118 protein-coding genes, 2 pseudogenes and 4 riboswitches (2 of these 124 only partly in view) are annotated in these 115,343 nt (G+C 42.0%); of the genes and pseudogenes, 85 read left to right on the plus strand and 35 right to left on the minus strand.

Annotated elements, in window-relative coordinates; genetic code table 11:
- The 6 genes from ACQKFG_RS11705 to ACQKFG_RS11730 form a co-directional block, all read right to left on the minus strand.
- On the minus strand, positions 1 to 237 hold the start of the coding sequence (locus tag ACQKFG_RS11705) for a gamma-glutamyltransferase family protein (RefSeq protein ID WP_427559067.1). 1,347 nt of this gene lie to the left of the window's left edge; 237 of the gene's 1,584 nt are visible here — the first part of the coding sequence; it begins with the start codon at positions 235 to 237; the stop codon falls past the left edge of the window.
- 69 nt (positions 238 to 306) lie between these two features.
- Positions 307 to 1,617 carry a CapA family protein gene (locus ACQKFG_RS11710; protein ID WP_427559071.1) on the minus strand — a complete coding sequence of 437 codons (1,311 nt, stop codon included), beginning with the start codon at positions 1,615 to 1,617 and terminating at the stop codon, positions 307 to 309.
- 10 nt (positions 1,618 to 1,627) lie between these two features.
- Complete coding sequence (pgsC, locus tag ACQKFG_RS11715) at positions 1,628 to 2,077, minus strand: poly-gamma-glutamate biosynthesis protein PgsC (RefSeq protein WP_192206182.1); 450 nt, start codon at positions 2,075 to 2,077, stop codon at positions 1,628 to 1,630.
- A gap of 15 nt (positions 2,078 to 2,092) precedes the next feature.
- On the minus strand, positions 2,093 to 3,274 hold the full coding sequence (gene pgsB / locus ACQKFG_RS11720; protein ID WP_349727760.1) for a poly-gamma-glutamate synthase PgsB: 1,182 nt from the start codon (positions 3,272 to 3,274) through the stop codon (positions 2,093 to 2,095).
- A gap of 793 nt (positions 3,275 to 4,067) precedes the next feature.
- Positions 4,068 to 4,283, minus strand: a complete 216-nt coding sequence (locus ACQKFG_RS11725) for a hypothetical protein (protein WP_427559076.1) — start codon at positions 4,281 to 4,283, stop codon at positions 4,068 to 4,070.
- 447 nt (positions 4,284 to 4,730) lie between these two features.
- Positions 4,731 to 6,410, minus strand: a complete 1,680-nt coding sequence (locus ACQKFG_RS11730) for a methyl-accepting chemotaxis protein (RefSeq protein ID WP_427559079.1) — start codon at positions 6,408 to 6,410, stop codon at positions 4,731 to 4,733.
- Positions 6,411 to 6,595: 185 nt separating this feature from the next.
- A riboswitch (PreQ1 riboswitch) is annotated at positions 6,596 to 6,638 on the plus strand.
- A gap of 55 nt (positions 6,639 to 6,693) precedes the next feature.
- On the opposite strand from ACQKFG_RS11730, the gene queC reads away from it, so the two are divergent.
- The 3 genes from queC to queE are packed head-to-tail and all read left to right on the plus strand — an operon-like array spanning position 6,694 to position 8,550.
- Complete coding sequence (queC, locus tag ACQKFG_RS11735) at positions 6,694 to 7,359, plus strand: 7-cyano-7-deazaguanine synthase QueC (RefSeq protein ID WP_192206178.1); 666 nt, start codon at positions 6,694 to 6,696, stop codon at positions 7,357 to 7,359.
- Positions 7,359 to 7,829: a 6-carboxytetrahydropterin synthase QueD gene (gene queD / locus ACQKFG_RS11740; RefSeq protein WP_427559084.1), complete on the plus strand. Its 471-nt coding sequence runs from the start codon at positions 7,359 to 7,361 to the stop codon at positions 7,827 to 7,829. The genes queC and queD overlap by 1 nt, the downstream gene beginning before the upstream one ends.
- Entirely contained in the window at positions 7,822 to 8,550 is a 729-nt protein-coding gene (gene queE, locus ACQKFG_RS11745; protein ID WP_349727763.1) for a 7-carboxy-7-deazaguanine synthase QueE, read from the plus strand. Before queD ends, queE begins: the two co-directional genes overlap by 8 nt.
- Positions 8,551 to 8,604: 54 nt before the next feature.
- Here the strand turns inward: queE and ACQKFG_RS11750 are convergent, their stop codons facing one another.
- Positions 8,605 to 8,952 (minus strand): DUF4260 domain-containing protein, encoded by a 348-nt coding sequence (locus ACQKFG_RS11750; RefSeq protein WP_192206175.1) that lies wholly within the window; start codon positions 8,950 to 8,952, stop codon positions 8,605 to 8,607.
- Between the two features lie 51 nt (positions 8,953 to 9,003).
- Positions 9,004 to 9,573 (minus strand): TetR/AcrR family transcriptional regulator, encoded by a 570-nt coding sequence (locus tag ACQKFG_RS11755; RefSeq protein ID WP_427559088.1) that lies wholly within the window; start codon positions 9,571 to 9,573, stop codon positions 9,004 to 9,006.
- Between the two features lie 336 nt (positions 9,574 to 9,909).
- Between ACQKFG_RS11755 and ACQKFG_RS11760 the strand changes: the two genes are divergently transcribed.
- Positions 9,910 to 10,215: a hypothetical protein gene (locus ACQKFG_RS11760; RefSeq protein ID WP_427559091.1), complete on the plus strand. Its 306-nt coding sequence runs from the start codon at positions 9,910 to 9,912 to the stop codon at positions 10,213 to 10,215.
- A complete protein-coding gene (locus ACQKFG_RS11765) occupies positions 10,212 to 11,183 on the plus strand; it encodes an HD domain-containing protein (RefSeq protein WP_192206172.1) in 972 nt (323 codons plus the stop codon). The genes ACQKFG_RS11760 and ACQKFG_RS11765 overlap by 4 nt, the downstream gene beginning before the upstream one ends.
- Before the next feature lie 209 nt (positions 11,184 to 11,392).
- Here ACQKFG_RS11765 and ACQKFG_RS11770 read toward each other — a convergent pair whose 3' ends face one another.
- Together ACQKFG_RS11770 and ACQKFG_RS11775 are read right to left on the minus strand one after the other, a co-directional pair.
- The gene (locus ACQKFG_RS11770) at positions 11,393 to 11,833 is read right to left on the minus strand and encodes an SRPBCC family protein (RefSeq protein ID WP_342614334.1); all 441 of its coding nucleotides are present in this window, start codon (positions 11,831 to 11,833) and stop codon (positions 11,393 to 11,395) included.
- A 47-nt stretch (positions 11,834 to 11,880) separates the two neighbouring features.
- Positions 11,881 to 12,354 carry an SRPBCC family protein gene (locus tag ACQKFG_RS11775; protein WP_427559095.1) on the minus strand — a complete coding sequence of 158 codons (474 nt, stop codon included), beginning with the start codon at positions 12,352 to 12,354 and terminating at the stop codon, positions 11,881 to 11,883.
- A gap of 219 nt (positions 12,355 to 12,573) precedes the next feature.
- A riboswitch (PreQ1 riboswitch) is annotated at positions 12,574 to 12,616 on the plus strand.
- A 50-nt stretch (positions 12,617 to 12,666) separates the two neighbouring features.
- On the opposite strand from ACQKFG_RS11775, the gene ACQKFG_RS11780 reads away from it, so the two are divergent.
- From ACQKFG_RS11780 to ACQKFG_RS11795, 4 genes are all read left to right on the plus strand, one after another.
- Positions 12,667 to 13,209, plus strand: a complete 543-nt coding sequence (locus ACQKFG_RS11780) for a VUT family protein (RefSeq protein ID WP_349727767.1) — start codon at positions 12,667 to 12,669, stop codon at positions 13,207 to 13,209.
- Positions 13,210 to 13,229: 20 nt separating this feature from the next.
- Positions 13,230 to 13,379 (plus strand): hypothetical protein, encoded by a 150-nt coding sequence (locus ACQKFG_RS11785; RefSeq protein ID WP_192206169.1) that lies wholly within the window; start codon positions 13,230 to 13,232, stop codon positions 13,377 to 13,379.
- Positions 13,380 to 13,462: 83 nt separating this feature from the next.
- Positions 13,463 to 13,696: a hypothetical protein gene (locus tag ACQKFG_RS11790; RefSeq protein ID WP_427559100.1), complete on the plus strand. Its 234-nt coding sequence runs from the start codon at positions 13,463 to 13,465 to the stop codon at positions 13,694 to 13,696.
- 29 nt (positions 13,697 to 13,725) lie between these two features.
- A complete protein-coding gene (locus ACQKFG_RS11795; RefSeq protein ID WP_427559103.1) occupies positions 13,726 to 13,923 on the plus strand; it encodes a hypothetical protein in 198 nt (65 codons plus the stop codon).
- A 145-nt stretch (positions 13,924 to 14,068) separates the two neighbouring features.
- Here ACQKFG_RS11795 and ACQKFG_RS11800 read toward each other — a convergent pair whose 3' ends face one another.
- On the minus strand, positions 14,069 to 14,389 hold the full coding sequence (locus ACQKFG_RS11800; protein WP_192206166.1) for a PadR family transcriptional regulator: 321 nt from the start codon (positions 14,387 to 14,389) through the stop codon (positions 14,069 to 14,071).
- Positions 14,390 to 14,699: 310 nt separating this feature from the next.
- On the opposite strand from ACQKFG_RS11800, the gene ACQKFG_RS11805 reads away from it, so the two are divergent.
- Entirely contained in the window at positions 14,700 to 15,446 is a 747-nt protein-coding gene (locus ACQKFG_RS11805; protein ID WP_192206165.1) for an alpha/beta hydrolase, read from the plus strand.
- Positions 15,447 to 15,529: 83 nt separating this feature from the next.
- On the opposite strand, the gene ACQKFG_RS11810 is transcribed toward ACQKFG_RS11805, so the two are convergent.
- Entirely contained in the window at positions 15,530 to 16,243 is a 714-nt protein-coding gene (locus ACQKFG_RS11810) for a DUF421 domain-containing protein (protein WP_427559107.1), read from the minus strand.
- Positions 16,244 to 16,446: 203 nt separating this feature from the next.
- Positions 16,447 to 16,547: riboswitch (purine riboswitch) on the plus strand.
- A 165-nt stretch (positions 16,548 to 16,712) separates the two neighbouring features.
- On the opposite strand from ACQKFG_RS11810, the gene ACQKFG_RS11815 reads away from it, so the two are divergent.
- A complete protein-coding gene (locus ACQKFG_RS11815; RefSeq protein ID WP_192206163.1) occupies positions 16,713 to 17,906 on the plus strand; it encodes a nucleoside transporter C-terminal domain-containing protein in 1,194 nt (397 codons plus the stop codon).
- Between the two features lie 89 nt (positions 17,907 to 17,995).
- On the opposite strand, the gene ACQKFG_RS11820 is transcribed toward ACQKFG_RS11815, so the two are convergent.
- The 3 genes from ACQKFG_RS11820 to ACQKFG_RS11830 all read right to left on the minus strand — a co-directional run bounded on the left by ACQKFG_RS11820 (position 17,996) and on the right by ACQKFG_RS11830 (position 20,048).
- Positions 17,996 to 19,138 (minus strand): CAP domain-containing protein, encoded by a 1,143-nt coding sequence (locus tag ACQKFG_RS11820; protein ID WP_427559111.1) that lies wholly within the window; start codon positions 19,136 to 19,138, stop codon positions 17,996 to 17,998.
- Positions 19,139 to 19,177: 39 nt separating this feature from the next.
- Positions 19,178 to 19,483, minus strand: a complete 306-nt coding sequence (locus tag ACQKFG_RS11825; protein WP_427559113.1) for a hypothetical protein — start codon at positions 19,481 to 19,483, stop codon at positions 19,178 to 19,180.
- 193 nt (positions 19,484 to 19,676) lie between these two features.
- Complete coding sequence (locus ACQKFG_RS11830; RefSeq protein ID WP_427559116.1) at positions 19,677 to 20,048, minus strand: winged helix-turn-helix transcriptional regulator; 372 nt, start codon at positions 20,046 to 20,048, stop codon at positions 19,677 to 19,679.
- A 188-nt stretch (positions 20,049 to 20,236) separates the two neighbouring features.
- On the opposite strand from ACQKFG_RS11830, the gene ACQKFG_RS11835 reads away from it, so the two are divergent.
- The 8 genes from ACQKFG_RS11835 (at position 20,237) to ACQKFG_RS11870 (ending at position 30,137) form a co-directional block, all read left to right on the plus strand.
- Positions 20,237 to 21,442: an MFS transporter gene (locus ACQKFG_RS11835; RefSeq protein WP_427559119.1), complete on the plus strand. Its 1,206-nt coding sequence runs from the start codon at positions 20,237 to 20,239 to the stop codon at positions 21,440 to 21,442.
- Between the two features lie 180 nt (positions 21,443 to 21,622).
- Entirely contained in the window at positions 21,623 to 22,465 is an 843-nt protein-coding gene (locus ACQKFG_RS11840) for an aldo/keto reductase (RefSeq protein ID WP_427559122.1), read from the plus strand.
- Between the two features lie 376 nt (positions 22,466 to 22,841).
- A complete protein-coding gene (locus tag ACQKFG_RS11845; protein WP_192206157.1) occupies positions 22,842 to 23,870 on the plus strand; it encodes an NADH:flavin oxidoreductase/NADH oxidase in 1,029 nt (342 codons plus the stop codon).
- Between the two features lie 351 nt (positions 23,871 to 24,221).
- Complete coding sequence (locus tag ACQKFG_RS11850; protein WP_427559125.1) at positions 24,222 to 26,735, plus strand: PEP/pyruvate-binding domain-containing protein; 2,514 nt, start codon at positions 24,222 to 24,224, stop codon at positions 26,733 to 26,735.
- Between the two features lie 42 nt (positions 26,736 to 26,777).
- Positions 26,778 to 28,112: an MFS transporter gene (locus ACQKFG_RS11855; protein WP_427559128.1), complete on the plus strand. Its 1,335-nt coding sequence runs from the start codon at positions 26,778 to 26,780 to the stop codon at positions 28,110 to 28,112.
- Between the two features lie 114 nt (positions 28,113 to 28,226).
- The gene (locus ACQKFG_RS11860) at positions 28,227 to 28,538 is read left to right on the plus strand and encodes a rhodanese-like domain-containing protein (protein WP_034309364.1); all 312 of its coding nucleotides are present in this window, start codon (positions 28,227 to 28,229) and stop codon (positions 28,536 to 28,538) included.
- A gap of 266 nt (positions 28,539 to 28,804) precedes the next feature.
- Positions 28,805 to 29,887, plus strand: coding sequence for a tartrate dehydrogenase (locus ACQKFG_RS11865; protein ID WP_427559131.1), 1,083 nt, complete (start codon positions 28,805 to 28,807; stop codon positions 29,885 to 29,887).
- A gap of 64 nt (positions 29,888 to 29,951) precedes the next feature.
- Positions 29,952 to 30,137 (plus strand): sporulation protein Cse60, encoded by a 186-nt coding sequence (locus ACQKFG_RS11870; RefSeq protein ID WP_048682016.1) that lies wholly within the window; start codon positions 29,952 to 29,954, stop codon positions 30,135 to 30,137.
- Positions 30,138 to 30,254: 117 nt separating this feature from the next.
- On the opposite strand, the pseudogene ACQKFG_RS11875 reads toward ACQKFG_RS11870, so the two are convergent.
- Positions 30,255 to 30,995, minus strand: a pseudogene (locus ACQKFG_RS11875) (SDR family NAD(P)-dependent oxidoreductase); the annotation flags it as partial.
- Positions 30,996 to 31,141: 146 nt separating this feature from the next.
- Here ACQKFG_RS11875 and ACQKFG_RS11880 point away from each other — a divergent pair.
- The 3 genes from ACQKFG_RS11880 (at position 31,142) to ACQKFG_RS11890 (ending at position 32,443) form a co-directional block, all read left to right on the plus strand.
- Positions 31,142 to 31,312, plus strand: coding sequence for a hypothetical protein (locus ACQKFG_RS11880; protein WP_169803975.1), 171 nt, complete (start codon positions 31,142 to 31,144; stop codon positions 31,310 to 31,312).
- 241 nt (positions 31,313 to 31,553) lie between these two features.
- On the plus strand, positions 31,554 to 32,114 hold the full coding sequence (locus ACQKFG_RS11885) for an MEDS domain-containing protein (RefSeq protein ID WP_192206152.1): 561 nt from the start codon (positions 31,554 to 31,556) through the stop codon (positions 32,112 to 32,114).
- 74 nt (positions 32,115 to 32,188) lie between these two features.
- A complete protein-coding gene (locus tag ACQKFG_RS11890) occupies positions 32,189 to 32,443 on the plus strand; it encodes an MGMT family protein (protein WP_063232865.1) in 255 nt (84 codons plus the stop codon).
- Between the two features lie 116 nt (positions 32,444 to 32,559).
- On the opposite strand, the gene ACQKFG_RS11895 is transcribed toward ACQKFG_RS11890, so the two are convergent.
- Positions 32,560 to 33,825 (minus strand): NAD(P)/FAD-dependent oxidoreductase, encoded by a 1,266-nt coding sequence (locus ACQKFG_RS11895; protein ID WP_192206150.1) that lies wholly within the window; start codon positions 33,823 to 33,825, stop codon positions 32,560 to 32,562.
- Between the two features lie 205 nt (positions 33,826 to 34,030).
- Here ACQKFG_RS11895 and ACQKFG_RS11900 point away from each other — a divergent pair, with 205 nt between their 5' ends.
- Positions 34,031 to 35,632 (plus strand): putative polysaccharide biosynthesis protein, encoded by a 1,602-nt coding sequence (locus ACQKFG_RS11900; RefSeq protein WP_192206149.1) that lies wholly within the window; start codon positions 34,031 to 34,033, stop codon positions 35,630 to 35,632.
- Between the two features lie 123 nt (positions 35,633 to 35,755).
- On the plus strand, positions 35,756 to 36,478 hold the full coding sequence (locus ACQKFG_RS11905) for a pseudouridine synthase (RefSeq protein WP_076364518.1): 723 nt from the start codon (positions 35,756 to 35,758) through the stop codon (positions 36,476 to 36,478).
- 86 nt (positions 36,479 to 36,564) lie between these two features.
- On the opposite strand, the gene ACQKFG_RS11910 is transcribed toward ACQKFG_RS11905, so the two are convergent.
- On the minus strand, positions 36,565 to 36,786 hold the full coding sequence (locus tag ACQKFG_RS11910; RefSeq protein WP_034309346.1) for a DeoR family transcriptional regulator: 222 nt from the start codon (positions 36,784 to 36,786) through the stop codon (positions 36,565 to 36,567).
- 539 nt (positions 36,787 to 37,325) lie between these two features.
- Between ACQKFG_RS11910 and ACQKFG_RS11915 the strand changes: the two genes are divergently transcribed.
- The 6 genes and pseudogenes from ACQKFG_RS11915 (at position 37,326) to ACQKFG_RS11940 (ending at position 42,233) form a co-directional block, all read left to right on the plus strand.
- Positions 37,326 to 37,676, plus strand: coding sequence for a hypothetical protein (locus tag ACQKFG_RS11915; RefSeq protein ID WP_192206148.1), 351 nt, complete (start codon positions 37,326 to 37,328; stop codon positions 37,674 to 37,676).
- Positions 37,677 to 37,848: 172 nt separating this feature from the next.
- Positions 37,849 to 38,618, plus strand: a pseudogene (locus ACQKFG_RS11920) (isocitrate lyase/PEP mutase family protein).
- A gap of 23 nt (positions 38,619 to 38,641) precedes the next feature.
- Positions 38,642 to 39,196, plus strand: coding sequence for a bifunctional transcriptional activator/DNA repair enzyme AdaA (locus ACQKFG_RS11925; protein ID WP_427559136.1), 555 nt, complete (start codon positions 38,642 to 38,644; stop codon positions 39,194 to 39,196).
- 120 nt (positions 39,197 to 39,316) lie between these two features.
- Complete coding sequence (locus ACQKFG_RS11930) at positions 39,317 to 39,742, plus strand: methylated-DNA--[protein]-cysteine S-methyltransferase (RefSeq protein ID WP_427559711.1); 426 nt, start codon at positions 39,317 to 39,319, stop codon at positions 39,740 to 39,742.
- 725 nt (positions 39,743 to 40,467) lie between these two features.
- Complete coding sequence (locus ACQKFG_RS11935; RefSeq protein WP_427559139.1) at positions 40,468 to 40,947, plus strand: hypothetical protein; 480 nt, start codon at positions 40,468 to 40,470, stop codon at positions 40,945 to 40,947.
- A 221-nt stretch (positions 40,948 to 41,168) separates the two neighbouring features.
- Positions 41,169 to 42,233, plus strand: a complete 1,065-nt coding sequence (locus tag ACQKFG_RS11940; protein WP_427559142.1) for an NAD(P)/FAD-dependent oxidoreductase — start codon at positions 41,169 to 41,171, stop codon at positions 42,231 to 42,233.
- Positions 42,234 to 42,282: 49 nt separating this feature from the next.
- On the opposite strand, the gene ACQKFG_RS11945 is transcribed toward ACQKFG_RS11940, so the two are convergent.
- The 4 genes from ACQKFG_RS11945 to ACQKFG_RS11960 all read right to left on the minus strand — a co-directional run bounded on the left by ACQKFG_RS11945 (position 42,283) and on the right by ACQKFG_RS11960 (position 46,771).
- On the minus strand, positions 42,283 to 44,229 hold the full coding sequence (locus ACQKFG_RS11945; protein WP_427559145.1) for an FtsX-like permease family protein: 1,947 nt from the start codon (positions 44,227 to 44,229) through the stop codon (positions 42,283 to 42,285).
- Entirely contained in the window at positions 44,219 to 44,980 is a 762-nt protein-coding gene (locus tag ACQKFG_RS11950; protein WP_342614322.1) for an ABC transporter ATP-binding protein, read from the minus strand. The genes ACQKFG_RS11945 and ACQKFG_RS11950 overlap by 11 nt, the downstream gene beginning before the upstream one ends.
- A 100-nt stretch (positions 44,981 to 45,080) precedes the next feature.
- Complete coding sequence (locus tag ACQKFG_RS11955) at positions 45,081 to 46,085, minus strand: sensor histidine kinase (RefSeq protein ID WP_427559148.1); 1,005 nt, start codon at positions 46,083 to 46,085, stop codon at positions 45,081 to 45,083.
- The gene (locus tag ACQKFG_RS11960; protein WP_098372051.1) at positions 46,082 to 46,771 is read right to left on the minus strand and encodes a response regulator transcription factor; all 690 of its coding nucleotides are present in this window, start codon (positions 46,769 to 46,771) and stop codon (positions 46,082 to 46,084) included. The genes ACQKFG_RS11955 and ACQKFG_RS11960 overlap by 4 nt, the downstream gene beginning before the upstream one ends.
- A gap of 156 nt (positions 46,772 to 46,927) precedes the next feature.
- Here ACQKFG_RS11960 and ACQKFG_RS11965 point away from each other — a divergent pair, with 156 nt between their 5' ends.
- Positions 46,928 to 47,269, plus strand: a complete 342-nt coding sequence (locus ACQKFG_RS11965; protein WP_192206138.1) for a zinc ribbon domain-containing protein YjdM — start codon at positions 46,928 to 46,930, stop codon at positions 47,267 to 47,269.
- Positions 47,270 to 47,333: 64 nt separating this feature from the next.
- On the opposite strand, the gene guaC is transcribed toward ACQKFG_RS11965, so the two are convergent.
- Positions 47,334 to 48,317 (minus strand): GMP reductase, encoded by a 984-nt coding sequence (gene guaC, locus ACQKFG_RS11970; RefSeq protein ID WP_192206137.1) that lies wholly within the window; start codon positions 48,315 to 48,317, stop codon positions 47,334 to 47,336.
- A gap of 670 nt (positions 48,318 to 48,987) precedes the next feature.
- On the opposite strand from guaC, the gene ACQKFG_RS11975 reads away from it, so the two are divergent.
- The 13 genes from ACQKFG_RS11975 (at position 48,988) to ACQKFG_RS12035 (ending at position 60,533) form a co-directional block, all read left to right on the plus strand.
- Positions 48,988 to 49,872 carry a PHP domain-containing protein gene (locus ACQKFG_RS11975; RefSeq protein WP_427559153.1) on the plus strand — a complete coding sequence of 295 codons (885 nt, stop codon included), beginning with the start codon at positions 48,988 to 48,990 and terminating at the stop codon, positions 49,870 to 49,872.
- A gap of 242 nt (positions 49,873 to 50,114) precedes the next feature.
- Entirely contained in the window at positions 50,115 to 50,816 is a 702-nt protein-coding gene (locus tag ACQKFG_RS11980) for a GntR family transcriptional regulator (RefSeq protein WP_427559156.1), read from the plus strand.
- Positions 50,817 to 51,095: 279 nt separating this feature from the next.
- Complete coding sequence (gene phnG / locus ACQKFG_RS11985) at positions 51,096 to 51,521, plus strand: phosphonate C-P lyase system protein PhnG (protein ID WP_141993965.1); 426 nt, start codon at positions 51,096 to 51,098, stop codon at positions 51,519 to 51,521.
- 12 nt (positions 51,522 to 51,533) lie between these two features.
- On the plus strand, positions 51,534 to 52,151 hold the full coding sequence (gene phnH, locus ACQKFG_RS11990) for a phosphonate C-P lyase system protein PhnH (protein WP_427559159.1): 618 nt from the start codon (positions 51,534 to 51,536) through the stop codon (positions 52,149 to 52,151).
- The gene (locus ACQKFG_RS11995) at positions 52,133 to 53,269 is read left to right on the plus strand and encodes a carbon-phosphorus lyase complex subunit PhnI (protein ID WP_427559162.1); all 1,137 of its coding nucleotides are present in this window, start codon (positions 52,133 to 52,135) and stop codon (positions 53,267 to 53,269) included. Before phnH ends, ACQKFG_RS11995 begins: the two co-directional genes overlap by 19 nt.
- Positions 53,262 to 54,116: an alpha-D-ribose 1-methylphosphonate 5-phosphate C-P-lyase PhnJ gene (locus ACQKFG_RS12000; RefSeq protein WP_349727792.1), complete on the plus strand. Its 855-nt coding sequence runs from the start codon at positions 53,262 to 53,264 to the stop codon at positions 54,114 to 54,116. Before ACQKFG_RS11995 ends, ACQKFG_RS12000 begins: the two co-directional genes overlap by 8 nt.
- Positions 54,117 to 54,962 (plus strand): ATP-binding cassette domain-containing protein, encoded by an 846-nt coding sequence (locus ACQKFG_RS12005; RefSeq protein WP_427559167.1) that lies wholly within the window; start codon positions 54,117 to 54,119, stop codon positions 54,960 to 54,962. It begins immediately after the preceding gene.
- Between the two features lie 31 nt (positions 54,963 to 54,993).
- On the plus strand, positions 54,994 to 56,172 hold the full coding sequence (gene phnM, locus ACQKFG_RS12010) for a phosphonate metabolism protein PhnM (protein WP_349727794.1): 1,179 nt from the start codon (positions 54,994 to 54,996) through the stop codon (positions 56,170 to 56,172).
- A 22-nt stretch (positions 56,173 to 56,194) separates the two neighbouring features.
- Positions 56,195 to 56,908: a phosphonate C-P lyase system protein PhnL gene (locus tag ACQKFG_RS12015; protein WP_427559170.1), complete on the plus strand. Its 714-nt coding sequence runs from the start codon at positions 56,195 to 56,197 to the stop codon at positions 56,906 to 56,908.
- A gap of 127 nt (positions 56,909 to 57,035) precedes the next feature.
- Positions 57,036 to 58,070, plus strand: a complete 1,035-nt coding sequence (gene phnD / locus ACQKFG_RS12020; RefSeq protein ID WP_427559173.1) for a phosphate/phosphite/phosphonate ABC transporter substrate-binding protein — start codon at positions 57,036 to 57,038, stop codon at positions 58,068 to 58,070.
- Between the two features lie 27 nt (positions 58,071 to 58,097).
- Positions 58,098 to 58,886 carry a phosphonate ABC transporter ATP-binding protein gene (phnC, locus tag ACQKFG_RS12025; RefSeq protein WP_427559176.1) on the plus strand — a complete coding sequence of 263 codons (789 nt, stop codon included), beginning with the start codon at positions 58,098 to 58,100 and terminating at the stop codon, positions 58,884 to 58,886.
- Complete coding sequence (locus ACQKFG_RS12030; RefSeq protein WP_192206125.1) at positions 58,876 to 59,661, plus strand: PhnE/PtxC family ABC transporter permease; 786 nt, start codon at positions 58,876 to 58,878, stop codon at positions 59,659 to 59,661. The genes phnC and ACQKFG_RS12030 overlap by 11 nt, the downstream gene beginning before the upstream one ends.
- Positions 59,662 to 59,720: 59 nt before the next feature.
- The gene (locus tag ACQKFG_RS12035; RefSeq protein ID WP_192208001.1) at positions 59,721 to 60,533 is read left to right on the plus strand and encodes a PhnE/PtxC family ABC transporter permease; all 813 of its coding nucleotides are present in this window, start codon (positions 59,721 to 59,723) and stop codon (positions 60,531 to 60,533) included.
- A 154-nt stretch (positions 60,534 to 60,687) separates the two neighbouring features.
- On the opposite strand, the gene ACQKFG_RS12040 is transcribed toward ACQKFG_RS12035, so the two are convergent.
- Both ACQKFG_RS12040 and ACQKFG_RS12045 read right to left on the minus strand, forming a co-directional pair.
- Positions 60,688 to 61,191: a DinB family protein gene (locus ACQKFG_RS12040; RefSeq protein ID WP_192206124.1), complete on the minus strand. Its 504-nt coding sequence runs from the start codon at positions 61,189 to 61,191 to the stop codon at positions 60,688 to 60,690.
- A 359-nt stretch (positions 61,192 to 61,550) separates the two neighbouring features.
- A complete protein-coding gene (locus tag ACQKFG_RS12045; RefSeq protein WP_427559181.1) occupies positions 61,551 to 62,147 on the minus strand; it encodes a TetR/AcrR family transcriptional regulator in 597 nt (198 codons plus the stop codon).
- Between the two features lie 381 nt (positions 62,148 to 62,528).
- Here ACQKFG_RS12045 and ACQKFG_RS12050 point away from each other — a divergent pair, with 381 nt between their 5' ends.
- The 7 genes from ACQKFG_RS12050 to ACQKFG_RS12080 all read left to right on the plus strand — a co-directional run bounded on the left by ACQKFG_RS12050 (position 62,529) and on the right by ACQKFG_RS12080 (position 67,937).
- Positions 62,529 to 63,284, plus strand: coding sequence for an SDR family NAD(P)-dependent oxidoreductase (locus ACQKFG_RS12050; protein WP_427559184.1), 756 nt, complete (start codon positions 62,529 to 62,531; stop codon positions 63,282 to 63,284).
- A gap of 292 nt (positions 63,285 to 63,576) precedes the next feature.
- Positions 63,577 to 64,245 (plus strand): YdeI/OmpD-associated family protein, encoded by a 669-nt coding sequence (locus tag ACQKFG_RS12055; protein ID WP_192206121.1) that lies wholly within the window; start codon positions 63,577 to 63,579, stop codon positions 64,243 to 64,245.
- A gap of 118 nt (positions 64,246 to 64,363) precedes the next feature.
- Positions 64,364 to 65,374, plus strand: a complete 1,011-nt coding sequence (locus ACQKFG_RS12060) for a permease (protein WP_427559187.1) — start codon at positions 64,364 to 64,366, stop codon at positions 65,372 to 65,374.
- Complete coding sequence (locus ACQKFG_RS12065) at positions 65,374 to 66,138, plus strand: TIGR03943 family putative permease subunit (protein ID WP_349727799.1); 765 nt, start codon at positions 65,374 to 65,376, stop codon at positions 66,136 to 66,138. The genes ACQKFG_RS12060 and ACQKFG_RS12065 overlap by 1 nt, the downstream gene beginning before the upstream one ends.
- Positions 66,139 to 66,283: 145 nt before the next feature.
- Positions 66,284 to 66,739 (plus strand): RrF2 family transcriptional regulator, encoded by a 456-nt coding sequence (locus tag ACQKFG_RS12070; protein ID WP_427559191.1) that lies wholly within the window; start codon positions 66,284 to 66,286, stop codon positions 66,737 to 66,739.
- 74 nt (positions 66,740 to 66,813) lie between these two features.
- The gene (locus ACQKFG_RS12075; protein ID WP_192206118.1) at positions 66,814 to 67,524 is read left to right on the plus strand and encodes a DsbA family oxidoreductase; all 711 of its coding nucleotides are present in this window, start codon (positions 66,814 to 66,816) and stop codon (positions 67,522 to 67,524) included.
- A gap of 131 nt (positions 67,525 to 67,655) precedes the next feature.
- Positions 67,656 to 67,937, plus strand: a complete 282-nt coding sequence (locus ACQKFG_RS12080) for a hypothetical protein (protein WP_192206117.1) — start codon at positions 67,656 to 67,658, stop codon at positions 67,935 to 67,937.
- Here ACQKFG_RS12080 and ACQKFG_RS12085 read toward each other — a convergent pair.
- A complete protein-coding gene (locus ACQKFG_RS12085) occupies positions 67,934 to 68,239 on the minus strand; it encodes a hypothetical protein (protein ID WP_427559195.1) in 306 nt (101 codons plus the stop codon). The two genes, ACQKFG_RS12080 and ACQKFG_RS12085, sit on opposite strands and share 4 nt — an antisense overlap.
- 64 nt (positions 68,240 to 68,303) lie before the next feature.
- On the opposite strand from ACQKFG_RS12085, the gene ACQKFG_RS12090 reads away from it, so the two are divergent.
- From ACQKFG_RS12090 to ACQKFG_RS12130, 9 genes are all read left to right on the plus strand, one after another.
- Positions 68,304 to 69,119, plus strand: a complete 816-nt coding sequence (locus ACQKFG_RS12090) for a uroporphyrinogen-III synthase (RefSeq protein WP_342614310.1) — start codon at positions 68,304 to 68,306, stop codon at positions 69,117 to 69,119.
- 13 nt (positions 69,120 to 69,132) lie between these two features.
- Positions 69,133 to 70,581 carry a uroporphyrinogen-III C-methyltransferase gene (cobA, locus tag ACQKFG_RS12095; protein ID WP_427559198.1) on the plus strand — a complete coding sequence of 483 codons (1,449 nt, stop codon included), beginning with the start codon at positions 69,133 to 69,135 and terminating at the stop codon, positions 70,579 to 70,581.
- A 369-nt stretch (positions 70,582 to 70,950) separates the two neighbouring features.
- Positions 70,951 to 71,361 (plus strand): DUF4064 domain-containing protein, encoded by a 411-nt coding sequence (locus tag ACQKFG_RS12100; protein ID WP_260285479.1) that lies wholly within the window; start codon positions 70,951 to 70,953, stop codon positions 71,359 to 71,361.
- Between the two features lie 177 nt (positions 71,362 to 71,538).
- A complete protein-coding gene (locus ACQKFG_RS12105) occupies positions 71,539 to 73,428 on the plus strand; it encodes an immunoglobulin-like domain-containing protein (protein ID WP_427559201.1) in 1,890 nt (629 codons plus the stop codon).
- A 437-nt stretch (positions 73,429 to 73,865) separates the two neighbouring features.
- Positions 73,866 to 74,348 carry a DUF2975 domain-containing protein gene (locus tag ACQKFG_RS12110; RefSeq protein WP_427559204.1) on the plus strand — a complete coding sequence of 161 codons (483 nt, stop codon included), beginning with the start codon at positions 73,866 to 73,868 and terminating at the stop codon, positions 74,346 to 74,348.
- 10 nt (positions 74,349 to 74,358) lie between these two features.
- Positions 74,359 to 74,577, plus strand: a complete 219-nt coding sequence (locus ACQKFG_RS12115; RefSeq protein ID WP_283915419.1) for a helix-turn-helix domain-containing protein — start codon at positions 74,359 to 74,361, stop codon at positions 74,575 to 74,577.
- A gap of 699 nt (positions 74,578 to 75,276) precedes the next feature.
- Positions 75,277 to 75,519, plus strand: a complete 243-nt coding sequence (locus ACQKFG_RS12120; protein ID WP_427559209.1) for a hypothetical protein — start codon at positions 75,277 to 75,279, stop codon at positions 75,517 to 75,519.
- Between the two features lie 94 nt (positions 75,520 to 75,613).
- Entirely contained in the window at positions 75,614 to 76,162 is a 549-nt protein-coding gene (gene lepB / locus ACQKFG_RS12125; protein WP_192206107.1) for a signal peptidase I, read from the plus strand.
- Between the two features lie 246 nt (positions 76,163 to 76,408).
- On the plus strand, positions 76,409 to 76,894 hold the full coding sequence (locus ACQKFG_RS12130; RefSeq protein ID WP_192206106.1) for a DedA family protein: 486 nt from the start codon (positions 76,409 to 76,411) through the stop codon (positions 76,892 to 76,894).
- An 88-nt stretch (positions 76,895 to 76,982) separates the two neighbouring features.
- Here ACQKFG_RS12130 and ACQKFG_RS12135 read toward each other — a convergent pair whose 3' ends face one another.
- Positions 76,983 to 77,717 (minus strand): SDR family NAD(P)-dependent oxidoreductase, encoded by a 735-nt coding sequence (locus ACQKFG_RS12135; protein ID WP_427559214.1) that lies wholly within the window; start codon positions 77,715 to 77,717, stop codon positions 76,983 to 76,985.
- Positions 77,718 to 78,183: 466 nt separating this feature from the next.
- On the opposite strand from ACQKFG_RS12135, the gene ACQKFG_RS12140 reads away from it, so the two are divergent.
- From ACQKFG_RS12140 to ACQKFG_RS12175, 8 genes are all read left to right on the plus strand, one after another.
- Positions 78,184 to 79,521, plus strand: a complete 1,338-nt coding sequence (locus tag ACQKFG_RS12140; RefSeq protein ID WP_427559217.1) for an MATE family efflux transporter — start codon at positions 78,184 to 78,186, stop codon at positions 79,519 to 79,521.
- Between the two features lie 376 nt (positions 79,522 to 79,897).
- Positions 79,898 to 81,310: a dipeptidase PepV gene (gene pepV / locus ACQKFG_RS12145; RefSeq protein ID WP_427559220.1), complete on the plus strand. Its 1,413-nt coding sequence runs from the start codon at positions 79,898 to 79,900 to the stop codon at positions 81,308 to 81,310.
- A 21-nt stretch (positions 81,311 to 81,331) separates the two neighbouring features.
- Positions 81,332 to 82,186 (plus strand): D-amino-acid transaminase, encoded by an 855-nt coding sequence (gene dat / locus ACQKFG_RS12150; RefSeq protein WP_349727810.1) that lies wholly within the window; start codon positions 81,332 to 81,334, stop codon positions 82,184 to 82,186.
- A 214-nt stretch (positions 82,187 to 82,400) separates the two neighbouring features.
- Positions 82,401 to 83,639, plus strand: a complete 1,239-nt coding sequence (locus ACQKFG_RS12155) for an Nramp family divalent metal transporter (protein WP_192206101.1) — start codon at positions 82,401 to 82,403, stop codon at positions 83,637 to 83,639.
- A 208-nt stretch (positions 83,640 to 83,847) separates the two neighbouring features.
- Complete coding sequence (gene thpR / locus ACQKFG_RS12160; RefSeq protein ID WP_427559715.1) at positions 83,848 to 84,405, plus strand: RNA 2',3'-cyclic phosphodiesterase; 558 nt, start codon at positions 83,848 to 83,850, stop codon at positions 84,403 to 84,405.
- A gap of 21 nt (positions 84,406 to 84,426) precedes the next feature.
- Positions 84,427 to 85,434 carry an NERD domain-containing protein gene (locus tag ACQKFG_RS12165; RefSeq protein ID WP_427559224.1) on the plus strand — a complete coding sequence of 336 codons (1,008 nt, stop codon included), beginning with the start codon at positions 84,427 to 84,429 and terminating at the stop codon, positions 85,432 to 85,434.
- Entirely contained in the window at positions 85,346 to 86,377 is a 1,032-nt protein-coding gene (locus tag ACQKFG_RS12170; protein ID WP_192206099.1) for a diacylglycerol/lipid kinase family protein, read from the plus strand. The genes ACQKFG_RS12165 and ACQKFG_RS12170 overlap by 89 nt, the downstream gene beginning before the upstream one ends.
- Positions 86,378 to 86,669: 292 nt before the next feature.
- Positions 86,670 to 87,452 (plus strand): phosphotransferase family protein, encoded by a 783-nt coding sequence (locus ACQKFG_RS12175; RefSeq protein ID WP_063232868.1) that lies wholly within the window; start codon positions 86,670 to 86,672, stop codon positions 87,450 to 87,452.
- On the opposite strand, the gene ACQKFG_RS12180 is transcribed toward ACQKFG_RS12175, so the two are convergent.
- On the minus strand, positions 87,453 to 87,728 hold the full coding sequence (locus ACQKFG_RS12180) for a YtzH-like family protein (protein WP_260285469.1): 276 nt from the start codon (positions 87,726 to 87,728) through the stop codon (positions 87,453 to 87,455). It abuts the gene before it with no gap.
- A 241-nt stretch (positions 87,729 to 87,969) separates the two neighbouring features.
- Between ACQKFG_RS12180 and trmB the strand changes: the two genes are divergently transcribed.
- Both trmB and ACQKFG_RS12190 read left to right on the plus strand, forming a co-directional pair.
- Positions 87,970 to 88,608 carry a tRNA (guanosine(46)-N7)-methyltransferase TrmB gene (gene trmB, locus ACQKFG_RS12185; protein ID WP_192206097.1) on the plus strand — a complete coding sequence of 213 codons (639 nt, stop codon included), beginning with the start codon at positions 87,970 to 87,972 and terminating at the stop codon, positions 88,606 to 88,608.
- Positions 88,609 to 88,751: 143 nt separating this feature from the next.
- Positions 88,752 to 89,597, plus strand: coding sequence for a YtnP family quorum-quenching lactonase (locus ACQKFG_RS12190; RefSeq protein WP_427559228.1), 846 nt, complete (start codon positions 88,752 to 88,754; stop codon positions 89,595 to 89,597).
- A gap of 50 nt (positions 89,598 to 89,647) precedes the next feature.
- Here ACQKFG_RS12190 and ACQKFG_RS12195 read toward each other — a convergent pair whose 3' ends face one another.
- Positions 89,648 to 89,965, minus strand: coding sequence for a PepSY domain-containing protein (locus ACQKFG_RS12195; protein ID WP_192206095.1), 318 nt, complete (start codon positions 89,963 to 89,965; stop codon positions 89,648 to 89,650).
- A gap of 177 nt (positions 89,966 to 90,142) precedes the next feature.
- Here ACQKFG_RS12195 and ACQKFG_RS12200 point away from each other — a divergent pair, with 177 nt between their 5' ends.
- From ACQKFG_RS12200 to ACQKFG_RS12210, 3 genes are all read left to right on the plus strand, one after another.
- Positions 90,143 to 91,216, plus strand: coding sequence for a M42 family metallopeptidase (locus ACQKFG_RS12200; RefSeq protein ID WP_349727814.1), 1,074 nt, complete (start codon positions 90,143 to 90,145; stop codon positions 91,214 to 91,216).
- A gap of 81 nt (positions 91,217 to 91,297) precedes the next feature.
- A complete protein-coding gene (locus tag ACQKFG_RS12205) occupies positions 91,298 to 91,819 on the plus strand; it encodes a DUF84 family protein (protein ID WP_349727815.1) in 522 nt (173 codons plus the stop codon).
- A gap of 119 nt (positions 91,820 to 91,938) precedes the next feature.
- Positions 91,939 to 92,808 (plus strand): AraC family transcriptional regulator, encoded by an 870-nt coding sequence (locus ACQKFG_RS12210; RefSeq protein ID WP_342614296.1) that lies wholly within the window; start codon positions 91,939 to 91,941, stop codon positions 92,806 to 92,808.
- A 108-nt stretch (positions 92,809 to 92,916) separates the two neighbouring features.
- Here the strand turns inward: ACQKFG_RS12210 and ACQKFG_RS12215 are convergent, their stop codons facing one another.
- On the minus strand, positions 92,917 to 93,366 hold the full coding sequence (locus ACQKFG_RS12215) for a YtoQ family protein (protein WP_192206091.1): 450 nt from the start codon (positions 93,364 to 93,366) through the stop codon (positions 92,917 to 92,919).
- A gap of 123 nt (positions 93,367 to 93,489) precedes the next feature.
- Here ACQKFG_RS12215 and ACQKFG_RS12220 point away from each other — a divergent pair, with 123 nt between their 5' ends.
- From ACQKFG_RS12220 to murC, 6 genes are all read left to right on the plus strand, one after another.
- Complete coding sequence (locus ACQKFG_RS12220; RefSeq protein ID WP_427559234.1) at positions 93,490 to 93,996, plus strand: hypothetical protein; 507 nt, start codon at positions 93,490 to 93,492, stop codon at positions 93,994 to 93,996.
- A 111-nt stretch (positions 93,997 to 94,107) separates the two neighbouring features.
- Entirely contained in the window at positions 94,108 to 94,419 is a 312-nt protein-coding gene (locus ACQKFG_RS12225; protein WP_427559237.1) for a thioredoxin family protein, read from the plus strand.
- A gap of 50 nt (positions 94,420 to 94,469) precedes the next feature.
- A complete protein-coding gene (locus ACQKFG_RS12230; RefSeq protein WP_192206088.1) occupies positions 94,470 to 95,276 on the plus strand; it encodes a DUF1444 domain-containing protein in 807 nt (268 codons plus the stop codon).
- A 156-nt stretch (positions 95,277 to 95,432) separates the two neighbouring features.
- Positions 95,433 to 95,536: riboswitch (glycine riboswitch) on the plus strand.
- Between the two features lie 224 nt (positions 95,537 to 95,760).
- Positions 95,761 to 96,948 (plus strand): amidohydrolase, encoded by a 1,188-nt coding sequence (locus ACQKFG_RS12235; protein WP_353872825.1) that lies wholly within the window; start codon positions 95,761 to 95,763, stop codon positions 96,946 to 96,948.
- Positions 96,949 to 97,347: 399 nt separating this feature from the next.
- Positions 97,348 to 100,188 carry a DNA translocase FtsK gene (locus ACQKFG_RS12240; protein ID WP_427559240.1) on the plus strand — a complete coding sequence of 947 codons (2,841 nt, stop codon included), beginning with the start codon at positions 97,348 to 97,350 and terminating at the stop codon, positions 100,186 to 100,188.
- Between the two features lie 285 nt (positions 100,189 to 100,473).
- A complete protein-coding gene (gene murC / locus ACQKFG_RS12245) occupies positions 100,474 to 101,778 on the plus strand; it encodes a UDP-N-acetylmuramate--L-alanine ligase (protein WP_349727816.1) in 1,305 nt (434 codons plus the stop codon).
- 55 nt (positions 101,779 to 101,833) lie between these two features.
- On the opposite strand, the gene ACQKFG_RS12250 is transcribed toward murC, so the two are convergent.
- A complete protein-coding gene (locus ACQKFG_RS12250; protein WP_427559243.1) occupies positions 101,834 to 102,946 on the minus strand; it encodes an aminopeptidase in 1,113 nt (370 codons plus the stop codon).
- A gap of 227 nt (positions 102,947 to 103,173) precedes the next feature.
- Here ACQKFG_RS12250 and ACQKFG_RS12255 point away from each other — a divergent pair, with 227 nt between their 5' ends.
- The 5 genes from ACQKFG_RS12255 (at position 103,174) to ccpA (ending at position 107,711) form a co-directional block, all read left to right on the plus strand.
- On the plus strand, positions 103,174 to 103,683 hold the full coding sequence (locus ACQKFG_RS12255) for a DUF948 domain-containing protein (protein WP_427559245.1): 510 nt from the start codon (positions 103,174 to 103,176) through the stop codon (positions 103,681 to 103,683).
- A 49-nt stretch (positions 103,684 to 103,732) separates the two neighbouring features.
- A complete protein-coding gene (locus tag ACQKFG_RS12260; protein WP_192206085.1) occupies positions 103,733 to 104,305 on the plus strand; it encodes a YtxH domain-containing protein in 573 nt (190 codons plus the stop codon).
- A 129-nt stretch (positions 104,306 to 104,434) separates the two neighbouring features.
- Positions 104,435 to 104,761, plus strand: coding sequence for a bacillithiol system redox-active protein YtxJ (gene ytxJ, locus ACQKFG_RS12265; protein ID WP_192206084.1), 327 nt, complete (start codon positions 104,435 to 104,437; stop codon positions 104,759 to 104,761).
- 487 nt (positions 104,762 to 105,248) lie between these two features.
- Entirely contained in the window at positions 105,249 to 106,325 is a 1,077-nt protein-coding gene (locus tag ACQKFG_RS12270) for a bifunctional 3-deoxy-7-phosphoheptulonate synthase/chorismate mutase (RefSeq protein ID WP_034309244.1), read from the plus strand.
- Positions 106,326 to 106,706: 381 nt separating this feature from the next.
- On the plus strand, positions 106,707 to 107,711 hold the full coding sequence (ccpA, locus tag ACQKFG_RS12275) for a catabolite control protein A (protein WP_192206083.1): 1,005 nt from the start codon (positions 106,707 to 106,709) through the stop codon (positions 107,709 to 107,711).
- An 80-nt stretch (positions 107,712 to 107,791) separates the two neighbouring features.
- Here the strand turns inward: ccpA and ACQKFG_RS12280 are convergent, their stop codons facing one another.
- From ACQKFG_RS12280 to ACQKFG_RS12290, 3 genes are read right to left on the minus strand one after another with little or no spacing between them, the layout of a single operon-like run.
- Positions 107,792 to 108,973, minus strand: a complete 1,182-nt coding sequence (locus tag ACQKFG_RS12280; protein WP_427559249.1) for an acetoin utilization protein AcuC — start codon at positions 108,971 to 108,973, stop codon at positions 107,792 to 107,794.
- Positions 108,966 to 109,616, minus strand: a complete 651-nt coding sequence (locus tag ACQKFG_RS12285; protein ID WP_349727818.1) for an acetoin utilization AcuB family protein — start codon at positions 109,614 to 109,616, stop codon at positions 108,966 to 108,968. The genes ACQKFG_RS12280 and ACQKFG_RS12285 overlap by 8 nt, the downstream gene beginning before the upstream one ends.
- 26 nt (positions 109,617 to 109,642) lie before the next feature.
- The gene (locus ACQKFG_RS12290; RefSeq protein WP_192206080.1) at positions 109,643 to 110,275 is read right to left on the minus strand and encodes a GNAT family N-acetyltransferase; all 633 of its coding nucleotides are present in this window, start codon (positions 110,273 to 110,275) and stop codon (positions 109,643 to 109,645) included.
- Between the two features lie 345 nt (positions 110,276 to 110,620).
- On the opposite strand from ACQKFG_RS12290, the gene acsA reads away from it, so the two are divergent.
- Positions 110,621 to 112,339, plus strand: coding sequence for an acetate--CoA ligase (gene acsA, locus ACQKFG_RS12295; RefSeq protein WP_192206079.1), 1,719 nt, complete (start codon positions 110,621 to 110,623; stop codon positions 112,337 to 112,339).
- Positions 112,340 to 112,471: 132 nt separating this feature from the next.
- Here the strand turns inward: acsA and ACQKFG_RS12300 are convergent, their stop codons facing one another.
- On the minus strand, positions 112,472 to 115,343 hold the 3' portion of the coding sequence (locus ACQKFG_RS12300) for a transglycosylase domain-containing protein (RefSeq protein ID WP_427559255.1). 116 nt of this gene lie beyond the right edge of the window; only the last 2,872 of its 2,988 coding nucleotides appear in the window; its start codon lies off the right edge, out of view; the stop codon is at positions 112,472 to 112,474.

The following is a 115,343-nucleotide window of genomic DNA, read 5'->3' on the forward strand; positions in this document are numbered from 1 at the left end:
TACACCTAATACATAGGATACCGCAATGGCGGCATCCGCCGCCGTTCCACCATTTTTCAATATATCCATCCCGACATCTATTGCGATTGGATTTGAAGAACTGACCCCATATGATTGTTCCGTTTTACTATCTATCGGATCATTCGTGTCAGAAATAGGGGGTGTCTTCGAACATCCAGCTAAATATATGAGCAGGCAAAGTGAAATGAATATTTTCCAAGTCGCACGGTTAATCATCGATTACTCCCCCTTCTCGTAGAGACTCCAAGTTGTTTCTCATTTCACATAGTAGTATTCAATCTATCTTTACTGAATGGGCTGTATGTCCTGTTGTATAGCTTGTGCTGCCTTTTTCTCTTGTGCAGCTTTCTTTTCTTTTGCTTCTTTTGCGGCCTTCGCGGCCTTCGCGGCCTTCGCGGCCTTCGCTGCTTTTTCTTCTTGCTCACGTTGAGCCTTATGGTCGATTACCTTCTTGTGATCCAATGTAATCTCGATGTGATCCTCTTTTTTCGACCATTGGGTTTTTTCACTCGTTTCCTTCGTCAACTGACGGTAAACACGTGATTTGTCGATTGAAGAGGTAGCTGGCCTTGGTGTTGCTTCTTCAATTTGCAGTGGAATGACATCGACTGTAGCTTTTCCGTCTTCCGCTAAATGGTATTGAACCATGGCTGAATCCTTTGTGCGTGTCCAGCCTTGATCGAAAACGAAGTTTCCTAAGCTATAGAAAATGATTCCATCTTTATAAACATCAAACGATTGAAGCACATGGGGGTGATGGCCGATGATGACATCAGCTCCCGCATCGATTATCGCTTTAGCCAAGTCTGTTTGACGAGCGGTTGTAGATGTTGAATACTCTATTCCCCAGTGAACATTCACCACAACCAAGTCTGCGTTGCCTTGCTTGGCATCCTTTGCTTTTTCAATCATTTCAAATAATAAATCAGGGTTGGTGTTCAATATCCCGGCTTTATTACTTTTTGGCACGGCGTCCTTACCGTAAACATCTGTGAAGCCAAGTGTTGCGACACGCACGCCATTAACATCCGCATAGTCGATGCTATTTTTAGCTTCGGTAGTGTTCGATCCAACACCCACATAGTGCATATCTTCAGTTTTGAATTCATCAATCGTGTCAAGCAGTCCTCGTTCTTCGAAGTCCATCATATGGTTATTGGCCAAATTCATCACAGTGAAGCCCGCATCTTTAACGGCTTTCACACCACTATTATTGGAGTTTAACCTGATGGCTGTGTCTGCTTCCTTGTAGTTGGATACCTCTTCTTTTAAAACGGGATGTTCATAATTCCCACTGACATAGTCTGAATCGGTAAAATAGGGCTTCATATAACGGAAGAGGTAATCATACCCGTGCTTTTCCGTTACTTCTTCAACATAACGTCCCATCATCACATCACCGACCATCGTCATCGTCAATGGTTGATCAGTTTTTGAAGCGGTTGTTTTCACTTCTTCAGCCCGTCCCATCCAAGTGGTAATGACTAAAGCGATTAGTAATATAGGTAGTATGATTCCAGTGTATTTAAGATTATTTTTCTTCGTGCGTTTAATAAAGATAAGTGTTTTTTCTTTTGCATTTAAATTCCGTTTCATTTTTTGCACCTCAGAATAGGTAGTACACGTTCATTAAACCGAAAGTCAAGCCGGATAATAAAAGCGTGCTGCCAAGTGTCAATGGCATTCCTTGTCTTTGTATGGTATTCGCTATCAATCCAGGTACGATTATACCGATTCCCCGAAACTCGAATATTTCAAATGGCATGACGGGGTAGACTAAGTCCAATAGGAGTTTCAAGCAAATCCCGGTTACCATCATGGCTGCGAATTTTCTTCTTCCATATAAAATCACCCATCTTGAAAGGCCGTGAGCGACGATCAAATAAGTTACTATACTAATGGACAAAATGACCAGCATGATTTCCCATTGGTCAAATACTAATGCCAAATAACCAGGCACGATAAGTCCTGCGGGTACGACACCCGTCTTTTCTGAAAATATGAGGCTAAGCGTTACTCCCAGTACTAGGGCTACATATAAATCCGATCCAAACATTAAGGTTCCTCCTACTTAACTTGCTTTTTGCTTTGTTTTAGATTTCATGAATGCTTCAATTAAAGGTTCCGCTGCACCGTGAATATTCCCGACACCGTAGACGATGCGATTTTTCATCAATGGGCGGAGGCGGGCAACGATTTCTTCAGTTGACCAGTTTTCTAAATCCCAATATTCTTTTGTATCCAATTGACCTTGCTCGAATGCCCGAGTGATCGGTGATGTGGTCTCACCAATGGAAATGACGATTTCAGATTTTATGTAAGGCAATACATCTCTAGCAAACTGCTCTGTACGGTCCACGCGGTCGGGACGGCAATTCATGATGACGATAGGAGGTTCTGTGCTGTATCCGAACGTATTGACACGTTCCCAGATGTTCAGTGTCGATGACGCGTCATTTGCAGCAAAGCCATTGACAAAGAAAGTTGGCTGGATGGAATCCCCGAATTTGGTGATCCGCATGGCACCTGGATCGGGATGCGCATTCAACATTCCGCGAAAAGCTGTTTTTTCATCGATGCCCAATGCTTCCGCAACGGCCAAGGCCAGTGATGCATTATCAGGAAATACCATATAGTCGAATTCGCGTAGAAAATCTTCCGAAATTCTCGAATTGTCTGCGACGATTACTTTTGTGTTGCGTTCTTTGGCAATTTGCTTGAAAAAGTCCAAATATTCACTTTCGATGGTTATTAAGTGACCATTATAGGGAATGGTAGCAGTGAAAGCTTCAGCAACCTCATCCAAAGTCGGTCCCATGACATCCATATGGTCTTCCAATACATTCACGATTACGCCAATGTTTGCTTGGATCATTTTGTTTTGGAAGATTAGTTGATAGTCAGGCTGTACGGCCATGCACTCACAAACCAGTGCTTCCGTGCCTAAATCGGCAACTTCTTTAACTACACGCCGCTGTTCTCCTATGTTGGGTCCTTCTGGGCGGCGTACAATCGGTTTTTCCTTATCGGTAAACCAATAGATCATTCTTGCTGATGTTCCGGTTGTTTTGCCTACTGTTTTGTACTTAGCTTCCTGGATCACACCTGTAATTAGACGCGTTACAGTCGATTTCCCTCGAATCCCATTCACATTCACACGCACTGGGATGGAGTCGAGACGCTTCTGATGGCGTTTTTGTTCGAAGATGCCATAGCCAAGCAAAAAGATCGCACAAATAAATATCGGTGCCATTTTTTAACCTCTCTTTTTTTCAAATATTTGAATTACTGAATACACACTACATGATTTTAAACTTAATAGGCAAGAGCTAATTATTTTATTGTAATATAGTTTTTTTCGAGTTTTTCAAATAAATGTATATTAGGGTGTAATAGTATCTAATGGGATAAATTGTTTTATGAGTACAAAGTTATGTCTGGAAATCGATGGAATACTCCGTTAATTTACACTAAATTATGGAAAGTTTAATAAAGATACCATTTTGGTCAGAATCAAAGTAGTTTTATGAGCATTTGAACCTGATTCCTAGTGGCTATATTTGAATAATAATTGGTATTTAAAAGTGACGTTTATTACAGTTTGGTAATTGTTTATACCCATTGTTCGACATAAACTTAACAATATTTATGCATTTGTTATTCAATGTAAAATATTGCATCTAACGACTCAATTAGTTGAACTCTTTTGAATTTGATCAAAGATGAGTAAAAGAACACATCTCTTTTTTTGTGTATGTTCCGGTTTTTTCCTTAGAGAATACCCCGCGGACTATAATGGAACTTTTACCTTAAACATGAAATAAACTAAAGTTAACCCATTTTTTTAAGAAAATACCTAGTTTCTTCTATAGTTATAGTGTTTATACAAGAATGAAATACAAAAAAAAGCTCAGAAGCATATCTGAGCTTTCGGCTTATATATTGTAAATGAATGGAATTGTCACGAATTTCCATTTTTCATGGAGATTTACCGTTTGTGGGTCTTGAGCTACAGCTTTTGGTAGCTGATTATGGAAGGAATCAGGTTAACTTGATTTCTTTCTGTCAGAAATCTCAAGGCTGGAGTCCTTTTTACCGCCATCAATCACATAAAGTCTAGGAGCTAATCTCCTTCTTTTTCCTTGATTGTCAGGATTCATCTTCATATAATTTTCGTGTTCTTTGCGAAAGAAGTCTTCGGTTTCCCGTTCCAGTGCTTTTCTTTCGTTAAAATCTGTTATGAATTTGAAAAAACGTTTCATATGAATTCCTCCTTATGGGGTTAAAAGGTCTTAGTTTAATAGTAACATATAAAGTGTGTAATTTAACCTTTTTATACAAATTTGGAGTGAAAATTGTGTTTTGTGTGAAAAAAGTCGTGTACGGTTTGACTCGAGAGAAAGCATGCAATGGATCCTTACTGAGTATAAGTGCCCGTGCATGGTGTTGAAAGGGAATGTCGGGATGTGCAGTAGCGGTTATTGGAAGTGATGTTTATTTAAGTTAAAATATTCCTTTAATCAATTATACACTAAATATTCTGAAAATAAAGGAAAATATTCACTTCCAGCCGCTTTTGATAGATTTGCTTTTTAATGATTTATTATTGGTTATAGTTATTTATTCCCCGAATTTACGAAAATGAAACAATCTATATAATGGGAGGGAAAAGCAATTTCCCGCATTCATGTGCCGGGAAATTGCTAGTGTCATAATTGGAACTTCCTAACCTGTTCAGTCAGCAGTTCTGCAGAAGATGCAAGTTCACTGGCATGATTCGTGACTTCATCCATTGAAGAGCTGGATTGCTGAGCAGAGGCGGAGACTTGTTCGATTCCAGCTGCGGACTCTTCAGAAACCGCGGCGATATCTTCGATAGCCTGATTGATATTTTTGCTATTTGTGGAGATATAGTTCAATTCGTCTGTTATATGCTGTATTTTCATTTCCATATTCCCTACAGAGTGATTGATTGTTTCAAAGGTTTGGCCTGTGAGCGTGATCTGTTTCGTGCCTTCATCCACTTGTGCATAACCATCTTCCAGGGAGTGGACGACTGTTTTTGAATCCGTTTGAATGGCGGAGACAATATTGGTGATATCCCCAACGGAGTGTGTGACCTCTTCAGCGAGTTTCCGCACTTCATCGGCGACGACGGCAAAGCCCTTGCCATGTTCACCGGCACGAGCAGCTTCTATGGCAGCATTCAGTGCCAATAGATTGGTTTGATTGGATATATTCTTGATGACCTGTACAAGCTGCGAAATTTGCTGCGATTGGGAATCGAGCCCTTTCACTTGCTCTACGGCATTTTTTACAATCCCATCAATCCATTGCATCTGTTGGATAGAACTGCGCATTAAAGTGGTGCCCTCCTTGGTCAAGGAAAGGATTTCGGTTGAACTTTTAGCAACATCCACTCCTTCTAGGCGGGCCAACTCGATTCGGCCGGTGAAATCATCCATCATGCGAACTACTTCAGCTGCCCGGTTGGCCTGTGATTCCGAACCTTCCGAAAGTTCATGCATGGTAGTTGCTATTTGTTTGCTGCCCTGCTGGACTTCATTTGCTGATTGAGTCAGATTCTCACTTTGGTTGGAAACGGATTCGGATACAACGAGCATTTTTTCGATCGTATCACGGAGGTTTTTCTGCATTTGGTTGGCGGATACCGTTAATTCGCCCATTTCATCATATGACTTTTGCTCCAGGGGCTCATGATTCAGCTCTCCGTCAGCCACCATTTTCATCCTGTCCCTGATTTTAAGGAGGGGGGTGGTAATGAGGTTGGCAGTCACAAGCGCCAGCAGAAGGCCGATAAGGACTGCCGCAATGGATATGATGATACTTGTCGCCTTTACCGATTTCCCGCTTGCGATGACGGTTTCACCTGAAGCGACAATCAATTCCTCGCGTTCCGAAGCAAGCTCCTTGAAACCCTCCATTACTTCATTGCTGATTGGCGCCACTTCATTTTTGAGTATCTCTTTCGCTCGTTCTTCATTTCCCTTTTCATATTGTGGAAATACCCGGTCGACAATCATCAACCTCCAATCCCCGCTTTTCTCGATCAATGCCTTCACTTTATCAGAGTCGCTCGAAGCCAGGAGATCTTCCTGGATGACCTTGCTGTCTTCAGTATATTGTAGGAACCTTTCTTTATAACTCTCGTCACCATATAGAATATAGGCTCGGGCGAATGCGGTTCTTTGTGCTAGATTATATAGCAGCTTTTCATCTTGGATAAGAAGCGGAAGTTCCTTTTCGATGATATCCTGGGAATATACCAGTGACTTGTTGCTGCTGTAAATGTTGAATGCTCCTAAGATGACACATAAAGATATGATGAGTGAAAATGCCACCAATACCTTTCCTTTAATGCTTTTCAAATTAATGGACCCCTTTATCGATATTTTAATCACACTATTTTATCGGACGGATAATGGGATATTTAAGCAATGAAAAGATAACCAAATTTTCCATCAGCTCTACTATTCACTAAATATATTCATCTTGATTTATGATCGTTTTCAAGTTACTATTGACTTGGAAAAATATAATATTCCGCGTTAAGGCGGAAGAGGTTCTAGCTACCCTCTCAAAAAAACTAAGGAGAAACAGTGCTCTATTCTTAGGGTGCTGTTTTTTTCCGTAAAAAGGAGTTTTATAGAAATGAAGAAGAAAGAAAAGGCAGTGGTTGTGTTTAGCGGAGGTCAGGACAGTACGACGTGCCTGTTCTGGGCATTGGAGAGATTTGAGGAAGTGGAAGCGGTGACGTTCGATTATAATCAGCGGCATAGCTTGGAAATCGAATGCGCTCAAAACATCGCCAAGGAATTGGGCGTGAACCATCATATCCTTGACATGTCGCTGTTGAACCAACTGGCACCGAATGCATTGACGAGAAGTGATATTGCAGTTGAGGACGGAGAAGAAGGGGAGTTGCCGTCGACTTTCGTACCAGGGAGGAATTTGCTGTTCCTTTCGTTTGCAGGAGTGCTGGCGAGTCAGATTGGCGCTAAACATATTGTCACCGGTGTCTGTGAAACGGATTTCAGCGGATATCCTGACTGCCGTGATGTATTCATTAAATCGTTGAATGTGACCTTGAACTTGTCAATGGACCAGTCATTCGTGATTGATACGCCGCTAATGTGGCTTAATAAAGAAGAAACATGGGAGCTTGCGGATCAGCTTGGCGCCTTCGACTTTGTCCGCGAAAAGACCCTGACTTGCTATAACGGAATCATCTCCGACGGCTGTGGAGATTGTCCGGCATGTAATCTGCGGAAAAAAGGACTGGATGACTATGTAAGCAGACGGAAGGTGCTTTCATGATGTACGGTTTTACTATAGTGGATAAACTCCAAAAAATAGATGAAGATATTCAGCGCAGTCAATTGAAGTATACAACCAAGAGGGTTCTCGTGAGTAAGGAATTCACCTTTGACGCGGCGCACCATCTGCATGACTATGAAGGAAAATGCAAGAACCTGCATGGCCACACATATAAGGTCATATTCGGATTGAGCGGATATACGGATTCACGCGGTTTGATGATAGATTTCGGGGACATCAAGGATATATGGAAAAATGAAATTGAAATCCACCTGGATCATCGTTATTTGAATGAAACCCTGCCGCTCATGAATACAACAGCTGAAAATATGGTTGTCTGGATTTATGAAAAAATGGCCGAAGCCCTTTCATTAAAAGAATATGAGTGTGCTAGAGTCGAATTTGTTCGACTATACGAAACGCCGACAAGCTATGCCGAAGCCAGACGGGAGTGGATGGAAAGTGAGTAAACTCCCGGTTATGGAAATCTTCGGACCGACCATCCAAGGTGAGGGAATGGTCATTGGTCAAAAAACCATGTTCGTTCGGACGGCCGGATGCGATTATTCATGTGCCTGGTGTGATTCCGCATTTACTTGGGATGGCACCGGTAAGGAAGATACCGTCCAAATGACTGCTAGAGAAATATGGGATGAGCTGAAGCGAATTGGGGGTTCCGGTTTTTCCTTCGTGACGATATCAGGCGGAAACCCGGCTCTGCTGAAAAACCTAGACGGCTTGATAGCGATCTTGCATGAAAATAAAATGAAGATAGGTGTCGAAACACAAGGGAGCCGATGGCAGGATTGGTTTCTCGATATTGATGAACTGACGATTTCACCTAAGCCGCCGAGCTCTAAAATGAACACGGACTTTACGGTGCTCGACCAAATCCTCTTGAACCTTGCCAATCGAAATCCTGAAAACCATGTCTCATTGAAGATTGTCGTCTTTAATGAGGAAGATTATCAATATGCCAAACATGTACATGGGCGTTATCCGGATATTCCTTTTTATTTGCAGGTCGGCAATGACGATAGCAGGACGGCGGATGATCGTCAATTGATCAGCGGTCTTTTGAGGAAGTACGAAGAGTTAATAGACAAAGTGATAGCAGATGATGAATTGAATGATGTGAAAGTGCTGCCCCAGCTGCATACCTATATATGGGGCAACAAGCGGGGCGTATAAAGAAAAGTGAGCAAAGGCAGTGTGATGGTGTAATCACACTGCCTTTTAAGTTTTTTACAGCCTTTGAATGTGTGTAGCTTTGAAGGAAGATGTGTATTTGAGGCCATATCCAAATAAGCGATCCATTCCAATATGTGCGGTCCAAATTAAACCAATCATCAACAATGCATCGAACTTTAGAAAAATGGCAAGCAAAATCATGAAGATGGACAGGGTATAAGTGTGAAATAGGTTATAAACCTTTGCTCCAATTCGATCATTGATCAGATAGGCCAGCATGGAAACATCAGGAGACAAAATCAATGACAGGAATATCCACCAGCTGAATTCATATAACGAATAGATGTAAATCACCGCTAAAAGAACCATGAGTCCTTCAATATGAAGGAATTTCTTTACCATTTTAAAACCCCCAATGTTTATTTGACCATTGGTCAATAATGTTCGAAAAAATTATATGATGTTTCCGATGATATTTTTTACATGAAAATCAGCTAAGCCTTTAACATCTTCATAAGATAGTTCAGAATTAATATAAAAAGTGATGAATCCGTGAAGAGAAAGAAAAATCGACCATATGGATGCAGGATTCAATTTGTTGTCCGTTAGGTCCGTCAGGGACTGGATTAGCTTTTCATATGTTTTATTGGAATCGAATTGAAGTAACTGCTGAATTTCTTTTTCCTTCGATAAAAACATGATGGAATAATGATTCTGTTGGGTTAAACCGAACTCCAAGAAGCACAATAAAATCTTTTCCATTTTTACAGAAGGGTCATTTTCCGACATGATGATATCATCGATTAAAGTATTTAAAACGGAAAAATCCGTTTTCACCAAATTATAAAATATTTCTGCCTTATTTTTAAAATGATAATATATGGCTCCATGGCTGCATTCCAATGATTTAGCCAATTGCCTCATTGAGACATTCGAATACCCTAACGTTGTAAAAAGGTTTCTGGCTTCATTCAGGACCATGTCCCGGGACAGTTCTTTACCTGCCGATTTCCTTGGCGACATCTTGAGACCCCCTTATTTATTGACCACTGGTTAATTGAAATATTACCTCACTGATTTTCAAATGTCAATTATTAGATCATATTATAAAGTACTGTTTTTTTAAGGGGGAATTTACCATTTGATGAACTGGAATTTCTCCTATGTTGCAAAGGGGAGGAGGCAGGACATTGCCTAGGGAATATTCCCTGTAACCCGTTAGATGAATCAGAGGAAATATTCATGTCATGTAACAGAAAAAAGGAACCAGCTATATATGCGCTTGGCTCATTTAAATACCATTAATTACCTCTCGTGGTATTATGGAGGTATTGATAGAGCGTTGGAGGGGATGAATAAATGAAAAAGAAATTCAGTATTTTCGGTTCAATTATCATAGTCTTGACCGGCATTTTTTTATTCACTAAACCGTATAAAGATAAAACGAAGCCTGTAGAAGACAGTTTTAAAGTGAATCAACCAGATCAGGTCATAATAAATGAAATGATCTCGATAGAAGGAATTGATGAGGTCAATCCAGGGGATATCGATTTGAATGATGATAAAGAAATAAGCAAATTGGCAAAAAGGCAATATGAGCAAAATGAAAAGGGGGAAATAATTTTTACAGAACCACCTACTAATGGGGGAGGCGGCAGTTATTGATAGTTTTGGATAGTATCTATGGGAAACACATTGTAGAGGGAGTTCTTGAAGAGCTGATTCTAAGCAAACCCGTCCAAAGATTAAAGGGGATACATCAAGGCGGGGCAAGTTATTTAGTTAATGAGAAGTGGGACGTTACACGATTTGACCATTCACTTGGTGTGATGCTTTTAATTAAAGCGCTTGGAGGTTCATTGGAGGAACAAATCGCGGGCTTGCTGCATGACGTATCCCATACTGCATTCTCACATGTTATTGATTTCGTTCTGGATTGTAAGGATGAAGATTATCATGAAAAGATATATGATCATGTCATTATGGAATCAGAAATCCCATTTATACTGAAGAAGTATGGATTTGATTGTGAAGTCATAGTTCAATCAAAATGGGAATTGCTTGAACAGCCAGCACCTGAGTTATGCGCCGATCGGGTTGATTATACACTCCGGGATATGTATCAATATGGACATATCACACTGGAATCCGTTCAAGACTTCTTAGATCATGTAATCATAATAAATGGAAGGATGTATCTGGATAATATTGAATCGGCGGAATGGTTTGTGAAAACGTATTACAGTGAAGTTATTGATTTTTTCATGAACCCACTTAATATATATGGCTATGATGTATTGGCAAAGACCTTAAAATTGGCTTTGGCTAAAAATCTGATCAGCCTAGATGACTTACTCGGTACAGATGAAGAAGTTATGTCCTTGTTAAGCTCCACTGAAGACCATGAGGTGAAAAATCTGTTAAAACGGATCCATGGTAACGTAAAGGTGATAGAAAATCAATTGGAATACGATTTACATCGGAAAAATAAAGTGCGCCTTATTGATCCTTCCGTTATTGAAGGAACCCAATTATTAAGAGCATCGAGTTTATCAGAGAGAGTCAAGAAAATGGGAATTGAAGCCTATAAAAAAGCTTCGAAGGGCATATATCTAAAAGTGATTTCCGATTGAATGTTATGTTAAACCATATGGAAAATATAAAACTCAAGGATATTCATCCTTGAGTTTTTTCTCGGAAGCATTTAAAGTCTCCTCTCGTATGCTTTCTTTGACCTTGATTAAGGAAAGAAGGTAAGACTTATCAAAAGGAACAACATGCTTAAAAATCTTAAGTACCATTGTGCCTGATCTATCTAATCTGAACCAGCACCCTTTAAAAATTAAAAAATTATGGATGCTCTCAAAGTATTAACACCATTTTCTAAGTAACCCTTTAAACACGTTAATGTATAAACCCAACCTTCCTTTTGTCCTATCATTTTATTTATCAATTCGGGGTCGTCCTCTTTCAAACCTGATTCGTTCACTTCAATAATTGTACTCATTTTATCCGACTCTTTTAGGGTAATTGTAACTATCGTTTCTTGATCATTTCCTCCCCATGCGAACACGATTTTCCTATTTTCCTCTACTTCCAATACATGAATAACCACTTCAGCATCGTATTCGTTATATCTCAATGTAAGCGTCCTGCCTTGTTCCCATCTTTCAGAACTCGATGAGAACCAGAAATTCCCGATTCTTTCTGGGTCCACTATAGCTTCAAACACTTCATTGGTTGGTTTGACTATTGTGAATTTCGTGATTATTTGCGTATCCATCACTATCAACTCTCTTTCTTTGTGTCTTTATAGTTTTCCACTACCACTTAATTATCCCGTTCTACTGTTATCGGCGGCAGGGTCCGTCCCGTTTCAAGCAAGCTCTTCAGGTTACTTAGAATCGCTGGCCATCCATTATTCAAGCCTTCAAAGGTATGATCATCATATACGAAATCCGTCTCCAAAAGCTCTTCATGCCTAAGCGTTAATTTCAAAGTCGAATCATCCATGGGCTGCAGTATAAAAGTGACCCGAGTAGGCTGCTCGCGAGGTGTTTCGTCTCCTGTCATGTTCCAAGTGAACGAGAGCAGGTGCAGCGGCTCAAACTTGAGTACTTTACCATGATCAGTAATACGCCCATCTTCCAGCATATATTTAACGCTTGAGCCTTCTTGCCAGTCAGACTGGACTTGGCATCCAAAATGGTACTTCTTCGTGACTTCACCGCTCGTCAGGGCTTCCCAAAGCTTCTCTGGTGTGGTCGCGATATAAATAGCATGAACAAACGATGGTTTTTTCATCATCTTTTTCCTCCTCGCGTTTATACTTCATATCAAGATCGTAACATTATTCTACCAATCATTTTCGGCTTTTCATATACAGCCGGTCAAGCAGTTTTCTGCGACAAAAGTCGGCAGAGTCATTGCATTGACCATTGTCCGATACAAGCGATATGGAAACTTCTTGATTTCCAATCGCTTTCAAGCTACGATAAATAAGGAAAATGATAATCCGCTCGGGCGGAAGAGGTTCTAGCTACCCTCTCAAAAAAACTAAGGGGAACAGTGCTCTTTCTTAGGGTGCTGTTTTTTCTGTATAAGGAGAATTAAGAAATGTTAAGAATTTTATTGTATTTAGTATCCATCATCACGGCGAATGTGGTTACAGCAGCTTTTGCGCCCTTACAATTTGGCATGTTCATCATTCCAATGGGTACATTGCTCATCGGGGGAACCTTCATCTTTCGAGATCTCGTCCAGAATAAGTTCGGCCGCGCAAAGACCTATATATGTATCGTCATTGCACTTATTTTATCTGCGTGTGTATCATTTTTATTAGGAGATACGTTATTGATTGTATTTGCTTCCGCATTATCGTTCGTGGTCGCAGAAACAGCGGATACGGAAATATATACCCGTTTAAAACTCCCTATGAGTTGGAGAGTGTTTTACAGCGGAATCGTTGGAGGGTTTTTCGATTCGGTGATATTTGTCGTGATTGGCCTAAGTCCATTGGGTGCCAATATATTGCCATGGGAAGCAGTACCCGCTGCGGTCATCGGCCAAATCATCGTTAAAACGATCATTCAGTCAATTGGTGCCGTACTGTTGGGACGAATCAACGTAGAGCTGGAGAAACGTGTAGTCTCCAGTTAAAGCTAGGAGGGATGCACTCGATGGATGGAACCAAAAAAGAAGAAGATAAATGCTATTGCCTCGAGGCCTTTCGTGAAAAATATGGCCCGCATGTTCAAGGGGATTGTATGAAGCTCTCTTGCGCCAATTATCGCAAGCATAAAGGAATAGACAAAAAAAGACCTAATTAGGTCTTTTTTTGTTGCGTGAACGGAGTAACTCACGAGTAAAAGGTGCGAAATCATGAGTGTAGTATGAATTCACGAGTAAAAGTGTGAAACTCACGAGTAAAACAGCAAAATTCACGAGTAAAAGTGCGAAACTCACGAGTAATAGTGCCAAACTCACGAGTAAAAGTGCGAAACTCATGAGAAAAAGTGCGAAACTCACAAGTAAAAGTGCGAAACTCACGAGTAAAAGTGCGAAACTCATGAGTAATAGTGCCAAACTCATGAGAAAAAGTGCGAAACTCATGAGTAAAGGGGGCGAAATCATGAGTGCAGTATGAATTCACGAGTAAAAGGTGCGAAATCATGAGTGCAGTATGAATTCACGAGTAAAAGTGCAAAACTCACGAGTAAAAGTGCCAAACTCACGAGTAAAACAGTAAAATTCACGAGTAAAAGTGCCAAATTCACGAGTAAAAGTGCCAAATTCACGAGTAAAAGTGCCAAATTCACGAGTGAAAGTGCGAAACTCACGAGTAAACGGTGCGAAATCATGAGTGCAGTATGAATTCACGAGTAAAAGTGCGAAATTCACGAGTAAACGGTACGAAAATCATGAATGCGGTATGAATTCACGAGTAAACAGCCCAAATTCGGCAAAAAAAAGCTTCCTGCGCCTCCAAGTAATGGGTGCAGGGAGCTTTTTATTTTGTTTAGAATTGCTCTGCGCTTTTCCGGACTAAATTTTCCAGGAAGTAAAAGCATTCTCGTTTCCGTTCAAGTTCGGTTTGTCCATTTTCGGTGACGTGATAATATTTCCTGCGGCCTGAATCTGACTCTTTCCAATGGCCTGTTATGAATTCTTTTTTTTCTAATCGTTTAAGGGCGGAGTAGAGGGTGCCTTCACTTATTTGATATTTTCCCATGCTCATTTCCTTCAAGATCTTCGTGATTTCATAGCCGTATAGCCTTTTTTGTGAGAGAAGTGAAAGCAAAAGGAGGTCAATGCTTCCCTTCATTAATTCTTTATCCAAATAAATTCTCCTCCTTTTCATTTTTAAAGTGTAATATGGTGTACATCGTAACACAAGGTGCATTTTACTTTTCTTAAAAAAAATGGTTAAATGACGATTGCTAAATAATTTTAATCATAGTAAAATGTGCTTCGGAACGGATGAGTTGTGAAGAGTGTGGTAAGGATACAATATACATGATTTAATTGTTTTAATGAAAATTCGGAATAGGATAGAAGAATCACTACTCAAGGGGTATTAATTGATTTTTTTTCGAAAATCATTTAGATTCTATTTATCAACATGAGCAAAGAAAGAAGGTCCTAGATAGATGAAAGTGAAAGCACCTGAGTCATTCACATACAGAGGTGGAAAAAGAGCTGTTCTTTTACTTCACGGGTTTACCGGAAGTACAGGAGATATGAAGAAATTAGGAAAGTACTTGAATGATCTCGACTATACTTGCCACGGACCTCTTTATAGTGGGCACGGAGTATCAGCCGAGGAACTTGTTAAAACAGGTCCAAAGGAATGGTGGAAAGACGTAGTGGATGGTTATAATTTCCTTAAAGATGAAGGCTATGAGGAAATTGCTGTTGTGGGAATTTCTTTAGGAGGAGTTTTCTCATTAAAAGTGGGAATTGAATTGCCTGTAACAGGGGTGGTTTCAATGTGCGCTCCGACGAAAGGAAAAAGTATCGATCGACAAAAGAACCGCTTGCTCAATTATGCACAGGCTTATAAGAAGTTTGAGGGCAAAGATGCAGACCAAATTGCTGCAGAAGTGAAGCTGCTGGAAGAAGAGCCTATGCCTCAACTAAAAGATGTGTTGAATATTATAAATGAGACAGGTGAAGATTTAGATTTGATCACATCACCAACTCTTGTTTTACAAGGGCGTTTGGATGATCCCGACTATACGGAGAGTGCTACAGCGATTTTCAATGAAGTCGATACGCAGCATAAACACTTGATATGGTATGAAAAATCAGGTCATATCATCACATTGGGTAAGGAACGTAATCAAGTGTATGAAGATGTTTATAAGTTCTTGAATACACTGAATTGGTCGGAGTAATAAGCGAGTTAATAAATCCCCTTTACGTTGACGTGTTATAAGCCTACATTCATAAGTAGGCTTTACACAATGTTTAGGGGTTTTTATTTTGGCTCTTTGTAGAAAAAGACCTTTAAGTTATCGTTATTATCAAGAGTTGCCAATAAAATATCGTTCACGTCGGCATTATAGGTTGTTTTAATTTCTTTTTTCAGCCATTCTTCGTCTTTACCGCCCCGATTTAATTCTTTAGAATCAATTGTCCCTTCTTTAATAATCGTTTTAGGAAAATTGAAGTCAGTTGTTGCTAGGTGCATATCTGCTGGTGTTACCGCTCCATATTGAGGGTATAAAAACAATGAAATGGTACCGCCCGGTTCCCATAGTGCAAGGGATACCTTTTGAATATCTTCGACCTTTTCTTTTCTTAATTCCGATAATAAATCATCGATGGAGATTCGGGCCCTTGATAGGCTTTTGTAAATGATTTGTCCATTTTCGATAAGCGGAAAGGGGGCGGAGTCAAAAAAACTACGGAGTTTCCCCCACTTAAGGCTCATAAACAAACTGATTATATATAAGATGACTAATGCAAAGGACGTGATCATTGAGCCCTTCAAGCCTGACTGTTCATCAGACAAAGGGCGGGCAAGAATGTTCCCAATAGTTAACGCCATTATGAAATCAAGTAATCTTAACTGGGAAATGGACCGTTGCCCCATCAATTTAACCAAAAAAATTAAGAAGAAAAAGGATATGATGGCTCTTAAAGTCCACTCAAATGCAGTAAGAGTTTCCTGGCTATGAAAAAAATCCACAAAAATTCACGTCCTTATTTCCTGTGCTAGTAAGGTGAATTGAAACAACTGGGAGGGTTTAAGCCAGCTTCTTCATTAGTATTACCCAAAATTGGCACTTGGAGACTTCCTTGACTGTTTTCGAAAAATTTATATTAATATAACAACTTTGAAACGTATTGTAATTAAAAATAAACTGATTTAAAATGATATCTTTCCTGAGAAATTCATTAAAAAAATATCCTTGTATAATATCAGTGATGATGGTCTGATAGTTTCTACCTGGCAGCCGTAATGCCGGACTACAAGGAAGTATGAAAATAGAAGAGATGAACAGGTTTTGGTTGGCTTGAAGAGGCTTGATCCACAAAACATTTCAAGAGGCTCTTACTTTTTCACACTTTCTTCCTGCGGCTGAAAGTGTAAAAAGGTGAGGGCTTTTTATATAAAAAAATGAATGGGAAATAATATATCCAAAGGGGATGAAATCATGTATTTCTTATTGAATATACTAGGTGTTTTGGTTGTAATGGGCATCGTTTACCTTTGTTCACCTAATAAAAGGAACGTTAAGTGGAAAGCCATTCTTACCTTGCTGGTTCTCGAATTACTTATCACATGGTTCATGTTATCCACTAAAATTGGGGCATGGGTCATCAATCTGATCGCTTCATTCTTCACCTGGTTGATTGAATGTGCGAATGAAGGAATTTCTTTTGTCTTTCCTTCACTTATGGCAAATGAACATGTGGATTTCTTTTTCAGCGCATTGATGCCAATTATCTTCATTATCACGTTTTTTGATGTTTTATCGTATTTCGGTATACTTACCTGGATCATTGATAAAGTGGGATGGCTCATCTCAAAAGTATCCGGTTTGCCAAAACTTGAGAGTTTCTTTTCGATTCAAATGATGTTCCTAGGGAATACCGAGGCACTTGCTGTTCTCCGCATGCAGCTCAGTGCGATTAAGGATCAGCGTCTTTTGACATTTGGAATCATGAGCATGAGCAGCATCAGTGGTTCAATCATTGGAGCCTACCTCTCCATGGTACCGGCAACCTATGTTTTTGTAGCGATACCTTTGAACTGCTTAAATGCCTTGCTGATAGCAAACATGCTGAATCCGGTCGACGTCAGTAAAGAGGAAGACGTCGTTTATGTACCTTCTAAAGAGGAACGTAAAGATTTCTTTTCCACCATTTCCAACAGTATGCTTGTCGGGGCTAAAATGGTCTTCGTCATCATGGCAATGGTTATCGGCTATGTGGCCTTAACGGCCAGTGTAAACGGCATTTTCGGTTTCTTTGTGGATGGCTTGACCATTCAAAAGATTTTCTCTGTCATTTTTAGTCCATTTGCATTCCTGCTTGGACTAACTGGAGATGATGCGATGTACGTCGCTCAATTGATGGGAATCAAGCTTGCCACGAATGAGTTCGTTGCCTTGCTCGATTTAAAAGATAAAGTCAGTACACTGTCTCCGCATACAGTTGCCGTGGCTGTCACTTATCTGACGTCATTTGCCAACTTCAGTACAGTGGGCATGATCTATGGAACGTTCAATTCCATCCTCAATGATGAGAAATCGAACATCATCGGAAGGAATGTTTGGAAATTGCTGGTTAGCGGGATGGCTGTTTCCTTGCTTAGTGCCATGGTCGTTGGGTTATTCGTTTGGTGATCTAAAACAAGGGCATCCATTTTTATAATTGGATGCCCTTTCTTGTGTGAAAAAAGCTGTGCTGGATTTTCCCATGCACAGCTTTTTGTTCATTTCGTCAAATAGTTCTCCGTATAATATGGTTTATTTTCCTGATCGAAGGCAACTCCGACACCGAGCGATTCAAAATCCTTCTGTAATTTATTTTCCCTGTGGCCAATGGAATTCATTAGGCCCTCATGGGCAAAAATACTGCTATTCTGACCGGCAGCCAGGTTTTCCCCTGCCATTCGAAAAGTGATTTTGTCATCTTCCATCCGGTCGAACGGGGATTCTCCTTCAAGGTTTGTATGGTTGAAGTATTGATTCACGGCCATATCTTTACTATGATCCTGTGCCGTGACCTTCACTCGTTTATCCCATGAAAGCACGGAGAGATCATGATTGACCCGTGATGCATTGGTCAAATCGAATAATTGATATTCAAAGCCCTTCTTTAATTCGGGGCCGGCTTCTGCAAAATAGCCACTCTTTTGCTTTTCGAGTTTTGCGTCGATGATTTGGATTGCCGTGACTGTATTTTTCTCATGTTTGTCATAAAAAATGGTCACATAGCTATTATCCATTTCAAACATATCGTATTCGCCGCTGTCACTTCGAATCTGGTAATAGACGTTTCCTTTAAGCAGTTTTGTTACAGGCTTCCCCATTTTCCCGGTCACGGTTTCTTTGGGAGTGCCGCGTTTAATGCCTTCCTTCGAGGAAATCAAATCTTGATTCGTATATAAACCGACAACTTTATTGTTGTTATCGTAGGCAACCATGAAGAAATTTTGATAATTTTCGTGATAGGCGAACCAGTTCACGCCATATTCATTCCGCGTATTCCGCTTAGCTTCACCAGCCAATTTTTCTACATCATCCTTCATGTCGCCAATTTCAATATTATGGACCGAGAAGGAAGCATCAGCAGGTGCTTCCAGTGCTGGTTTTTTCACTTTTTCTGTTTCCTGCGATTCTTTTTCAGAAGCGGAATCCAATGTTTCCGTCATCGAGCCGATGATACTGCTGACCCCAGTACTCAGTTTTTCCAAGGCAGTCGTAACCTCGGGCCCGGTTATAAAGGAACGGACATCCGTTGCAAAGGCACTGGCCCCAGCTTTGAAGCCAGACTCCTGAATATCTTTACCATATCCATACCATAATCCAGAGAGTAGGAGTATGAGGACCACAATATTAAACAATTTCCGCAAATCGTTCACTCCTGCTCTATCCAGGATATAGAATCCCGATTAATGAAAGATCATCTGCAGCACACTTAAAACAGGCGGGGTACATAGCAAAAATACTGAACACAGAATGAGGATTTGTGAGGCCATTTTGGGAAGCTTTTCCTTCCCTTTTCCCGAATACCAGCCACTGAACTGAAGCTTATTTCTGTACCAGATGAATAATAAAAGCAGAATGGCAATCGAGCCTAGCCAGCCATACTGATTCACTCCGATGTTTATATATATGCCGTTTACAATGGTCGAAATGATTGTTCCGGCTATCCCGAATATTAGTATGATGCGTATCAATTCTAATAAGACCCTCATATGTCACCCCTTGGTTTCATCATTATACTTCTTCGTTTACAAAATAAAAAATTTTAAGTTGTTCATTACATATTATACCAAAAATAAGAGGGGGTAAAACGGTGGTGAAATTTATTGTTCGGCAGTTAAATCAGGGACATTCAATATATACAAAAAAAGATTAGCCGCTTCGAGCTAATCTTTTTGTTTGGAATTATTTCAATGGATCATTCAATACACTTTCCTCGAGAACGGAAAACTTATCTCCATACACTCTGGTTATGTGATTTTCCCCCCACGTACATAGTAAGGATAGGATACTTTCCAGGCTTTGCCCATACTCACTAAGTTCATATTCCACTTTAGGGGGGACTTGGTTGTAAACGATACGATTGATGACTTCGTCCTTTTCCAACTCCCTCAATTGTTGGGTCAGCATTTTTTGGGTGATGTTCGGCATAAGGCGCTTCAATTCACTGGTCCGCTTTTTTCCGTGGGTCAGATGGCAGAGGATGACGCATTTCCACTTTCCGCCCATTACTTCCAGTGTCGCTTCAACTGATATATTGTATTTCTTTTTTTTCATGATTGGCATACTCTCCTTATTTTATAGGTACTAAAAGGTGCCTATATCACTTTAAAGTACGTACTGTTTTTTATTTGCATTATATCTCATAATAACATTTGCACGCCGAATTTCACTGTACCATTTATAAAAAAAGTTGCTAAGGCGATTTCAATGATAGTACAAAATGACAAGAAGGAGAAGAGGATATGATTTCAAATAAAAATAGAAGTACATGGGCATTGCTGGCTTTAGCGATCAGTGCCTTTGCAATTGGAACAACAGAGTTCATCAGCGTGGGATTATTGCCGCTCATTTCTAAAGATTTACACATTACAGTGACGACGGCGGGATTGACGGTATCCTTATACGCCTTGGGGGTCATGTTCGGGGCACCTATCCTGACATCCCTGACATCGAATATGTCGCGAAAGACTTTATTGCTTTGGATAATGGTCGTGTTCATTGCCGGAAATGCATTAGCGGCTTCTGCGACCACGGTCGGTGTGCTATTGATCGCTCGTGTCATTTCAGCGCTTGCACATGGTATCTTCATGTCGATCGGCGCTACGATTGCGGCTGATTTGGTCCCTGAAAACCGCAGGGCGAGTGCCATCGCCATCATGTTTACAGGTCTGACGGTGGCAACGGTGACCGGAGTTCCTTTTGGAACCTTCATCGGTCAGCAATTCGGCTGGAGATTCGCTTTCATCATCATTGTGGCAATCGGCTTGATTGCTTTCATCGGAAACGGCATCCTGGTTCCATCCGATTTAAGAAAGGCTGCACGGACCACATTCCGTGATCAAATCAAATTGGTGACGAATGGCCGATTGCTGCTAGTATTCATCATTACAGCATTAGGGTATGGAGGTACATTCGTTGTCTTCACGTACCTGTCGCCATTACTTCAGGAAGTGACAGGGTTTAAAGAAGGAACTGTGGCCTTGATTTTGCTAATATATGGAGTAGCAATAGCAATAGGAAATACCCTTGGCGGGAAATTCGCCAATCGCAATCCTATTAATGCCCTATTCTATATGTTTCTTATACAAGCCATTGTACTTGTGGCTTTGACTTTCACGGCACCGTTTAAGATTGCCGGTTTAATTACGATCATTTTAATGGGATTGTTTGCATTCATGAACGTTCCGGGGCTTCAAGTGTATGTCGTCATGTTAGCGGAGCGTTTCGTGCCGAGTGCAGTGGACGTGGCATCGGCCATCAATATTGCCGCCTTCAATGCGGGAATCGCCATTGGTGCCTACTTGGGAGGGGTGATTACGGATTCGATCGGACTGATCCATACAGCGTGGATAGGTGGAGTCATGGTGTTTGCAGCAGTGATTTTAACAGCTTGGAGCCGTGCCCTGGAAAGTAAAGACCGTTCCAAGGGAATTGACAAAATAGCATAGATTGAAAAAGTGTTGCATGTTAGAAAAAGCATGCCATGCGTTTAGAGTATCAATAACCAAGTATCATTGCATCCCTTCAGCGAAGGTTGGAAGGTTCCTTGAAGGGATGTAATGATACTGATACATAAGCGCATTATGATCCTAAAAAACAATGAAGAAAAAATTTGGAGGTAGAGTATAATGGTGAAAAATTTACAAGATACAACAACGTTGCATAATGGCGTTAAAATGCCTTGGTTCGGATTGGGCGTATTTAAGGTGGAAGAAGGGCCGGAGCTGGTAAATGCAGTTAAAGTGGCCATTAAACATGGTTATCGCAGTATCGATACGGCTGCCATTTATGAAAATGAAGAAGGGGTCGGACAAGGGATTCGTGAGAGCATAAAAGAAGCCGGAATCTCCAGGGAAGACTTATTCGTAACTTCAAAAGTCTGGAATGCCGATTTAGGATATGAATCAGCAATTGCGGCATACGAAAAAAGCTTAAAGAAACTTGGCTTGGATTACTTGGATTTATATCTTATCCATTGGCCAGTGGAAGGAAAATATAAAGAAGCCTGGAGAGCGTTGGAAACTCTTTATAAAGAAGGAAAAGTAAAAGCGATCGGTGTGAGCAATTTCCAGATTCACCATCTTAAAGATTTAATGGAGGATGCAGAAGTGAAGCCGATGGTCAATCAAGTGGAATGCCATCCGCGTTTAACTCAAAAAGAAGTTCAGGCATTCTGTAAGGAACAAGGGATACAGCTTGAAGCATGGTCACCATTGATGCAAGGTGAACTTCTGGATAATGATGATTTACAAGCAATTGCGGCCAAGCATGGCAAATCAGTTGCACAAGTCATTTTGCGCTGGGATATCCAAAATGGGATTGTAACGATTCCTAAATCCACTAAAGAACATCGTATTGTAGAAAACTCATCTATATTCGATTTCGAATTGACGGAAGAGGAAATGAACCAAATTGATGGATTGAATCAAAATCACCGTGTTGGTCCAGATCCTGATAATTTCGACTTTTAATCAAGTATGAAGGAGAGGGACGGGATATCCGTCTTTCTCTTTTTTATAGGCTTTTTTCGTAAAGATTGTTGTTTTTAAAACAAAACGATTTAAGGTTGATTGGAGCGCAAGTGCGAGACTCCTGCGGGAGCACTGCCCTCGGAAAGCAAGCATCTGGAGTGGAAATCAACCACACCGCTTTACTTGGTAAATAGCAACAAAGTATGCGAAAACCGCTTTTTTTTATTGGATCTCCGCATTGGTGGGGATGGAAATGCTGTACCAACAGATGATGTCGTTTACAATGAAAGATTCGGGAATCTGATTAGTTGACACAGAATTAATCAGATGATATAAATGCATGTGCATGCATTATATGAAAAAGGAGATAAAAAATATGAATGATTTATTTTCACCTTATCGCATAAAAGAACTTGAACTTAAAAATAGGATCGTCATGCCGCCGATGTGTCAATACTCCGTCGAAGCGGAAGATGGTATACCAACAAACTGGCACCAGCAACATTATGTAAGCAGGGCAGTTGGAGGCACGGGATTAATTATCGTGGAAATGACCGATGTTGAGCCTGATGGGCGCATTTCGAATCGTGATCTTGGATTATGGTCCGACGACCAAATTGGAGCTTTCTCCAGCATCGTTAAGGAAGTTCATCAATACGGCGCAAAAATCGGGATACAAATTGCCCATGCAGGCCGTAAAGCGGAGGATGCCGAAACTCCTGTGGCACCATCAGCCATTGCGTTTGATGAAACGTACAAAACACCAAGAGCTTTAGCAACGGAAGAAGTGAAGGAGATGGTCGATAAATTCCGGGCATCGGCCAGAAGGGCTGTTAAAGCAGGATTTGACGTAATCGAATTACATGGTGCACACGGATATTTAATCCACCAATTCACATCGCCGCTTACGAATAAACGTGATGACGAATATGGAAAAGACCTGACCAAATTCGGAGTGGAAGTCATTAAAGCAGTGAAAAGCGAAATGCCTGCCGACATGCCTTTAATCATGCGCATTTCTGCAAAAGAGTACGTTGAAGGCGGGTATGGCATTGAGGAAAGCATTGCCTTTTCACAAGTCTTTAAAGAAGCAGGAGTCGATATGTTCCATGTAAGTTCTGGAGGAGAAGGCCCGATTGGAGCAGACGGAAGACCGGGTACGCATGCTAGCTATCAAACTCCGTTGGCGAGGGAAATCAAAAAAGCTTTGGATATCCCCGTGATTGCTGTAGGTCGATTAGATAATCCGATTCTAGCAAATTCAATCATTGGCAATGAAGAAGCCGATTTGGTTGCCGTCGGCAGAGGAATGCTGCGAAACCCTTATTGGGCACTTGAAGCATCTAAATCTTTGAATATAAAAACGGAGATCCCTAAACAATATCAACTAGGATTCAAGCATTGATATCGATTTTTAAAACGCCGGCGAATATTATATTCGCCGGCTTTTTTTCATTCAGGCCCCATTGTGACTATTGTAGGGATTATTCGTTGTGATTGGATTTGATGTATTTACTTAATAAATGTAAATAAATATAAAATTGAATAGTTTGTTGCGTTTTTGCGATCAATCATTCGGGAAAATGGCAATAAAGCCCTAAGAATCATTGCGAAAGCAATGCCCGTCATGGAATTTAGTGTAAGCCTTTTCAAATGCAATGTAACAGGATTTCCTTTATGGTTGAGAGTGGGATTTATACCTATAAATGGGTATTTCTCAGTCTTGGATATTCAACGTGATGGAAGGGGAGCGAATATGTATACAGAGCGATTTGAAAATGCTGCTGAGTCCAAAGAAATCGTAGGGGGAAAAGCTTTACATTTAATTAAAATGACGAAGTTGGGCATGCCCGTGCCAAATGGGTTTGTCATTAGCAATGATTCATTCGTGCATTTCGTAGAAAGAAATGAACTGGATTTACAAAGTGAAGCCATCCAGGCCGAGATTATGGAGGCGAGCATCCCGGATGATTTGTCAAGCACCCTGTTGAGCTCTTTTCATGAGCTGCGGGAAGACTATGCATCGGTGGCAGTCCGTTCCTCTTCGGGTGCAGAAGACCTGGAAGGGGCATCCTTTGCCGGTCAGTATGAAACATACCTGAATGTTAAAACGGATGAAGAATTCCTATCAAGGGTAAAAGGCTGCTGGGCTTCCTGTTTCGAGAACCGGGTTCGGCAATATACCGAAACCATTCATGAAAATGCTGAAAAAATATCAATGGGCGTTGTGGTCCAAGGTCTGATACATTCAGATGTTTCAGGAGTGATTTTCAGCCAGGACCCCGTTACGTACAATCCAGATCATATAGTGATAAATGCCAGTTATGGGCTCGGGGAGGCGGTGGTATCCGGTATTGTGACACCTGATACCTATTTGGCTAAACGTGATGGTACGAAGATCGAGAAAATCAGGGGCCGCAAAGAGCTGAAAATAGTTTCCGGCTCCAAAGGCACGTTAGAAGTGGAAACCACAAAAGCGGAACAGGAGGCATATTGCCTCAATGATGCGCTGCTTACACAATTGACCGAATTGACACTGGAGGTGGAGAAGCATTATGGGCATCCTGTCGATTTGGAATTCGCCATTCAAAATCAAAAAGTATATCTCTTGCAAGCTCGCCCGATTACAACGTTGATCGAAGACGCTGAAGTCATTCCAGAAGCCAGGAAAGAATTTATTTTGGATCGGACTGATAAGGAGGACTTTTGGTTTTTGATAGATTCAAGATTTCCTGATCCAATTTCCCCGTTATTCGCATCCATAGTCACCCAGCCATTTTATCAAGGAATGGCTAAAGCGGCAGAGGAACTCAGGGAACCGTCGGGATACATCCAAATGAAAGTCCATAACGGGTATTATTACGGAAAGCAAATCCACCTAGAAACGGACCCACAGCAATTATTCATGGAAAACGAAAAGCTTATGGAGAACTTGTATCCAGATTTGACGAACAGGATGCATGATATTATCCATGATCATTTATTGCCGATTTATCGATATATGGATGAAGAAACTTCGATGGAATTCACGGCAGCAAAAGCGATAAGAGGGTTGGGTGAGTTAGAAGGTTTTTTCAAAGAGGTCTATTACTGGCATTTCATGATCGTCCTTCCGCTTGCGGGTATTACTATTAAACTTGAACGGCTATTCAAAAGCTTGCTGGGGACCGAACCTCCCCATGAACTCTACCAATCTATGGCTGGAGTGATGAATAAGTCACTGGAGTCCGATCGAATACTGTGGCAATTATCTTTGAAAGCGAAAAATGAACCTCAGTTGCTGAAGGTGATCATGGATGCTGATGAAGGAAATTTATCCCGGGGTCTGAGCGAGTTTGGAAAAGGGAAGGATTTTCTGGAACGTGTTGATAATTTCGTCAATGTTTATGGGTACAGATGCCTTAAGGCACATGATTTCGTTGGGGAAACCTGGATTGAAAATCCTGAGCATGTACTGCAAATCATTAAGAATTTCATCATCAATGGATATGATTTCGATAAAGAATTCGAAACGGCAGTAGCTGACGGGAAACGGATATACCAAAGGTTTTTAAATGGAATTGAAGATTCTGCTGAGCGGGACGAATTTAAAAAATATTACCAAATGGTCTTGGATGCTGCTGTAATCACGGATGATCATCATTTTTATATTGATGCCATGTTCGATGCAAAGGCACGTTTATACTTATTGAAAGTAAGTGAGCTTTTAGTTGAACAGAACGTGCTGGATGACGCGGAAGATATTTGGTTTTTATATAAAGATGAGGTCATATCCGCTTTGGATGCCCCCCACACTTTAAAGGAAACGGTATTGGAACGGAAAAGGCAATATGATTTACAGGGTAAAATGAAAACGCCATCATATTTTGGGGAACCTACGGATGAAGAGCGTGCTTTCGTGGAAATGGTGTTTGGCTCATTGGAAGAAAACAAGGAAAATACGTCGAGTACGATTAAAGGAATTTCAGCATCCAAAGGAGTATGCGAAGGAAAAGTCAAGGTGATATCCGGTATGCATGAAGCCTCTCATTTTAAAAAAGGAGATATTCTGGTCTGCAGGAACACGACACCAGTCTGGACGTCCTTTTTCCAGGATGCAATAGCAATCATTACCGATACAGGCGGCATGCTGTCCCATTCTGCGATCATTGCCAGGGAATATCGGATTCCGGCAGTGTTAGGGACAAAAATAGGAACGGATCGCTTAAAAGATGGAGATCGTGTCATAGTCGATGGGAATACGGGAACCGTTACGATTATCGATGGATGAGCAAGTAGAACAAAGTGTTGTTTGAAGGACTGAGGTGAAAGAATGGGCAGACAGAAAGAATTCCTGATGATCATTTTTACTTTAATGGCGGCGTTTCTCGTACCGATCAATTCAACGATGATTTCGATAGCACTGGGCTCGATTTCAGACTTTTACGGTTTGGATATCCACAGTGTCACTTTGGTCGTCACCATCTATCTCATTGTAATGGCCGTTACCCAGCCGATTGCGGGTAAACTTGGGGATTTATATGGCAATCGTAAAATCTATATAATTGGCATATTACTATTCCTTGCTGCCTCGATTGGATGCGGGCTTGCGCTAAATATAGGCATGCTTGTCGCTTTTCGGTCACTGCAGGCCATAGGGGGCGGATTGCTGATCCCGAATGTCGTTGCCCTTATCCGGCAGACCGTTTCACGTGAGCGGCTCCCGGGGGTGTTGGGATTTTTCGGGTTGGGAATGGGTCTGGGAGCAGCGGTAGGTCCATTGATAGGATCGCTTTTGATTGCTGTAGCCAGTTGGAAAGCGATATTCTTGGTTAATGTCCCTTTTTTATTGGGGGCACTTGCTGGAGGCCTTTTTCTTTTACCAAAACTGCAGAAAAAGCATTCCCGACAGCCATTGGACATTATCGGTTCCATTTATTTAGCCGTTACGATCACTTTATTGATTACTTTAACTCATGCAAAATCAACGGCGATGTACATCGTACTCGGTATGGGGAGCCTTCTTTTCCTGGGATTATTCGTACGGAAAGAACGGTCTGTCCCATCCCCGATTATAGACTTTAGCTTATTTAAGAGTCCTATATTCGTGAATGCCAATTTATCTGTATTGATCAATAATTTCACGATGTATGCGATTTTGTTGGTCATGCCGCTGATCATGACCACAAAAATGGATATTTCGGCTTCCATGAGCGGTGTCATGTTATCACTGTTCTCCATTTCAATGGCTATTAGCAATATGATAGGCGGACAGCTTAATCGGAAATACCCTTCGGAAAAGGTCATATTCCTTTCATTCGCCATCACGGTGTTAACGAATCTATTATTCTTATTCGTCATCCAATTCCAGTCGATTTTGTATCTAGCCGTCACACTTATCGTGAATGGGTTGGCTATCGGTTTAGGGCTTACAAGCATGCAGGTCGCTTCCCTGGAAGCCGTGGAGGAATCCGCATCGGGCTCGGCATCGGGAATCTTTTCGACCTTTCGATATTTCGGGAGCATCATCTCATCTACATTGATAGGGATCATCGCCAATTATTCGATCCTTTTCGGTATCCTGATAGTGGCGGCAGTGTTAGGAGCCATTTTAACCAGGATGGTTTTTAGAAGCAATAAAAATTTGAGTGTAGAAGATAATTTCTGAAAATAAATACATGGCATGAGGGAATTTTCATCAACGAATCCATTACGTGATGTTAAACTGGAAATTTTGCTATAATGAAAAAGATAAATCAAATGATAATTCGAGGTGCTAATTATGGAAGAAATCAAAATCATTACAACTGAAGAAGTGGAAGCTAAGCTTGAGGCAGGCGAAGCGATGGAACTTGTCGATGTTCGTGAAGACGAAGAAGTGCAAGAGGGAATGATCGAAGGCGCGAAACATATCCGCATGAATGACATCCCGGCGAACCTTGACTATTTTGATAAAGAAAAAGAATATATTTTTATCTGCCGTTCAGGACGCCGCAGTGAAAATGTATGCCATTATCTTCAGGAACAAGGATATAAAGTGGCAAACATGGTTGGCGGAATGCTTGAATGGGACGGCGAAGTCATCGTTAAATGAAGTTCTTCAAAAAGACCTGTCACTTTTGTACGCGTAAATCCAAGAATGTGACGGCTTATTTGAATGAAGAGAGAAAAAAGATCATGGTTTGTTCACAATGCCGTGAATATGCGGAAAGACGCGCATATTTGAAGACGTGAAAAAAAGAGCCCTTTCATCATGAAAGGGCTCTTTTTTTCTGTATAACCCCCTTGACGGGAATGCAGAAATGATATGTTAAAATTAGGTAGTGAAATCAGAAAATATAGAAAAAGGGGAGTGGAAGAATGAATGTTCATAAAATAGCGGTCATTGCGGGTGATGGGATTGGCCCTGAGGTGATAAATGAGGGGGTAAAGGTACTTAAGGAAGTGGCTGAAATTGCCGGGGATTTTTCTTTCGAGTTCACCTATTTTCCATGGGGCTGTGAATATTACCTGGAGCATGGCAAAATGCTGCCCGACGACGGACTGGATCAACTGATGAAGTTTGACGCCGTGTATCTTGGGGCTGTCGGTTATCCTGGTGTCCCGGACCATATTTCCTTACGTGAACTTCTGCTGAAAATCAGAAAGGGATTTGACCAATATGTGAATGTCCGACCCGTTAAATTGCTTCAAGGTGCACCCTGTCCATTAAAAGACGTGACTCGTGACCAAATCGATATGGTTGTCATCCGTGAAAACAGTGAAGGGGAATATTCCGGCGCCGGTGATTGGCTTTTTAAAGGTAAGCCGGAAGAAGTGGTACTGCAGACGGGAGTCTTTTCCCGAAAAGGAACGGAGAGGATCATCCGTTATGCGTATGAACTGGCGCGTAAGACGGGCAGGACGCTAACGAGCATAAGCAAGGCGAACGCATTGAATTATTCAATGGTTTTTTGGGATCAGGTTTTTGAAGAATTTGGACAGGAGTATCCGGAAGTAGAAACGAATTCCTATCTGGTCGACGCGGCAAGCATGTATTTTGTCAAACAGCCCGAACGCTTTCAAATCGTCGTCACCTCCAATTTATTCGGTGACATCATCACGGATTTAGGTGCTGCCATTGCAGGCGGGATGGGACTGGCGGCTGGTGCCAATTTAAACCCGGAACGGATTTATCCTTCGATGTTCGAACCGATTCATGGTTCAGCCCCGGATATAGCACATCAAGGCATCGCGAATCCACTTGCGGCCATATGGTCCGCCAGCCAGATTCTCGATTTCTTTGGGCATGAGATTTGGGGTGCAAAAATTTTGGACGTGATCGAACAGGTGATGGTCGATAAAAAGGCGCTGACTCCTGATATGGGCGGGGCAGCTTCTACAGAAGAAGTCGGGGATGAAGTTGTTGCAATATTATCCGCGTTACAAACAAATCAAGTATAAACATCATGAAAAATGGGCATCCTGCACAATAACTATCATTATAGTAAAAGGGCGGGGAGAGCCGATGATACAAGTCAAATTATTTGATTATGAGCATGAAAAGGATCTAGAGGACGAAATGAACTTTTTCCTTGAAGACATTCGCGATAATCAGATCGTCGATATCAAATATAATGTCGCCACTACAGGTGAAGAGGAAGAGGAACAGATTTACTGTTTCAGTGCGATGATCATTTATAAGAAAAAATAAAGGCTGGCCGGCAACTCCATCATTCATATCAGACTACCTATTGCTGCAAGGCGGGCAATCCAAGGTAGTCTTCTTTCGTGTGGGCGGAGGTATATTCGATGTGGGAGATTACGACGTTCCGGGCGCAACGGCGTTCACCCGGATGCCTTGATCGACAAGACTGTTTGCCAAGGCACGTGTGAAACCAATATTGGCCCCTTTAGTAGCCGTGTAATCAATTAATTGCTTATTCCCATTAAACGTCACGACAGAAGATGTATTAATGATGGAGGACCCAGCTTTTAAATGGGGAAGGGCAGCACGGGTCGTGTAGAAATGGGAATAGATATTGACTTTAAAGGTATCATCGAATTGCTCATCCGTAATATCAAGCAAGCTTATTTGCTGAAATTAAATACCCACGTGGTTACAGAGAATATCGAGCTTTCCGAATGTTTCGATGGTGTCTTCCACGATATGGATGCATTGCTGCTTATCCCTTAAGTCACCAGGCAGCAGTAAGCAACGTTGTCCAAGCTCTTCAATTCTCGTTTTAGTCCGATTGGCATCCTCATGTTCATCCAGATAAGCGATGGAAACATCTGCACCTTCTTTAGCAAAAGCGATGGCAGCCGCAGCTCCAATCCCACTATCCCCGCCAGTTATCAATGCGACCTTTCCGGTTAGTTTCCCACTGCCCCTGTAATTGGGATTTTCGATGATGGGCCTGGGCACCATTAATTTTTCTACACCTGGCTGGCGGAATTGGCGTTGCTCAGGAACCGTGATGGGAACGTCTTGATAACGGGTGATCCTTCCATAATTCGGATGCATGGGATAGCTTTTACCAGATGATTTCTTTTTCTTATCTTCTGCCATGGGGGGCCTCCTAAAAAAGAATTTAGTCCGGTTACTTTATGATGATCAGGTATATGCCGTGCATGAAGAACATGTATGGGGACGGGCTCGATGCCGTGCAGCGCGAATATGCTGAAGAGTAGAAAAAAGTTTTTGGAGGCCTCGATATGCCCTATTATTATAGCGAAGAAGTGAAGTTGTTATTGGTCGAACAATCGGATGAAAAAGTGGAATTGTTATATGATTCCAACCCAAATACCTTCGAATTGCCGCTTATCGGACCAAGACCGCCCTATTATTATAACCCGCGATATGTGCCGTATTATCCCGTGATTTAAAGGTTACCATCAAAAGGGAAAATGGATGAAGAACGGAGTCCGCAGAATTGGGCTGCCTTGGTCTTTCAATGAGTGGACTAAATGCAGCCTCCATTCGACTCAACGAAAATTCCCAATCATAGCAGATGACATTAGGAAAAACTGACTATATTCTTCTATGAATTTTACAAATACGGAGATAATGGTTAAAGTTATACATAATACACAGTGCGGACTGGTGTATTTGAAGGAGAGAGCCAATTTGGATAATAAAATGTTACAACTACTAGAAGATATACAGCAATCGGATGGTGGCCATATTTTATACTGTTTTAATGAATTGGAAGCCTACATTGAAAATGAGGCAACTTTCATCATTGCCGGTGTTGAACAGGGAGACCATATCCTGGTCGTCGAAAATGACCGTATCTTTCCTTTCGTGTATAAGAAATTGCAGCTTCATTTAAACGAGGAGCAATTGGAGCAAGTGCATCTTATCAATAATTTTGATTTTTATTGTTTTCATGGAGACTTCCATCCTTCGACTATGGTTAATTATTTCTTGGAAAATATCGATATATATACTAAACGCAATCAGCACGTGCGGACTTGGGGCCACGTTGAATGGGGCCACGACGATCAAGCAAGCTTAGCGATAGGCGAATATGAAAAAGGAATCGACAAACCGATCGAGGAACGTGGATTGATTTCCGTTTGTGCATACGATGACTGCAGAATACCTGCCGAGCTTAAAACAAACTTGATCAAGCATCATGGGGTCCTGATAACCGATGAAAAAATCACGATGTTAGTAAACGGATAAAAGGGGAGAACCATTTGGAAAGTTTTACTGAACGGGTAATTACTATCATTAAACATATCCCTTCCGGTAAAGTGATGACATACGGTCAAATCGGACAGCTCGCCGGTAGTCCGCGAGGTGCAAGGCAGGTCGTAAGGATCCTTCATTCAAGCAGCAAAAAACATGACCTTCCTTGGCACCGGGTAATCAATGCCAAGGGAGAAATCGGCATAAAAGCGGAGGGCGCCGCAGAACACCAGAAGGCGATGCTCGAGAGTGAAGGCATCACATTCACGGAACGGAATACCATTGACCTCGAAGCTTTTCGCTATCATCCAGAAATATTTTAAACGGGAAAGCCAGATAAAAGAGGCGGCGCGGGTGCCCGACGAGAAACCCAAGTAACGGACTTACGAAATCGAATTAAAAAGAGGCTGATCCAAGCGGATCAGCCTCTTTTTAGGAATTATGAACGGGCATGCATGGCAGCATTCATACCGGCTAGTCTTCCGGTTACTAATGCCGATGTGATATTATAGCCGCCTGTGTATCCGTGTATATCCAGAATTTCACCGCAAAAATACAGTCCGGCCATCAGTTTGGATGCCATTTCTTTTGGGTGTATTTCTTTGACGGATACGCCCCCGCCCGTGACGAAGGCCTTTTCTAGAGGCTGGGTGCCGTGTACTCCGAATTGGAAGTCCTTGCATAGTTCTGCAAGGTGGCGGATCTTTTCATTTGATATCGTCGCTCCTTGTTCTTGAAGGTCGATGCCGCTTCGCTCAAGCAGAAAGTGAAGGTATCGTTCAGGAACTAAACCTTTTAAAGTATTTTTAATGGCTTTTTTCGGTTCTGCCTTGATTTCCTTCATGATGTCTTGGAAGACCTCTTCCTTGTTTCGGTCCGGCAGGGCATCGAGTTTCATTGTCACTTCCGAAAGGTTCCATTTTTTCATCGCTTTCACGACGAATTGGCTGCATCTTAGAACAGCTGGACCGGAGACGCCAAAATGGGTGAAGAGCATATCCATTTGGTGTGTGATCAGGGCCTTGCCCTTTGGGTTAAGGACACTCAATGAAACATCGCGAAGTGCGAGACCTTGGAGTGTTCGATCTTTAATGAATGTTTCCTGGCTAAGTACGGGAACTTCAGTTGGGAACAGTTCGGTAATCGTATGCCCCGCCTTTTTAGCCCATGCGTAGCCGTCTCCGGTCGAACCGGTGTGGGGAACTGATTTCCCGCCGACTGCAATCACGACTGCACCTGTATCGATGGTCTGTCCATCTTTTAACCGGACGCCGCTTGTTTTTCCATGTTCATAGAGAACTTCCGCTACTGGAGAGTTCTTATAGATCGTTACTTTTAAATTAGAGAGGCGCGTCAGAAGGGCATCCACGACACTTTGCGCTTTATCGTTGACGGGGAACATCCGGCCATGGTCCTCTTCTTTTAGGGCCACGCCCAATTTTTCAAAGAATTGAATAATGTCTTCATTATTGAACTCTGAGAAAGCGCTGTATAGAAATCGCCCGTTTCCAGGGATATGCTGAATGATTTCATCGATTGAGAGCCTGTTCGTCACGTTGCAGCGTCCGCCGCCCGAGATGGCTAGCTTCCTGCCAAGCTTCTCGCCCTTATCCACTAACAAGACATGTGCCCCTTTTTCCCCGGCAGCTATTGCTGCCATCAATCCGGAAGGACCGCCGCCAATTACCACTACATCATATTTCAAATTGATCACCACTTTATCATTTTCAGTCTCTTCATTATATAGCAAGAGCCCGTCAGATTGCGAATGTAGAAAAAAAGGAATTATTTGTTTGTGTATTATCTTCGAAAACGATAAACTTGAGTGTAGTTTTCTATAGAAAAAATACTTTAATATGATAAGATAAAGAGCGTGTGAAACGTAACTGACAGAGGCAGGAAGGGATTAGATGTCATCTAAGTTTTTAAAAGGGGCTTTTATATTAACGCTGGGAGCGATCATTTCCAAGGTACTTGGTTTATTTTACGTCATCCCATTTGAACATATGGTTGGGAATAAAGGGGCAACCCTCTATCAATATGGGTACGTTCCATATACCATTTTCATTAGCTTTGCGACGGCAGGCATGCCGCTTGCTGTTTCTAAATTCATTTCGAAGTATAATGCGCTCGAGGAGTACGCCGTCGGTGAGAAGTTATTTAAATCGAGCCTGAAATTAATGCTTGTCACCGGTTTTCTCGCTTTTTTGATTCTCTATACGATGGCACCGATGTTCACTGGGGTCTTTGGGGTCAGGCAGGAAGATGTCAAAGATGTCACGGAGATCATACGGGCAGTCAGCTTCGCCTTGATTTTTGTACCGTTCATGAGCATCATCCGCGGCTTCTTTCAAGGTCATGAGGCGATGGAGCCAACGGCCATATCTCAGGTAATCGAACAAATTGTCCGCATCGTGTTCCTTTTGGCCGGTGTGTATGTTGTTTTGAATGTCCTTGATGGAGAGTTAGTGAGAGCCATCCAAATAGCTACCTTCGCGGCGACGGTCGGGGCTGTCGGCGGTTTAGTGGTGTTATTTTGGTATTGGAAAAAACAAAAACCATATTTGGACAGCTTGATGAAGAAAGACCGGGGGACGATGGAAATTTCCCTGAAGGAAATCTATAAAGAAATATTTCTATCATCGATTCCTTTCATATTCGTCGGAATCGCGATGCCAATGTTTCAGTTTGCGGACTTATTATCTTTCAATAAGGCGATGTCGTCCATCGGGTTGCAGCATGTCGCAGAAGATGCCCTTGGGGTGTTGAATGTATATGCCCAGAAGCTTGTCTTGATTCCGATGACGCTTGCAACCGGGTTTTCAATGGCGCTTCTTCCTTCGGTGACGAAGGCATATGTAAGCGAGGATTCGGAAGAGTTAAACCGCCAGCTGAACCAAGCTTTTCAAATTTTGTTGTTCATTACGATTCCGGCGGTCGTTGGCATGTCGGTGCTGGCCGATCCGATCTATAGTGCCTTTTACAGCCATGATCCACTTGGAATCAGTGTCCTGAAGGCATATGCGCCCGTTTCCATCTTGTTTGCGCTTTTCTCCGTTTCGGCGGCGATATTACAAGGGATCAATCAGCAAAAATATACGGTGCTCAGCCTGCTTTTGGGCTTTTTAATCAAATTGAGCTTGAATATCCCGTTAATCAAGATGTTTGAAACGGAAGGATCCGTTTATGCTACGGCATTCGGCTATTTGGCTGCTGTGCTGCTGAATTTGTATGTCATTACCTACTTTACTGGATATCGTTACAGCCTTACCATCAGACGATCCGTTTTGATTTCCGTTTTTTCAGTGATAATGGGACTGGCTGCATGGGGCATGAACAGTTTATTATCGTTGTGGCTTACAACGGAAGGGCGATTCCAGGCGATTTTGATCGTGGCCGTTTGTGCAATTCTTGGAGCGCTCATTTATGCGGCGCTTTCCCTGAAAAGCAAACTTGCCCATCGTTTGTTCGGTGCCCGGATCGATCGGTTAAAAGCTAAATTAGGATTATAAGCTGGAAGTTTGATGTGTAAAAAAAAGGGTATTGAATGGTGAATCCCCAAATTAAAATATCGTGGCCTTGCCTGTCATTAAAGTGGGCAAGGCTTTTTATGGAAAAGGCTTTAGGAGGAAATGATGAGAATTGATAAGATTTTATCCAATATTGGTTATGGCAGCAGGAAAGAAGTGAAAAAGCTCCTGAAATCCGGCGCCGTCAAGGTCAATGACAGGCTGCTCAAGGACCCGAAGGAACAAGTGGACCCTGATACGGAAATCGTGACGGTTCATGGTGAACGGGTTGAATACAGGGAATTCATTTATTTAATGATGAATAAACCGCCAGGCGTATTGTCGGCAACGGAGGACAACTACCAAGAAACGGTCATCGACATCTTGGAGCCGGAAGATTCAGTTTTCGAGCCATTTCCTGTAGGCCGTCTTGATAAGGACACAGAAGGTTTATTGCTGATCACGAATGACGGAAAGCTTGCCCACCAACTGCTGTCCCCGAAGAAACATGTCCCTAAAACATATTTTGCGGTCATTGATGGCGAAGTGACGGAACGGGATATCGAGGCATTCCGCAATGGCGTGACCTTGGATGATGGATACGAAACAAAACCAGGTGAATTGAACATTTTAAAATCAGGTCTGACATCCGATATCGAGCTGACGATCATGGAAGGGAAGTTCCATCAGGTGAAGCGGATGTTTGAGGCCGTTGGCAAACGTGTCGTCTATCTTAAACGTCTTTCCATGGGGAGTTTACAGCTTGATGAGGAACTGGAGCTTGGTGAATACCGTGAGTTGACGGCGGAGGAGCTTGAACAGTTAAAGGCGGGCCAACCGGCTGAATGATATGTGGAAACAAAAAATGAGGCGGACAAAAAATTGTCCGCCTCAAAGTATTTTACATATCGATCTTGTTCGGGTGGTCGTTCTTTTTACGATGACATCTTCACCTTTTTACTTGTTGTCGTCCAAAGGCCTCGGCTTGGGCTTTGAACAAGGTCATTGTATGCTAAGACATTTAAATCGCGCTGCACAGTTCGAGGAGTGATGCCAAATTCTTCTACAAGCTCTTGAGTAGAAACCGTACCGTTATTACTAATGAACATATAAACGGATTTAATACGGGTTAACATGCGATTTGTTGAAGGTTTCAAAAAATCACTCCTTATTCTTTTCATTGTTATTTTGAACAAATGAAAACAACCGATATGTCGGACAGCATTTCAGCTGTCACTATGTACTTGCTATACCCACCCTATAACTCCTCGGAAACATTTAGAAAAAATAAGATGTCATTAGCTTCATTCTACCCCTTTGCAAAAGCAAATTCTAGGGAAAAATACTAATTGACTAAATATTACATTTATTATATCAAATTTTAACAAAATTATTCTTTATACATATACAAAATTAATAAAGAGTTGTTCCATTTGTTCTTGATCTTATTTTGCCAATACAGGACGCTTAATATGCATTTCGAGATTCGAGATGTCACACAACACGTACGTTGACTTTTATGGCATGTACATATTACTTTACGTAAAATGATTATAAATCGTAATTATTACGCTTTGTGTATGAATAGGTGCTTGATGGCTTGCGGTTACGATGTCATAATGAGGTATCGGGCCGTATAGTTTTTTCATACATATCTAAAAGGATTTAAATATAAACCAATTCGAGGTAGAGCCATATGAACGAAAGATTAATGGAGTTTTTATTGCGCGACGAAGTAACCAGACTTTCTGGCGTCAAAAAACAAGTGTATGAATTCATCGTGAACGAAGAAGATTATCTTGCATCGAAGGCGGACACGGTCGATCAATTCATGAGATTGCTTGTCAAGCATTCACCGCCAAGGCTCGCTGCCCGTCATTTCAATATGCCCTACGGGGAAATCATTCGTTTCATGAATGAAATAGAAGATGAACTGAATGAGAGATTAGAGGAAAGATGCAAGAAAGTAAAATGGATGGACTTCACGGAAAAGGACCAACAGGCATTTGTGGAATATCATAGAAAGTTATATCTATTCGTAAATTAATAGGTTCATGAAAATGCCCCGGTATGAAAGGGCATTTTTTATTTGTTCGGAACCGTTAAACGGGAACCCGGCACAACCATTGTATAAATGGACCATAAGAGCAATAATGAGGACGATTTGGAGCCGGATTGATTGTTAAAATGAGAACAAATAAATTTTAGGAGCAAATATTATGACTAACATAAAGGAATTCAATGAATTACACTTTTCGAACGACCTGTTGATATTGGGGAATGCCTGGGATCTATTATCGGCCTTGATTCTCGTGAAAGCAGGATTCAAGGCAATTGAACGACAAGCTGTGGAATTGCCAACTCCCTTGGTCATTCTGATGGCGAATTGATTGATTTTGAAAGACATTTAGGTATCATTAAGCTTATTGCGGATAATGTGAAAATTCCCGTCACTGCGGATATTGAAGCAGGCTATGGTGAAACCGCAGAAAAGATTGTCGATAATGTGTTAAGGACGGCAGACGTCGGTGTTGCCAGGATCAATATTGAGGATTCGCTCAAAAAACAAAAAGGGCTAAGAGATATATCCGAACACTGCAGCCTACTAGTAAAAATAAGAGAATCATTGGATAACAATGGGTATGAGGGTTTTTACATCAATGCTAGAACAGATACTTATTTTCAAAAAGAAAATCCTCTTCAGGAAACAATAAAGCGGGCAAAAGCGTATGTGGAGAGTGGAGCAAGCGGAATATTCATCCCTGGATTAACGAACTATGATGAAATAAAGGAAATCACTTTGAATATAGGTGCCCCCCTTAATGTATTATCTTTGCCTGGATTAACGAATGGTAAGGAGCTTGAAGAATTAGGCGTGAAACGTCTCAGTTTCGGAAATGCCCTATCCGATAAAGTCATTGCATTGTTAGAAAGAGATACAGCACGAATAGTAGAGCTAAATGACACCTCACATTTATATGGGAACTAAAACCTGAAAGGATGCGGAGTATAATGGCTGATGCTATCAATCTTTCCTTTGAAGAAATGTGGGAGAAAATCATTGCCTGCGACCCTAAATATGACGGATTATTCTTTACGGCTGTAAAGACTACAAAAATATACTGCCGCCCTTCATGCAGGTCAAGGAAGCCGAAAAAAATAAATGTGAAATTCTATCATGATATCGATGAAGTCGAAAAGGCTGGCTTCCGTGCTTGCAAAAGATGCCAACCGGAAGTTGATGATTCCCCGCAGATGCGACTTGTCAGAGATGTCATCGTTTTTCTGGTAAATCAGTATAACCAAAAGGTGGAGTTAAAGGATATTGCCAACCATGTCGGTGTAAGTTCCTATTATCTGGAACGGCTATTCAAAAAGGAAACATTAGAAACTCCCCGTTCCTATTTGGAAAAAATAAGAGTCGATAAAGCGGCATTTCTTCTAACAAGCACAAGTCTAACGAATCTCGAGATTTCCCTTGAAGTAGGATTCCAAAGCCCTTCGAACTTTTATAAGGTATTTCGCCGTTTGAAACATTGTTCTCCCAGTGAATATCGAAACATGTAGGAAAAGGGGAATTGAAAAAAATGGGGTGGGAGGCAGGCATCTGCTTCCTTCTATCTAGGAGGTCTTTATATGGGTGAATTAGTTAAATTAGATTATGTATCGCCGATTGGAATAATCTAGATATCAGGAACAAATGAGGCCATCTGTTCCATAATGTTCGCTGAAAGGGATATAAAGATAAATATTATGCAAGATCAAACACCCAAGGTTTTGGTGGAGTGCTTTCATCAGCTTGATGAGTATTTCAAAGGTGAACGCAGGGAATTTACATTTCCTTATTTACTTGAAGGGACCATCTTCCAAAAAAACGTGTGGAATGCCTTAACAGGAATCCTGTACGCTAACACGGGTTCGTATAAAGACATCGCCGTTACAATCGGTAATGAAAAAGCCATAAGGGCAGTAGGGAGCGCTAATGGCCGGAATAAGTTAAGCATCGTGATTCCTTGTCATCGGATAATAGGTTCAAATGGGAAATTAACCGGTTATGCGGGTGGCTTATGGAGAAAGGAATGGCTCCTTCAGCATGAAAGGAATTTTAAGTAGGATACTTGGCTAAACTTTATGGGAATCGCCAGGACCCAGTCAGACAAAGCCATGAAAATAGCTTGAGTTTCACTCTCCATTGATGGAGGACACAGTTTTTTTATTTCAAGTTGCAGTTGATTTCAGAAATTCGCTCCCTTTCCGCCGACTGTCTGCCAAGCCTCCTCGACGCAAGCGTATGTGGGGTCTTGGCTAGCCAGTAATTCGGCAGGAGTGTCGCAAATTTCTTCAATCCAATAGGGATTACAGTAAAAAAACATAAAGGATAATTTAATCTTAAACATGGTTCGGGATGAGCCTGATTTCCTTTAAAATCATGGTCGGGGTGAGAGTATTCCGATTCTCCTTTATTATCTAGTTTGTAGACAAAAGGGGTTCTATCTTTTAAAACAAATTTGATTGAGTTGGTATGCGAGACTCCTGCGGGAAAAGCGAGTCCAGGGGAGACCCCACAGGCGCAAAAGCGCCGAGGAGGCTTCCGGACCGCCCGCGGAAAGCGAGTGCCTGGAGAGGAAATCAAATTTTTACACCGACTCAAAAAAAATGTAGACAAAAGGGGTTCTATCTTTTAAAACAAATTTGATTGGAGTTGGTGTGCGAGACTCCTGCGGGAAAAGCGAGTCCAGGGGAGACCCCACAGGCGCAAAGCGCCGAGGAGGCTTCCGGACCCCCCGCGGAAAGCGAGTGCCTGGAGTGGAAATCAACGTTGTGATGAAGGTGAAGCTTTGGGCCAATTGGTCCTTGAACATCATTTATTATGGATTTCCCCGTCATTTGTTAAAACGTTCTTCGTACCAAATGCTTTGAAGAAAGGGTATCGGCCGGATTTCCATGTCACCCCGGATGCAACCCACTCGATTGGAAGGCCTTATCCTTACATGATATATCGGAATATGGAAGAATTGAAGTTAACCGCATCATGGAAGGTAGTGAAGGTAGGAGATACCGTTTCCGATATGCAGGAGGGAGTCAATGCTGGGGTATGGTCGGTCGGAATCATTGTCGGAAGCTCCGAGATGGGATTGAGTTTGAATGAGTATACAAGTTTACCAGAACAAGATAAACAAAATCTCATCTCTAAAACGGCAGACACCTTTATGCAAAACGGGGCAGACTTCACCATCAAAACGATCGAGGAACTGCCTGAACTCATAGATCGGATCAACCTTCTTATAACAGAAGGGAAAAGACCTCATTCAAGCTAATATTCAGTGCCAGAAAAGTGCAGCATCTTTCATCCTTGAGTAGGAATGAAGGATGCTGCACTTTTTTTCGCTTGCCTGAACATCATTTGGCTTATTTCAATCTCATTCATTATGTTTTTTTGAAATTAACCTTCACTGCTTATTGTAAAAAGTGAAAAAAGAGTGTACCATTAAATGAGAATGATAATCAATAACAATTGATTACCGGGGAGTGGACGTAAATGGAACAGCAAGATTTATTTGATGTAACGGTTATTGGGGGAGGGCCAGCAGGCCTTTACTCCACTTTTTATAGCGGACTTAGAGAAATGAAAGTTAAACTGATTGAATACCAGCCAAGGCTAGGCGGGAAAATTCATGTCTATCCGGAGAAAATGATTTGGGATGTTGGAGGGCTGACACCCACAACTGGGGAGAAATTGATTGAGCAGCTGGTGGAGCAAGGTTTAACATTCAGTCCAACAGTCGTCTTGAATGAAAAAGTGGAATCCATCACACGCAATGAAAAAGGTATCTTCGTTTTACATACGGCTTCTGGTAAAATGCACTTTTCCAAGACGATCATTGTCGCGGTTGGCGGCGGAATCCTGAATCCGCAAAAGTTGGAAATAGACGGGGCAGAAAGGTTTGAAGTCTCCAATTTAAACTATACTGTTAAGTCTTTCAATCGATTCAAGGATAAGACGGTGATCATTTCAGGCGGCGGGAATTCTGCTATAGACTGGGCAAACGAATTGGAGCCCATCGCCAAAAAGGTGTATCTGACATATAGGAAAGATAGTTTAGCAGGTCATGAATCACAAGCAAGGCAATTGATGGAAAGCTCTGCTATTTGTTTCTTGAATACGACGATTACAAAACTGATCGCCTGCGCTGATCATGAATCAATTGAGCATGTTGAACTGACGAATCACGCAACGGGAGAGGTTTCTTACTTGCCGATCGACGAAGTCATCATCAATCATGGTTATGAGCGGGATACATCGCTGCTTCGAAATAGTAAAGTGAATATAGCCATAGCCGACAATTATTATATTGAGGGCACTTCTTCAAGTGAATCCTCGATGGATGGAATATACGCTGCCGGTGATATCCTTAAGCATGAAGGTAAATTGAACCTGATAGCAGGTACTTTTCAAGATGCAGCAAATGCCGTAAACAAAGCAAAGCAATATATCCAGCCTGACGCTCACGGAGTGGGGATGGTTTCTTCCCATAATGAAATCTTTAAAAAGCGCAACAGGGAATTGATCAAGGAAATGATGAAACCGGCTGGGGTACTTTAAAGGGGAAATAAAAGCTCCAGGGCCTCATGGGCCCTGGAGCTTTTAGCACCTATAGAGATTCTTTGATGACCTTTTTGTAATGGAATACGGATAGGATTCCGAAGATCGAATACAATGCCGTATATAATGCCATAACGATGATCATCGGTGTCCAAACTTCGGTCCCGAATAAGAACCATCCTGATTGGACTGCGAAATAACTGTGAAGCAGCCCGACGACTAAAGGAATGCCGAAATTGAAAACTTGTTTTGCTTGGATTCCTCTTAACAAGTCACCTCGTGTGAATCCCAGTTTCCTTAAGATGGTGTAATTGGATTTTTCACCTTCACTTTCATCCATTTGCTTGAAATAGAGGATGCAACCGGATGTGATGAGGAAGGTTAATCCCAAGAAGGCGACGATGAACATGATAAGGCCCATATTCTTCTTCTGGTTGTTGAACATTTCCAATTGGGAATCATTTACATGTTCTTCTTTGAAATTCATTTTATTGAATAGATCATTCGCTTTTTCAAGTTCAGCTTCATCCTTCACATCAATGCCGATATTTACAGATGAAACCTTTTGGATTTTCGGGTCGATATCCTTTTTCAAACGGTCGAATATCGTTTGGTCTACAATGGCAACGGGCATTCCGCCACTCGTGAAGTAATAGGACAGGATACTATCATCATTCAATCCCATGTATGTTTGCGGAATCACTTCGTGTTTGCCCTTCAGTTCAATCTTTCCGGAATCCTTCAAGGACATGACCTTCTCCATCATATTACTGTATCCGCTGAAAAGGGTCTCATCTTCGGCGAGGTTGATTCCTTTAACAGCTTCATCACTGATGACGGGAACGGTCATGATATCCGGATCGAAGTTCACTCCTTCCAGGCTGGTTTCCATTACTTCCTTTACATTGACATCCACTTGAATGACATCGATCACCTTTTCGTCATAATCAATTTTACTGTCTGATAATGTTTTCTTGAATGCATTTGCATCTTCCGTATCCGTCATTGAAAAATCGGTGGGGATATAGGTTTGTGCACTCTTCTCCGCTGAGTAGTAGGAGATATAGCTTAATGATAATAATCCAATCGCCAGAGCGGAAACGGTCGTGATGATCGTCAATAATACCGCATTCGATTTCATCCGGAACATGATGGATGAAAGGGACAATACTTCATTGATGTTCAAATAGCCATTTTTCTTTTTACGGACGATATTAAAGATGAAGCTTACGGATCCTTTATAGAATAGGTAGGTACCGATGATGACGGTTCCTAAAATGAAGACCATGGCCATGAAAAGCTCGGTCATCTCTGAAAAAGCTCCATCGAATAATTTGGATGAGACGACATAGCCGGCAATGATCAGGATGATTCCGAATATCCCGATGATCATTTCGAACATCGAAACCTTTTTCACTTTTCCTTCCGTCATTGAAGTCACTCTAAATAATGAAAGGATGGTCTGCCTTTTAATGAAGGCATAATTCATCAACATGATGAAAAGATAGATGGCGCTAAAAACAAGAATGGTCTGAACAAGCGGCTGAAAAGAAAATTTTAGGGTCGCGATCGCCTGGACACCCATTATTTTAAACAGTATCATGATGATCAATTTTGATGCAGCAAACCCTACAAAGATTCCCAGGAATACGGAACAGAAATACAGGATCAGGTTTTCCGCGCTCAGGATCCGGAATATCCTGTTCTTGGTCATGCCTATCAATTGGAATAAGCCAATTTCCTTACTGCGTCTTTTTATGAAAATGCTATTGGCATATAAAAGGAATATGGAAACAATCGCAACAAGCAGGATCGATGCAGCCTTGATGGAGGCGGCCCCTTTCACCGTACCCTCCACTTCATCCAGCGATGGGTCATATTGCAAGGTGACAAAGGCAAAATAAAGAGAAGCGCTGAAGACCAGGGCAAACACATACAGATAATAGTTTTTCAAATTCTTCTTCAGATTTCGAAAGATGAGTTGATTAATGCTCATTTTGAACCCCTCCCAATACACCTTGTGTTTTCATGATGTCCTTGAAGAAGGTTTGTCTGGATTGTTCCCCTTTATTCAATTGTGTATATATTTGTCCATCTTTAATGAAAATGACTCGGCTGCAATAACTGGCCGCCACTGGGTCGTGGGTTACCATGATGATGGTCGCTTTGCGCTTTTGATTCATTTCGCTCAGTTTGTTCAGTAAATCGGAAGCTGATTTGGAGTCAAGCGCCCCAGTCGGTTCATCCGCAAAAATGATGCTTGGGTCATGGATGAAAGCCCGTGCTGCAGACGTGCGCTGTTTTTGACCGCCGGAAATTTCATTTGGGTATTTATCTTTCACTTCATATATGCCCAGTTCCTTCGCCACGGCTTCAAACCTTTGTGCCGCTTCATTATGGGGTGTTTTTGTAATGGATAAGGGCAGAAGGATATTTTCTTTGACGGTCAGTGTGTCCAATAAGTTATATTCCTGGAAGATGAAGCCTAGATGGTTCTTCCGAAATTCGGCCAACTGCTTTTCTTTCATCCCTGAAATCACTTTTCCATCGATTGTAATGGTGCCGTTGCTGATTTTATCGATCGAGGAAAGGACATTAAGCAAAGTCGTTTTTCCCGAACCGGATGCACCCATGATACTTACGAATTCACCTTCTTGTATGCTGATATCAAGACCCTTTAATACTTCTTGTTTATTGAATTTATTACCATAGCTTTTATGGATTTTTTTCGCTTCTAATATATTCATTTGGATACACTCCTTTTTTTCTATATCCTCATTATAAAAGGCCGTGAATTTCTTTTCCTTCGTTTGGACGAACAAAGAATAAAAGCATGTGACACTTTTGTCACATGCTTGTGATATTCACGAAATCATTTCTTTTTGGGAAGGTCAAGATAAAGGTCGTTCCGGTTCCAAGCTCTGATTTCACGTCAATGGTGATGAATAGGGACTCGGCTGCATTCTTTGTTAAATATAAACCCATGCCAGTTGCCGCAGTGTCACGATGATTTGTCGTGGAAGTGAATCCTTTATCAAATATGCGGGATAAATCCTTTGGGTCGATGCCCCGTCCAGAATCCTTCACTTCAAGAACCGTTTGTCCAGCCTGTTCATGGCTATATATCGCGATATCCGAGTTTTCACTGTATTTAATGGAGTTGGTCAGGAGCTGCCTCATGATGAAGGCCAGCCATTTGGCATCGGTAAGCACTTCGGTTACATCCAATTGTATGTCGAAGCCGATCCCTTTTTGAATGCACCATGATTGCAGCGTTTTAATCTCATCAAAGATTATTGTTTCCAAATCGGTTTTCTCTATATACAAATCATTTTTGATGAAAGGCAAGCGCCCTTGGTGGAGCTGCTGATCAAGAAGCAGGTGAATGCGCAGCCACTCATAAGTCAAATGTGATTTCAGCAATTCATCATCCAAGCGGTCAATCATTAAATGCATCGCTGTCAATGGTGTCTTCACTTCATGAATCCAAGCTAATAAGTCATCCTTCTCCTGCTCTAAAGTCATTTGACCAATTGATGCGGAATGCTTCAATATTTCGGTTTGGTTCATGATGCTGTTTTCTATGATCCTTTCGAAAGGGCTTTCTGGTTCGGCTATATTCGTAATATCCAGGTTGTCTTCCCGCGCTTCTAAACTTTTATAAAAATAGGTTTCTTTCTTATAGCGGAATATCAAAAATATAATGAATATGAGCAATGATAAAAAAACAATATACAGGATGGGCTTTAACGGAATGGCCGAATCAAGATAAGCGACGAAGATAATGAATAGATGAAGAAGTATGTAGAATATGATCCAGCTGAGCCTTTCCACGAGATATTTCCTGATCATGCATTTGCCTCTTCTACGGCGATATAACCCTGTCCAACCTTCGTTTCGATGAAATGTCCTAAACCCAGTTCATCCAATCTCTTTCGTAAACGGTTCACATTCACTGTAAGGGTGTTATCGCTTATGAAACGTTTGTCATCCCATAAGCTGTTGATCAATTCTTCGCGGCTTACGATCTTGTTTTTCTGTTCAATGAGCTTTTTCAAGATGAAAATTTCATTTTTCGTCAATTCGATTGTGCCAGTCTCGGCCGATACCGTGTTCTTCTCGTAATCCACAGTTGCACCGCACCAGGTTTTCAATTCGACCTTTTCGGTATTGTAATTATAGACACGGCGCAGGGTGGCCTGTATCTTTGCGATGAGTACATCGAAATGAAAAGGCTTCTGGATAAAATCATCAGCTCCAAGCTGCATGGACATCACCATGTCGGTAGGATGATCACGTGAAGATAAAAAGATGATGGGAACATTGGAATGGGACCGGATCATTCTGCACCAATGAAACCCATCGAACTTCGGCAACTGTATATCAATGATGACCAAATCAGGTTTTATTTCAGTGAATTCCTGAACCACTTTACTAAAATCGCCGATTCCGTATATATCATAAGACCATTGTGCCAATCTATCTTTAATTTCATTGAATAACGTCGTATCATCTTCTATCAATAGTAGTTTAAACAATGGGGTCACCGCACTTTCCAGCTTTTTCTTAAAAGTATATAGTAAAAACTCTATAGGTTCTAGAGGAAGGGAGGAACAGGAGCTGTAATAGACTCCGGTTGTGTGTAAACCATTATTATATTAGAATTGACAATAACGAATGGAGGAAGTGAATTTATGTCTGATTTTCCTAATTGCCCTGCATGTGATTCAGAATATACATACGAAGATGGAAGTCTTTTTGTTTGCCCGGAATGCGCCCATGAGTGGGGGGTGGAACCGGAAACGGAAAATGATGATCAAAAGAAGACCATCAAGGATGCTAATGGAAATGCCTTGAACGATGGTGATACCGTTACGGTAATCAAGGACCTTAAAGTGAAAGGGAGCTCATCCGTCTTAAAAATGGGCACTAAAGTCAAAAGCATCCGTCTAGTTGATGGAGATCATGATATTGATTGCAAGATTGATGGTTTTGGTGCAATGAAATTAAAATCCCAATTTGTTAAAAAGATATAATTATTATAAAAAACGGCCTAATCCATTGATTAGGCCGTTCTTTTTTACGTTTAATGATTCCTTCTTAATAAACTTTGTCACCGTTAAAGATAGAGTTCTTAACGACCACATAATCCACATTCCGGATGGCTTCCAACTTGGTTCCGCCGGCATATGAAATGGAAGACTGAAGGTCTTGTTCCATTTCCTTCAACGTATCTTCCAAAGATCCTTTGTGCTCGACATACATCTTTTTACCTTCAACGTTTTTCTTCTCACCTTTTTGGAATTCAGAAGCTGAACCAAAGTATTCTTTAAAGGCCTTTCCATCTTTCTCGATCGTTTGCCCTGGAGATTCTTCATGTCCAGCAAATAGTGAACCGATCATGACCATGGAAGCTCCAAATCTAACTGATTTAGCAATATCACCGTTCGTGCGAATGCCGCCGTCAGCTATGATTGGTTTGCTTGCCGCTTTTGCACACCAGCGAAGTGCAGCTAGCTGCCAGCCGCCCGTTCCAAATCCAGTCTTGATTTTAGTGATGCAAACTTTCCCTGGCCCGATGCCAACCTTTGTAGCATCCGCACCGGCATGTTCCAATTCCCGAACGGCTTCAGGAGTTCCCACATTTCCTGCAATGACAAAACTTTCAGGTAAATGTTTTTTAATATGCTGTATCATCTTTATCACGGCATTGGAATGGCCGTGTGCAATATCTATAGTAATGTATTCAGGTACAATGTTGTCAGCCGATAATTGTTCAATGAATCCGTATTCTTCTTCTTTAACGCCTACACTGATGGAAGCGATCAATTCTCGTGAATGCATATCTTTAATGAAAGTCAGTCGTTTTTCTGGCTCAAAACGATGCATTACATAGAAGTAACCGTTTTCAGCTAAGTAAATGGCAATCTTTTCATCAATGATCGTTTGCATATTGGCAGGTACTACAGGTAACTTGAATGTATGTTTACCCAATGTAACGGATGTATCACACTCAGAACGACTATTTACTACACATTTTGCAGGAATTAATTGAATATCTTCATAATCAAACACGTTTTCCATGTTATGCACCTCTATATACGAATATTTTTATCTTTGTTTATTAAAATTGTTCGCCCAATAGGTAATGTACATCATTTTTGACAGTAAGTCAAAATTTTTAATGGTTTTATTTTGATTTTATTTCAGTTTGATGGAAAATCCGTTACAGGGCAGGAAGCTAAAAAAGACGAACGAACATGGTACTTTGGAATGTTGATTTCCTCTTCAGGCACTCGCTTTCCGCGGGCGGTCCGGTAGCCTCCTCGGCGCCCGCTCCAATCAACTGGAATGTTTTAAAAAAAATCTGCAGGTGCACTCGCTTTTCTTTATGTTGTCGACCTAATGGGAAGGGTCTCATCCCGAACCATGGTTAAGACAAGGTTATCCTTCATGTTTATTTACAGTAATCCTTAAAAGAATGAAGAAATTTGCGACACTCCTGCTGAATAACTGGCTAGCCGAGGCCCCGGAGACGCTTGCTTTGATGAGGCTTGACAGACAGTCGACGGGAAGGAATGAATTTCTGGAATCAACTCGGATGTTTTTATTTGTCTGCACCTTTAATACTTAAGTATTTTCACCAAACTGTATGGATTTTGCACTTTTACGTTTTTTTACATCTTCTTAACGGGACCGACATGGCACTAAGTTAAAATGATGATGGGTAACGAATAAGAATGGGGGGATTGGCATGAAGGTTGAATTACATTGTCATACGAACATTTCAGATGGTTCCAGTTCTTTTGAAGAACTATTGGAGGTTGCAAAAAGGGAGAGCATTGGCCATTTAGCGATTACGAATCACGATACAACGATGAGATTGCATGAGATGGTGGAACGGGGAAAGGAAATAGGAATTGAAATCATCCCTGGTATAGAAGTTTCTGGTTATGACTTTGCAAGAGGAAGGCGTGTACATATTTTGGGCTATTTTGTTGAGCCTGGTCATAAGGCACTTGAGGGGCTATGTAATCCACTGATTCATAAGAGGAATGCAGCTTCTGAAAAAATGGTGGAACGGCTGATTCATGCAGGATATCGAATAACTTGGGATCAGGTTTCTAAATTCAAGGGAGGAACCGGCGTTTATAAACAGCATATTATGCTGGCACTAAGGGAATCGGGGTATACGGATTCCATCTATGGAGATTTGTATAAGAAGATCTTCAGTCGCGGCCAAAATGGAGAAGAGCCAGGCATTGCTTTCATTCCTATGGAGTATGTGGATGCGATCCTTGCTGTGAAGGCGATTCGTGCTGCCGGGGGCGTTTCGGTCCTTGCTCATCCTGGACAATACGGGAGCTTCGAAATGATTCCTGATCTTGTAGAAGCAGGGCTTGAAGGGATTGAGGTTCTTCATCCGCATCATGGTCATGAAGAAGAGGAAAGAGCGATTTCATATGCAGATCAATATAATCTCATTAAGACAGGAGGGTCGGATTTTCATGGGGATTATGGGGAGAAGCCGATTCGGCTTGGCAGTATGAGCCCTGGAAAGGAATGTGTGGATGCTTTGAAATTAAGGAAAAAAAGCATGTCCATTAATGATGTGGTATTGAAAAATATCGATTTATGAAACCAGGGAATTTTGCTGTGAAAGCGACCTGATCATATGCCGGATGAGCAATTTGAAAGACTGAACGATGCAGGATGCTGTAATGAAAAGGTCCATAAAAAAATATTCCCTTTCGTTCTGGTATTTGACCAGGACTTTTTTTTTACAAGAAAATCATGGTAGCTTCATATTTTCACATTACACTGACAGTAACAAGGAAAAGTAGGTATCGGGCTGATCTAATATATAAAGGGGGATTTCTGTTGGCGGAAAAAAACTTTTTAGTGGATCATTTAATATCGGAAATTAAGAGTGGGACCTTTCAATTGGATAAAAAGTTACCATCGGAGCATATACTCGCTGATCAATTTAATGTTCCAAGAATGGTTGTCAGGAAGGCATACGAGCAGCTTCAAGATTTAGGCTTTATCTATTCAAAGCAAGGTAAGGGAAGTTATGTCCAGGAAAGCAAGAAGCAAATTCCGTTAATTCTATCCGGAGATGTCAGTTTCACCGAGAAAATGAAAGAATTCCAGTTTTCCTTTCAAACGGATACTATTTTTTGCGAAGAAATTTCTTATGATCAGAAGATTTTTCAAAGCCTCGAGGCGGAAAGGGATGACTTGGTCTTTAAAATTGGCAGGCTTAGGTTAATGGACGGTTTCCCGGTTGCTCTTCATACATCTTTTGTAGCAAAATCGACATTTCCTGAAATTGAAGAGGACGGTCCTGACATTACCTCTATGTTTCAATATTATCGGCAGCGTGGGTTCGTGGAATTCGGATCCAGCAGCAGTACACTGAACGTGATTTTTCCTACTCTTTTCGAACGGGATATTTTGCAGTGTTCAAGTTTAATTCCACTTTTGCAAGTGGAATCGTTATGCCGGGATAAGCGGAGTAATCAAGTCCTTGAGCACACGGTCATAATCTATCGAAGCGATTGTTTCACTTATGTTATATAAAAACTTCCATTCAAGATATCGCTCGAATTCACAAGTAAATGCTCTGAATTCACGAGTAAAAGTACGAAACTCACGAGTAAATGCTTCGAATTCACGAGTAAAAGTACAAAACTCACGAGTAAAGCTCGAATTCACCAGTAATGGCACGAAATTTTGAATAGTGTAGGTCAGGCTTTAACAAATTTCATACAAAGATTTACTCTTTCTTAACGTACGCTCACTTGGCAACAAGATACATTGAAGATGTAGCGGGAAACTAAAACATTGGAGGCCAATGGAATGAGAAGAAGGGAAAGAACCGAGATTTTGATTCAAGGCTCTGAGGATATTGCGAAGGAATTTGCCAAGGAAATAGCAATGAAATATAAAGTTACCGTCATTCAAAAGCCAGAGAGTGCCCTTGTGTTGCTAAAGACAAGGGAAACGGCAAAAAAGAGCTTGTTTTATCTTGGGGAAATGCTGGTGACTGAATGCACGGTCCAAATTCAGGATTCAATTGGGATTGGCATCGTTAAGGGACACCGGGAAGAGCTGGCACATCGTTTAGCTATCATTGATGCTGCTTATCAGGCTGATCTTGGCGAAACGAGATCATGGTCACATGTTTTGGAAAATGAGAAGGAGAATATACAGAAAAATCTTCAAGAGCTGAATCGATCAATCTTAAGAACCAAGGTAAACTTTGAAACAATGGATGTTCAATAAGGGGGGAAAGTAATGAATTTGGATGTAGTTCATGATATACAAACTGTTTATAGAAAGCTTGTAACGGCGACTTCAAGACCTGGAACTTTAGTGGTTCTGGAAAGGGAAGCCAGGACATTGGATGTTCAACTGGAATGCCTATCTTCGACCATCCTGCTTGCACTTACTGTACTTGACCCTGAAGTGACTTTTAAAGTCATTGCAAAGGAGGGGGAGGCGGTGTCAAAAATGATCAATCAGCTTACTTATTCAAAGCCTGTCGATTTGCCGGAAGCGGATTTTATCTTTATTTTGCATGATGCCTCCGAGGAGCAAATGAAGGAAGCGATAAATAAAGCAAAGGTAGGAAATCTGTTTAACCCCCATGAATCGGCCATGATCATTCTAGAAGTGCCGGATGTAACGGAAGGGGACTCAATGATTCTATCTGGACCGGGAATTCAAGAGGAATCATTCATAAGCCTCCCGAATGTCTCCGCCTGGCTTGGTGTAAGGAACGAAAAAAACATAGAATTCCCTTTAGGAATCGATATGTATTTTGTGGATCGACAAGATCGTTTAATAGCTTTACCGAGAACGACTCAAATCAAAGAAAATGGGGGTGAGATGATATGGGATATGTTGCAGTAAAGGGCGGAACAAAGGCGATTGAGGAATCCATCAAACGCTTAAAGTATGAACGGGTCAAAAAAGGGACGGCTATAGATTTGCATAAGATAGAAGCTGGGATGAGAGGGTTGATTGATCAGGTTATGTCAGAAAGCAGTTTGTATGATCAATCACTGGCTGCACTTGCCATTAAACAGGCTGAAGGCAATCCGGAAGAAGCTGTTTTTCTCTTGAGGGCCTATCGATCCACTTTGCCGCGAAAACATGTTTCACGTGTGATCAGTTCTGAAAATATGAAAGTGAAACGGCGGATTTCAGCTAGTTTTAAGGATGTACCTGGCGGACAGATTTTAGGTGCCACGACCGATTATACACATCGGTTACTAGATTCGGAGCTGGAAGATGAATCGGATCTAAGCATTCAAGATTGGTTACGGGCTTTTCAAGAAGAAAATCATTCAACAGAATATCAGAACCAGACGGCTGATTTAAACTCTCTGCCTAAAGTTTTGGACTACTTAAGAAATGAAGGCTTATTAGCAAACTGTGAAAACAATGATTTGCAGCCTGGGGATGTTACAAGGAAAAGTCTGGAGTTTCCTTCAATGCGGAGTGAACGCCTGCAAATTTTAACAAGAGGCCAAACCGGTGCAGTGACATCACTTGCTTATGCAGTCATTCGTGGATATGGTGCACTGCACCCGACAGTAGGGGAGCTGCGCGTAGGTCGGCTGCCCGTCCATCTCGATCACCCGCTGCTGGACGAAGGGCAAGGGGAAGATAGCTATTATATTGGGGACTTTACAGCAACGGAGGTAGAGATGCTCATTCCGCTTACGGTAGAGAAAGAACAAGGCAAAAAAGAAATAGAGTTTGAAATTGGCTATGGCATGTGCATGGGACAAAATGAAACAAAAGCTATCGCAATGGGCATCCTGGATAATTGCCTGGAAAAGCCAAACAAGGAGTTTCCAAGTCACAACGAGGAATTCGTCCTTTATCATATAGATTCAGTGGAATCAACGGGCTTCATCTCCCATTTGAAGATGCCTCATTATGTTACGTTCCAATCCAAGCTTGATAGCATTCGGAAGTCAAAAGATAAGACCACAGAGCAGGAGGTTGGATTGGATGAATAAAACCTATAATTTTGCATTCTTTGATGAAGGGTCGAAACGGGAAATTAGAAGGGCGACACTGAAGGCAATTGCCATTCCCGGTTATCAAGTCCCATTCGCTTCAAGGGAAATGCCGATTGGGCGTGGTTGGGGCACGGGCGGCCTGCAGTTGACATTGTCATTGATCGGAAAGGATGACGTCCTTAAGGTGATCGACCAAGGCTCGGATGAATCCGTTAATGCCGTTAACATAAAAAAACTCGTATCTGACACCACTGGGGTAAGGACAACGGAAAGCACAAAAGATGCTTCTTTAATCCAGTCCAGGCACAGGGTGCCGGAAGTGCCGTTGCAACGAGACCAGATTTTAATTCTTCAAGTTCCATTACCGGAACCTTTAAGGAATTTTGAGCCGAGCGAACATGAAACGAAAAAGCTTCATGCTGAGAGAGAGTATAGCGGTGCATGGCTTATGTTATTTGAACAAATCATGAAGTACGGAATAATGGCGACGGATGCAGACCATCCGGTGATGGTCCACGACAGGTATGTAATGGCACCAAGTCCAATACCAAGATTCGATAATGCCAAGCTGGACGAAAGCGAAGCACTCATTTTGTTAGGTGCAGGCAGGGAGAAAAAAGTATATGCAGTACCTCCTTATACAAATGTATCATCTTTGGCATTTGATGATTACGAATTTGAAATCGAGTCCTTTACAAATCATGCTTGCATTCTCTGCGGGTCCAATGATGTGTTTTTGGATGAACTTGTTGATGAGGAATCAGGGGAAACGTATTTCCTATGCAATGATACAAGCAATTGCCTTGAAATGGTCAATCAAAAACAATCATTGGGAGTGAATTAAATGTCTGTGCTAGAGGTACCCGTATTATCGGTTAAACAAATGAACAAACAGTACGGTAACGGATGTTCAATTTGTAAACATATGAAATTTGGAAAAGTGGCGAAAAACTATTGTCACGAATGCGGGACGGTATATGCCTGTAGAGATGTGACGTTTGATTTGTATCACGGTGAAGTTCTCGGAATTGTAGGGGAAAGCGGCAGCGGCAAATCCACTTTAATGAAAAGTTTATATTTTGATGAAGAAGTAACTGATGGAGAAATGTATGTGGCTGGCTTTGAGGATGGAAAAAAGAATTTATTCATGGAGTCTGCCCAGAAAAAAAGATTCGTTCGAAACCACCTGATGGGGAAGGTTTATCAAAACCCGATTCTAGGGTTGAAAATGGATTTCTCCTCGATAGGAAATATAGCCGAAAAGTTAATTTCAGCTGGGAACAGACATGTTGGCAGAATGGAAACAAGAGGCTCCGAGCTCCTTGAAGCAGTCAATATTCCCATTCATCGAATGAAAGAAGAACCAAGGAATTTCTCAGGCGGAATGCAGCAACGGGTCCAGATAGCCAAAGCATTGTCCAACAATCCCCCCATACTGCTTTTGGATGAGGTCACCACGGGTTTGGATTTATCCGTTCAAGCAAGTGTATTGGATCTAATTAAAGGTCTCCAAAGAGATTTGAATATCAGCATTGTATTGGTATCCCATGATTTGGGCGTAATCCGAATGCTTGCAGACCGTACGCTCGTCATGCTGGAGGGGAAAGTAATCGAGCAAGGTTTAACAGATCAAATACTCGAAGATCCACAGCATCCTTATACCCAGCAATTAGTACACTCACTGCTCTAAAAGAATCTATAGGAAAATGGGGGAAGAGACATTGTTGCTGATTAAAAATGGAAAAATAATTACGGAAGACACGATCCTGATGAACCATGATCTCTTAATTAAGGATGATAGAATTTGCCGGATTGCACCTGTGGGAGAAATAGAAACGAGTCCTGAGATGGAAGTGCTGGACGCTTTGGGTGGATATGTTTCACCCGGTTTCATTGATCTCCATTCGGATTATATTGAACATATGACTGCGCCGCGGCCGACTTCTTTAATGAATTTTCATTTGAGCTTAAGGGAAACGGAAAAGGAACTGATCACGCACGGGATCACGACCATGTTTCATTCCCTGTCGCTCTATAAATCCACTGAATACGCATATAAGCCAATTCGGGAGCCTGAGAATGTAAGGAAGCTCATCGACTTAATTGATCAAACACATACGATGAAGCACCTGGTCCGTCATCGGTTTCATGCCCGGTATGAAATCGATAATTTGGAGGATATTGATAGTTTAAAAGAATATGTTTCCGAAAAGAAAGTGCATCTGGTCTCATTCATGGATCACACTCCAGGACAAGGGCAGTATCGGCATCTTGAGATATATCGAAACACTTTAAGGGGATATAACAATTATAGTGATGAAGCCATTGATGTGATGATCCGGACTCATCAAGTGAAAGAAAAGCTGACGATTGAAAGAATGAAGGAAATTGCACTTCTAGCAAGGGAAAATAATATAGCCGTTGCCTCACATGATGATGATTCAATAGAGAAGCTTGAATTGGTTCACAGCTTTGGAACGAGTATAAGTGAATTTCCAATCACACTTGAAATTGCCCGTAAGGCCCATGATATGGGGATGTATACCATAGCCGGTGCACCGAATGTGCTTTTGGGAGGTTCTCACAGCGGGAACTTAAGTGCCTCTGAAGCCATTCAGGATGGAAGCATAGACATATTATGCAGTGATTATTACCCTGCGGCCCTGCTGCATTCAATGTTTGAATTGGTCGAAAACCATGGGATGGATCTTGTCGATATGTTTAAGCTAGTTACGATTAATCCCGCAAGGGCAGTCAAGATGGAGGACGAAATTGGATCGATTTACGAAGGGAAAAAGGCTGACATACTTATCATTGAAAAAATTTCGGGTGATTTCCCTGTAATAACAACTGTGATTGTAGACGGAAAAATGATTCAAAAAACGAATTACAGGATTTGAATTTTAGAAAGCGGGTGGCAAAGTGGAGAACATATTGGAGATCAGTGATTTATCCAAGTCTTTTATTTTACATAATCAAAGCAAGAATATCCATGCGGTCAGCAACATTACGATCACAGTGAAAAAAGGCGAATTCATTGGCATTACAGGCAAGAGTGGCAGCGGAAAATCTACGATCCTAAAATCGATTTATGGTACCTATCGAGTTCAAAAAGGAGTCATCCGGTATGAATCTTCCCACTATGGTGCGATTAATCTGGCAAAAGCTACTGAAAGGGAAATGATATACCTGCGTAAGCATGAGATAGGCTATGTATCCCAATTTTTAAATGTCATGCCAAGAACTACAGCAAGGCAGCTCGTTACCGGTGCCATCCTTGAAATGGGACAAACCAGGGAAATGGCCAATATCGAAACGGAAAAAATTCTCGACCACTTTGAAATAGGAAAAGAGCTATGGGACAATTACCCTGCTACTTTTTCAGGAGGGGAGAAGCTAAGGTTAAATATAGCAAGGGCAATGGTGAAAAGGCCGCGGCTCCTCCTGCTGGATGAACCGACTGCAAGTTTGGATCACGATTCTAAAGTGAAGGTGAAAACCCTGCTGGAACAGCTAATGAACGAAGGAACGACAATGCTGGGCATTTTTCATGACTTGGAGTTCATGAATCGGTTAGTGAATAAAGAATATAGCATACACAATGGATGTTTCACTCAAGCCATTCAAAAAATTTAACGACGAATTCACATAAATTTTACTGAATATTCAGCCCCCTTAACGGCAGGTTAGCATTGTACCGGTATTGTTATATGGGAAGTGTTGAAATAAGAAAAGATCTTTTAAATGGGAGGGAAGATTTAACGTGAAAAAATCGATGATGTCCATATTGATGTTAGTTATTTTGCTGGTGTTCACAGGCTGTTCTTCCACCAGTTCAACAGGTGCAAATGAAGATGATACATTAACCGTGGCATGGCTGCCAAATGAATCCGGGGAAGATTTAGGGGAAGCCCGCGATGAAATCGGGAAGATCTTGGAGGATGCCACAGGAATGAAAGTCGAGCATAAGACCACTACGGATTATAACATTGCAATCGAGGCAATTGCTAATGGAAACGCAGATTTAGCATTCCTGGGAGCGCAAGGATATATTGAAGCAAACAACAAAAACGATAGTGTTCAGCCTCTAGTTGTTCCAAGCGGTGAATCAGGTACGTTGGATGATGCAGTCTATAATAGCTGGCTGGCCGTTCAAAAGACAGATGACTATAAAATCAACGGCGAATACAAAATTGATGGTATCCAAGGGAAAAAGTTTTCTTTCGTATCAAATAGCTCTACATCCGGCTTCAAAGTTCCTTCCACAGGAATCGTTGATTATTTTTCTCAGCAAGATAAGTTTAAGGAATTAAAGGCCGAGGATTTATTGGAAGGCGGGAAAGATAAATTCTTCAGTGAAGTTCTTTATGGCGGTTCACACCAAGGATCGGCTGTTAATCTTTTGACCGGGAAAGCGGAAGTGGCGGCTTTTTGTGACACATGTGTCGATAATTATGTAGAGCTGGCTGATGGGGAAGAGAATAAAGCAGGTGCCGTGTATAAGGTTAAGAAGAATGCAGCTGAACCCTTTAACACAGTTGTAGATAAAACTTTCTCACTCATTTCAGTGACTCCGGTTCTGAATGCACCTTTTGTTGTCAACACCGAATTAGTCAGTGAGGAAACACGTAAAAAAATTCTTGAAACATTGATGTCCGATGAAATGGCAAATAACGAGAAAGTTTTTGTACCGGAAGATTCTAAGTCATCAGGTCTATTTAAACGGGTGAGCGGAAAAGAAAAAATGGTAGAAGTCGAGGATGACTGGTTCAATCCAATTCGGGAATTATCGAAATAAAGGCAGTAAAATGCAGGAGGTTCATACATGAAAACATTATTGGAAGTGAAAAATGTCTCAAAACATTTTGGAAATGGTACAAAGGCGTTATCCAATATTGACTTCACTGTGAAAGAAGGAGAGTTCGTTTCCATCATAGGGCCATCTGGAGCAGGGAAATCAACTCTCCTTCGGTGCATCAATAGGATGATCGATGCTTCTAGCGGAGAAATCATTTTTGATAATGATCATGTATACAAGGTGAATAAAAGGGAGTTAAAGAAAGTACGCAGGAAAATAGGGATGGTTTTTCAACATTACAATCTTGTAAATAGACTAAGTGTGATTGAAAATACCCTGCATGGACGATTAGGCTATAAATCCACACTGGCTGGGATCATTGGCCTTTATAGTGAAGAGGAGAAACTTCAGGCTGCTAAAGTTCTCCAAATTCTCGGTCTGGAAGATCTGATCTATAAAAGATCCGACCAGTTGAGCGGAGGCCAGAAACAACGGGTTGGCATTGCGCGGGCGCTTATCCAAAATCCTAAATTGCTATTATGCGATGAACCGATTGCCTCCCTTGACCCGAATTCTTCCAAAGTGATAATGGATCATTTAAGGAATATCTGCACTTCCATGGGAATCACAGTCGTAGTCAACCTGCATCAAGTCGATGTTGCCCTGAAATATTCGGATCGAATCATCGGTGTGAATGGCGGAAAGATTGTTTTCGATGGCACAACTCAAAATATTTCCTCAAATGATATCCATCAGATTTATGGATCAGATGAAGGAAAATTGATTTTTGATTTGGGAGGTTCCCATGTCGGCTGATGTTTTTGCAAAAAAGAGAAGAAATTCACTTGCATTGTTTTTGCTTATAGGGACTGCGACGGCTGTTTCCATTATCATTACAGAATTCAGCATCGCAAAAGGGGTTACTTCGGTTCCTAAGGCCATACAATGGTCGTTATCGAATTTTTATCCAACAAAGGATTCCCTTACCAAACTCCCGGACATTTTGATTAAGCTGAAAGAAACGCTGTTAATATCCGTTGCTGCAACCACACTGGCGGGAATATTGGCCTTTGTATTTGCGATATTGGGTTCCAATACGACAAGGGTGAATGCTTTTTTCGGAGGGTTTAGCCGCGGGGTAGCCGTTTTATTTAGAAATATTGATGTTTCAATATGGGCGTTAGTTCTGTTATTTTCATTCGGACAAAGTTCCTTGACCGGTTATTTTGCCTTGTTTTTTGGATCTTTCGGTTTTTTAACACGAGCTTTCATTGAAACGATCGATGAAGTGAGCTGCAGTTCCGTAGAAGCTTTGCAGACTACCGGCGCAAGTTATCTAACCGTCATTTCGCAGTCTGTTATCCCTTCAGCAATTCCGCAAATGATCAGCTGGGTACTTTTTATGATTGAAACGAATATCAGGAATGCAACATTGGTCGGACTGCTTACAGGATCGGGTATTGGTTTTACGTTTAATCTTTATTATAAAAACTTGAGTTATGACATTGCCAGTCTTGTCGTCATAACGATCATCATTTCAATATTATGTATTGAATTGATCTCAAATTATGTGAGGAGGGTGATTTTATAATGCAGGCAGAGGGTCCGATCAAACCAATTCCTTCTCTTACTGGCCAGGATATAGATAGAATGCTACTTGAACGACTATCCAAAAAGCCCTTCGCGAAATCCTCGATCGCCATTAGGTTGAGTGTGCTGGTACTAGCAGTTTTGACCATATACGCTTTTGCCAGTTTTGATTATAAGGATGTAAAACTGTGGGACGCGCTATTATTGACCGTCGATAATTTGAAGACCATGTTTTTTGAGCCGCATTTGAAGCACTTTACCTTCACCCAAGCTCTTTATCAGGTGTCGGTTACATTAGGTTTAGCTTTCTTAACGACAATATTTGGTGCAATCATTGCCCTGATGTTGGGACTATTAGCGGCTGGAAATATCTCGTCCAAGTCATTATCGATTGTCATAAAGGGATCGGTTGCCCTGATTAGAGCCGTGCCTACCGTGTTATGGGTCCTCATTTTCGCAGTCGCTGCAGGGTTGGGCAGTGTAGCGGCAGTTATAGGGATGACGTTTCACTCCATAAGTTACCTTGTAAAGGCCTACTCGGAATCCTTTGAGGAAATTGATAAAGGTGCTATAGAAGCCCTGCAAGCAAGCGGTGCGAATTGGTGGCAAATCGTGTTCCAAGTCATCATTCCATCATCGATCACTTATATCATTTCTTGGACTTTCATGCGCTTTGAAATCAATTTTGCAGTGGCGGTCGCAATGGGCGCAGCGGCAGGCGCAGGAGGAATAGGCTTCGATATGTTCATGGCAAGTGGATTTTACTTTGACTTGAGTGAAATTGGAGCAATCACTTATTTTATCCTGATGATTGCAATCTGTCTTGAAATCTTCGCAACACAAATCAAAAGGAAACTTAAAGTATCATCTTGATGCTAGAATTGGAAAATAGGGGTTCTGCCCATCTATCAATTTGGTGCATCCCCGACAGTCCGTTCGTTTCATAGAATGCATGAAAGAAGACCACAAAATGAAGTGGTCCCTTTGTTTGGAAGTCGATTTAAATGTTGTCATTGCCATGAAATGCTTATATAAGCGCGGACTTTATTTCTTGTATCTGTTTGATATGCCTTTGTTCATGTAAGGATAATAATTCAATCCATTGATCCAATGAGAGGTCCCCAAACAGGGGATGCTTGGCTTTCTTTCTATTTAACAAGATATCTGAATCCATATCATAAAGCACCTGTAATAATCGATCCCTTGATTCTCCCAGCAAATCCATAAGGCTCGATAATTGAAATGGGGTTGAAGAGGGTGAAACGATGTCAGGGGATACGAATTTCTTTTTTCTATTAGTAACAAGGTAAATGTTTTTTTGAATGATATTATTAAAATCCCTTTCCCGAATGCCATTTGCTATAGCTTCTGTAAAAACCTGTTCCGTAAGATATAAATGATGGCAAATTTGGGCGATGCCCCATACTTCAGGTGCTGGCTTATGGTGGAGCATTTTTTCATCCAGCTCCGTAATTTCCTCTATTAACTGTTTTCTTGATTCGAATAGCAAATCATACTCGATATAATTCATGAGAACTCCCCTTTTGTGACACCCCATATGAAAGCATCACTGAATTTTTGATATAGGAAAACCAAAGGGATATCTGACTGCATAAAGAATGCATAAAAACTACGGAAAAAACACCTGATTTAAAGTTGGATTCATGGATGTTAGTGCTTCATGTTTGCAGGAGTGTGACACTATTCTTTTTAAGCAAGGTTTCTATTTGAGAAAGAGGCTAAAAATATCTCGCATGTACATCGAAAAGAAATGTTTTCAATGATAATGTTTGGAGGAAGAAATACAGATCTGAAGTCAGGTCTGCATTTCCAGTAGATTCTTTTTTTCGGGAGTGTTGATACCCTAATGCCTATGCACATTACTTAAGTTTATACCTGTAATTGACGCATTACTTGGTTAACGGAAACCTTAATGGGGTGGATATCTTTTGAATTCCATAATAAAAGTCCTTGATTAAGTGAAATAAAGTAAATGGCAAGTTCCAATGGGTCACCATCGACAAAAATTCCTTCCTGCTGTCCTTTACAGATAATACGGGCAATCCCTTTCATGGCTGTAGCATATTTTTGATTCAATTCTTGTTTAATCTCATTAGAGAGCGTGTCAGAATGTTGAGCTTCATTAACAAGAACACGGCGGTCCGAGGCTTCCTCTGGTGAACCGGAAAAAGTAAGTTCAGTGAACCAAACCAGTTGATCCCAAGGTGTGCCCTTTCTATTTTCCGCTTCATTCACTGTTTCAATGAACATATCCAGTACGTTCATGATAATGGAAACATAAATATTCTCTTTTGATTTAAAGTAATGGTAAAAGAGTCCATGACTTAAATTCACGGATGAAGTAATATCGCTGATTTTTGTTGCTGCAAAGCCCTTGCGTGCGAAAATCTTCAGTGCAGCACTACTGATTTCCTCATAGCGTCGATCTCGGATTATCTTAAATTGTTCATCATTTTTTGGAGCCATCGTTGATTCCTCACTTGCTGAATAATATTTCATCATTGTTGCATATGGCTTATTTTAAAAAAAGACCGGTAGGAAATTTTTCTGTTCATAAACACTCTACCATATAAGTTTATGATAAAAAATAGTGAGTGATGGGGCTTTTTAACATTCACTAACTTATTTCGATGGAAAAGGGTGATTCTCCTCGTTTTTTAGCGAATACATTTTTGATTGACTCATCAGTCAACTTTTTGATTGACTTATCAGTCAACGTTATATATTATGGGTTCATGCTCAAGTGCATATTCACAATACTGATGTAAAAAGCATGATTGAATGCTATATGCATACAGGCAGTTCATTGCATTTTAAAAATACATGTATTAAAAAGGGGATAGAAAAATGAGTAGACTTCAAGGGAAAACCGCTATCATCACTGGGGCAGCTGGCGGAATTGGTAAAGGTATGGCCATGGCTTTTGTTAAAGAAGGAGCAAAAGTGGCAATCATCGATTTAAATGAAGAGCTTGGGAACCAAACCATAAAAGAATTACAAGAATATCAACCAGAATCCATATTCATCCAAGCTAATCTAGCAGAGCATGACAAATTGGCTTCAATTGTTAAAGAAGTGGCTGATAAATTCGGGAAAATCGATATCTTGGTAAATAATGCACACGCTTCACGAATGGCCTCCATTGCTGACACAACACAAAAAGAATTGGATTTATCCTTTAATACTGGATTCTATCCAACCTTCTACCTCATGCAAGCCGCATTGCCTTACTTAAAGGAAACACAGGGCAAAATCATTAACTTTGCATCAGGTGCCGGGATTAATGGTGATGTCAATCAAGGTACGTATGCAGCAGCAAAAGAAGCAATCCGAGGAATTACCCGTGTTGCAGCAAATGAATTCGGTCCATACGGCATCAATGTAAATATCATTTCCCCGATTGCCAAATCACCTGGCATGCTTCAATGGGCAGAAGAACAACCAGAATATTATCAAAGTATGCTAGCCAAAATTCCTCTAAGAAGACTTGGTGAGCTTGAAAGTGACATCGGGCGTACAGCTGTATTCCTGGCAAGTGAGGATTCTGATTATATTACTGGGCAAACAATTATGGTGGATGGCGGTTCCATTAAATTACGTTAAGTTTATTGGCTAAAAATCCGTTACTTAAACGAAGCTTTAGGTTGCATGTTGCCCCATTAGCTATGGGGGCTTGTATGATGTTACATTTGCGGGTAATGCAATGGGAGGCTGATCGATTGGTGTGTTACTAGGTGCTTTAGCCTTCGGTGTTCAAGCCAATATTTTAAAAAGGGCGGGAGAATTATTTCCCGTCCTTTTTTTCTTGAATAAGGAAACCATAAGAAAAGTTGCTAACGCAATGGGGAGCTTATAAACTGAGGATGGACAAAATGAACGAGGATGGTGAATGCCAATGGCTAAAACAATAGTAGAAAAACTGAATTTACATAAATATGAAAGGGTGGCAGTCTTGAATCTGCCTGCCGGGGCGGATTATTTAGCAGAGCTGCCGGATTACGATACAGAGCTTACTGAAATTGCCTATGATCTTATATTTGCTTTTGTATTGGATATGGATTCTTTAAAAGGAATCGTGGATAAGGTGATCGAGAAAAATCATTTGAGTATAAACGGCTATATTTATTTGGCTTACCCCAAGAAAGGTAATAAAGAATATGCTACATATATTCATCGTGATGATCTGATGCAAGGCCTTGGTGCGGATGATGATGGTTATGTTGGCTCGAGTGACCTGAAGTTTGCACGTATGGTCGGGTTGGATGATGTCTTTACGGTAGTCGGACTGAAAGAAGATTCGAAAAATAGGAACCGTCCATCTATTAAAGCAAGCCAATCAGTAGATGATTATATCGAAATGGTTTCAGAAATTGAGAAAGATTTGCAGGATTCTCCTGATTTGCTTGCGTTCTATCAATCACTTACCCCGGGGTATCGCAAGGATTGGGCCCGTTACGTGTATAGTGCAAAACAAGAGGCTACCCAAGTGAAACGGCGCAAGGAAATGAAAACGATTTTAGGAGAAGGTTACAAGAGCAGGGATTTATATCGAAGAAATAAATGAGGGTGGGGAATGTTCTTCCATTCTCTTTTTTTCATGTTCTGTTCATCCTATCAAAAGCATATACTAGACCGAATCCGGACTTAAATCGTAATAATTTTGATTTGCGAGGTGGTAGAATATGCTTTTGAAACGATACACGGGAAATTTGCTGTTAGTGATGCTGCTGTTTTCGATGCTGGCATTCTTTTTCCTAGGCGATGTATTCATTCCCAAAGCGCTTGATTTCTCGGGCTACCCGATGCTTCACTCTGTGTTCGTCGTGTTTTTGGGATTGTTTTTAGAATCGATTCCTTTCCTGTTCCTGGGGGCCATTGCCTCATCGTTCATCCAGTTGTTCATCAGTGAAGAAATCATTCAGCGGATGATACCAAAAAGACCCCTGACGGCCATTTTTGCTGCGATAGGGGCGGCGCTTGTCATTCCGGTTTGTGAATGTGCAATCATCCCGGTCGTCCGGAGATTGATCCAAAAGGGTGTCCCGATCCATGCAGGTGTGGTCTTGCTCGTTACTGCCCCAATATTGAATGTCATCGTGTTCGGCTCAACTTATTATGCTTTCCAAAATAATCCGGCCATTCTATATGGAAGAATCATTCTTTGTATCCTGACGGCCATAATTGCAGGTTTATTCATTCATATATTCAGCACGAAAGATGTGGTGAAAGAGGAAAAGCAGGAACTGGTACACGGGCATGTACATGATCTTCAGTCCAGTAAATGGACAAGCTTCATGGAACATACTTCACAGGAGTTTTTTACGGTCGGCAGATACTTTATCATCGGGGCCTTGCTTGCCAGTGTATTTCAAGTGTTTATGGATCGGTCCGTAATGGCCGGTATTGGTCAGGCGCCAATAAAAGGCACGGCATTGATGATGGGCATTGCATTTTTGCTTTCACTCTGTTCATCAGCCGATGCATTCGTTGCTGCCTCCTTTTCCCATAGCTTCCTGCCAGGCTCCATACTCGGTTTTCTTGTATTTGGTCCCATGCTGGATTTGAAAAATGTCCTGATCATGATGTCCTGTTTTAAACGGAGCTTCGTCGTCACGTATGTTCTGCTTGTTTTCGCAATCGTCTTCAGCCTATGCCTGATTGCAAGTGGGTTGATCAGTAAGGGGGGCTTCTGATGAAACGTTTATTTATCCAGAGGCTTGAAGGATTGCTGCTGCTTGGACTGGGTCTCATGATCTTTAAATTGTATGTTTCAGGATATTTAACGAAATTGATTGCACCCAAAATGATTCCATATGCATTGGCGGCGCTTTTTGCCTTTTTAGTGATCAGCCTCATCCGAATGAAAAAACAAAAACAAGGTGGACATCCTTGTGATTGCGGATCGAATGGAGAGTCTTCCGCGTCCGCACTGGTCCTGAATTATAGTTTGTTCTTCATTCCGATTCTTCTGGGCTTCATCTTGACCGATTTTACATTAAGCGGGGAAGTACTGGCGAAAAGGGGGCTGGCGAAGCAGCAGACACAGCTGGTAAGCTCGTATGATTCAGGGAAACATGCGAATGGGGAGAAAATCTCGGTAACTGATGATAATTATTTTGAAGTACTGGATGATTTACTGAACAACCTCGATACGATCGAGGGGAAGGAAATAGAGATTTCGGGGTTCATATACCGTGAGGATACATTTACGAAAAAACAAATGGCCATCTCCCGCCTCTCCATGTCCTGCTGTGTGGTCGATGCGACGTTATACGGATATATGGTCAACGGGAATGTGGAAGGAATGAAGACGAATGATTGGTATACGATTACAGGGACATTAAAAAAAGGAAGGTATAAAGGGGAGCCCGTACCTGTGATCGATTTAAAAGAGTCGAAGAAAATAAAGGCACCCGAAGAAGCTTATTTATATGAAAATGTACAAATCATTCAGTAGAATTGGAAAACCCGGCAAAAGATGCTTTTGCCAGTCCGGAAAATCGTGCACTGCGGTCGAAAAAACGGAAACGGCGCCATTTGTTCAGGAGCACGTAACATAGTATAATGACCTTACCATGGATAGGGCGTAAGGAGGGATAATCATGTCTTCAGGTAATCGAAACAATCAAATCGGACCGCCGCGTTTCGCTATTGCCATTCACTCTCTGGTTTGGCTCGCACAAAGCGAAAAGCTCCTGACAAGTTCGGCAATCGCCTTAAAGGTGAAGTCACACGCCACTTTTTTAAGAAGGGTGATGGCCCAGCTTGCAGCTGCGGGGATCGTTGAAACAAAGGAAGGACGGGAAGGCGGTTATAGCTTGAAGGTGCCTGCGTCTCAGCTTACTTTGGCGGATGTGTATCAAGCGGTAAGGCCGGAATGCCTTGTTTGTATGGAAACGAGCGAATGCGGGGAAGTCGGGAAGCATCTGGATACGGCATTGGAGGAGATCATGAACGAAGCCGAAAAGGAAACATTGCGCCTGCTAAAGGGCTATACATTGGAGGAATTCATGAAAAAAGTCGACTTCACCAATTTTGAAAATGAGTGTCTGGGGTAATATCCTTGCAAGAGGATACCCAGGATTATATAATGTGCTTAATGCGATTGCACTTAAAATGAGGAGGTAGTTACATGAAGGTGGAAATTTGGTCGGATTATCAATGTCCGTTCTGTTATATAGGAAAGCGTCGATTCGAAGAGGCGTTAAAGCAGTTTGAAAATAAAGATCAGGTAGAGGTCTCATTTCGCAGTTTTGAGTTGAATCCAGAGGCTGAGCGGGATATCAATATGACTCAAAATGAAATGTTGGCCAAGAAATACGGCATGTCCCAAGCGCAGGTGGAAGCGAGCAGCCAAAACCTGACGCAACAGGCTAAAGAATTGGGACTCGATTATCATTTGAACAAAGTGGTCTTAACCAATTCGTTCGATGCTCATCGCTTGATGCACTTTGCTGAATCAAAAGGTAAAGAGAAAGAAATGAATGAACGCCTATTTAAAGCTTACTTTACCGAAGGCAAACATATTGGCGATCACGCTACATTGGCTAGTTTGGCTGAAGAGGCCGGCCTTGAAAAGTCCGAGACGGAGACCATGCTGGCAGGAACGGCTTTCACGGCAGAGGTTAGGGGAAATGAGCAAGAAGGAAGCCTGCTTGGTATTACAGGTGTGCCCTTCTTCGTCATTAACCGCAAGTATGGAATCTCCGGCGCCCAGCCAACGGAAGCATTCCTGGATACGCTAAAAAAAGTATGGGCTGAGGAAAATCCGCTTACAATCGTGAATGATCCAGCAACAGGCGACACCTGTACGGACGGTTCTTGTAACGTTCCTGAAAAATAATGCAAATATGAAGAAGGGGACCCAAAACTGGGTCCCCTTTATTTACTTAAAAAGGAAATGTTATGTACGGCAAAGAATATAGTATATAGGATGGATTTTCGAAAAAGCCCGAAATGAAAGGGAGCTAAGATGTGTATATAATGATTGGGATACTAGTCTTCGTGATTGCCTGTACAGTAACTGCCAAACTAATTTTCTATAAATATTGGACATGTATCTATACGGCATTCGGGAATGAAAATTATTTTAAAGTAGTTGCGAAATTGGAAAGGGAAGGGATACGATTCAAAACGAAAACGCCTATGAATTTAGGCTCTGATAACTTTCAACATCGCCATGAAAACACTCAATATGATGTTTTTGTAAAAAAGGAACAGGAGCATATTGCCCAAATGGCCGTTCACAAAAGTTAATAAAGTGAAAATCTGGCTGTCCTGGTGGCAGCTTTTTTAAACTGTGTTCCAAACTCACGAGTAAAAGCCTGGAACTCACGAGTATTTGCCCCAAACTCACGAGTAAAAGCCTGGAACTCACGAGTATTTGCTCGAAACTCACGAGTAAAAGACCGGAACTCGCGAGTATTTGCTCGAAACTCACGAGTATTGGACTTATAAGAAGAAAAATGCTGCCAATCCACTTTTCCATTGAATTTATATAGGATTAAAGAAAGAAAAAGCGTTGATTTTGATATCGAATTCGTTTTTTGTAGTTTCAAAGACTGAAAATTTGTATAATGGGTGAGATGGATTTAATTGAATGTACATATAGGAGGGGCATGGATGAGTAAGCTTAATGGCAGGACCGTTGCTTTATTGGGAGCGAGGAAGACGGAGGAACTTAGTAAAATCGTTCAAAATCTTGGGGGAGTCCCGCTCGTTCGCCCGGCACAGGGGACGGTATTCCTGGATGATTCCCATTTGGAAGAGGATGTCACCCGGTTGATGGCAGGGGAGTTCGATTGGATCATCCTGACGACGGGAGTGGGGACGGAATTATTATATAAAACGGCAGTGAAGATGGAAGCGGGAGATCGTTTCATTGAAGCTTTACAGTCCATGAAAATTGCAGCCAGGGGCTATAAAACGGTGAATATGCTGAAAAAGCTTGGCCTGCAGCCGTTAATCCGGGATGATGATGGCAGTACGGCAGGGCTTGTTCGCAATCTGGAAGGCCATCTGCCTGAAGGTGTAAAGGTCGCTTTGCAGCTTCACGGCGATCCGGCGCCTCTTTTGATGAACTGGTTGGATGAACAAAAAGTGGAACATAAAGAAATCCTGCCATATGAACATATACCGCCTGAAAAAGAAACGATGCAACAGCTGATCCAAGAAATCCTTGAAGGCAAAATCGATTCGGTTGTGTTCACAAGTGCACCGCAGCCGCGAAATTTAATGAGTTTTGTCCGTGAACAAGGTGCGGAGGATAAGATAACCGACCTGTTTGCATCAGATGTAATTGCTCTTGCGGTCGGAAAGGTAACGGCGCAGGTGATAATCGATGAAGGGATCGAGCGGGTCATATATCCTGAAGATCAGCGGATGGGCAGTGCAATGGTGGAGCTGGTGAAATATTATCAGGGAATAGCAAGCAGATAGGAGTGAATTCGGCATGACCAAGGGCAAGGTCTATTTTGTGGGTGCTGGTCCGGGTGACGTGGGCCTTATTAGCGTAAAAGGTCAAAAAGCGATTGAAAAAGCGGACATCATTTTATATGACAGATTGCTTAATCCAAAGCTGTTGGAGGCTGCCACCCTCGATTGTGAATTGATATATTGTGGCAAGACACCTTATACGAATGGCATCAGTCAAGGGGAAATCAATGAGCTTCTTGTTTCCAAAGCAATGGCAGGGCATCGGGTCGTCCGCTTGAAAGGCGGGGATCCTTCCGTTTTTGGAAGAGTAGGGGAGGAAGCCGAATCGTTGAAAGATGTGGGAATCCCATTCGAAGTCATTCCGGGGGTTACGTCCAGCATTGCTGCATCCATGTACGCGGGAGTCCCTGTCACGCATCGGGATTATGGACGTTCCTTTGCGATGGTGACGGGCCATGACCAAACGAAGAAGGATATGGATTGGAACGGGCTTGTGAAAAGCATCGATACGGTTGCCTTTTATATGGGTGTAGCCAACCTTCCGCATATCCGTGAAAATTTGATCAATCATGGAAAGCCGGGGAATACGCCGGCACTCGTCATACAATGGGGCACTTATGGAAGACAGGAAAGTGTCGAGGGGACTTTGGATGATATCGTCGAAAGGGTAAGTGAAAGGTCGCTTGGCAATCCTGCGATCACCTTGGTCGGGGATATCATTTCACTAAGGGGAAAACTGCAATGGTTCGAAAAGAAGCCACTCTTTGGGCAACGGTTTTTAGTGGCCAGGACCGGGACGGCAAAAAGTTCCTTGGCAGAAACCCTGCATGAACTTGGCGGCGAAGTCATCGAGTTTCCTAAATGGAAAGCGGCCAAAGTGAAAATAGATGAAAGACAGCTGCTCTCTTTACTTTTGTATGATCGGATTCTCTTCACTTCTCCCGAAAGTGTCCATGGATTCTTGGATTCACTCACTGAACATGCTATTGACTTCCGCCGGATTTCTTCTAAACTTTATGTGTTATCAAGGAAATCGAAAAAGGCTTTACAGCAACGGGGACTGATGGCCGAGCTCAAATCCGAGATGTCGGAAGCCGGAACCTTGTTGGTTGTTGGTGATCGAAACAGAGATCAAAGAGACCCTGCTCATGGGGACGGAGACTATTTTCAATCAGTCGATAAATCTGTCGATGAAAGATTTCTTGAAATCCTTCCGAGAATGCTGGAAGGGATAGCTGTCGGAACGGTACTATTTTCGAATCGGCATTCAGTTGATATGCTGATGCAATATGGGAAAAAGGCAGACGTGGATGTTGAAGGGCTGCTAAATCAAGCCCTCATCGGGGTAATCGGGGAAAGTACCGGCAATAGACTTAAAGACTATGGATTTACATTGGACATGATGCCGAAGGAACCGTCTGTCGAACAATTGGTGGAGTTGATCTTGAATAGGAATGTTTTTTAGGCTCTGATGAAAACAGAGTCTATTTCCTATGGAGGGGATTCGTGATGCATACCCGTAGAAATGTTGTAGGGTGATTTCATGTTTAATATGGGCGATATTTTATGGCAATTATTCTACATTGCCCTGCTGGTTCTGTTATTTCGTAATGATTGTGAAGGCGGTCCGTTTCTTTATAAAACATATGACAAAGATGATTAACCTGGAAAGTAAAAGAGATGAATTATATGATCGATTGAAAAAAGGGAATGGAGTTGGTCAGCTTTACCAATTGGACGTTCATAAGATTTTGGGGAGTAAGGAATAAAAGTCTTTTATTTCTGCACAGATTGGGTATTATATATACGTGACTTTTCCAGGGAGGCGAAGTAAATGAAACGGACATGGGAATTCGTATTAAGTATCTTAGGCGTGGGTATCGCTGTGATTTTTTTAATCATGACGATCATAGCGGCCGTTTATCTCAACAGTATCGATATGAAAGAAATGATGGACTACTCTTTAATGACAGATTCAGAGTTTTCCTCGTCTGAGGTAGATATGTCGATCAAGTTGTTCATGGGCATACTATGGGCTGGAATCATATCGCTGTTCATTGCATTGGCGGGCGGTTTGATCTCTATCTTTCTATTAAAAGGCGGCAAAGCGAAGGGAGCCGGTATCTTATTGATCATTACGGGCATTCTGACGATCTTTCATGTTTGGCCGCTTTTTTTCTTCATCATACCGGGTATCATGTGCCTTGTAAGGAAGCCGAGGGAAACGGTGGAAGTGATCGTATGATCCGACACTATACATAGTGTAATTTGAAAACAAAGGAGCTGACCCGAAAATGCGGGTCAGCTCCTTTGTGCCGTGCGGATATTTTAGGGGGATATTCCTATTTATACCTGCAATCACCAGTCTATCATGTTACTATTATTATAGATTTAAATATAAATAGACTGGAGTTTTCAATCAATGAGGATACCTTTAATGAAGGTTGGGGCACTGACCTGTTTAACGCTCGGTTTGTTCAATGGACAGGCTTTTGCGGAGTCTGGAATAACCAATGCGTGTTCATCATTCGGTAAGATTCAATCCAATGAAAATCCTTCCCATAAGCAAATTAACTGCTTACTGACGAATGCGGCAATAGAGGCCGAAATCCCTCCTGAAGTGGTAAAAGCGGTGGCTACGCAGGAAAACGGGGATTGGAGGCAGTTTAATGAGGACGGTACACCGAATAAATCCGGCGATGGCGGTATCGGTCTAATGCAGCTTACCGATAAAAGTGGGTATGACCAGAAAAAGCTGGAAAATGATATAGTCTACAATATCGAGGCAGGCGTCGAGGTGTTGAATGGCATGTATTCAAGAAGGGATTTGCCCAAGATCAAAGGTGCAGGACGAAGGGTCATCGAAAATTGGTATTTCCCTGTCATGGCATACAACGGGACAAAACCGGTTAACAGTCCTCTTTACCAGGAAAACGGGAAAATAAATCCGAATGCCTATCAAGAGGAGGTTTTTGCCGAGATAGAAAAACAAAGTTATTTGGATGGCACAAAACTGGCCAAATATCCAGTCAAAACAACGGACTTTCAATATAATCGGGAAAGCACCGAAAATATCATCTTTAAAAATCTTGAATACACACTGACAGACCAAACGCATGACTCTGTTTATTGGTTCAAGGCCGGAGACAAAGTTTTGACGACATCCAGAGCGAATATCAGGAAAGAAATAAGCACTACGGCAGGTGCGGTACTTGTGCCACCCAATACAAGCTTGATCATCACAGGGAATTTTGACTATCACGAATCTAAAGGAAATAAATTTGTCTTTTACCCCGTACAAACGGAAGACAAGAGTATCAAGGGATATATCTCATCGGCTTACATATCCAATAGGCCATCGGGTGTTGTGCCCATCAAGGATACGAATAAACCTGTAATTTCAGGAGCAACTGGTAAATCGATACCATTCAACTCAACTTTCAATCCTAAAACCAGCGTAAAGGCGAAGGATGATAAAGATGGTGACTTAACGAGTGCCATACGTGTGGAAGGTAAGGTGGATACCAAGAAAGTGGGCACCTATACTTTGACTTATACGGTAGCAGACAAAGCTGGGAATGTTGCCAAGGTCATAAGGAAAATAACCGTTTATGACAAAGTCAAGCCGGTGATTTCCGGTGCCGGGAATAAAACCATCAAACTTAATTCTTCATTCAATCCAAAAACAAACGTGAGTGCCAAGGATAATGCCGATGGCAGCTTGACTAGTAAAATCAAAGTGACGGGTACAGTGAATACGAAGAAAAAGGGGACCTATACATTGAAGTATACGGTCACCGATTCATCGAAAAATGCAGCGACAGTCACAAGAAAGATCACGATAGACGGCACCAAGCCAGTCATCTCGGGAGCCAATAGTAAAACCGTCGGCTATTATTCGACATTCAACCCTAAATCAGGCGTATCCGCGAAAGATAACCTGGATGGCAACATGACTAGTAAAATAAAGGTGACAGGTACGGTGAATACAAAGAAAAAAGGAACGTATACATTAAAGTATACAGTCACTGATTCATCGAAAAATACTGCGACAGTCACAAGAAAGATTACGGTAGACAGCACCAAGCCGGTCATTTCCGGTGCAAAAAGCAAAACCATTGCCTATAACTCGTCATTCAATCCTAAATCAGGTGTATCCGCGAAAGATAATCTTGATGGAAGTTTAACAAGTAAGATCAAAATAACAGGGACTGTGAATACGAAGAAAAAAGGCACCTATACATTGACTTACACCGTTACGGATAAATCGAAGAACAAGGCAGAAGTAAAACGGAAAATCACTGTTAAATAGAAGGAAAAAAGTCAATTTCACAATACATTTTTACCATGAATTCACGTTTTTTATTTCCTTGATATTACTACACTCTTTGATGTTTTTATTAAAATTCAATCTTGATTGCACATACCAATTCTCGAATATGGAAATAAAAATAATTATTGTACAGTGGGAAATTAACGGAGAATTACAAGGTTTATTATTTATTTTAAGTAGGTTCTGTTATTTTTCGTTGTTGATTTCCTTTATTGAACTATTTGGAATTAGTTGTAAATTTAACATTTAAAAGTAAGGGCATTTCTTTGTAATGAGAAATGCTTTTTATTTTTGTCAAAATTAAAAGGGTACTTTAATAACAATAATAATATAATAAAAAACAATACTAATTTATTGTAAAACAATAAATTATGTAGTAAAGTCAAAACTGACATTAAATAAGTGAGGTGCACTTTATGAAACGAGGAACAACACTCTTTTTGAAGATGGCTGTTATTCTTATCGGAATCCCAATTCTCGCTTTGTGCATATTTTTAGTGCCTAAGATTGGGGATTTTGCTGGAGAATTGTATCCAAAAATGGCTTATATGAAATCTCTCGTTTTAATTGATATGTACGCAGCCGCGATTCCTTTTTACTTTGCTCTGTATCAGGCTTTTAAACTTTTAAGCTATATTGATAAGAACCAAGCATTCTCGGAATTATCGGTAAAAGCTTTAAATAATATAAAATACTGTGCCATCACCATCAGTACCTTGTATCTGCTAGGTATGCCGCTTTACTATCTCATGGGGAAGAGAGTTGACCCTCCAAGTTTCATACCAATCGGATTGGTCATTATTTTCGCCTCTATGGTTATCGCCGTTTTTGCTGCTGTCCTCCAACGGCTTCTAAAAGAAGCGATTAACATAAAATCAGAAAATGATTTGACGGTTTGAGGTGGAGGATATGGCAATTATTATTAATATTGATGTGATGTTAGCAAAACGAAAAATGAGCGTAACGGAGCTTTCGGAGAGGGTTGGAATTACTATGGCGAATCTTTCCATTCTGAAAAATGGAAAAGCAAAAGCGGTTCGTTTTTCAACATTAGAAGCGATATGCAAGACTTTAGATTGTCAGCCAGGTGAGATTTTGGAGTATAAAAGCGACGAAGACACTCAGTAAAAATGGCTGTTTTCGCATACTTTATTGCTATTCACCAAGTAATGCGGCGTGGTTGATTTCCCCTCCATTGCTCGCTTTCCGCGGGGCGGGCGGTGAGCCTCCTCGGCGTGAACGCCTGTGGGGTCTCACTTGTCCCGCTGCTCCCGCAGGAGTCTCGCACTTCCGCTCCAATCAACCGTTTTAAAAACAATAATCTTTACGAAAAGAGCTATAAAAATAGACAGCAAATTTATTAAATTAAAGGTAGTCGATAGAATTTAAGGGATAGCCATTAAGCTATCCCTTCTTTGCGTTTAATGACGTTATTTAATCAGAGAATTCCATTGATATTAGTGACAAAAAATATGATGCGATTTGCAATGTTTTCACCTCAAAAGGGAACCTGTTACGCAATAGGGGGATCCTTTTTTTTGCTGTCTGAATGTGTTTGGCTGAAAGATGTGCCTATATAATAGTAGAAAGTGTTCAGCGATTGATTCTCCGGGGTGGAGCCTGTGTTGATAAAAATGTTATAATTGTAAATACATGTAACTAGAAGTGATCTGAAGGGGGAATGTTTATGGGCAAAGAACACGGGCATGTGAACTGGATGGATCAGATTTTTAAGGAATATGAAAGGGACGCGGGCTGAAGAATAATCCCGGCTTTGGAAAACCGCTTCCGGAGTCGGCGCTATCGGGAAATATATATGACAACTTCTTGACGAAGGCCAAAGAAGCCGGCTACCTTCCGCTTTGGATAAAATGGCAAAAAGATATTCGGGAAGAGCTGTCCGGATTGGTTCAATTGAAAAAAATGAATGGAACTGAGTCTGAATTAATGAAACGAATTGATGAAATAAATGAGAAAGTCGGTACATATAATGCGATTTGTCCAGGCAAGATGCAGCGCAGGGAAATAGAGTGGGGAAGCATCGAAAGCCAGCATGAAAAATGGAAGTGACTTACAATGTGTAAAATGTGGGTATTTACATGACGTGATCATTAAAGGTTTATGATATAATGACATGAATAAAAAATAGAGAGAGGGACTTCGATTGGAAAAAAGAAAAGAAGTTTTTTCATGGATAAAAGCGATATTGATTGCAGTCATTCTAGCTTTTTTAATTCGAACGTATATTTTTGCACCGATTGTCGTGGACGGTGAGTCAATGATGCCGACTCTGCAAGACCACGAAAGAATTGTTCTTACTAAGTTTGGAACGAATATCGATAATATAGACCGGTTTGACATTGTCGTTTTTCATGCAACGGTAGATAAAGATTATATAAAAAGGGTAATTGGTTTGCCAGGTGACCATATTGAATATAAAGATGATACGCTTTATATTAATGGGAAAGCTTATGAAGAACCTTACTTGGACAAATATAAGAATCAGATGGCAGGGGTGCCGCTGACTGAATCCTTCAAGCTAGAAGATATTACAGGCAGCATGACAGTGCCGGAAGGCCAGTTGTTCCTTATGGGGGATAATCGCCAAAATAGTTTGGATAGCCGTGAAATAGGCACGATTTCCGTCGATGAAATTGTCGGCAAGGCGAATCTAGTGTATTGGCCAATCAATGAAATAAAGCTTGTGAATTAAGAAGAAGCGGACTCAGGTATAGAGTCCGCTTTATTGTTGCCGTTTTTCATTTCGATTGAATAGCATTTTATACAGGTATTTCAACAAAAAACGTGTCCATTCTTTTTTTTTTCTCTTTTTTTTTAGGAAAACCAACTCATTTGGGTTAAATTAGGTTATCCTATTAAAAAAGAGTAATCACGTTACCCAGGCCCGTGTAAGAAAATGGATTACTTTAAAAAAGGGTGCTGAGATGGAGTACTTTAGATGGATATAATAAAAGACTTAATATCAAACTATGGTTATTTTGCAATATATGGACTGTTGGCCATTGGGATTATTGGCTTGCCGGTACCTGATGAGTTCATGATGACTTTTGTCGGTTATTTGTCATCCATTTCCGTTTTGAATGTCCAGGGAGCATTCCTTGTCAGTTTCCTTGGATCGATAACCGGGATGCTTGTCAGTTATTTCATCGGAAAAAAGGTGGGGAAACCTTTTTTGAGGAAGCATGGTAAGTGGATCAAAATGACCCCAGCGAGGTTGGAGAGGTTGGAGGAATGGTTCAATAAATACGGTCCTTGGACCATCATCATAGCCTATTTCATCCCAGGAGTCCGTCACTTCGCCAGTTACATTTCCGGTATGAATGGGATGGGGAAACGAAAGTACTTTATCTTCGCAGGAGCAGGTGCTTTCAGCTGGTGTTTGGTATTTACGACTTTTGGTTATTTTATTGGTGTGTTAACGTAACTCATTTCAACTTACCAAATTCCTTCAGTGAATCAGTAAATCCCGTTTCTGGATCTTTAGAAACGGGATTTTCCATTTCTGCCTTTAATTATTGAGCTGAGTATCCGCCGTCGATGACAAGCTCGGCACCAGTTACGTATGAAGCTTCATCGGATGCTAGATAAAGCACGGCATTTGCAATATCCGCCGGCTGACCCAAACGTTGTAATGGAGTCGCTTTGATCATTTGGTTCACTAACTCTTTTGACTCTTCCAATTTTTGAGTCATCGGTGTTTCGATGATACCAGGGAATACGGCATTGACACGGACGCCCATGCGGCCATATTGCGTTGCGGCAGCCTTGGAAATAGCACGAACGGCCCCTTTTGAAGCTGAGTAAGAGTTCAAGCCCATTCCGATTTGAGCAGTGAAGGAAGAAATGTTTACAACTGCGCCTTTACCTTCTTTAGCCATATGAGGAATAACGTGTTTCATTCCAAGGAATGGTCCAAAGCCATTGATGCTTAACATTAGCTGCCAATCGGCCAAAGTCGTATCGTTGATGCCTTTTTCTGTTGAGATACCGGCATTGTTTACCAAAATGTCGATTTTGCCAAATTTAGCGATAACTTCATCCGTCACCTTTTTCCAGCTTTCGTCTGAAGATACATCAAGTACAGTTCCATGGACATTATTCAGTTCATTCACAACAGCTACAGCTTTTTCATTGATATCAGCAGCAATGACTTGTGCTCCTTCTTTTGTGAATAGGTCTACCATTTCCCGGCCCATACCAGATGCTCCCCCGGTGATAATGGCTACTTTATTAGTCAATCTTCCCATCATGATCACTCCTAATTAGTTGTTATAACGATGAATTTATGTTCAAACATAGTGCAAAAGTTATATTATCAACGAGCAATACTATAACTCCTTCAAGAATCTGTCAAGAATTTTATTTTCCGGCTTGCGAATATCCTTTTTCTTGCTGGAAAAGAAAGTACATGTATGCCTGTGAAAAAAGGGACTTCCCATAACTGCTGCGGGTTGAAAGCGGTATCAATCTTTCAAGCTTCTACTATTGAAACCGTAAATTATCAATATCTAATTAGCTTTACCCGTTCTATTTGAAATGATTCACAAGTAATCTTGTAGAGGCATCCCATGCATGCCGGGGAGCACCATATATTCAATTCTAGTAATTAAAATTGAATACTGCAATCTTTTTGTACTTTAAATACAATTTTTTATAATGCCATTCCATTTCTGATTTTTCAGAACTTTCATGTACATAGGAGGTCATCATTTTATGAATAACAGAGCGTATCTTTCCTTGGCCATCCCGCTTACGATTTCGACGATGAGTACGCCCTTGCTCGGTGCGGTCGATACGGCTGTGGTTGGAAAGTTGAGTGATCCCGCTTATATTGGCGGGGTGGCTGTCGGAACCATAATTTTTAATACGATGTATTGGCTTTTTGGTTTTCTACGGGTCAGTACATCTGCCTTCGCTGCACAAGCGGAGGGGGCACGGGATGAAAAGCAAAGCCTGATGGCCTTGATTCGGCCTTTCTTCATTGCAGCGATCATCGGCCTGCTGTTTATCGTGATTCAAAAACCCATTTTGAATATCTCGTTAGGCGCAATCGGTCCGGAATCGGACGTTTCCGCCTTTGCCGCAGATTATTTCGGCATCCGGATATGGGGTGCGCCTTTTGCATTATTGAACTATGTCATCTTAGGCTGGTTAATCGGGAAATCCAGGATAAAAACATCTTTGTTCATTCAAGTTTTCATGAACGTGATCAATATTGTCTTATGCCTCGTTTTTGTAAATGGCTTTTCATGGTCTGTATCAGGGGTTGCTGCGGCTTCATTGATATCAGAAATTTCCGCTTTTTTTCTGGGCTTGTGGGTGATCAGGAAAGCGGTTAACGTACCGGATTCGTTTTCATTCCGGGAGGGGTTCGATCGGGCTTCCCTGAAAAAAATGATGGTGGTCAACAGGGATTTATTCATCAGGACCATTTGCCTGATCACGGTTTTCAATCTTTTTACGGCCAAGGGAGCCACTTTCGGGACAGAGACACTGGCGGCAAATGCCGTACTCATTCAAATCCATTACCTGATGGCCTATTGTTTTGATGGCTTCGCGAACGCGTCGAGTCTTCTGGTCGGGAAGGCGATTGGTTCGAGAGATATAAACCTTTATAAAAAAACACTCTCACTATCGGCGCGGTGGGGCTTGTATGCTTCGGTCATACTTGCCGCATCTTACTATCTGTTCAGCGATAAGGTCATTCTCCTTTTCACGGACATTTCCGGCGTCATCGAACTGGCCCATGAATATGGACTTTGGATAGTCCTATTCCCATTCAGTGCCTTTATCGGCCTCATTTTTTATGGAGTGTTTACCGGTGCGACAGAAGCCGTCCCAGTAAGGAACTCAATGCTCCTTGCATTATCGGCTTTTCTACTTGTCCAATTCACAGCGGTCAGCAATCATGGCAATCATGGATTATGGCTTGCATTCCTGGCTTTCAGTTTAGGACGGTCCGTTTTTTTAGCTCTATACATCCCAAGGCTGAACCGAAAAGTAACAAAGCTTATGGATGGCGATAGTCTAATGAAATCATCTTCTTTTTAATAAAAGCTCTTTTCGTAAAGATTGTTGTTTTCGAAACGATTTAAGGTTGATTGGAGCGGAAATGCGAGACTCCTGCGGGAGCAGCGGGACAGGTAAGACCCCACAGGCATTCACGCCGATGAGGCTCACCGTCCGCCCCGCGGAAAGCGGGCAATGGAGGGGAAATCAACCACACCGCATTACTTGGTGAATAGCAACAAAGTATGCGAAAACAGCCTTAATAAAAGAGGGTGTTTTTTTAAAATGCAGGGAATTTTATCGGTAGTTTGATGTTGGCGATAATACGGGAATACGAAGAATAGGTAGCAACGCTTGGCGAATCAGGTAGTAAAAGTGATAAAATGAAAAATATATATAAAAGAGGAGTTGTCGTATTTTGAGTGAATTGAATTGGCGAGAAGAAGTTGAAAAACGTAAAATGGACTTATTACTGGATACACAAAACTTATTGAAAATAAAAAGTGTACTGGATGAAGAACATCCGACAGAGGAGGCCCCATTCGGTAAAGGGGTGAAGGAAGCTCTTGATTTCATGCTTCAATTGGGCGAAAAAGACGGTTTTACTGTTAAAAATGTCGATAATGTCGCTGGCCATATCGAAATGGGTGAAGGCGAGGAGTTAGTTGGGATATTATGCCATGTCGACGTGGTACCTGAGGGAGATGGCTGGAGTTCGGATCCGTTCGGCGCTGAAATCCGTAATGGCCGCATATATGCTCGCGGGGCAATCGATGATAAAGGGCCAACGATGGCTGCTTATCATGCGATGAAGCTGGTCCGGGAGATGGGAGAACCTTTGAACAAACGTGTGAGGATGATCATTGGAACCGATGAAGAATCGAACTGGCGCTGCGTTGACCGTTACTTTGAAGTGGAGGAAATGCCATCGATCGGCTTCGCACCAGATGCTGACTTCCCAATCATCAGTGCGGAAAAAGGAATCTGGGATTTCTCGGTTATACACCCTGCCGATGCAGGAAATGGCACGAATTCTGAAGTGAATGTTATGGAATTTTCTTCAGGTCGAAGGACGAATATGGTACCGGATTTTGCTACGGCCATTGTGGAAGCGGCCAACCCTGCTGAAGTGGCGGCAAACTATCAGGATTATTTGCAAAAATACTCATTGAGGGGCCAGGCCGTTCCGCAGAAAAATCAAGTGCTGCTTGAGATGAATGGTGTCTCGGCACACGCGATGGAACCGAAAAATGGAAAGAATGCAGGTCTGCATTTAGCTGTATTTTTAGCTGATCTTACTCTTGATCCGCATGCGAAAGCCTACTTCACTTTCATAAAGGATCGTTTGTTTGAAGATTCCCGCGGAAATAATTTAGGTGTGGCTTATTCGGATGAGCAAACAGGAGAATTGACGGTCAATGCTGGCGTTTTCAATTATTCCAAACAAGGCGACAGCTCGATTGGTTTCAGCATGCGTTATCCTGTGACGTTTGAGTGGGAACAGCAAAAGGCGGCATTGGAAGAAAGACTTGCGGCATATAATTTGAAAGTGAAAACCAATTCGCATTCAACTCCACATTATGTGGACAGTGATAGCTTCTTGATTAAGACGTTGCAGGCAGTTTATGAAGCGGAGACAGGTGATGAAGCTGAACTTCTTTCGATTGGCGGCGGCACATACGCGCGTTCATTGAAAGAAGGCGTTGCATTTGGCCCGCTTTTCCCTGGCAGCGAAGACATTGCGCATCAGAAAGATGAATATATTGATATTGAAGATATGCTTAAGGCTACGTCCATTTATGCACGTGCCATTCAAGAATTGGCTAAATAAGAGGCAAAGAGGGAGTAAGACATGGGGAAAATCATTTTTAACGGCGACCTTAAAAGCAGGTCCGAAGTAAAGCTAGATATTGAAGACAGGGGATATCAATTCGGAGATGGCGTCTATGAAGTCATCCGGGTTTATAATGGCGAATTATTTGCGGGGGATATGCATCTGAACCGGCTGATGGACAGTGCGAAGTTGATACAGATGAAAGTTCCCTTTACTGCAGCGGAAATCAAAGCCCGCATGGAAGAGCTGATCGCTGAAGATCAACTGAGGGACGGTATCGTCTATATGCAGCTGACAAGGGGCGTATCTCCGCGTACACACTCATTTCCAACTGCTGAGGTGGAACCGGTCTTTGTTGCCTATACCAAGGAAATGCCTTATACAGGGAAAATCAAGCCAGGGGTCAAGGCTGTTACCACCGACGATATACGCTGGATGCGCTGTAATATCAAGAGTTTAAATCTACTGGGTAATATAATGGCTAAACAGCAAGCGGTAGAAGCCGGCTGTGATGAAGCCATCCAGCATCGTGATGGTACGGTGACGGAGGGAAGTTCGTCAAATGTCTCAATCGTGGTGGATGGGCTACTTAAAACGCATCCGGCCACAAACTTGATCCTGAATGGAATTACCCGTCAGGTGATGCTGAAACTTTGCGCTGAACATGGGATTCCATATGTCGAGGAAGCCTTCACCGTCGAGGACATGATGGCAGCCGACGAAGTCCTTTATACAAGCACAAGCGTTGAAGTGACACCAATTATTAATATCGATGGCCAATCGATTGCAGCCGGGGAACCCGGTCCGATAACCAAAAGACTGCAGAAACTGTTTTCCGGGGAAATCGAGAAGCAATGCGGTTCCGTTAAATAAATTAAAACCCCTTTGCCACTAGTGGCAAAGGGGTTTTTACTCTGTGTAGCCGGAAGCAGCTGGCCATCACCGAATCCCCATTTACGTTAATTAAATCTATATGCAATCCTCACTTTTTGACATTTTCAAAAACCAGGAATATACTTGCTAATAACCTAAAAAGTTTACCTGTCGCAACAATTTGAGTTGCGTATAAAAAGGAGTTGACGTAGATATGTCCGATGTGTTGCATCAATCTTCTTCGAGAGGAATAAAAAATCTGCTTCCTTATCTAGGGCCTGCCTTTATAGCGGCTGTTGCCTATATTGATCCAGGGAATTATGCGACCAATATTACAGCCGGATCAAAATATGGCTATACGTTATTATGGGTGATCTTCGCATCCAATTTAATGGCTGTGCTAATCCAATCATTATCAGCTAAATTGGGAATAGCAACTGGAAAGAACCTTCCAGAGCTATGCAGGGAAAAGTTTTCGAAAAAAACATCTTTCTTATTATGGATTCAGGCCGAAGCCGTTATAATGGCAACCGACCTAGCTGAATTCATAGGAGCTGCACTAGGGATTTATTTGCTATTTGACTTACCGCTTATCACATCGGCAATAATTGCAGCAATTGGTTCCTTTGCCATTCTGGAATTCCAGCGCAGAGGTTATAGAACTTTCGAAGCTCTGATCACGGTCATGATATTTGTCGTTGTGATAGCATTTGGCGCTCAAGTTTTTTATGCAAAACCTGACACTTCTGCCGTTGTTTTAGGACTCTTCACTCCAAAGTTCGAAGGAGTGGACAGTATTTTGCTATCGGCCGGTATGCTTGGAGCCACCGTTATGCCTCATGCGATCTACCTTCATTCTTCTTTGACTCAAAGAAGAATAGTCGGAAAAAACGATTTGGAAAGAAAAAGGATTTATCGTTTTGAGCTAATTGACATTGTCATCGCCATGTTGATTGCAGGCGCGATCAATGCCGCCATGGTCATAGTTTCAGCTGCACTATTTCATAAGAATGGAATACTTGTAGAGGACTTGGATGTTGCCTATCAACAATTCGGTGCGATACTTGGACCATCAGTCGCGATGCTCTTTGGAATAGGATTATTATTTGCCGGTTTATCCAGCTCATCCGTTGGTGTAATGACAGGTGATGTAGTCATGCAAGGATTCATTAAAAGGCATATACCGATTTATTTAAGAAGGGTCATTACCACCGTTCCGCCCCTGCTCATAATTTTATGGGGAGTGAACCCATCCAAAGCCCTTGTGATGAGCCAAATTGTACTCTCGTTTGGCATCGCGTTTGCCTTAGTGCCATTGATCATGTTTACAAGCAATGAAAAAATCATGGGCCGCCTGGTCAATCATAAAATCACCTCAAGCGTCGCTTGGCTTATAGCCGTACTAATCATAGGACTGAACTTGTTCCTGCTTTACGAAACACTGTTCAGCTAAAAGAAGAAATGACAGGGAAGGACCAATTTTTTGGTCCTTTTTTTTTTTATTTTTGCTGTATTTTTCGTTTTAGCGACCCTTCGTACATAGTATGGTAGATTGGGGATTTTCCTGATGGAGGGAATATTCAATAGGATGCCCAAGAAAAGGTATATGAATGGGAATTATGGTAAAATTAAAGGGAAAACAGGAAGGAATGTAAGTGACTATGAATACTCATTTTTTCTTTGCTTTAGTATTGCCTGATGATATTAAGGCTTATTTACATGCTGTTACGGAACAACTTAAGCAAGACTTTCCATTTAAGAAATGGCTGCATCCAGCCGATTATCATATTACGCTAGCATTTTTGGGCAATGCTCCCGATACATTGAAAGAGGATGCTTTGAGGCGTGTGGAAAACGAGCTTGCCAACGAAGCCTCATTCGGCTTGGAACTCGGCGATATCGGCGGTTTTGGCAAGAGTGGGAGCCCAAGGATCCTATGGGCAGGCGTCAAGCAGCAAGAACGGCTTTTTGCCATTCAAAGGAAAGTCTATAATTCTTGTATCGAAGCGGGTTTTGAACTTGATAAAAAGCCGTTCAAGCCTCATATTACGCTGGCAAGAAAATTCGAGGGGGATAGTCCCTTTTCGTTGGAGAGCGTTCGCCAGATAGCAAATTTGGAGGATAAGCATTTTGAAGCAGTTCAGGTTGCGTTATATCAAACACATCTTGGAGCTTCCCCTTCATATGAAAAGATTTTCACGATAAACCTTCTAAAATAGAGAGAAATGGGTGGTGGTCGAATGGCACAGCTCATAAAGATGCAGGATTATATTTCCCGGTATGAGCAGGATATTTATCATTATCCAACACAATTTGCACGGTTGAAAAAACAGCAATGGGATAAATTGAAGGCTGCTTATAATGCGGGCGAGCTGGATCGGTTGTATAGCGAGCATACTGAAAGTGAAACACAGGTCAAATTTGATCCGCCTCAGGAAGAATCAAAGGGCCTGCTTAAAAAGGTTAAAGGCATATTCCACCGGACAGGGAAACTGGAGGCAGAGGCAGAAGAACTGCTAATACCGAACCAGATTGAAGATCCTAATGTTTTTTCATTAAGGTTTCCGTTCCGACCGGCCAGCCTGGATGAATTAAAGCAAAATTTTTTAAATCAATTGCTCCGTTTTCAAATGAAATGGGGGAGTTCGACGCTTCGTGAAAAGTCATTTGTGGACCAATCATTCTTTTTGGATGAAAGGCTCCGCTTTTTTCTGCAGCGTTTTCCGGATACGTTTCTTGTATTATATAAACCTATCTTTCTATTGAAAAATGCGCCTGTTGAAGTCGAAGTCATTTTATTGACCCCTGTTGATGCTTGGTGCATCACTTTTCTGGAAGCGGAAGAAGACGCTGCTTTCATCGGTTCGAGTGAACGGTTCTGGGTCCGAAGGCATCATAAGCATCCAGATAAAAAAGTGCTTAACCCATTATTGGGTGCAAATCGGATGACGAACATCGTCTCCCAGTTATTTGAGCTATATGAAGTGAACATGCCGATTAAAAAGGTGGTTTTATCCCGGAATGGATATGTCGATTATCCCGAAGCACCTTATGATATTACGATGGTGGATAAACGGACCTTCCCGGAATGGTTTGAAAGGATGCGGGCTATATCGTCCCCTCTTAAGGCACAGCAGTTAAAAGGGGCACAGGCATTGCTTGAATATTGCCAAACTACATCCAGCCTGCGACCTGAATGGGAAGCCGATTATAACCAAACAGAAGGAAATGAGCATGCCGCGCCTTAATGAAACGGTATATTTCATTGTCAATCCAATGGCTGGAAATGAAGAAAGTTTGAAGATTTGGAAAAAAGCCGAGGAAATACTGAAATCAAAAGCTGTTCCCCATGAGGTGTTCTTTACACGTGAAAAGGGGCATGCGCTAAGATTGACGAAGGAAATTCTATCAGGGACGAATCAGGATACCAGGGTGATCGCTGTCGGGGGAGATGGCACGATTAATGAAATGATAAATGGTGCCAGTGATTTCCCTCACGCTATCATCGGCTCCATTGCGGCTGGATCCGGCAATGATTATGTAAGGGGCATTCAAAAAACGGAGAGTGTGGAAGAAGCTCTTTCTTTATTTCAGGATAATGCCTTCCGTGCCATTGATATTGGACGGTACGAGACGAATGGCAAGGCGGGTTATTTCGTGAACTGCCTGGGAATGGGCATTGATGCTGAAATATCTGATGAAGCAGAACGTTCCGCTCTGAAAAAATGGTTTAATTTTGTCAGGGCGGGTAAATTAATTTATCTGTTCATTTTTATAAAAAAGATATTTACTTATAAGCCCAGCAGCATGGAATTGATCATTGATGGGGATCGGCATCTTTTGAAAAAGGTATGGTTCATTGTTATTGCGAACCAGCCCTACTTTGGCGGTGGGATGAAAATTTCACCGATGTCAAAGCTGGATGATGATAGGTTGAACGTGATTGCGGTCCATGATATTACTTTGTTGAAGTTATTGACCGTCTTCATCACCGTTTTTTGGGGCGGTCACCTAAACATGAAAAATGTTGATTCTTTTTCCGGTAAAATAATAAAAATGAAGAATCAAGGGTCAGTAAAAATCCAGTCTGATGGGGAAATTGTTGGTACGCATGAAGTAGCTGCAGTGGTTCTGAAAGAGAAAATCCGCGTCATGTTCAAGGATGATAACCCATACAAAAATATGAAATGATTTATTTGTTTTTGTTTTATGCGTATAATCGTTTTATAGTACTTGACGAAGAAACCGTTTTTCAACTAAAATTTAATTTATGGCTATTGTTTAATTGCTCAATAGCTATTTTTTTATTTCTCTAAAATGAGGATGTTTTTAATTGCGGGTATCATCCCGATGCAAGTATATATGCAGCTTCGCCAACAGGCGGATTTTTTATAAAACATGGACTCAAAGTAGTGGTAATACATACACTAGGTGAACGTACCCACATTTGTATGATTAAGCGAGGAAATCGAAGGTGAACCAGTTGGAACATTTATTAGGTCAGGAGTGGGATATATCCCCTGCCGGAGGAGCTACGGGGGAAGCCTTTATTGCCGAGAAAGAGGGGCAGAAGCTCTTCCTTAAACGAAATTCATCGCCATTTTTAGCTGTTCTTTCGGCTGAGGGCATTGTTCCAAAGTTAATGTGGACAAAACGCCTGGAAAATGGGGATGTAATTACGGCCCAGCATTGGATGGAAGGCAGGGAGCTATCTCAGCAGGAAATGAACAATATAAGAGTCGCAAAGCTGCTTCAAAAAATTCATCAATCCGATCCTTTGTTAAGCATGCTCAAAAGGCTTGGGAAATCCCCTTTACGACCTGAAAGTATACTTACAGACATAGAAACCGGGTTATCTTCGGATGTTACGGATATTCCGATTATCAAGCAGGCCATCCATTTTTTACAGAATAATCTCCTGTTGATTGAATGCGACGAAAAAGTCGTCTGTCATTGTGATGTGAACCATAATAATTGGCTCATGACCGAAACCGACGGATTGTTCCTGATTGATTGGGATGGAGCGGTCATTGGCGATCCGGCCATTGATCTCGGCATACTCCTGTATTCTTATGTCCCAAGGGAAGAATGGAATCAATGGCTTGCCCGTTACGGCAAGAAACTTGACGCAGGCCTGGAGATGAGGATGAAATGGCACACGGTTTCACAACTTGTGCTTTCCATCCAATGGCATCATCGAAGAAAGCGTTACGAGGAAAGAAATGAATTACTGCAAAAGCTGGAAGCATTATTGATGGTTGGCTGATCAGAATTGATCGATATCATCCACCCACTGGGACAGGTCGTTCTGGTGGGTTGAAATATGTGCATCTAAATCGGCGGTACCGATGCCTGTTTGACTGTATTCGTAAATCTCCGTCAGAATCGGTTTCACATTGCTGTCAATTTCCATATTGATCATTAGGGATTTGACGAGCCTTTCAACCTGTTCACATTCAGAAACGGATCCACAGCAGTCTGTTTGATGGTTGGTCAATATATCTTTTAATAGTGACATTTGATGTTCATGGGAAAGCGGCATATAATACCTCTCCTTTCTTAAATATGATTCAAGGGATTCCCAGGTGGTTCTCGCCTGCCCTTCACTTATTTATGGTGTGTTTTGCTGAAAGTTTTATACATGAAAACTACAGAGACTGTCGCCTGGATGGCCGGCAGTTTTTTTATTTGTTCTGTGTGTGTTTCCTGAAAAAATCAACTTGCAGGAATCCATGCACTCGTGTTATGGTTTGAACGATTATATTATAAATAGGGGTGTCATCATGCGTTTAAGAAATAAACCTTGGGCTGAAGACCGTTTGAATGATTTTCCACAATATGTAATTCATCAGCCAGTGAGCCATAAAGGTAAATGGCATGAAGTTTTCGGTAACGATAATCCGTTATATATTGAAGTGGGTACTGGAAAAGGCCGTTTCATCACAGAAATGGCAAAAGCCCATCCTGATGTGAATTTCATTGGAATTGAAGTATATGGAAGCGTCATTGTAGCTGCTTTGGATTTGCTGATTGAAGCGGATGTTCCAAATTTAAAGCTGTTGAATGTTGACGCAGCAAACTTAGGGGACTATTTTGCAAAAGGTGACGTGGACCGCGTCTACTTGAATTTCTCTGATCCATGGCCGAAATCACGTCATGCAAAACGTCGGTTAACGTATAAGACTTTCCTCGAAGTATATGAAGGCATCCTTCCAGACAAAGGCGAGATCCACTTCAAGACGGATAACCAAGGGTTATTCGAATCTTCCTTGAAAAGTATTTCCGAGTACGGCATGCTTTTGAAATATGTAAGCCTTGATCTTCACAATAGCAGTTTTGAAGGCAACATCATGACTGAATATGAAGAAAAGTTCTCGAGTAAAGGCAACCGGATATACAGATTGGAAGCAATGTTCCAATAATCATCATCAGAAACCAACCAGGTGCACAGCATCTGGTTTTTTTTCTTGTTCATGCGGTGTATTCCGTTCAGGAGGATGACTTGATTGTTATCGATTTCAATATATGGAGGTGGGTGTTAAAATAAAGGGAGAGGAGGGGTAAAATGGAAACGATGCAAATTGGGGAAATTAAATTAACATGGTTGAATGGTGGTGTGACTCACTTGGATGGCGGTGCGATGTTTGGTGTTGTACCGAAACCGCTTTGGGCCAAAAAGTATCCTGTTAACGAAAATAACCAAATCGAGTTACGCACGGATCCGATTTTGGTGCAGGCCAACGGATTGAACATGCTTATAGATTCCGGTATCGGCAATGGAAAGCTGAATGACAAGCAGAAGCGGAATTTTGGGGTGACGGAGGAATCCAATCTTGTCGAAGATCTTGGCAGACTTGGGATTCAACCAAATGATATCGATTACATTTTAATGACTCATCTACATTTCGACCATGCCTGCGGTTTGACGAAACGTGAAGGTGAAACTTGGGTGCCTGTTTTCGAGCGAGCAGAAATCATTACGACCCAAACTGAATGGGTGGAAATGAAAAACCCGAATATTCGTTCAAAAAGTACATATTGGGCAGAAAACTGGGAGGCTGTCGCTTCTCTTGTACGCCCTTTTGAAGGTGAGCAGGAAATTACGGACGGCATTAAAATGCTCCATACCGGTGGGCATAGTGATGGTCATGCGATCATCATCATTGAGGATGGTGGGGATAGACTGATTCACATGGCAGATATCATGCCGACGCACGCGCATGCGAATGTCCTCTGGGTCCTCGCTTATGACGATTATCCCATGACTTCCATTGAAGCAAAGGAAAAGTGGATGAAATCCGGACTGCAAAATGGGTCCTGGTATAGCTTTTACCATGATGCCCAATACTGTGCCATCAAATGGGATGTAACGGGTAAGGAAATAATAGCCGAATTGAAACGGAAGCGATAAGAGGGAAAGCAAAAGGAGGACGTCATTTTGACGGCCCTCCTGTTGTTGTTTCAATCATTTTGCGCATTAAGCTCCAATATCGTTCCTGTTGAGGCATCTGCGACAAATTCGAATTGCTCGCGTTTACCCTCTGTGTTTCTGGTGATCCCGCCTTTGTACACTTCATAGTCCAAGTCATTTTTTGTAAAGCTCTCCGGCTTCATCAAAATCCATGAGCCATATATATTTCCATCCTTTTTGACCGTTTCCTTCACTTGGGCCAAGACTTTATCGGGAGAAGGTTTACTTGATTGATCCAATAGCTGTTTTGTCGCATAGCCAGCAGCAAACCCGGCAGCAGTACCTAATAAAAACGTTTTCCAATTCATTGATTTCTCCTCCATTGCATTTATTAAAATCGCTTCTTCCAGTATACAGAAGAACGCTTTATTTGACTAATAATTTGAAATTTTACCCATTAACTGATAAATTAGAACTTTCTAGTGTATCACGATGCTAAGTTCTGTAAAATAGTAAGAAACAATACATAAGTTAGGGGTAGAAAAATGAATCATGAGACTTTGGAGCTTTTTAAAACATTGACGGAATTACCGGGAGCCTCGGGAAATGAACATGCAGTTCGGAGTTTCATGAAGAGGGAGCTGGAAAAGTATTCGGATGAAATCGTCCAGGATCGCCTTGGCGGAATATTTGGCGTAAAAAGAGGCGATGAGGATGGGCCGACTGTACTAGTTGCCGGACACATGGATGAAGTGGGATTCATGGTCACCTCCGTAACAGAAAACGGAATGATCCGCTTTCAGACTTTGGGAGGCTGGTGGAGTCAAGTGCTATTGGCCCAAAGAGTCGAGATCATAACCGATAACGGTCCGGTCATTGGTGTCATCGGTTCGATTCCGCCCCATTTGCTTGATGAATCGCAACGCTCAAAACCAATGGATATCAAAAATATGCTGATTGATATCGGTGCGGATGATAAGGAAGATGTGAAAAGAATCGGTATAAAGCCAGGTCAGCAGATTGTACCGATTTGTCCATTCACTCCCATGGCCAATGAGAAGAAAATCCTCGCAAAAGCGTGGGATAATCGTTACGGCTGCGGACTTGCGATAGAATTGTTAAAGGATTTAAAAGGTGAAACGTTACCGAATATCTTATATTCCGGGGCAACCGTCCAGGAGGAAGTTGGATTAAGGGGTGCGCAAACTGCAGCTCATATGATTAAACCGGATCTTTTCTTCGCTTTGGATGCAAGTCCTGCGAATGATATGTCCGGCAGTAAGAATGAATTTGGCCAGCTAGGAAAAGGGGCACTGCTCCGCATTTTCGATCGTTCGATGGTCACTCATCGCGGCATGAGGGAATTCATCCTTGATACGGCCGAGTCGAATGAGATTCCATATCAATATTTCGTATCCCAAGGCGGCACGGATGCAGGGCAAGTCCATATTGCAAACGAAGGCATTCCAAGCGGGGTGATTGGCATTTGTTCCCGCTATATTCATACACATGCATCCATGATTCATATTGATGATTATGCCGCTGCACGTGAACTGATTGGAAAATTGGTTCGTTCCTGTGATAAAACGACATTCGAGACCTTGATTAATAACGGTTGATGGTGGAAGCTGAAATGGAAAGGGATGCTGTCATGTATCCTTTTCCATCAGCTTTTTTTACATAGAAGGAAGGTAATTATATTGAAAATAGCAGTAGGCAGTAAGAATCCGGCGAAAGTAAGTGCCGTGCTAGGTGTATATGAAGATGCAGAAATCATTTCGCTTCAAGTGGAGAGCGGGGTCCCGGAACAGCCTTTTTCAGACGAGGAAACGATGGAGGGGGCAATGACACGTGCCCGGAACTGCTTGATTCACAGTGATGCCGAAATGGGCATCGGGCTTGAAGGCGGTGTCGTGAAAATGGGACAAGCCCTGTTTTTGTGTAATTGGGGTGCAATGGCAACAAGGGACGGTGAGGTCTTTGTAGCTGCCGGAGCGAGAATCCCAATTCCGGGAATTGTTGCTGAGAAGCTGCTGGACGGTGAAGAGTTGGGCCCAGTGATGGACGCCTTCACAAGGCAAGAGAATATTAGCAAAAAGGAAGGAGCGATCGGCGTATTTACAAATGAGCGAATCACCAGGGGGGACATGTTCCTTCATATCATGACGATGCTTGCCGGCCAACACGAGTATAAGCTGAAAATGAAAAAACAGGAGTTTTGAATCCCTGTCATGGAAAAGCGGGTTTCGAATGATGGAAAACGAATACTGCCAAAACAGAGCAGGAACGGACAGGATTTTATTGAGCGGCCTTGCTAGTATAGTGACAAGGGGGGAACGAAATGGGGTGGGTTGAATCAATCCAAAAGGCCATCGAATATATCGAGGAGCACTTATTGGAGGACCTGACGATCGAGAGCATTTCCAGGCAGGCGAATGCCTCAGTTTTTCATTTTCAACGGACTTTCACCATTTTAACGGATATAACCATTGGTGACTATATTCGTCGTCGAAGACTGACCTTAGCGGCCCAGGAGATTTCATCAACAAATGGCAAGGTCATTGATTTAGCCTACAAGTATGGCTATGACACCCCCGAGGCATTCTCGAAAGCTTTTCGAAGGCAGCATGGGGTATCTCCAAGCGAAGCCCGAAAGTATATGGGGAAACTGAAATTCTATGAACGCCTGGTAATACAGGTGATTCTGAAAGGGGCAAAACCGATGAAATACAATATCCTTGAAAGGGATTCCTTTCAATTGATTGGAATCAAGCAGGAGTTTTCCTTGGTTAATGAAGAGAATTTGATCGGGATTCCAAAGTTGTGGGAGAAAGTGAATGCGGATGGAACAGATGATAGGTTAGCTAAGTTGAACAATGGCCAAATAGATGGCTTGATTGGTGTATGTGTCGATAAGCGGGCTGTGGAAAAAAATGAAACGATGGATTATTGGATAGGTGCAGAGTATGCCGGGAAAGTGCCTGAAGAGTTTTCAACCCTGACGATACCGGCTTCCAAGTGGGTTGCATTCGAAGTTCACGGACCTATGCCTGATGCCATCCAACAAGCTTGGAAACGAATTTTTTCCGAATGGTTCCCTACCAGCGGTTATGAACATGCCGGAACTCCAGAATTGGAAGTATACGCGAATGACGACGCTTCAAACCCTGACTATTACTCTGAAATTTGGATTCCCATAAAAAAGGGATAAGTTAAAAAATTCTTTTCGCTTGCAGGGGAGGCCCTGCAAGCTTTTTTTCATTTCTTTATGATGATCAGACATTCATACTTGAGTTGAGCAGTTAAGGGGCAGGGAGTTTTACAGCCCTTCTTCAAAAATATAAGAAAGCACTTTCATCGCTTGATTAACGGATTCTACTGTGACACTCGCCTTTTCCGATAATTCCTTTAAGGCATGATGATGGGATTCCGGACGAATCAAAATAAGTGGTTTACCCAGGGAAATGGCGGTGCTTGCGTCCATGGCGGTATTCCACTGTTTATATTTCTCGCCAAATAGAGCGACGACAAGATCAGCTTTTTTCATCAAAAGACCTGTCCGCAAATTATTGATTTGGGAAGCTGCCGCATCCTTCAGGATGGGATTCGGCTGTTCCCCGAGGATATCTTCACCGATATTATCGGAGCGTTCATGATTTTCCATTGGGCCTACAAATTCTAAAGGGAGCTTCAGTGCAGCGGCCTTATCTCTCAGCTCACTTCTCCAATTCGAATGGATCTCCCCAGCAAGATACACGGTTAACTTCATTGTTTTCCTCCTCGGTATTAAAATTGCTTTCATTGTACCATGTTTTTTAGAAAATGGATGAATTCCATAAATAAGGATAATATTATCCATAAGGTAGTAAAAGAGACGGCTGGAGGAATGACGATGGCTTTATCGAATAAGAATATCCTTGTTTTCCTGTTGATAAGCAGTTTGATCGCGGGCTGCTCAGGCATTGAGAGACAAACCGAAAAGGCAATGAAGGCTGCTGAAGTGGCTTTTCGTGACGATGAAAAACAGCCCAATCAAGAGGCGGGGCTAATTCAGGTCTATCTGCCAAAGGATTTTAAAGTAGTGGAAGAACATGATAATAATTTGATTTTACAAAAAGATGATAAGATTTATATATTATTTGTCAATCCAAATGAAAAAGAAGACAACTCCGTGTTATATTTGGCGATAAAAGAACAAGATGATCAAAATGTGATGCTGCATTCTTTCCAAACTGATGATAAATTCGGCTTTATTTCGGTCAAAGAGATACCGAAAGAAAAGTATGAGCTTGCAGTGGGGATCGGCGGGGTGAAGCTGACAACCGAAACGGATAAAGACCAATTAAAAACCGATGCAAAACAAATGATGGAAATCGTTTCATCCGTGCCCCAGAAATAAGTCTTATCACGGCCGTTCAACCGATCCGTATTAATGGTTGATTTCTGGAGAGTCTGGTATGATGGGATTATAAAAAACTATGGTGTCATTTAGAGCAGGAGGAATATTCAAATGGAAAATTTACAAACCGTTGAGCAATATGATGCATTGAAAAGTGAAGGCAAACATATCTTTCTTTTTTCAGCGACATGGTGCGGGGATTGCCGTGTAATCGAACCGATCATGCCGGAGATTGAAACGAAATTTCCTGATTTTACATTCATTCATGTGGACCGTGATGAATTCATCGATGTGTGTGCGGCGAATGATGTATTCGGCATACCAAGTTTCATCGCGTATGATAATGGTGAAGAGCTAGGCAGATTCGTGAGCAAGGATCGCAAAACGCAAGAACAAATTGAGGAATTCATTCAATCACTATAATTAATTTCCCCTTCTCGCTGGGGATTTTTCAATGAAGAGGAGGGTCAGTCATGAAAATGGACAGCACGAAGCTGAAAAATATCCTGAAAGAACGTTTAAAAGATGAAAATCGCACATTCAAATTCGATAGTAAGCAAGATACGTTACGGGTGGAAAATGTGAAGACCGGGAAGGGAATCACCATCGAGTTGCCTCCTGTACTTGCTAACTATGAAAACGTACAGGAAAAGGCCATCGATGAAATTATCTATTACGTGGAAGAGGCCCTGAATGTGATGGGGGGAGAACACAGCATGGAAGGCAAGGAGAAATTCATTTTCCCAGTCATCCGCTCGACCTCCTTTCCGATGGAATCGGAAGAAGGAAATCCATTTTTATTCGATGAGCATACGGCTGAAACCCGGATTTTTTATGCCCTTGATTTAGGGAAAACCTACCGTCTTATAGATGAAAAGATGATTCAACGGGAAAATTGGCAGGGTGACAGGATCCGTGAAATTGCCCTTTTCAATGCCCGTTCCCTCTCCACTGAAATGAAGTCGGATATCGTTGCAGGTAATGCATTTTATTTTTTGAACACGAATGATGGGTATGATGCCAGCAGGATCCTGAATGAATCATGGCTTCGGGAAATGAAGGACAAGATCGAGGGAACCATGGCTGTTGCCATTCCCCATCAGGATGTCATCATCATTGCCGATGTGAAGAATGATACGGGCTATGATATTCTTGCGCAAATGGCGATGAGCTTCTTTGCCAGCGGGCATGTTCCGATAACGGCTCTATCATTTCTTTACGAAGAAAATGAGTTGGAGCCCATCTTCATTATGGGTAAAAACAAAAAGCGTGAACAATGATATATTGAATCATAAAAGGACCGTGTCAGCATCTGACATCGGTCCTTTTAAAGTTTAATAGAGTTTATGACTTTTAGAGTTGATATTTATTTTTTTATCGGTGATAATGAAATTGTAATATTTTGAGAATACGGAATAAAACGATAGAACGAGCTTGTGAACGTTGTGGGAGAGTGCAAAGCATTGAGCCACCGAAGGAGCAAGTTCCAAAAATATCCCTTGGAGCAAATCTCTCAGGTAAATGGAACCGCAGCTGGACGCAACTCTGGACAGCGCGCAGGAAGTGTGCCGCCAACGGGGAAATCTCCACGACCAAAATGGAGTTGAATTCTCAGGTGAAAGGACAGAGAAGGGAGCGGCAGGTTTGCGCAACCCTTCTCTGTCCTTTTTTAATTGGCTTTATGCATACAAAAGGTTTGCAGCGAACATGGAACTTACTAATATACCAATCAACTTAAAATAATGGGGGAGAATGATCGTGAATTTGAAAAGCAAATTAATGAACATGCTGGAAGCCCGTAAAGAGGAAATGGTTCAAATCCGCCGTCATTTACACGAGAATCCGGAGCTATCCTTCAAAGAAGAGAAAACGGCAAAATATATCATTGATTTTTATAACGGGAAAGATGTATCGATTCAAACGAATGCAGGAAATGGATTAGGGATCATCGTGACGATCGAAGGCGGGAAACCAGGGAAAACGATAGGTCTCCGTGCCGATTTCGATGCACTGCCGATTACAGAAGAAGCGGAGGTTCCGTTCCGTTCAAAAAATGAAGGTGTCATGCATGCCTGCGGACACGATGGGCATACCGCTTATTTATTGGTACTGGCTGACTGCATCATTGAGCTGAAAGATTCCCTATCAGGTACGATCAAAATAATTCATCAACATGCAGAAGAAACACCTCCTGGTGGAGCAAAGAGCATCATGGAATCAGGGGTTTTGGATGAACTGGACGCTGTCTTCGGAATCCATTTATTCCCTTCGCATCCAGCAGGGGTCGTCGGGTATCGCAGCGGCTATTCGATGGCTGGACGGACCTATTTCAAATTAGCCATAAAGGGTGTAGGCGGCCATGGTTCCTCCCCGCATATGGCTAATGATACCATTGTGGCAGGCGCCCATTTCGTGACAGCCATACAAACCGTAATCAGCCGTCGCTTGAACCCATTTGATATGGGAGTAGTCACAATCGGCTCCTTCGATGGAAAGGGAAGCTTTAATGTCATTAAAGATCGTATAGAAATTGAAGGGGATGTCCGTTATATGACGGCAGAGACCCAGCAGCTGATCGATAAGGAAATCCACCGGATCGTTAAAGGGATAGAAACGGAATTTGATGTTCAGTGCGAGCTTACATATGTGCCCGATTATCCTCCGTTATATAATGACCCTGAACTGACTGGATTCGTGAAAAATAGCCTGGAAAGCATGAATGACAATGATATTAAGAATGTTGTGGAATTTCCGGTTTTCTCAGGTTCGGAAGATTTTTCGTATTATGCAGAAAAGATTCCTGGCTGCTTCTTTTACATTGGCTGTAAACCGAAAGGAGTGGAGAAGGCCTATTTCAATCACCATCCTAAATTCGACATTGATGAAGATGCCCTTTTGATCGCCTCCAAATCAGTGGCGCAGGTTGTATGCAGTTTTTATGAATGGAAATAGTCTTCTTTGGTCTTTGTTTGCAAAAAAAACGCAGAAACCCACAAAACACCGTTCGGTATTAACGAACGGTGTTTTATGGGTTGCGGCATGTATTTGAATGCCGCCGGCGGTTTTCTGCTTCCAAGGTTGCATGAAAACTTAATCTCTTTGTAAACGCGATTTAACAGCGGTGTTTTATTTAAATAGTAGACTAGGAGCTAATGTTAATTCGCAATTGATAGGTTTAATCTCATTCCAGAAGGGGTTTAATAGGGTAGGAGTTCTGCGAACTCCGTTAAGTTAGCAGGAATGCGATAAAAAAATAGATGCTAATCCCAATTCAGCTTAAATTTTCTCGATATTTTTAAAATAACTGGTAGAATTAGTTACATAACTACAGATGTAGAAAGAGTGATAGTTTTGAAATGGCTAAATAAGATGAAAAAATGGTTCCAAGCAGAGGAAATTATTGAAATCGAAGAAATAATTATAGATGAGCCGCTAGATGAAGAGACATTAAAGAAAATGGATTTTTCAAAGCTTTCGAAGTCAAAGAAAGAAGAAATAAAAGTTTACAATCAAAAAGTGGAAAAAATGTCCCAGACCCCAGACCCGGATACGAAAATCCTGTTTCAATATCCAAAAGGACAGTTCAAGTTTCCGCTCATTCCAGACCGGGAGCAGAATAAAAGAAAGCCTAGGGAAAGAAATAGGGAAGAAAATGAACCCAAACAGGGGAAAAATGTGACCAAGGAAACAACGAAAAGGCCTGTAAGGGATAGTGAACCAAAACGGAGAAGTTTCGACCGGGAGGAAACCTCAAAAATAGTCCCGTCAAATACTCCATTCCGCCCAACGGAAATCCCTTCACCCATTTATGGGTTCCGTCGTCCGGAAAAAAAAATAGTCCCATCTGAAGAAATTGTCGAATATGAATTAGAAAGCAAAATGCCCATCCCTAAAAAAGAAGGAGCCGATATCGAGATTCCGGTATCGATCCTTGAAATTCCAAAAGAAGTGTCACATGAGGAAATGACGATAGAGCCATCCGTTCTTATACCGGAAAAAGCGGAAGAAAAAAGGGAAGATTCGGAGATACCCGCTTTCTTTCGCAGGAATTCCATAGAGTCACTGCCAGAAGAAGCAGTAAGCGAGCCTGACATAATTGAGCCTGCGGTGGAAAAAGAGGCTATTGAACAGGACCAGGTCGATTATGGACGCGAAGTCGCTGTATCCATCATCGAACAGGCCGACGACACACCGCCTGAAGCTATATCGGTACCGGAGGAGGTTGCTGCACAATCAAATCAACCTTACGTCAGTCAAGGGACACTGCCTGAAGATCCATCAGAGGCAACACCTGAAGGGCAGCCTAAACGTCCGAAAAAACATATCCCATTCAATGTGATGATGCTTAAGCAAGACCGGGAAAAAAACAGCTTCATGGATAAGATGATGCCGGAAAAAAAAAGCCTTAATTCGGAAAGGGCAGTAGATTCACCTGATAAGCGGCCAATGAATGATGCTGCTGAAACGGAGGCAGGACAAGCGAAACCATCCGCCATTCCTGAACGGAAACAGGAGGAGGGCAGAGTTATGCCAAAAGAGGGGACTCCGATCATTAAATCAACCTTTTTGGACACGAAGGCTGGTTCGGAAACCGCCGCCGAGCCTGAAAATACAGTTGAATCCAATATGGGTTCCAGTTCGGTCTCTAGGCCGCTCTTGGAGCAGGAACCCCTTTCTGGAAATGGGTATCAAGAAGCAGTTTATACAGAGGCGGCAACAGAAAGTGGCCAGGGCGATACCACAGCAGTTTATGGCTCCGTGGAAGCGGAGGATAATCCATATTATGTGTTTCCGAATATCGAATTGCTGACACCTCCCACTTATGCTGTGCATGATGATGAGTGGCTCGAGGAACAGACTTTATTACTTGATGAGACATTGAAAAATTTCAATGTCCGTGCAAAGGTCGTCAATGTCACTCAAGGACCGGCAGTAACCCGTTTCGAGGTACATCCGGAACCGGGAGTGAAGGTGAATAAGGTGACGAACCTGATGGATGACATCAAATTAAGCCTTGCTGCACAGGATATGCGGATGGAAGCGCCCATTCCCGGTAAACATACAATTGGCATCGAGATTCCGAACAGGAAAAGCAAACCGGTATTTTTGCGTGAGGTTTTGGAAAGTACTGAGTTTCAAGAGCATGAATCACCGCTTGCTGTCGCTTTAGGACTCGATATATCCGGTCAGCCGATCATCACGGATTTGAGAAAGATGCCGCATGGATTGATAGCCGGGCAAACGGGATCGGGGAAAAGTGTCTGTATCAACACGATGCTGGTCAGCTTGCTGTATAAAGCGACGCCGCAGGAGTTGAAATTACTCTTGATTGATCCGAAAATGGTCGAGCTCGCCCCTTATAACCGGATCCCGCATTTGGTCAGTCCAGTCATAACCGATGTGAAAGCCGCTACGGCTGCGTTGAAATGGGCTGTAGAAGAGATGGAACGGCGTTATGAATTGTTTGTACATGCTGGTGTGCGTGATATCACCCGCTTTAATGACCAAGCGGAAAAAGCCGGTCAATATTCAAGCAAGCTGCCTTATATCCTGGTGATCATCGATGAGCTTGCGGATCTAATGATGATGTCCCCGGCTGATGTAGAGGAAGCGATTTGCCGGATTGCGCAAAAGGCCCGTGCCTGCGGCATCCATTTGATTGTAGCCACTCAAAGGCCTTCAGTCGATGTCATAACGGGATTGATCAAGGCAAATATCCCGACAAGGATCGCTTTTTCAGTTTCTTCACAAGTCGACTCCCGTACAATCATCGATAGCGGCGGTGCAGAAAAATTATTGGGAAGAGGAGATATGTTATTCGCTGAAAACGGCTCATCGAAAACGGTGCGCCTGCAAGGGACTTTTGTGAGTGATGAAGAAATCGATCAAGTCGTCAACCACGTTAAACTGGAACAGCAGCCGAAGTACCTGTTTGAACAGGAAGACTTGCTGAACAGGGCCGAGGTCACGGAAGAAGCGGATGAACTGTTTTTCGAGGCATGTGAATTTGTCGTGAGCCAGCAGGCTGCATCTGCATCGAGTGTCCAAAGGCGCTTCCGTGTCGGCTATAACCGTGCAGCGCGTCTAATAGAAATGATGGAGCAACGGGGAGTCGTTTCCGAATCCAGGGGCTCAAGGCCCAGGGATGTATTGATTACGGAAGAAGAACTGGAATTTTTACATGTTAATTAAGAGAACCTAATAAAAGGAAATTGAATATAATGTGAAAGGGTGAAAACCCTTTTTTATCACCTTAATTGAGGGAAAAACCAATGATTTGATAAATTGGCATCTGCCTGACATGGATGAATGAATAAAAAAGTGATATAATAGTTTTTTGTTGATGAATGATTGAAAATAAGCGCTTGAAAAACCTATTAAGAATTGCGTTACTAACAAGTCTCGTAATGGAAAAAACAAATAAAAGATGACGTCATATACTGTCATACAGGTAGACGATTGGTGGAGGTTCGCTTTATGACTGCTTACCATTTTGTGGGAATTAAAGGGTCGGGTATGAGTGCTCTTGCACAAATACTGCATGATATGAATATTGAAGTGCAGGGTTCCGATTACGAAAAAGAATTTTTTACACAATTGGCATTAGAAAAAGCCGGGATTAAAATCCTTCCTTTTAACGAGGAAAATATTCAACCTGGAATGACCATCATTGCAGGAAATGCGTTTCCGGATAGTCATCCGGAAATCATGAAGGCAAAAGAACTTGATTTGCCGATTATCCGTTATCACCGCTTCCTAGGTGATTTCATGAAAAACTTCATTAGCGTGGCCGTTACGGGAGCGCATGGTAAAACATCGACGACCGGCTTGCTTGCCCATGTTATGGGGGGCGCTAAACCGACATCCTTCTTGATTGGGGATGGAACGGGTAAAGGAATCGTGAATTCTGATTACTTCGTATTCGAAGCATGTGAATATCGCCGTCATTTCCTTTCCTATTATCCGGATTATGCAATCATGACGAATATCGATTTTGATCATCCTGATTATTACGCCAATGTCGAAGACGTGTTCGAGGCTTTCCAAACGATGGCCCTTCAAGTCAACAAAGGCATCATTGCGTGCGGGGATGATGAGCATTTACCACATATTCAGGCGAAAGTACCGGTTATTTTTTACGGATTTGCAGAAGGAAATGATTTTCAAGCGAAAAATGTTTCCGTCACTCCGGATGGCACGACTTTTGATGTGCATGTAAGGAACAATTACTATGATACATTCACTATTCCTACTTTTGGAAAGCATAATGTATTGAATGCACTTGGTGTCATTGCACTTTGTAAATATGAAAACTTGGATACGGAAGCTGTGAAAGCCCAATTGCGGACTTTTGGCGGAGTTAAACGCCGGTTCTCCGAAAAGGAAATCGGAAGTCAGATCATCATTGATGATTATGCACACCATCCGACCGAGATCTCTGCAACTGTCGACTCGGCTCGTCAGAAATATCCAGAGCGTGAAGTTGTTGCAGTATTCCAGCCACATACTTTCTCGAGAACGCAGGCATTCCTGGATGAATTCGCCGACAGCTTGAATTTGGCCGACAAAGTATACTTATGTGAAATTTTTGGATCTGCTCGTGAACATCAAGGGAAGTTATCGATTGAAGACCTTCAAGATAAGATTCCCGGTGCCGAGCTGATTACGGAGAACACAACATCGAAATTGCAACATCATGAAAACAGTGTCGTGTTATTCATGGGTGCGGGGGACATTCAAAAGTTCCAGGCAGCCTACGAGCATTCACTGCAGGTAAAATAAAAAAAACGACCATCCGTTAGTAGCGGGTCGGTCGTTTTTTTTATTGGTTTTTATGTTATTTCAAATTTTCAGGATTTAAATTTTCCAGTTCCGGTAAAACGAAGCGGCCGTCCTTACGTATCAAGACGTCATCAAAATGGATTTCCCCGCCGCCATATTCAGGCCGCTGGATATTGACCAGGTCCCAGTGAATGTCTGAATGGTTTCCGTTAAAGGCATCATCATAGCATTGCCCGGGAGTGAAATGAAAACTTCCATCAATTTTTTCATCAAAGAGGATATCTTGCATCGGGTGTAGAATATATGGATTTACACCAATTGCAAATTCACCGACATATCGTGCGCCTTCATCAGTATCAAAAATTTTGTTGATGCGTTCCGTATCATTCGCAACCGCTTCAACGATTTTTCCATCCTTGAATGTCAACTTCACGTTTTCAAAAGTAAAACCCTGATAAGGGGACGGAGTATTATACGAAATCACTCCATTGATGGAATCTTTAACCGGGGCCGTATATACTTCACCGTCAGGAATGTTCAGCTCACCCGCACATTTGATGGCTTTGATGTCTTTGATGGAGAAGGTTAAGTCCGTACCGGGCCCAGTTAAGCGGACCTTATCAGTTTTATCCATCAATTCAACAAGATTGTCCATGGCTTTGCTCATTTTGCCATAGTCGAGGTTGCAGACTTCGAAATAAAAGTCTTCGAATGCTTCTGTGCTCATTTTGGCTAATTGGGCCATTGAATTTGTCGGGTAGCGAAGTACGACCCATTTTGTTTTTGGCACGCGGATATTTCTATGTACTTTACCGACTGTCTGTCCATGAATCGCCATCTTCTCTGAAGGGACATCGGATTGTTCATTGATATTATCCCCGGCACGAAGCCCGATATAAGCATCCATCTGTTTCATTACGTTTGCTTCAAATTCACCCATCAACTTGTACTGTTCTTCTTTGGCACCCATCAGCAAGGCACGATCCACTTGGTGATCCTTTAAAAGGACGAATGGGTAACCACCTGCTGCATAGGCTTCATTCACAAGTGCGTTAACAAGTTCACGCTGCAATCCGAAGTTTTCGATCAAGATTCTTTCACCTTTTTGAAGCTTCACGGAATAATTGATTAAGTTTTTGGCCAATGTACCAATTCTGGGATCTTTCATAAAAAATACCTCCATTGTTTAAATTCGACTTATCTTTTCTATCATACCCGATTTCCTGCCATAAGTGTCACCCATGAATTTACGGAGGAACTGGATGCAGACAACAATATTTCCAGATTAGGGTTTGATAGGGTATATTGAAAAAATAAATAAGTTTATAATAATAGGGAAGGGGTAATTAATATTTAACAGCTATTAATTAAGTCGATTTTTTCGGAGGTGTTCCAATGGAGATTATTTTGTACGTAAGTGCTGCAGTTGCAGCGATAGCTTTTTTGGTACTTGTCATTTTTCTAACAAAGGTACTGACATCACTTCAAACTACCCTGGACAGTGTGGCCCGGACGCTGACAGGACTAGAGAGCCAAATGCAGGGCATAACGCTCGAAACTACTCAGTTATTACATAAAACGAATACGTTGGCTGAAGATTTGCAGCAAAAGTCGGAAAACCTGAACACGGTGGTGGATGCAGTGAAGGATGTAGGCACATCCATCTCTAACTTTAATTCTTCCATCCAAAAGGTTTCCCATAAAGTGCAGGCTGAGATTGATAATAATCAAGAACGAATCTCACAAATTGTACAATGGAGCAATGTAGCCATGGAGATCAGGGACAAGTGGAAGGCCAGAAGCAAACAGGCTGCCCCGACGCCTACTGAAAGGGCGGAGTTAGAAAGGGAAGCGCTTGAAACAGATAACCTGCCTAAAAAAAGGTTTTTACGTTCTAGATCTTAAAATCTAGTTAAATAAAAAAATGAACTGAAAATTGAAAGGGGAATGTATTATGACTCAAAAAGAATTTCCGACAAAAGATTATCAGAAATCATATGAGGACGAACGCGACTCGATCAATTCTAAGGACTTTATGATTGGCGCCTTGATTGGCGGCATGATCGGAGCGGCAACAGCTTTATTCATGGCTCCGAAAACAGGCAAGGAATTAAGGAATGATTTCAATGAACAAGCTAGAAACATTTCAGAGAAAACAGAAAGATTAAGACAAACGGCGATGGAAAAAGGGACAGTCCTTGCTGATACTGCAAAAGAAAAAACGAGCTCTGTCACGGAAATCGTTTCCAATAAATCTTCAAATATCGTCAATAAAGTGAAAAGCCTAAAAACGGGAAAAGAAAACGGGGACGCAGCTGATGATACGACGAATTCCAGCAATAAGGATATAGATGTGACCGGAACTACCGATGCTCCTATCGTATCCGTCGAAACGAACTTTGCTAACGGCAATGACTCGGAAAATAATCCTGCAGATCCTACAAGCGGAAACAAGAATGCTGCAAAATTAAAACTTGATGAAGCGAAAAAGGCATTTGATGAAACAGAGAATAATCTAAAGAAATAAATTCCTTGGATTCCTTCAATGGGGATGAAGAGGCATAAAGGGACGAAGAATAAGGCGGTGGAGTGCTTTGATGGCTTCATCGCCTTTTTGATGGTAAAATTTATATGGACAAGGAAAGGAGATTGTTTTATGGTCATGAGTAAAATCGAAACAGAAGAACAATTCAATGAGCTTCTAAAAGAGGATACATTCCTGCTTTTCAAGCATAGTGTAACATGCCCGGTCAGTGCTGAAGCATTTGAACAATATCAGAGGTACATCTTGGAGAACGAGCAACTTAAAACGGCCTATTTAGCCGTTCAGGAAGCTCGTCCACTATCTAATTATGTGGCAGAAACATTTGATGTCAAACACCAATCACCTCAGGCCATCCTTTTTAAAAGTGGAAAACCTGCCTGGAATGAATCTCATTGGCGGATTACATATGATTCATTGAGCAAGGCCATTACTGAATGAATGAAGGCCGGATCCCTTTAAGGGGTCCGGCCTTTTAATGTTCCATTTGGTGGCCATGGGAATTTTAAACGGTCTCCAGGGGAACCCTTTTCTTTAAAGGCCCTTCCTGTTAAAGTGGCAGACGATTTGATCATGTCCAATACTCTTTAAGATAAAATATCGATTAAATTATAGCTTTCTTGTTCTATTTCCAATATAATTCCTACAATGGATTGTTCCAATATTCAGTCTAATTCGGTTTTCCTGAATGTAACACCTGATTTTATGCATTCGTAACTTTAATGCTTAAAAGCGTTTAATTATTAAAGAAAAATATAGTGACATTTATGGACACTTCATTTATAATTGATTTAATCATACATGAAATATTCTAAATTTTTCATTGATAATACAATCGGGGTGGACGTTCGAGGATCCAGATGGGATTTTTTTAGTTGGAGTCCGCTGAACCGATTTCTATTTTAAAAAACGAAGGGATGGATATGTAATGAGCAACAAAGAGCTTGATGGACTTCGTAATCAACTGGATGATGTGAACCTTCAGTTATTACATCTTATTAATCAACGTGCTGAACTTGTACAGGAAATTGGTCGCGTTAAAGAAAAACAAGGTGTAAACCGTTACGATCCGGTCCGTGAAAGAACAATGCTGGATCTTATCGAAGCCAATAATCAAGGGCCGCTTGATCTTGGTTCGATTAAACATATTTTCAAAGAAATCTTTAAATTAGGCTTGGAGCTGCAAAAAGATGATCAGAAGAAAACGCTTCTTGTATCAAGAAAACAAAAGGCTGAAGACACGATCATCGACATTAAAGGTGAATTGGTAGGTAACGGAATCCCTAGCTTCGTTTTCGGACCATGTGCCGTTGAATCTTATGAACAAACGGCTGCGGTGGCGGAAGTCATTAAAGCTAAAGGCCTGAAATTGATGCGCGGCGGTGCATTTAAGCCACGTACATCTCCATATGACTTCCAAGGGCTTGGTTTGGAAGGTTTACAAATACTTAAACGTGTTGCTGATGAATACGGCTTGGCTGTCATCAGTGAAATCGTGAGTGCCAACGATATTGAAGCGGCGATCGATCATATCGATGTCATCCAAATCGGTGCGCGCAACATGCAAAACTTCGACTTGCTAAAAGCTGCAGGTGCTGTAAATAAACCAGTTCTTTTAAAGCGTGGACTGGCGGCAACGATCGAAGAGTTCATTCATGCAGCGGAATACATCATGTCGCAGGGCAATGGCAACATCATCCTTTGCGAACGCGGTATCCGTACTTACGAAAAAGCAACAAGGAATACACTTGATATCTCAGCTGTACCGATTTTAAAACAAGAAACTCATTTACCAGTCATGGTTGATGTGACGCATTCAACTGGACGTCGCGATCTTCTGCTTCCTACAGCTAAGGCGGCTCTTGCAATCGGTGCTGACGGTGTTATGGCTGAAGTGCATCCAGATCCTTCCGTTGCTTTATCGGATTCTGCACAGCAAATGGACTTCAAACAATTTGATGAATTCTACGATGAAATTAAACGTTTGAACTGGGTAACTGTATAAGCCAAGAAAGTCTTTAAATGATCTACTTACGGCCCTTACCAACTTGGCAGGGGCTTTTTTTAATGGTAAAATACTAGTTTTTACAGAAAAAGCTTCGAAATAAGCACTATTGGATTGCAGGAAAGATTCTACTATCGTATGATAAATAACAAGAATGAGAACTGTTCGGAAGATTGAGTCATACATAAAGTGATATCTATGTGGATTTTATACTTAAATAGGGTATTGAATATTTGACTGAGAAGAGAGTAGGACTGCATTTTTGTTAGGCAGGTCGTTCCTAAAATAATCTTCCTTATAGAGAAAAACGCATAAAAGATCTTTTTCCGAAATAATTCGGGTCTTTTATGGGGAAAATGAAAGAAATGGAGGAATGGATGAATGAATAATATAACCATTTATGATGTGGCGCGTGAGGCGAATGTTTCTATGGCCACCGTTTCCCGCGTAGTTAACGGGAATCCAAATGTAAAGCCTGCAACAAGGAAGAAAGTTTCCGATGTGATTGAGAAGTTAGGGTATCGTCCCAATGCAGTGGCAAGGGGACTTGCCTCAAAGAAAACGACTACAGTCGGGGTCATCATCCCGGATATCTCGAGCATCTTTTTTGCTGAATTGGCACGGGGCATAGAAGATATAGCCACAATGTATAAATACAATATCATTCTTAGCAGTTCTGATGAGAATATAGATAAGGAATTCCATTTGCTGAATACGATGCTTGGAAAACAAGTGGATGGTATCGTGTTCATGGGCGGCAACATCTCTGATGAGCATGTCAAGGAGTTTAAGAATTCACCGGTTCCAATCGTTCTGGCGGGTTCGGTGGATGAAAGCGGGCAAGTTCCATCGGTTAATATTGATTATGAGGCGGCGGCATTTGACGCAGTGACATTCTTTGCTAATAAAGGTCACAAGCATATCGCTTTTGTAAGCGGAAACCCTTCCGCGCTGATTAATGAAATGAAATTGACTGGTTATAAACGAGGATTGAAAGAAGCCGGTCTTTCATTTGATGAAAGTTATATTGTTGAAGGGGATTATACATATGATTCAGGAATTGAATCTTTTGAAAAGTACCTGGAAGTTGAAGACAGACCGACGGCATTCATCGCCGGTGCTGATGAAATGGCTCTTGGAATTGTCCATGCCGCACAGGACAAAGGGTATAATGTACCGGAAGACTTTGAAGTGATCAGCTTCGATAACACGAGATTGACCTTGATGGTGCGTCCGCAAATCACCACGATCGTTCAACCTTTATATGACATTGGTGCGGTTGCGATGAGGCTCCTTACAAAGTTGATGAATAAAGAACAAGTGGAGGAAGGTCTTGAAAAAGTGATCCTCCCGCACCGGATTGAAAACCGTCAATCAACGAAATAAACTTGTTTGGAGAGTGTCCCGGAGGACACTCTCTTTTTATTTCCCAACCCGAACAAAAAGGATCGTTTTTCAAAGATCTTTTAACTTTGTTCATTGCTTTTCGACGTTTGCTTGGAAGACCTGATGGGATAAAGGGCCTTTTCAAGCGTCAGGGCATTCTTCTCGGTAATTTCAGGCTTCCTCGGAATCGGTTCGTAAATATCCTCCATATCATCCCATTCATCCGGCAGCGTGACAGGGGATTCAGGCTGCCAGCAATCGAGCCATTCCTTTGATAGGGGACCGGATATATCATTGTTCGTCATTTCAAGCCAGACCCTCGCCCAAGCCCTCGGAACGACGCGCCATATATCATATCCGCCGCCGCCTACTGCAATCCACCGTCCTTCGCAGAACTTATGGGCCATTTCGTGGGCCAACTTTGGTATTTCCCTATAAATCTTCATGGTGGCAGATAAATGGGTGAGCGGATCGTAATAATGGGAGTCGGCCCCGTTTTGCGTTAATATGACATCCGGTTTGAAGAATTCAATGACCTCCTTAAAGGATTCCCTATAACATTCGAGCCAGGATTCATCTTCAGTGAACGCATCGACCGGGATGTTGAATGAATAGCCGTAGCCTTTTCCCTGGCCCCGCTCGTTAATATTGCCGGTGCCGGGAAATAAGTAGCGCCCCGTTTCATGAATGGATAGGGTGCATACATCGGGATCATCATAAAATGACCATTGGACTCCGTCACCATGATGTGCATCGGTATCGACATACAAGACACGTGCCCCATATTTATTTTGCAGGTATTTAATCGCGACCGAACTATCATTGTAAATGCAAAAGCCTGACGCCTTCCCCCGGAAACCGTGATGCAGGCCCCCGCCAAGATTAAGTGCGTGCTGGGACTGACCGGTCATGACGGCATCCACAGCCGTCAAGGTACCGCCTACAAGCAATGCACTCGCTTCGTGCATTTTGGGGAAGATAGGGGTATCCTCTGTTCCCAGTCCATAATTTACTGCCTTTTCAGGGGGGAGCTTTCCCTGGCCCGCCAGTTTGACAGCGTTTACATAATGGTGATCATGGATCAGTTCCAATTCTTCATCGGTAGCCATTCTGGGCTTGATAATTTGATCATCATGGATGGCATGGTGTTTTTTTAATAAATCAAGCGTGAGTTTAAGCCGCTTTTGATTGAATGGATGTTCATCGTTGAATTTGTAGGTAAGCAGTTCATCCGAATAGACGAAAAGGGATGTATCATTCATGTGAAATCCCCGGTAGGCTAGGCCATAAAACGGTATAGCCTTCTTTCTTCAAATCCTCCACCACCATAAATGGATTCATCGTCTGTACACGAATTACAAGAATTTTATAATCGCTTCCATTTTTTTCAGGATAAACAAGGGTGCTCAGGATATTCGAATTGCGCCTTTTGAAAATATGGGCAATATCATGAAGGGAACCTGCCTTATCCGGGATTCTGATTTCAATTTGGGAACCGGGCTGATTGACTCCAGTCAACTCAACGTATGAATGAAGTAAATCGGAACCGGTTATGATGCCCACTAACTTCCTTCCCTTTACGATTGGAAGGCAGCTGATATTGTTATCACAGAAAACAGCCCCGATTTCTTCCACGAAATCCAGCGGGTGCCCCGTAATTATTTCCGTTTTCATGATGCTTGATAATGGTTTTTGTAAATCATTTTTGTATTCTGCGGTACGGAATATAGAAGGTGCAGCATCCCGAATATCTCGGTCGCTGACTAATCCCACAAGATGATAGCTGTCATCGACAATGGGTATATGGCGAATTCGCTTCTCCTTGATGATCATGACAGCGCTATGGATTGTATCTGTTGGAGTGAGGGTGATAATATCCTCATTCATTATTGTTTCTACAATCATTTTCCTTCCTCCTCTTATTCGCCTCTTTAATACATAAACCGATTCATAAAACGCAATTGGTCGAACTTCTGGATGGATTCAGGCGGGACTCTTTTGCCGATACGGGCCATCAGGCAGTTGGCCGGGTGGGAACTGATTTCAGGATCATCTGTTGCAAAGTAGACCAAGCCACCCGCACTCATCATTTTTTCCATGACTTTGCGATAATCCCAAATATTCAGACCTGTCCCTTTCAAATCCCAATGCCAATAGTATTCAGTGGTGATGATGATGAAGTCTTCAACCGAGTCGTCTTCCATGGAAAGGCGGATCAGGTTCTTCCCGACGGAGGCACCCCGGTATTTAGGGATGACCTCGATTGCACCAAGCTCAATCAGGTCCTCCATCTTAATTTCCGACCAGCGCTCCAAGGGATCCGGATATAAGTAAGTTACATACCCCACGATCGTTTCATTTTCACGGGCGATGAAAATCCTGCCCTCAGGCAAGTCTGCAATCTCTATTAACGCTTTATGCTGCAAAGCAGGCGGGCGAAAGGCGACCAAATCTTCGTGAAACTCATAAGCGGACATTTTTTCGCCGTTCAACGGACCTTCAATGATGAGCGTCCCGCTCGATGTCTGCAGTTCTTTAGTATAAAAGGTCTTATTATATTCCATTCTTTCACCACCCTTGTTATGTAGTAATCTTATACTCTGGCATTCCGGAGTATAAGAAGCGTTGCTTTTAAAAACTGACCGAATGGAAAGCTTAAATAAATTATACATAAAAACAAGGGGCATAATTTAGAAAGTTCAACACATATATGAATCTTTTGTTACAGTACTCCTTCTTTCCCAGCCATCAACATGAATTCACCTTAACTCTAACATACTTGTCATTCTCAAAATTCAGCAAGCAGGATTTTCCCTAATATGGAAGCTCTCAATATTTTAAAAATTGAGAAAATTGCCTTTTTATACTATAATAAAAATATAGAGCCGAATGAAGGGGGAGTTTGTCGTATGAATGTGAAAGCGTTGCCAGTAGTGGAAGGTAATTTTAATTTAAAGAATTATGATGAAAAATACAAGAAGTTTGACTGGTCTGAGACGGAAAAGGAATTCTCCTGGTCTGAAACCGGTAAAGTGAATCTTGCATATGAAGCCATTGACCGCCATGTCGACACATACAAAAAGAATAAGGTAGCCCTTTATTACAAAGACGATAAAAGAAATGAAAAGTATACATTCAAGGAAATGAAAGATTATACGAATCAAGCGGCCAATGTATTCAAGAACATTGCCAATGTGGAAAAAGGTGATCGAGTTTTCATCTTCATGCCTCGCTCCCCGGAGCTTTATTTTGCATTGTTGGGTGCGATTAAAACGGGAGCGGTCGTAGGGCCGTTGTTCGAAGCCTTCATGGAAGGCGCAATAAGGGATCGCCTTGAAGATAGTGAGGCAAGTGTGATTGTGACGACACCTGAACTTTTGCCGCGCGTCCCAGTGGATGAGCTACCCCATTTAAAGCATATTTTTTTGGTGGGGGAAAATATAAAAGAAGAAGGAAAGTACCATCACTTCAATAAAAAATTAAAAGAAGCCGACAAAAATTTCGAAATTGAATGGGTGGATCGGAATGACGGTCTGATTCTTCACTATACCTCCGGTTCCACAGGCAAACCAAAAGGAGTGCTTCACGTCCATAATGCGATGATCCAGCATTATCAAACGGCAAGATGGGTCCTTGATTTGCAGGATGAGGACGTGTATTGGTGCACAGCGGACCCTGGATGGGTGACAGGGACGTCTTACGGGATCTTTGGACCTTGGCTGACAGGAACCTCGAATGTCATTGTAGGCGGGCGGTTCAAGCCTGAATCCTGGTACAAGACCTTGGAAGACTTTGGTGTCACGGTATGGTATAGTGCCCCAACGGCCTTCAGGATGCTGATGGGCGCAGGTGACGAAATCGTTAAGCGGTTCGATTTAAGCGCTCTCCGCCATATTTTAAGTGTCGGTGAACCGTTGAATCCGGAAGTGGTGCGCTGGGGAATGAAGGTATTCAATCACCGTATCCATGATACATGGTGGATGACGGAGACCGGGGCTCAGGTCATCTGCAATTATCCTTGCCTGGAAATCAAACCGGGTTCGATGGGCAAACCGATTCCTGGTGTGAAGGCGGCGATAGTGGATGATCAAGGCAACGAGCTTCCGCCGCATAGAATGGGGAACCTTGCCATCAAGAAAGGCTGGCCTTCGATGATGAAGACGGTCTGGAAGAATGAAGCGAAATATGAATCTTACTTTATGCCTGGTGATTGGTATGTTTCGGGAGATTCCGCATATATGGATGAAGATGGTTATTTCTGGTTCCAAGGCCGTGTTGATGATGTCATCATGACGGCAGGGGAAAGAGTCGGACCTTTCGAAGTGGAAAGCAAGTTGGTCGAGCATCCTGCCGTAGCTGAAGCGGGGGTCATTGGTAAGCCCGATCCGGTTCGGGGGGAAATTATCAAAGCGTTTATCGCCCTTCGTGACGGATACGATGCAAACGAAGAGTTGATTGAGGAAATTCGTACATTTGTAAAGCATGGTCTAGCAGCGCATGCGGCACCTCGTGAAATTGAATTCAGGGATAAACTTCCTAAAACAAGAAGCGGTAAAATCATGCGCCGTGTCCTGAAAGCTTGGGAACTTGATTTGCCAACTGGTGATTTATCATCGATGGAGGATTGAGAAACTGAGCCGTGCTGATTATTGAAAAGGAAAAGGCATCCATGAAAGGGACAATGGATGCCTTTTTGGGAGATTATAAGGAAACAGGCTGTCGGGCGAACCCGACAGCCTGTTTTAGTTCAAGAAAGAGTGTCATTCTTCCTCTTCTTCAGCTTTATCCGTTTCTTTCTCTTTATCATTGACTGTGTCTTGATCTTTGTCGGTCTCTTGAATTTCTTTATCTGTATTTTCCTTGTTTTGATCTTTGTCTTGAGCTGGCTCTTTATCTTTATCCGTTTCTTTTTCTGGTTCTTTATCTTTATCTATATCTTTATCTTTATCCGAACCGTTCTTTTCTTTTGAGTCCGGTTTTTTATCTTCGTTAGCTACTTTATCTTTTCCGCGATCATCTTTATTTTTTGCGGAATCTTCTTTCGAACCTGTCTTTTTAGCGCCGCTTTCAACACGTTGAGAAGGGGCTGATTCTTTACCGACTATGTCTACGGCCGTTACGTAATAGGAACCGCCTGAGCCGACTTTGTAAACAAGACTCCCGCCAGCATTGATGCTCGCCACTTTTTTGCCGTCTTTATAGACACGATAACCGACGACATCTCCTTCATGATGCAAGCCCCATGTAATCTTATCGTTACTGATCGTTATGGATAGGGGATCTGGTGCTTTGCCATTATCATTCAATTTTGCTTTCGCCCCGACAACATTTCCTGATTTTTCGCCTCCAGGAATCACGGATCCCGGGTCATCGACATATTCCAATCCGATATCTGCATAGGAATCGGGATTCAACATGAACCCGCCGCTTGTGAATTCGCCAGGCGTTTGCGGGAGGGCTGCGTAGCGTTTGCTGCCGACTGATACATATTGTCCATCTATGAAACTATCATCCGCCCTGGATGGAGCATATTTGGCGATGAATAAATCTGATTTTACAAGACCTGCCTTTTGGCATGCACTTGAAGGCAGCAGTCCTGAAACGCCACAGAAGGAACGGCTGACAATTCCGCCCGGCATTTCAAACCGCTTATCCGGGTCGATGAGTTTAGGATCGACTTTGTATGCGGCATTGATCAGATCTGCCCAATAATACATATTACGTTTATTATATTCCAGACCATTATAGGTCCCTTGCAAGGATTTCGGTGTGTCATAACCCAGCCATGTACCGAATGATACATTAGGGTTGGTTGCGACGAACCAAGCGTCCCAATAGTTTTGTGAAGTTCCGGTCTTACCTGCCCAATCACTTGAGAAAGCAAGTCGGTTCCTGACCGAAGCGGCCGTCCCGCTGTTTACGACATCACGCATCATATCAAGCGTCAGGTAAGCGGCTTGAGGAGAGAATACTTCCACTGGTTTCACTTTATGTTCATAGATGACCTTGCCATCCTTCGATACGATCTTATCGATCATATAAGCATCGATGAACTCCCCTGAATTGGCAAATGTGCCAAATGCATTGACATTTTCTTCAACGGTCACACCTTCGTCCATGGCACCTAATGACATGGCAAGATTGGAGTAATCCCCTTTCGTCACGGTGGAGAATCCCATCTTCTCCAAATAGGAAGCGGGGCTCTGGTTGATTATTTTCTTGTAAAAGAGAGCTGCCGGGATATTATAGGAATTCTTCAATGCCTCCCGGGCTGTCGTTACTCCCGTATAGCTTCCGCCGCCATAGTTTCCTGGACGCCACATTTTTCCTGCTGGAATGGAAATGGGTACGTTGGCCGATACGCTTCCAGGTGAGATTTTTCCTAACTCGATCCCTGGGCCATATACGAGCAGCGGCTTCATCGTTGATCCGTTTGATCGGAGTGATGCGGTAGCATGGTTCGTCTGTTCCCGCTTGAAATCACGGCCTCCTACAAAACTGATGATTTTTCCTGTTTTATTTTCGATTAGAATGGCCCCGGCTTCAACGGGCTCACCCGCTTTATCGTATCCAAAATTTGGATAGTTTTTCGTAACTTCCTGCATTTTATCATATACCTTTTTATTGACCGTCGTATAAATCTGATAGCCGTTTTGACGCAGCTTACGATCGGCAAGTGCTACATATTGATCTTTTAAATCATCATTCTTTAAATCTTTCTCTTCATATCCATCTTCTTTTGCCAGACTGACAGAAAGGATTTCGATGGAGCGTTTTTCGATTTCATAGGTGAGCCATGGATATTTCTCGGATGGCAACGCCTTTTTACCGATAAAGTCTTTTGTTATGTCGTATGCGATTGCTTTATCATATTGCTCTTTTGTTATGTATCCATTACTATACATCCGTTTTAAAACCGTTTTCATCCGGTTAATGCCGGGCTCTTGATTTTCTTTCAGTGTTCCTTTCTGGGTATATGGTGTATATCCGAAAGGGCTTTGCGGCAATCCAGCGATAAACGCTGATTGGGGCAGTGTGAGATCTTTGGCCTCCACGCCAAAAATACCTTCAGCGGCGGACTCGACTCCAGCGATGTTACGGCCTGAAGAGTTTCGTCCCAAAGTGGAGACGTTTAAGTAGGTTTCCAAAATCTCTTCTTTTTCAAAGAACTTTTCGACACGGAGTGCAAGCAGGATTTCTTTTGCTTTCCGGTCAAATGATACTTCGTTGGTCAGTACCTGGTTTTTAATGAGCTGCTGTGTTAAAGTGCTTCCTCCCGATTGGACGGACGCATTGGTAAATTCCTGGTAAATAGCACGCAGGATGGCTTTCGGGACAACCCCGTCATGTTCATAAAAATACTCATCTTCTGTAGCGATGACTGCATTTTTAAGATACTCGGAAACTTTATCGATGGACACTTCTTCACGCTCAAGGTCACTCTTAAGCTTGCCCAAGTATACGTTATCCGCAAAGTATACCTCAGAGGTCTCTTCATAATTGTAGATGTCCTTTTTTAAATCTTCCTTTGAGCGTACCGGCTCATCATTGACGAGGGCAGCGAAATAGCCGGCTCCGACGCCGCCGGCGAATGAGAATCCTAGGATCCCGACAATAATGAGGATCAGCGTT

Origin of the sequence: Peribacillus sp. NPDC076916, from assembly GCF_050269675.1 — a bacterium.
In the GTDB taxonomy this organism is placed as follows: Bacteria; Bacillota; Bacilli; order Bacillales; family DSM-1321; genus Peribacillus; species Peribacillus aracenensis.

Bases quoted from the DNA above. Each gene is read 5' to 3' on its own strand.
- ACQKFG_RS11940 (WP_427559142.1), top strand. From the start codon at position 41,169: ATGGAACAGCAAGATTTATTTGATGTAACGGTTATTGGGGGAGGGCCA.
- ACQKFG_RS12255 (WP_427559245.1), top strand. From the start codon at position 103,174: ATGGAGATTATTTTGTACGTAAGTGCTGCAGTTGCAGCGATAGCTTTT.
- ACQKFG_RS12055 (WP_192206121.1), top strand. From the start codon at position 63,577: ATGGCTAAAACAATAGTAGAAAAACTGAATTTACATAAATATGAAAGG.
- ACQKFG_RS11770 (WP_342614334.1), bottom strand. From the start codon at position 11,833: ATGGATACGCAAATAATCACGAAATTCACAATAGTCAAACCAACCAAT.
- dat (WP_349727810.1), top strand. From the start codon at position 81,332: ATGGGGAAAATCATTTTTAACGGCGACCTTAAAAGCAGGTCCGAAGTA.
- ACQKFG_RS11815 (WP_192206163.1), top strand. From the start codon at position 16,713: ATGTATTTCTTATTGAATATACTAGGTGTTTTGGTTGTAATGGGCATC.
- ACQKFG_RS12100 (WP_260285479.1), top strand. From the start codon at position 70,951: ATGAAACGGACATGGGAATTCGTATTAAGTATCTTAGGCGTGGGTATC.
- ACQKFG_RS12260 (WP_192206085.1), top strand. From the start codon at position 103,733: ATGACTCAAAAAGAATTTCCGACAAAAGATTATCAGAAATCATATGAG.
- ACQKFG_RS12130 (WP_192206106.1), top strand. From the start codon at position 76,409: ATGGATATAATAAAAGACTTAATATCAAACTATGGTTATTTTGCAATA.
- acsA (WP_192206079.1), top strand. From the start codon at position 110,621: ATGAATGTGAAAGCGTTGCCAGTAGTGGAAGGTAATTTTAATTTAAAG.
- ACQKFG_RS11760 (WP_427559091.1), top strand. From the start codon at position 9,910: ATGAAAAAGAAATTCAGTATTTTCGGTTCAATTATCATAGTCTTGACC.
- ACQKFG_RS12075 (WP_192206118.1), top strand. From the start codon at position 66,814: ATGAAGGTGGAAATTTGGTCGGATTATCAATGTCCGTTCTGTTATATA.
- queC (WP_192206178.1), top strand. From the start codon at position 6,694: ATGAAGAAGAAAGAAAAGGCAGTGGTTGTGTTTAGCGGAGGTCAGGAC.
- ACQKFG_RS12195 (WP_192206095.1), bottom strand. From the start codon at position 89,965: ATGAATTGGAAAACGTTTTTATTAGGTACTGCTGCCGGGTTTGCTGCT.
- ACQKFG_RS11850 (WP_427559125.1), top strand. From the start codon at position 24,222: ATGTATACAGAGCGATTTGAAAATGCTGCTGAGTCCAAAGAAATCGTA.
- ACQKFG_RS12065 (WP_349727799.1), top strand. From the start codon at position 65,374: ATGAAACGTTTATTTATCCAGAGGCTTGAAGGATTGCTGCTGCTTGGA.
- ytxJ (WP_192206084.1), top strand. From the start codon at position 104,435: ATGGTCATGAGTAAAATCGAAACAGAAGAACAATTCAATGAGCTTCTA.
- ACQKFG_RS12000 (WP_349727792.1), top strand. From the start codon at position 53,262: ATGAATAAAACCTATAATTTTGCATTCTTTGATGAAGGGTCGAAACGG.
- ACQKFG_RS12190 (WP_427559228.1), top strand. From the start codon at position 88,752: ATGGAAACGATGCAAATTGGGGAAATTAAATTAACATGGTTGAATGGT.
- ACQKFG_RS11805 (WP_192206165.1), top strand. From the start codon at position 14,700: ATGAAAGTGAAAGCACCTGAGTCATTCACATACAGAGGTGGAAAAAGA.
- ACQKFG_RS11905 (WP_076364518.1), top strand. From the start codon at position 35,756: ATGAGAATTGATAAGATTTTATCCAATATTGGTTATGGCAGCAGGAAA.
- ACQKFG_RS12060 (WP_427559187.1), top strand. From the start codon at position 64,364: ATGCTTTTGAAACGATACACGGGAAATTTGCTGTTAGTGATGCTGCTG.
- ACQKFG_RS11750 (WP_192206175.1), bottom strand. From the start codon at position 8,952: ATGGTAAAGAAATTCCTTCATATTGAAGGACTCATGGTTCTTTTAGCG.
- ACQKFG_RS12250 (WP_427559243.1), bottom strand. From the start codon at position 102,946: ATGAAAGATCCCAGAATTGGTACATTGGCCAAAAACTTAATCAATTAT.
- ACQKFG_RS11840 (WP_427559122.1), top strand. From the start codon at position 21,623: ATGGTGAAAAATTTACAAGATACAACAACGTTGCATAATGGCGTTAAA.
- ACQKFG_RS11915 (WP_192206148.1), top strand. From the start codon at position 37,326: ATGAACGAAAGATTAATGGAGTTTTTATTGCGCGACGAAGTAACCAGA.
- ACQKFG_RS12135 (WP_427559214.1), bottom strand. From the start codon at position 77,717: ATGGGAAGATTGACTAATAAAGTAGCCATTATCACCGGGGGAGCATCT.
- ACQKFG_RS12270 (WP_034309244.1), top strand. From the start codon at position 105,249: ATGAGCAACAAAGAGCTTGATGGACTTCGTAATCAACTGGATGATGTG.
- ACQKFG_RS11945 (WP_427559145.1), bottom strand. From the start codon at position 44,229: ATGAGCATTAATCAACTCATCTTTCGAAATCTGAAGAAGAATTTGAAA.
- ACQKFG_RS11950 (WP_342614322.1), bottom strand. From the start codon at position 44,980: ATGAATATATTAGAAGCGAAAAAAATCCATAAAAGCTATGGTAATAAA.
- ccpA (WP_192206083.1), top strand. From the start codon at position 106,707: ATGAATAATATAACCATTTATGATGTGGCGCGTGAGGCGAATGTTTCT.
- ACQKFG_RS12070 (WP_427559191.1), top strand. From the start codon at position 66,284: ATGTCTTCAGGTAATCGAAACAATCAAATCGGACCGCCGCGTTTCGCT.
- pgsC (WP_192206182.1), bottom strand. From the start codon at position 2,077: ATGTTTGGATCGGATTTATATGTAGCCCTAGTACTGGGAGTAACGCTT.
- cobA (WP_427559198.1), top strand. From the start codon at position 69,133: ATGACCAAGGGCAAGGTCTATTTTGTGGGTGCTGGTCCGGGTGACGTG.
- ACQKFG_RS12225 (WP_427559237.1), top strand. From the start codon at position 94,108: ATGGAAAATTTACAAACCGTTGAGCAATATGATGCATTGAAAAGTGAA.
- ACQKFG_RS12285 (WP_349727818.1), bottom strand. From the start codon at position 109,616: ATGATTGTAGAAACAATAATGAATGAGGATATTATCACCCTCACTCCA.
- trmB (WP_192206097.1), top strand. From the start codon at position 87,970: ATGCGTTTAAGAAATAAACCTTGGGCTGAAGACCGTTTGAATGATTTT.
- ACQKFG_RS11975 (WP_427559153.1), top strand. From the start codon at position 48,988: ATGAAGGTTGAATTACATTGTCATACGAACATTTCAGATGGTTCCAGT.
- thpR (WP_427559715.1), top strand. From the start codon at position 83,848: ATGAATACTCATTTTTTCTTTGCTTTAGTATTGCCTGATGATATTAAG.
- ACQKFG_RS12215 (WP_192206091.1), bottom strand. From the start codon at position 93,366: ATGAAGTTAACCGTGTATCTTGCTGGGGAGATCCATTCGAATTGGAGA.
- ACQKFG_RS12090 (WP_342614310.1), top strand. From the start codon at position 68,304: ATGAGTAAGCTTAATGGCAGGACCGTTGCTTTATTGGGAGCGAGGAAG.
- ACQKFG_RS11955 (WP_427559148.1), bottom strand. From the start codon at position 46,085: ATGATCAGGAAATATCTCGTGGAAAGGCTCAGCTGGATCATATTCTAC.
- ACQKFG_RS11825 (WP_427559113.1), bottom strand. From the start codon at position 19,483: ATGAGGGTCTTATTAGAATTGATACGCATCATACTAATATTCGGGATA.
- ACQKFG_RS11860 (WP_034309364.1), top strand. From the start codon at position 28,227: ATGGAAGAAATCAAAATCATTACAACTGAAGAAGTGGAAGCTAAGCTT.
- ACQKFG_RS11785 (WP_192206169.1), top strand. From the start codon at position 13,230: ATGGATGGAACCAAAAAAGAAGAAGATAAATGCTATTGCCTCGAGGCC.
- queD (WP_427559084.1), top strand. From the start codon at position 7,359: ATGTACGGTTTTACTATAGTGGATAAACTCCAAAAAATAGATGAAGAT.
- ACQKFG_RS12220 (WP_427559234.1), top strand. From the start codon at position 93,490: ATGGCTTTATCGAATAAGAATATCCTTGTTTTCCTGTTGATAAGCAGT.
- ACQKFG_RS12200 (WP_349727814.1), top strand. From the start codon at position 90,143: ATGAATCATGAGACTTTGGAGCTTTTTAAAACATTGACGGAATTACCG.
- ACQKFG_RS12050 (WP_427559184.1), top strand. From the start codon at position 62,529: ATGAGTAGACTTCAAGGGAAAACCGCTATCATCACTGGGGCAGCTGGC.
- ACQKFG_RS12035 (WP_192208001.1), top strand. From the start codon at position 59,721: ATGCTACTTGAACGACTATCCAAAAAGCCCTTCGCGAAATCCTCGATC.
- pgsB (WP_349727760.1), bottom strand. From the start codon at position 3,274: ATGGCACCGATATTTATTTGTGCGATCTTTTTGCTTGGCTATGGCATC.
- ACQKFG_RS12115 (WP_283915419.1), top strand. From the start codon at position 74,359: ATGGCAATTATTATTAATATTGATGTGATGTTAGCAAAACGAAAAATG.
- ACQKFG_RS11780 (WP_349727767.1), top strand. From the start codon at position 12,667: ATGTTAAGAATTTTATTGTATTTAGTATCCATCATCACGGCGAATGTG.
- ACQKFG_RS11995 (WP_427559162.1), top strand. From the start codon at position 52,133: ATGGGATATGTTGCAGTAAAGGGCGGAACAAAGGCGATTGAGGAATCC.
- ACQKFG_RS11710 (WP_427559071.1), bottom strand. From the start codon at position 1,617: ATGAAACGGAATTTAAATGCAAAAGAAAAAACACTTATCTTTATTAAA.
- ACQKFG_RS11890 (WP_063232865.1), top strand. From the start codon at position 32,189: ATGACATACGGTCAAATCGGACAGCTCGCCGGTAGTCCGCGAGGTGCA.
- ACQKFG_RS12045 (WP_427559181.1), bottom strand. From the start codon at position 62,147: ATGGCTCCAAAAAATGATGAACAATTTAAGATAATCCGAGATCGACGC.
- ACQKFG_RS12180 (WP_260285469.1), bottom strand. From the start codon at position 87,728: ATGCCGCTTTCCCATGAACATCAAATGTCACTATTAAAAGATATATTG.
- ACQKFG_RS11925 (WP_427559136.1), top strand. From the start codon at position 38,642: ATGGCTGATGCTATCAATCTTTCCTTTGAAGAAATGTGGGAGAAAATC.
- guaC (WP_192206137.1), bottom strand. From the start codon at position 48,317: ATGGAAAACGTGTTTGATTATGAAGATATTCAATTAATTCCTGCAAAA.
- ACQKFG_RS11775 (WP_427559095.1), bottom strand. From the start codon at position 12,354: ATGAAAAAACCATCGTTTGTTCATGCTATTTATATCGCGACCACACCA.
- ACQKFG_RS11755 (WP_427559088.1), bottom strand. From the start codon at position 9,573: ATGTCGCCAAGGAAATCGGCAGGTAAAGAACTGTCCCGGGACATGGTC.
- ACQKFG_RS11725 (WP_427559076.1), bottom strand. From the start codon at position 4,283: ATGAAACGTTTTTTCAAATTCATAACAGATTTTAACGAAAGAAAAGCA.
- ACQKFG_RS12280 (WP_427559249.1), bottom strand. From the start codon at position 108,973: ATGAATGATACATCCCTTTTCGTCTATTCGGATGAACTGCTTACCTAC.
- ACQKFG_RS12040 (WP_192206124.1), bottom strand. From the start codon at position 61,191: ATGAATTATATCGAGTATGATTTGCTATTCGAATCAAGAAAACAGTTA.
- ACQKFG_RS12105 (WP_427559201.1), top strand. From the start codon at position 71,539: ATGAGGATACCTTTAATGAAGGTTGGGGCACTGACCTGTTTAACGCTC.
- ACQKFG_RS11870 (WP_048682016.1), top strand. From the start codon at position 29,952: ATGATACAAGTCAAATTATTTGATTATGAGCATGAAAAGGATCTAGAG.
- phnH (WP_427559159.1), top strand. From the start codon at position 51,534: ATGAATTTGGATGTAGTTCATGATATACAAACTGTTTATAGAAAGCTT.
- ACQKFG_RS12030 (WP_192206125.1), top strand. From the start codon at position 58,876: ATGTCGGCTGATGTTTTTGCAAAAAAGAGAAGAAATTCACTTGCATTG.
- ACQKFG_RS11845 (WP_192206157.1), top strand. From the start codon at position 22,842: ATGAATGATTTATTTTCACCTTATCGCATAAAAGAACTTGAACTTAAA.
- ACQKFG_RS11900 (WP_192206149.1), top strand. From the start codon at position 34,031: ATGTCATCTAAGTTTTTAAAAGGGGCTTTTATATTAACGCTGGGAGCG.
- murC (WP_349727816.1), top strand. From the start codon at position 100,474: ATGACTGCTTACCATTTTGTGGGAATTAAAGGGTCGGGTATGAGTGCT.
- ACQKFG_RS12290 (WP_192206080.1), bottom strand. From the start codon at position 110,275: ATGGAATATAATAAGACCTTTTATACTAAAGAACTGCAGACATCGAGC.
- ACQKFG_RS11880 (WP_169803975.1), top strand. From the start codon at position 31,142: ATGCCCTATTATTATAGCGAAGAAGTGAAGTTGTTATTGGTCGAACAA.
- ACQKFG_RS12110 (WP_427559204.1), top strand. From the start codon at position 73,866: ATGAAACGAGGAACAACACTCTTTTTGAAGATGGCTGTTATTCTTATC.
- ACQKFG_RS11855 (WP_427559128.1), top strand. From the start codon at position 26,778: ATGGGCAGACAGAAAGAATTCCTGATGATCATTTTTACTTTAATGGCG.
- ACQKFG_RS12165 (WP_427559224.1), top strand. From the start codon at position 84,427: ATGGCACAGCTCATAAAGATGCAGGATTATATTTCCCGGTATGAGCAG.
- ACQKFG_RS11835 (WP_427559119.1), top strand. From the start codon at position 20,237: ATGATTTCAAATAAAAATAGAAGTACATGGGCATTGCTGGCTTTAGCG.
- phnG (WP_141993965.1), top strand. From the start codon at position 51,096: ATGAGAAGAAGGGAAAGAACCGAGATTTTGATTCAAGGCTCTGAGGAT.
- ACQKFG_RS12005 (WP_427559167.1), top strand. From the start codon at position 54,117: ATGTCTGTGCTAGAGGTACCCGTATTATCGGTTAAACAAATGAACAAA.
- ACQKFG_RS12140 (WP_427559217.1), top strand. From the start codon at position 78,184: ATGAATAACAGAGCGTATCTTTCCTTGGCCATCCCGCTTACGATTTCG.
- ACQKFG_RS11965 (WP_192206138.1), top strand. From the start codon at position 46,928: ATGTCTGATTTTCCTAATTGCCCTGCATGTGATTCAGAATATACATAC.
- ACQKFG_RS12230 (WP_192206088.1), top strand. From the start codon at position 94,470: ATGAAAATGGACAGCACGAAGCTGAAAAATATCCTGAAAGAACGTTTA.
- ACQKFG_RS12210 (WP_342614296.1), top strand. From the start codon at position 91,939: ATGGGGTGGGTTGAATCAATCCAAAAGGCCATCGAATATATCGAGGAG.
- phnC (WP_427559176.1), top strand. From the start codon at position 58,098: ATGAAAACATTATTGGAAGTGAAAAATGTCTCAAAACATTTTGGAAAT.
- ACQKFG_RS12155 (WP_192206101.1), top strand. From the start codon at position 82,401: ATGTCCGATGTGTTGCATCAATCTTCTTCGAGAGGAATAAAAAATCTG.
- ACQKFG_RS11865 (WP_427559131.1), top strand. From the start codon at position 28,805: ATGAATGTTCATAAAATAGCGGTCATTGCGGGTGATGGGATTGGCCCT.
- ACQKFG_RS11830 (WP_427559116.1), bottom strand. From the start codon at position 20,048: ATGAAAAAAAAGAAATACAATATATCAGTTGAAGCGACACTGGAAGTA.